Here is a 112,305-nt window from a genome sequence, read left to right as displayed (position 1 = left end):
AGGGCCCGATGAAGGTGGGCGGCCACCGGATTGGTGAGTTCCAGAACAAGAATTACGGCACGCTGTCGGTGAGCCAGATCATCGAGAAATCGTCGAATCGGGGCACCGGGCGTCTGGCGCTGATGATCGGCAAGGAGCGGCAGCAGGAGTTCCTGCGCGAGCTTGGCCTGTTCGAGCGAACGCCATTCGAGATTGTCGAGGCATCGGGCGGCAAGCCCCTGCTGCCCAGCCGCTATACCGATCTGTCGGCGGTCACGATCAGCTACGGCCACGGGATTTCCACCACCGCGATGCATCTGGCCGCAGGCTACGCCGCGATTGCCAACGGGGGCCGGGTGATCAAGCCTACACTGATCAAGCAGGACGGCCCGCGCATGGGCAAGCGCGTCATGCGCGAGCGGGTGGCGGCGGATGCACGCAAGATGCTGCGCGACGTGGTGGTTGGCAAGAATGGTACGGCGAGTTTTGCCGAAGTCCCCGGCTATCACGTGGCGGGCAAGACCGGCACAGCCGACAAGCCGCGCCCACGCGGAGGCTATTACAAGGACAAGACGATCACGACATTTGCGTCGATGTTTCCCGCGCATGATCCCAAATACGTGCTGGTGGTGACGCTGGATGAACCGGTCGAGACATCCTCGGACAAACCGCGCCGCACGGCGGGCTGGACGGCGGTGCCCATCGCCGCCGAGATGATCCGCCGGGTGGCACCCCTGCTGGGCATGCGTCCGGCCATTGAAACGCCCAAGGCAGACGGTATAACGCTGACCAGCAGTAACTAAGCCAAAAAGGCGCGCGCATGGTGACCCCCGCAGACATCCCGTTGAATTCTCTGGGGTTGATGGCCGCGGGGGAGAGAATCCGCATCTGTCGGGTCTTGAGGTCGACAGCCGTCGGGTACGCGCGGGCTGTCTTTTTGCTGCGATGCCGGGCAGCCGGGTGCATGGCGCCAGTTTTGTGGCCCGCGCGCTGGAGCTGGGCGCGGTAGCGGTTTTGACCGATAGCGAGGGCGCCAAGCTCGCGGGCGATGAGATCCGCGCCGCCGGTGCCGCGTTGGTGGTGGCCGACAACCCGCGCGAGGCGCTGGCGCGCACGGCGGCGCTGATGTACGCGGGCCAGCCCCGCACCATGACGGCGGTGACGGGCACGAACGGCAAGACCTCCGTGTCGACCTTCGTGCGGCAAATCTGGATCGAGATGGGGCTGGCCGCCGTCAATCTCGGCACGACGGGTGTCGAGGGCGCGTGGACGGCGCCATTGGCGCATACCACGCCGGAGCCGATCACGCTGCACCGCACGCTGGCCAAGGCCGCACGGCACGGCATTACCCACGCGGCGATGGAGGCATCCTCCCACGGGCTCGATCAGCGCAGGTTGGACGGTGTGACGCTGACGGCGGCGGGGTTCACGAATTTCACGCAGGACCATCTGGATTACCACGAGACCTTCGAGGCGTATTTTGACGCCAAGGCCGGGCTATTCGCCCGCGTGCTGCCCGAGGACGGCGTGGCGGTCATCAACATCGACGATCCCAAGGGCGTGGATATGGCCGCGATTGCCGGCGCGCGCGGGTGCGAGGTGATCACCGTGGGGCGCGACGGCGGCGATCTGCACCTGAGCGCGCAGCGCTTTGACGCGACGGGGCAGGATCTGCGCATCGATTGGCGCGGCAAGACCTATCAGAAACGGCTTGAGCTGATCGGTGGGTTTCAGGCCGACAATGTGCTGCTGGCCTGCGGGCTGGTCATCGCCTGCGGCGGTGATCCGGCGGATGTGTTCGACACGATCCCGCATCTGAGCACGGTACGGGGCCGTATGCAGCTGGCCGCGACCCGTGACAATGGTGCGGCGGTGTTTGTTGACTACGCCCATACGCCCGACGCGGTGGCCACGGCGCTCAAGGCGATGCGGCCCCATGTGATGGGCAATCTGGTGGCCATCGTGGGTGCCGGCGGCGATCGCGACGCGGGCAAGCGGCCCTTGATGGGGCAGGCGGCGGCGGAATTTGCCGATCATGTGATCGTGACCGACGACAACCCCCGTTCGGAAGAGCCGGGCGCCATTCGCGCCGCTGTCATGGCCGGCGCGCCGGGTGCTGTGGAAGTGGGCGACCGGGCCGAAGCGATCCTGCGCGGGGCGGATATGCTCGGCCCCGGTGATGCGCTGCTTATTGCGGGCAAGGGGCACGAGACAGGGCAGATCGTCGGCGACGACACGCTGCCCTTTGACGATGTGGAACAGGCGAGCGTGGCGGTGGCCGCCCTTGACGGGAGATTGGCATGAGTTTGTGGACAGCCGCCGAGGCGGCACAGGCCACCGGCGGGCGCGCGGTGGGGGAGTGGGCCTGCAACGGGGTATCGATCGACACGCGCACGCTGCAGGCGGGCGATCTGTTTGTCGCCCTAAAGGACGTGCGCGACGGGCATGAATTCGTCGCCCAGGCGTTGGAAAAGGGGGCGGGTGCGGCGATGGTCTCGCGCGTGCCCGAAGGCGTGAGCGCCGATGCGCCGCTGCTGATCGTCGATGATGTTCTGGCTGGTTTGGAAGCGTTGGGGGCGGCGGGCCGCGCGCGCACGCAGGCCACCGTGATCGGCATCACCGGATCGGTCGGCAAGACCTCGACCAAGGAGATGCTGCGCGATGTGCTGAGCGCGCAGGGCCGCACGCATGCCTCCGTCGCCAGCTACAACAATCACTGGGGCGTGCCGCTGACGCTGGCGCGCATGCCCGTGGACACGGAATACGCCGTGATCGAGATGGGGATGAACCATCCCGGCGAGATCCTGCCACTGACCACGCTGACGCAACCGCACGCCGCGATGATCACCACCGTCGCCGCCGCCCATCTGGAGGCCTTCGACGACATCACCGGCATCGCGCTGGAGAAGGCGAGTATTTTTGACGCGCTGCCCATCGGCGCGCCCGCCGTCTACAACGCGGATGTGGAAACCTCGGCGATCCTCGCGGCCAAGACGGTGGACAAGCGGCTCAACGGGTTGGCCTTTGGCGAGAACGGCTATGAATACCGGCTGACATCCGTGGATATTCAGGGCGATACCACCGTGGTGCAGGCGCAGGCGCAGGGCGCGCCGCTTTTGTTCAAACTCGCCACGCCGGGGCGGCATTTCGCGATGAACGCGCTGGGCGCATTGGCGATTGTCGATGCGATCGGCGCGGATCTGGCGCAGGCTGTCACGACGCTGGGGAATTGGACGCCGTTCAAGGGGCGCGGTGTGCGCGAGGTGATCCAGCTTGACCCGTCCGAGCCGGGGCTGGCGCTCTCGCTGATTGACGACAGCTATAACGCGAACCCTACGTCGATGGCGGCCTCGCTTGAGGTGTTGGCGGGGGCGCAGGTGGTCGACGGTGTGGGGCGGCGCGGGAAGGGGCGGCGCATCGCCTATCTGGGCGACATGAAGGAGCTAGGGCCCGATGCGGTCGCCCTGCACGCGGGGCTGGCGCATCTGCCAGCAACGCAGCGCCTCGACGTGATCCATTGCGTGGGCCCCTTGATGAAATCGCTGCACGATCTGCTGCCCGAGCACCAGCGCGGGCACTGGGCCGAGACCTCCTTTGAGTTGATTGACACCCTGCGCCGTGATCTCGATGCGGGAGATTGCGTGCTCGCCAAGGGATCTTTGAGCATGAAACTGGGTCTGATCGTTGACGCGATCCGCAAAATGGGCCATCCGGTAACGGACGCGTGACCCCCGATAGAGGGGAGGCGAGCAGGATGACCCCCAACATCTCGTATCTGGGCGCGGGGGCGGTATGAAGGACGATGTATGCTGTATTGGTTGACCCTGCTGTCGGATGGCGGCGATTTCTTTAACCTGTTTCGCTACATTACCTTCCGGGCGGGCGGCGCGTTTTTTACGGCGCTGATCTTTGGCTTTCTCTTTGGTCGCCCGCTGATCGCGGTGCTGCGCCGCCGTCAGGGCCGTGGCCAACCCATCCGCGACGACGGCCCGAGGGGCATTTTGCCAAGGCGGGCACGCCGACGATGGGTGGTTTGCTGATCGTGGGGGCGCTGTTGACGTCAACGCTGTTCTGGGCGCGGCTCGACAATCCGTTCGTGTGGATCGTGTTGTTTGTCACGATGAGCTTTGCCGCCATCGGGTTTGCCGATGACTACGCCAAGGTCAGCAAGCAGACCAGCGCCGGGGTTTCGTCGAAGATGCGGCTTTTGCTGGGGTTTCTCATCGCCGGGATCGCGGGCTATGCGTCGGCGGTCTATCACCCCGCCGAGTTGCAAAATCAGCTGGCGATGCCGGTGTTCAAGGATACGCTGCTGAACCTTGGCTATTTCTTCGTGCCCTTCGCGATGATCGTCATCGTGGGGGCGGCCAATGCGGTGAACCTGACGGACGGGCTGGACGGGCTGGCGATCATGCCGGTGATGATTGCCGCGGGGACATTGGGCGTGATCGCCTATGCCGTGGGGCGGGTCGATTTCACCGACTACCTGGATGTGCACTACGTTCCCGGCACCGGCGAGATCCTGGTGTTTACTGCGGGCATCTTCGGCGGGGGCTTGGGCTTTTTGTGGTACAATGCGCCCCCTGCGGCGGTGTTCATGGGGGATACGGGATCACTGGCGCTGGGCGGCGCGCTGGGCGCGATTGCAGTGGCGACCAAGCATGAATTGGTCCTGGGCATCGTGGGCGGTTTGTTCGTGGTCGAGGCGCTGAGCGTCATCATCCAGGTCCTCTATTTCAAACGCACGGGCAAGCGGGTGTTCCTGATGGCGCCGATCCACCACCACTATGAGAAAAAGGGCTGGGCCGAGCCGCAGATCGTGATCCGGTTCTGGATCATCTCGCTGATCCTCGCGTTGATCGGGCTTGCCACGCTGAAGGTGCGCTGATGGCGGCGTGGCGCGGCAAAGTTTGCCCGCAAACTTTGGGCCCAAATCTTCGTCGAAGATTTGCGAGCGCGCGGGTTGTGACGGAGCGCGCCCCATGATCCCGGTGCAGGGGCTGACGGGCGCGCGGGTGGCGGTTCTGGGGCTGGGCCGCTCGGGTCTGGCGGCCGCGCGGGCGTTGCGCGCGGGCGGGGCGCAGGCGTTGGTGTGGGACGACAACCCGGAGGCACGAGCGCGGGCCGAAGACGAAGGATTTGCCACGCGCGCGCTGCTGCGGGTCGGTGCGTTCGATGATATCGCGCGGCTGGTGGTCAGCCCCGGCATCCCGCATCTCTACCCCCGGCCCAATCCGGTGATCGCCGCAGCCCTGCGCGCGGGGGTGCCGGTAGACAATGACATCGGGCTGTTCTTTCAATCCTTCGCCACGCCCGACTGGGCGATGTTCGACACAGCACCACGGGTCATTGCCGTCACCGGCAGCAACGGGAAATCGACGACCTCGGCGCTGATCCACCACATTCTTGAACACGCGGGCCGCGATGCGCAGCTGGCGGGCAATATCGGGCGCGGGGTGCTGGATATCGATCCGCCCGTGTCGGGCGGTGTGGTGGTGCTGGAGCTGTCGTCCTACCAGACCGAACTGGCGCGCAGTCTGACGCCGGACATTGCGGTGTTCACCAATCTCAGCCCCGATCATCTGGACCGCCACGCCGGCATGGGCGGCTATTTCGCGGCCAAGCGTCGGCTGTTTGCCGAGGGCGGGCCGGATCGCGCGGTGATTGGCGTGGACGAGGATGAGGGGCTGTTTCTGGCCGGGCAACTCAGCGAGGGGCGCGGCGATGATCGCGTCATCCGTGTGAGCGTCGCGGGCAAGCTCGGCGGGCCGGGCTGGAACGTCGTGGCGCGCAAGGGCTTTCTGAGCGAGACGCGCGGCGGCAAGCAGGCGGCGTCGATTGATCTGCGCGGCGTCGCGGGCCTGCCGGGCGCGCATAACCATCAAAACGCGTGTTGCGCCTATGCGGCGTGCCGCAGCCTTGGCCTTGCGCCGCGTGTGATCGAGGCGGCGTTCCACAGCTTTGGCGGTTTGCCGCACCGCAGCCAGCTGATCGGAGAGCGCGACGGCGTGCGGTTCGTCAACGACAGCAAGGCCACGAATGTGGACGCGGCGGCCAAGGCGCTGAGCGCGTTCGACAATATCCGCTGGATTTGCGGCGGGTTGGAGAAGGAGGGCGGTCTGGACGGGCTGGCGGCGGCCAGTGGTTCGGTGCGCAAGGCCTATGTGATCGGGCGCGAGGCGGCGGGTTTTGCAATGCAGCTGCGCCCTGAGGCGGAGGTTTGCACCACAATGCAGGCCGCCGTGGATCGCGCGGTGGCCGAGGCGGAGCCGGGCGATACGGTGCTGCTGGCGCCTGCGGCGGCGAGTTTTGACCAATACGACAGCTTCGAGGCGCGGGGCGACGACTTTGTGCGGCTCGTGCGGGCGCATCTGGATCGATAGGAGGGCGCGCTGCCCTCAGCCGTTCAGATCCGCCGCTGCCGCCATGGCAGATGACCACGCCCACTGGAAGTTGTAGCCGCCCAGCCAGCCGGTGACATCCACCGCCTCGCCAATGAAATAAAGCCCCGGCATATCCCGCGCGGCCATCGTGCGGGAGGACAGCGCATCCGTGTCCACGCCGCCCAGCGTGACCTCTGCCGTGCGGTAGCCTTCGGTGCCGCCGGGGGTCAGCTCCCATTGCCTCAGACCGTCGGCCAGCGCGGTGAGCCGCGCGTCGGACCAATCGGCCAGATTGCCGGACAGATCGAACAGCCCCGCGAGGTGATCGACCAGACGCGCGGGCAGATGGCGTGCAAGCTCGGTCGTCATGTTGCGCCGGCCCGCTGTCTGGCGCTGCGCGCGCAGCGCCTCCAGCATATCCGCAGGCAGAATGTCGAGCGTCACGGGCGCGCCTTCCTCCCAGTAGGAGGAGGCCTGCAGTACCGCGGGCCCCGACAGGCCGCGATGGGTGAACAGCAGCGCCTCTTCGAACGCGGTGCCGCCCGCCGCGACCCGCGCGGGCACGGAGACGCCGGAGATTTCGGCAAAGCGGCGATCGGGGAAGGTGAAGGGGACCAGCGCCGGGCGCGTGTCGGTCAGCGGCAGGCCGAACTGGCGCGCGATGTCGTAGGCGTAGCCAGTCGCGCCCATCTTGGGGATGGATTTGCCGCCCGTGGCGATCACCACGCGGCCTGCCCGCAGGCGCCGCCCGTCGGACAGTGTGAGCGCATAGCCGCCGGTATCGGCACGCAGATCCTCGACGCGGGTGTGCAGCGACAGCGCGACCCCGCGCGCCTGCATCAATCCGCGCAGCATGGCGATGATATCCTTGGCGGAGGTGTCGCAGAAAAGCTGACCCAGCGTCTTTTCGTGCCAGGGGATGCCGTGGGCGTCGACGAGGGCGATGAAATCCCACTGGGTATAGCGCGCGAGCGCGGATTTGGCGAAATGCGGGTTTTGCGACAGAAAGGCGCCGGGATCGCAGTACATATTCGTGAAATTGCAGCGCCCACCGCCCGAGATGCGGATTTTTTCGCCCGGCGCCTTGGCATGATCGACCACCAGTGTGCGGCCATCAAGATGGCCCGCGCACATCATGCCCGCAGCACCCGCACCGATGATGACCGTCTCAAACTCCATGTCCGCTGCGGTGCCCGAAGCGTGGCGCGCGGTCAAGCTATTGTGAAAAGAGTTGCGACACCGCGCCGCGCACCTATCTGCCCCGAAGACAGCAATGAAAAGGAGACGACCCTCATGTCTACACTCGCCGCAGGTAGCCAATTTCCGAAACTCGAGGTGCCCACGCTGGGCGGCGATACCGTCACGCTGGGTTTGCCCGCAGGCGGGCATGACTGGCAGCTAGTCGTGGTCTATCGCGGGCTGCACTGCCCGATCTGCAAGAATTACCTGAGCAAACTGCAGGAGATGGAGCCGACCTTCAACGACCTCGGCGTGGATGTGATCGCCGTTTCGGGCGACGGGCGCGATAAGGCGCAGGCGATGGCCACTGAGAAGGAGCTGAACCTGCGCATCGGCTATGATCTGAGCCTCGATCAGATGGCGCAGCTGGGGCTTTATATCTCCGATCCACGCAGCCCGCAGGAGACCGATCAGCCTTTCCCGGAGCCGGGTCTGTTTGTGGTCAATGCGGAGGGCGCGATCCAGATCCTCGACATCTCGAACGCGCCGTTTGCGCGCCCCGATCTTGAGATGATCGCGAACGGGATCAAATTCGTGCGCGCCAACGATTACCCCATCCGGGGCATGCACGCGGCCTGAGGGCACACCGGCGCGCAGGGCAGGGGCAAAACCCCTAGCCCTGCGGGCCGTTTCGCGCTACACTGGCGATCAGATCCCCGACCAAGGGGGCGAACAGGCAGTGTAAGGCAGATCCATGACAGAAATGGTCTATGGCGCGGTTCCCGTGGCGGACGGCGAACCGATCCTCCCCAAATGGTGGCGCACGCTCGATAAATGGGCGTTGTCGTGCATTCTGATGCTCTTTGCCGTTGGGCTGTTGCTGGGGCTCGCGGCCTCGCCTCCGCTGGCGGAAAAGAACGGGTTTGCCCCGTTTCACTATGTACAGCGACAGGCGTTTTTTGGCGGTCTGGCGATGATCGCCATGATGCTCACGTCGATGATGTCACCCACGGTGGTGCGGCGCCTGGCGGTTGTCGGGTTCCTTGTAGCCTTTGTCGCGCTGATGTTCCTGCCGTTCTTCGGCACGGATTTCGGCAAGGGGGCGACGCGCTGGTATTCGCTTGGCTTTGCCTCGGTACAGCCGTCTGAATTCCTCAAGCCCGGATTTGTCGTCGTGGCCGCCTGGATGATGGCCGCGAACCTTGAGATCAACGGCCCGCCGGGCAAGGCGTGGTCGTTCGGGCTGTGCCTGACGATCGTGCTGATGCTGGCGTTGCAGCCCGATTTCGGACAGGCGTGCCTGGTGCTGTTTGGCTGGGGCGTGATGTATTTCGTGGCCGGTGCGCCGATGGTGCTGCTGGTGGGCATGGCCTGCATGGTCGTGATCGCGGGCACCGTGGCCTATTCCAATTCCGAACACTTTGCCCGCCGCATCGACGGGTTTCTGAGCGCCGATGTCGATCCCACCACGCAGCTGGGCTATGCCACCAACGCGATCCGCGAGGGCGGGTTGTTTGGCGTGGGCGTTGGCGAAGGCGAGGTGAAATGGTCACTGCCCGATGCCCACACCGATTTCATCATCGCGGTGGCCGCTGAAGAATACGGGCTGGTGCTGGTGCTGTGCATCATCGCGCTTTACGCCACGGTTGTCGTGCGCTCGCTGATGCGGCTGATGCGCGAGCGCGATCCGTTCATTCGCCTCGCGGGCACGGGGCTGGCGTGCATGTTCGCGGTGCAGGCGATGATCAACATGGGCGTGGCCGTGCGGCTGCTGCCCGCCAAGGGCATGACGCTGCCGTTCGTCAGCTACGGCGGCAGTTCGGTGATCGCGAGCGGCATCGCGCTGGGCATGTTGCTGGCGTTTACGCGCACGCGCCCGCAGGGTGAGATTTCGGCCCTTCTGTCGCGGGGACGGGGATGAGCAATCCGCGGCCCCTTTTGGTAATTGCCGCAGGCGGCACGGGTGGGCACATGTTCCCCGCGCAGGCGCTGGCCGAGGTGATGCTGGCGCGCGGCTGGCGGGTGAAGCTCTCGACCGACGCCCGTGGTGCGCGCTACACCGGCAACTTTCCCGATGCCGTGCAGATCGAGCAGGTGCCGAGCGCCACCTTTGCGCGCGGTGGCGTGTTGGCAAAGGCGCTGGTGCCGTTTCGGATTGCGGGCGGGACGCTCAAGGCCGCGATGCAGATGATGATGGACCGGCCCCGCGCGGTAATCGGGTTTGGCGGCTACCCGTCGATCCCGGCGCTGGGAGCGGCGGTGCTGTTGCGCCTGCCGCGCATGATCCACGAACAAAACGGCGTGCTGGGCCGGGTGAACACGCTGTTCGCTACGCGCGTCGATGGGGTGGCCTGCGGCATCTGGCCGACGCAACTGCCCGAGGGCACCGAGGCGGGCCATGTCGGCAACCCCGTGCGCGCCGCCGTGCTGGAGCGTCAGGGCGCGGGCTATATCGCGCCGGGCGATTACCCGATGGAGCTGTTGGTGATGGGCGGCAGCCAGGGCGCGCGGATCCTCAGCGATGTGGTGCCGCCGGCGATTGCCAATCTGCCGATGGAGATGCTCAAAAACATCCGCGTGAGCCATCAGGCCCGCGACGAGGACGCCGAGCGGGTGTCGACATTCTATGCCGAAAACGGGATCGCGGCGGATGTGCAGCCGTTCTTTGACGATGTGCCGCGCCGGATGTCCGAGGCACAGCTGGTGATCTCGCGCTCGGGCGCCTCGACGATTGCGGATCTGACGGTGATCGGGCGTCCGTCGATCCTGATCCCCTTTGCCGCCGCCGCCGGTGACCATCAGACCGCCAACGCGCGCGGGTTGGTCGAGGCCGAGGCCGCCATCCTGATATCAGAAGCGTCGGCCAACCCCGACACGCTGTCCGAACACATCCACATGATCCTGTCCAACCCGGCGGCCGCCACGCAGATGTCGCTGGCCGCACTTGGCCAGGGCAAACCCGAAGCCGCCGAAACCCTCGCCGATCTGGTCGAGGGGTTGGGCCTGCCGCAAGATCCGCAAGATCCGCAAGACCAAGGAGAGACGCCATGAACGCCGCCACCAAACTGCCCCTCGACGTGGGCGCCATTCATTTTGTTGGCATTGGCGGCATCGGCATGTCGGGCATCGCCGAAGTGCTGCTCAACCACGGCTATCAGGTGCAGGGGTCCGATCTGAAATCCACGCCAATCACGCAGCGGCTGGCGGAGCTGGGCGCCACGATATTCGAGGGGCAGGCGGCGCAGAATATCGAGCACGCGCAGGTCGTCGTGATCTCCTCCGCGATCAAACCGGGCAATCCCGAACTGGACGCCGCGCGCGAGCGGGGTCTGCCGGTGGTGCGCCGGGCCGAGATGCTGGCAGAGCTGATGCGCCTGAAATCCAACGTGGCCGTGGCGGGGACGCACGGCAAGACGACCACGACCACCATGGTCGCGGCCCTGCTGGACGGCGGCAAATTCGATCCCACGGTCATCAACGGCGGGATCATCCACGCCTACGGCTCGAACGCGCGCAAGGGCGAGGGCGAGTGGATGGTCGTCGAGGCCGATGAGAGCGACGGCACGTTCAACCGTCTGCCCGCGACCATCGCCATCGTGACCAACATCGACCCAGAGCATATGGATCACTGGGGCACGATCGAGAACCTGCGCCGGGGCTTTCTGGAATTCACCTCCAACATCCCGTTCTACGGCGTCGCGGTGTGCTGCACCGACAACGCCGAGGTGCAAAGCCTCGTGGGCAAGATCACCGACCGCCGCGTCATCACCTACGGGTTCAACGCGCAGGCGGACGTGCGTGCGGTGGGGCTGCACTACAAGGGCGGCGTGGCGCATTTCGACATTCACCTGCAGGCCGAGGAGATCGTGATCGAGGGCTGCACGCTGCCGATGCCCGGCGATCACAACGTCTCGAACGCGCTGTCGGCGGTCGCCGTGGCGCGGCATCTGGGCATGAAGGGCGAGGAAATTCGCGCGGCACTGGCCTCTTTCGGCGGGGTGAACCGGCGCTTTACCCGCGTGGGCGAGGTCGACGGCGTGACGATCATCGACGACTACGGCCACCACCCCGTCGAGATTGCCGCGGTGCTCAAGGCCGCGCGTCACGCGACCGAGGGGCGGGTCATCGCGGTGCACCAGCCGCACCGGTATTCACGCCTTAGCCATCATTTCGACGAATTCTGTGCGTGTTTCAATGATTGTGATGTGGTGGGGATCGCCCCCGTCTACGGCGCCGGAGAGGATCCGATCCCCGGGGCGGACCGCGATGCCCTGGTTGCCGGGCTGATCCAGCACGGCCACCGCCACGCCCGTCGTGTCGCGGATGCGGAGGATCTGGCCCGGCTCGTCGCCGAACAGGCGCGGCCCGGCGATATGGTCGTCTGCCTCGGGGCCGGTACAATCAGCGCCTGGGCCAACGGCTTGCCCGATGCCCTGCGCGCCCTGAAAGGAGAAGCGGCATGACCGCCTTGATCTTGTCTTTTGTGGTTGGCCTGTTGGCCGGCACCGTCAATGCCCTCTATGCCAAGCCGATCTTGCTGGGGTGGCTGGCCGTCACCTGCGGCATCATTGGCCCGAAACTGTTGATGCCCGGCAGCACGATCCCCGGCGGGATGAGTGCTGCGGGCCTGATGGTGGCGTTGCCGCTGTGCGTGCTGATGGGCTGGCTTCTGGCGCTGAGCGTGACCCATCTGCGCAAGCGCGTCGCATGATGCTCTTGTTGCTCTGCATCGGCTGGGTGTTCGCCTCGGCCGGCGTGGCGATGCTGCCGATGCGGCGGCAATACGTGCCGGGTGTGGCGCTGCTGATCGCGGCCCCGGTGCTGATTGTCGCCATCGGGATGCAGATGGGCTGGATCTATGCCGCCCTCGGGCTGGCCGCATTCGTTTCAATGTTCCGCAACCCGCTGCGCTATATCGCGGCGCGGCTGCGCGGAGAGCACCCGGAGATCCCGCAATGACCCTTTCGCTGACGCTGGTCTGCCTCTGGGCCGTCACGGCCAATATCATCGCCATGACACCAAGCAAGGACTACCACTGGCGCAACGCCTATATCCTGATTGCGGTGGGCATCCCGATCCTGGGCTACACCGTGTTGCAGCACGGGCCCTGGGTGGGTCTTTTGGTGCTGGCGGCGGGCTGTTCGGTACTGCGCTGGCCGGTGATCTATCTGGGCCGCTGGCTGCGCCGGCGGGGCCGCAATTCGGTGGTGGAGTAAGCACGATGTATACAAGCCTCGCAATTGTTCTGTTTGTCTGGATGTTCGGCTGCGCCTACGCCGGATACGCCCGGCGGTTCGGGCTGTTCGCGGTTGTGGCGTTTGGGGGTATGGCCCTCAATACCGCGTGGATGGTGGTGGGTCTTGGGGCGCACCCGTTCGAGGGGGCGGCGATGTTCGCCCATGCGGCGGCGGTGTGCTATGCCTTCAGCGCACTGGCGCTGGGCTTCCTGATCGGGCGGCTGATGCGCGCGCTGCACGAAAGCCGCGTGGAATGAGCGACCTGCCGCAGGTGCGCGGCAAGCTGACGCCGCAGCGCGATCTGTCGGATCTGACGTGGCTGCGCGTGGGGGCCCCGCGGATTACCTGTTCCAGCCCGCCGATATCGCTGATCTGCAACACTTCCTGGCGCATCTGCCCGGTGATGTGGACGTGTTTCCCATGGGCGTCGGATCGAACCTGATCGTGCGCGACGGCGGGGTGCGCGCGGTGGTGATCCGGCTGGGCCGGGGGTTCAACCAGATTGATGTGAGGGAGGGCCAGGTGCTGGCCGGGGCGGCGGCACTCGACGCGCATGTGGCACGCAAATCTGCCGATGCGGGGCTGGATCTGGCGTTTCTGCGCACCATCCCCGGCAGCATCGGCGGGGCGGTACGCATGAACGCGGGCTGCTACGGCCGCTATACCGAGGATCATCTGATCGAAGTGCACGCCGTGCTGCGGGACGGATCGCGCGCCAGTTTCACCCGCGATCAGATGAATTTCCGCTACCGGCAAAGCGATCTGCCCGAGGGCGCCGTCATCACGCAGGCGTGGTTCGCCCCGCCCGAGGGCGACCCGGCGGATTTGCACGCCGCGATGCAGGATCAACTGGACAAGCGCGACGCGACCCAACCCACAAAGGACCGCAGCGCGGGCTCGACGTTCCGCAATCCGGCGGGCTTCAGCTCGACGGGCAGGGCGGACGATGTGCACGATCTCAAGGCGTGGAAGCTGATCGAAGAGGCGGGGATGAAGGGGGCCATGCGCGGTGGCGCGCAGATGTCGCCCAAACACGCCAATTTCCTGATCAACGCCGGCGGGGCCACTGCAGCAGACCTCGAAGGACTGGGCGAGGACGTGCGAAAAAAGGTTTACGATTCCCGCGGTATCACGCTAGAGTGGGAAATCATGCGCGTGGGCCAAAAATAATCGTTTCACGCCGGGGCAAAGCCGCGCAAAAGCGGCGCCAATAACAAGAATGGGCCGAAAAGGTCCGGGACATTGAAGGCACAAGGGTATGTCGAGCAGGACACACCCGACAGTGGCGGTAGTAATGGGCGGACCTTCGGCTGAGCGCGAAGTGTCCTTGTCAACTGGGCGCGCTTGCGCTGCGGCACTGCGGGAATACGGATACACCGATGTGATCGAGGTCGATGCGGGCCGCGATCTGCTGGACGTGCTGACGCGCGCCAAACCGGCCGCCGTGCTCAATTGCCTGCACGGGCGCTGGGGCGAGGACGGCTGCGTGCAGGGCCTGTTTGAATGGGCGGGCATCCCCTACACCCATTCGGGCGTGCGGGCGTCGGCCATCGCGATGGATAAACAACGCTCCAAGGATATTTTCCGCGCCGCCGGGCTGCCCGTGGTCGACAGCGTGATCGTCCCCGCCGAGCGGGTGCGCGCCGAGCATGTGATGCTGCCGCCCTATGTGGTCAAGCCCAACAATGAAGGCTCCTCCGTCGGCGTCTACCTTGTCGAGATCGAGAACAACGGCCCGCCGCAGCTGGGCCCCGAGATGCCCGATGAAGTGATGGTCGAGACCTTCGCGCCCGGGCGCGAGCTGACGACGACCGTTGTGGGCAACCGCGCCCTGACGGTCACGGATATTCTGACGACCGGCTGGTACGACTACGACGCGAAATACAAGGAAGGTGGATCGACCCATGTGATCCCCGCCGATGTCCCGCAGGACATCTTTGATCTGTGCCTCGACTACGCCCTGCGCGCGCACACTGCGCTGGGCTGCCGGGGGTGAGCCGCACCGATTTCCGCTGGGACGAGGCGCGAGGCACCGAAGGGTTGATCCTGCTGGAAACCAATACCCAGCCCGGCATGACCGGCACGTCGCTCACGCCCGAGCAGGCGCAGCACTGCGGCATATCGTTTCCTCAGCTGTGTCACTGGATGGTGGAGGATGCCTCATGCGATCGCTGATCCGCCGCGCCCCGCCCGCCAAATCTGATCCCGCGCCGTCGCGATGGGCCTGGCGCATCCAGCGCTGGATGCTGACGCCGGGTATTCGCTTTGCCCTGCGCGCAGGCGTGCCGTTTTGCCTGACGCTGGGGCTCGGCACGCTGTATCTGGGCCAGCCAGAGCGGCAGGCGGCCATTCAGGCCATGGTGGCCGACGCGCGCGCCAGCATCGAGACGCGGCCCGAATTCATGGTCAATCTGATGGCTATCGACGGCGCCAAGGATGAGCTTGCCAGCTATATCCGCGACAGCTTTCCGCTGGATTTCCCGGTGTCGAGCTTTGATCTGGACCTTGACGCGATGCGCGCGCAGATCTCGGGAATCTCGGCGGTAAAATCGGCCTCCGTCCGGATCAAGCCGGGCGGCGTGCTGCATGTGGATGTCACTCCCCGCCAGGCGGTGGCGCTGTGGCGCAGCGAGGCGGGGCTGACGCTGGTGGACGAGAGCGGCGTGCATGTGGCCATGGCCACCAGCCGCTATGCCCGGCCCGATCTGCCGCTGATCGCGGGTGAGGGGGCAAATGCCGCCGTGGCCGAGGCGCTGGATCTGATGGATGCGGCGGCGCCGCTGGGTGACCGGCTGCGCGGGCTGGTGCGCATGGGCGCGCGCCGCTGGGATGTGGTGCTGGACCGCGACCAGCGTATCCTGCTGCCCGAGGACGGTGCGCTGCGCGCGCTGGAGCGGGTGATCGCGCTGGAAAACGCGCCCGAGCTTCGGGTGCTGTCGCGCGATGTCACCACCGTCGACATGCGACTTTCCACGCGGCCAACGATCCGCATGACACAAATCGCCGCCGAGGAACGTGCGGCGAAACAGGCAGCTTTCAGGGCAAAAACAAATGAGTGATCTCTACAACAGTCAGCGCACCATGCGGCAGATGCGCAAATTGGCGATGCAGCGCGGGGTGGTTGCCATTCTCGACGTGGGCAGCTCGAAAATCGCGGCGCTGGTGCTGCGCTTTGACGGCTCGGGCAAGCTGGGTGAGGACGGGGAGATCGGATCGCTCGCAGGGCAGTCGGGCTTTCGGGTGATCGGGGCGGCCACGACACGCTCTCGCGGGGTGCGGTTCGGCGAAATCGCCGCGATGCAAGAGACGGAGCGCGCCATTCGCACCGCCCTTCAGGCCGCGCAAAAGATGGCGGGCATCCGCGTGGATCACGTGATCGCGTGTTTTGCGGGGGCGGAGCCGCGCTCCTACGGGCTCGATGCGGCGGTCACGCTGGAAGATCAGACCGTCAGCGAGGATGATGTGGCCCGCGTGCTGGCCTCCTGCGATGTGCCCGAATACGGCGAGGGGCGCGAGGTGCTGCACGCGCAGCCGGTGAATTTCTCGCTCGACCACCGCACCGGGCTGATCGACCCGCGCGGCCAGCTGGGCAATGAATTGAGCGTTGATCTGCACATGGTGACCGTCGATGCCGCCGCCGTGCAGCATCTGGCGTATTGCATCAAACGCTGCGATCTGGAACTCGCGGGCATCGCCAGCAGCGCCTACGTCTCCGGCATGTCGAGCCTTGTCGAGGACGAGCAGGAGCTTGGCGCCGCCTGCATCGATCTGGGCGGCGGGGCGACCAGCGTGTCGATCTTTATCAAGAAACACATGATCTACGCCGACAGCATCCGCATGGGCGGCGATCACGTCACCGGCGATATTTCGATGGGGCTGCAGGTGCCCACGGCCAACGCCGAACGGATCAAGACTTTCTACGGCGGGGTGCAGGCCACGGGCATGGACGACCGCGAGATGATCGAGATCGGCGGCGAGACCGGCGATTTCGAGCACGACCGCCGCACCGCTTCGCGCGCGGAGCTGATCGGCATCATGCGCCCGCGCGTCGAGGAAATTTTCGAAGAGGTCCGCGCCCGTCTGGACGCCGCAGGTTTCGACCATCTGCCCAGCCAGAAGATCGTGCTGACCGGAGGTGCCAGCCAGATCCCGGGCCTTGACGGGCTGGCGAGCAAGATCCTGGGCCAGCAGGTGCGGCTGGGGCGGCCGCTGCGCGTGCACGGTCTACCACAGGCGGCGACGGGGCCCAGCTTTTCCTCGGCCGTGGGTCTGGCGCTGCTGGCAGCGAATCCGCAGGACGAATGGTGGGACTTTGACATCCCCGCCGATCGCTATCCCGCGCGGTCGCTCAAACGGGCGGTGAAATGGTTTCGGGATAACTGGTAGACGCAAGATGCGGTGTGAGGGGCGAAATACCGGTGAAACCGGCAAAAAACTGCCCATATTTAGGGGTGAAAGAGGCTTTTTCACGTGACGATGGACGCGCAGACGTCTAGAATTAACGAAATATTGGGAAAATAGACCCGCGCGGTGCGGGCAAACACAGGCGGAATAGCGATGACCTTGAATCTTTCGATGCCGGGACAGGACGATCTTAAACCACGTATCACCGTGTTCGGTGTCGGCGGCGCGGGCGGCAATGCCGTCAACAACATGATCGAGAAAGAACTCGACGGGGTTGAGTTTGTCGTCGCCAATACGGACGCTCAGGCACTGCAGCAGGCGAAGTCTGACAACCGCGTGCAGCTGGGCATCAAGGTCACCGAAGGTCTGGGCGCGGGCGCGCGCGCCAGCGTCGGCGCCGCCGCCGCCGAGGAAAGCATTGAGCAGATCGTCGACCATCTGGCGGGCGCGCACATGTGTTTCATCACCGCCGGTATGGGCGGAGGCACCGGCACCGGGGCCGCACCGATCATCGCGCAGGCCGCGCGCGAGTTGGGCGTGCTGACCGTCGGCGTCGTGACCAAGCCCTTCCAGTTTGAGGGCGCCAAGCGCATGAAACAGGCCGAAGAGGGTGTCGAAGCCCTGCAAAAGGTCGTCGATACGCTGATCATCATTCCCAACCAGAACCTGTTCCGCATCGCGACAGAGAAAACCACATTCACCGAGGCGTTCAGCCTGGCCGATGACGTGCTTTATCAAGGGGTCAAAGGCGTGACCGACCTGATGGTGCGTCCGGGCCTCATCAACCTCGACTTTGCCGATGTGCGCGCCGTGATGGACGAGATGGGCAAGGCGATGATGGGCACCGGCGAGGCCGAGGGCGAGGATCGCGCGGTTCAGGCCGCCGAGAAGGCCATCGCGAACCCGCTTCTCGACGAAATCTCGCTGCGCGGCGCCAAGGGCGTGCTGATCAACATCACGGGCGGCGACGATCTGACCCTGTTCGAACTCGACGAGGCGGCCAACCGCATCCGCGAGGAAGTCGACCCCGAGGCGAATATCATCGTCGGCTCCACCATGGACGCGTCGCTGGGTGGCATGATGCGCGTCAGCGTTGTGGCCACCGGCATCGACGCGCTCGAGAAAACCGGCGATGTGCCGCTGCCGCGTCGTTCGATGTCGGCTCCGCTGGTGCACGAAGCGCGCGAGGAAGCGCCCGTCGAGGCACCGGCGCCAGCGCCTGCGCCGGTTGCCGCGCAGACCGAATACGAGGAAGAGGCCGAAGCGACGCCAAGCTTCTTTGACGAAGCACCCGCACGCCAGCAGACCCGCGCGGAAGAACAGCGCGACATGTTCTTTGAGCGTCGCGAGGCGCGCGCAGAGCAGCAGGCGGACGATCTGCCGCCCCCGGCCTACACGCACGAGGAGGCCGAAGCGCCCGAAGTCGAAGAAATCGAAGCGCAGCCCGAGGCCTTTGTCGCGCCCCGTGCGCCCACACCAGGCACCCCGTCGCCCGAAGCGATGGCGCGTCTGCGCGCTGCGGCACAGCGGGCCAATCCCGCGCCTGCGGCAGCACCTGCGCCCGCACCGCGTGCGGCCCAGCCGCAGCCCCAGCAACCCGCCGCGCAGGCAGGGCAGGGGGGTGAGCGCCCTCGCTTTGGCATCAACTCGCTGATCAACCGCATGACCGGTGCGCAGGAGGCCGAAGGTCAGGCGCGCCCCGTACCGCAGCCGCCCCGTCAGCAGCCGCCGATGCAGGCAACGCAGCAAGCGGCCCCTCAGCCGCGCCAGGAGCCCGATCCCGATCAGGAACGCATCGAAATCCCCGCGTTCCTGCGTCGCCAGGCAAATTAATCACACCGATCACGTGATGTTGAGAGCCGCCTTCGGGCGGCTCTTTCCGTTTCATATCAAAGGGTTGCAATAGGTATGGCAGGCATGCGCCCATTTGTGACAGACATGTTTCAGCCCGTAGCAATGATTGAATTGTCCGGTGGCAACCACCCCCGTATCTAAGGGTTAATCAAGCGTGAACTTGAATCAACCCGAGGATACCGTCGTGCAGACAACCGTGAAAACAGCGATCAGCTTTGCAGGGATTGGCCTGCATTCCGGCCAGCCCGCAACGGCGACAGTTCGTCCTGCCCCCGTGGGCAGCGGCATCTGGTTCAAACGTACCGACGTGGCCGTGGGTCAGCGCATGATCCCCGCGCGGTGGGATGCGGTCAACCGCTCGCCGCTGTGCACAAAACTGCGCAACAACACCGGTTTGGAAGTCTCCACCGTTGAGCATCTGATGGCGGCCCTCGCGGGATGCGGGGTACACAACGCGGTTATTGATCTCGATGGCCCTGAAGTGCCGATCCTCGATGGCTCCTCCGCGCCTTTCGTGCGGGGTATCATGGCGACGGGTGTGCAGCCGCAGGCCGCCCCCGTAATGGCCTTCGAAGTGCTCAAGGAAGTGACCGTGCGCGATGGCGATGCCGTGGCCACGATTAAACCCAGCAACACGCTGCGCATTGATTTCGAAATCGAATTTGCCGATGCGGCAATCGGTCGCCAGACCAAATCGCTGGTGATGAACAACGGCTCTTTCGCGCGGGAGCTTTGCGACAGCCGCACCTTCTGCCGCCAGGCGGATGTGGAGGCAATGCAGGCCAACGGTCTGGCCCTTGGCGGGCAATCCGGCGAAAACGCGGTCGTGTTCGACGGTGACGCGGTGCTGAGCCCGGGTGGCCTGCGCCACGGCGACGAGCCCGTGCGCCACAAGATGCTGGACGCCCTGGGCGATCTGGCGCTGGCCGGTGCGCCGCTGCTGGGCCACTACACCGGCGTGCGTGCGGGCCACTCGCTGACCAACACGCTGCTGCGCGCGCTTTTTGCGCAAGAAGGCGCGGTTCGCCTTGTGGAATGCACCGGCGACATGGCCGCCCGGCTGCCCGGTCACGGCCTGCACTGGGGTGAGATCCCCGCCGTCGCCTGACGCACACCAAATCGGCATTTGGCAACCCGCTTTATTGTGGTAACACCATGGTCAACGGGGCCATGAGACCCTAAGACGGTCAAAGCGGGATGTGAACAGGGGATACCGGAAATGGGTTTTGGGGGAAGGGCAACACGTCTGTCCATGACGCTGGTTCTGGTCGGCACGCTGGCCGCGTGCGGCGGGAACCGCAACGCCGGTCTTGTGACCAATAACCTGTTCAACCCGCAGGAAATCCCGCTTGAGACATATTCGCCCGAACAGATTTTCGAACGCGGCGAATTCGAGCTGAACCGCAGACGCCCCGCCGAAGGTGCGTTCTATTTCGCGGAGATCGAGCGGCTGTACCCCTATTCCGAATGGGCCAAGCGCGCGTTGATCATGCAGGCGTTTGCCTATCATCAGGATGCAGATTATCCCAACAGCCGCTCAGCCGCGCAACGCTTCATCGATTTCTACCCAGACGATGACGATGCGGCCTATGCGTCCTACCTGCTGGCGCTCAGCTATTACGATCAGATCGACGATGTGGGCCGCGATCAGGGGCTGACCTTTCAGGCGTTGCAATCCTTGCGTCAGGTGATTGAGCGCTATCCCGAGAGCGAATACGCGCGCTCGTCGATCCTGAAATTCGATCTCGCGTTCGACCATCTTGCGGGCAAGGAGATGGAGATCGGGCGCTACTACCTGCGCCGCGATCACTATACCGCCGCGATCAACCGTTTCCGCGTCGTGGTCGAGGAATTCCAGACCACGACCCACACCGCAGAGGCGCTGCATCGGCTGGTTGAGGCATATCTGAGCCTTGGCCTCACCGAAGAGGCACAGACGGCCGGCGCGATCCTGGGCTATAACTACCAGTCGACCGAGTGGTACGAGGACAGCTACAAGCTGCTGACCGGTCGGGGGCTGGAGCTCAAGAGCCTTGGCAACAACTGGCTGTCGGCCATTTACCGCCAGACGATCAAGGGCGAATGGCTGTAACCCCGCAGCCCCCCACAGGATAGGCCGATGCTGCGCGGATTGGACATCTCGGACATGCTCATCATCGAGCGGTTGGAACTCGCGTTCCAGCCGGGTCTGAACGTGCTGACAGGTGAGACGGGGCAGGGAAGTCGATCCTGCTGGATTCGCTGGGCTTTGTGCTGGGGTGGCGGGGGCGCGCCGATCTGGTCCGGCAAGGGGCCGCGCAGGGCGAGGTGACCGCGTGGTTCGATCTGCCCGACGGTCACCCGGCCCACGCGGTGCTCGAAGAGGCCGGGCTGCCCGGCGGGGATGAGCTGATCCTGCGGCGTATCAACACCGCCGAGGGGCGCAAGACCGCGTGGGTCAACGACCGGCGCTGCTCGGGCGAGGTGCTGCGACAGCTGTCGGAGACCCTGGTGGAGCTGCACGGCCAGCACGACGACCGCGGTCTGCTGAACCCGCGCGGGCATCGCGCGATCCTCGATGCCTACGGTGGCATCGATCTGGGGCCCACCCGCAAGGCGTGGACCGCCCGCGCGGCGGCGCGCAAGGCGCTGGAGGCCGCGCGGACCGCACAGGAAGAGATCCGCGCCGAGGAGGAATTCCTGCGTTACGCCGTGGCCGAGCTCGACAAGCTGGACCCGCAGGAGGGCGAGGAGGCGCAGCTGGACACCCGCCGCCGCCAGATGCAGGCCGCCGAGAAGATCCGCGAAGATGTCGTGAACGCCTATGAGGCGATGGGCCAGCAGGGCGCCGAGGCGCGGCTGGCGGACGCGCTGCGCTGGCTCGACGGGGCCGCCGGCCGGGCCGAGGGCGCGCTGGAAGAACCCATGGCCGCGCTCAACCGATCCATGATCGAACTGGACACGGCGATGGACGGTGTGGTGCGCGCGATCGAGGCCATGAGCTTTGACGCAGCGGAGCTGGAGGACACCGAGGAACGGCTGTTTGCGATCCGGGCGCTTGCGCGCAAGCATGATGTCATGCCCGACGCGCTGGCGGGCTTTGCCGGGACGCTGCGCGACAAGCTCGGCACGCTGGACGCGGGCGACGCGGCGCTCGCGCGGCTTGAGGCGGAGGTGCGTCAGGCCGAGGACGCCTATGCCGCCGCCGCCGAGGCTCTGAGTGCTGCGCGGGGCAAGGCGGCGACCCGGCTCGACAAGGCGGTAAGCGCGGAGCTGGCGCCGCTCAAGATGGAGCGCGCGGTCTTCGCCACCCAGATCACCCCCGAGAGCCCCGGCCCGGAGGGTGCCGACGCGGTGACCTTTACCGTGGCCACCAATCCCGGCGCCCCCGCCGGACCACTTAACAAGATCGCCTCGGGCGGGGAGCTGTCGCGCTTTCTGCTCGCGCTCAAGGTGTGCCTGACGCAACACCAGACCGGCCTCACGCTGATATTCGACGAAATTGATCGTGGCGTGGGCGGGGCGACGGCGGATGCCGTTGGGCGCCGGCTGGCCTCCATCGCGCAGGCGGGGCAGGTGTTGGTCGTCACGCACTCGCCGCAGGTGGCTGCCCTTGGCGCGCATCACTGGCGGGTGGAGAAATCGGTGACAAAGGGGATGACGCGCACCGATGTGGTGCCGCTGGATGCTGCTGCGCGCATCGACGAGGTCGCGCGCATGGTCGCGGGCGACCAGATCACCGATGCCGCCCGCGAGGCGGCCCGCGCACTGCTGAGCGCCTGAGCACTGCGCCCGTTCCGGGGCCAAATCACCCTCACGTGAGACCGCGCGCCTTGAAACCGCCGCAAGGGTATGGTTTCGAGAGGCATCCGCCTCACTGCGTCAAAGGCCACCGATGTCCGCGCCCGACCGCTCCTTTCTGACCGCGCAAGCGTCCCAGGCCTGGGACAGCTGCTGCGAGGGCTGGGCGGTGCTGCGCCGCAAGGGGCCGGGCAAGGTGCAATTCTGGTTCATCGCGCTGGTGATCGGGATTTGCGCAGGCTTTGCCGCCTTGTTTTTCCGCAAGGGGATCAACCTGTTGCAGGAAACGCTCTACGGTACGGAGGATGTGCAGTACCTGCACAGCTTCATCTCGGGGCTCGATTGGTACTGGGTCGTGATCATCCCCACCTTGGGCGGTCTGGTAACGGGTGTCATTCTCGATCGTTTCACGCCGGATGCGCGGGCACGCTCGGTCGCGGATGTGATCGTGGGATCGGCGCTGCACGACGGGCGGGTCGAGACGCGGGCCGGGCTCGCCTCAGCAGCGGCGTCGCTGGTGACGCTGGGCACGGGCGGATCCTCGGGGCGCGAGGGGCCGGTGGTGCATATCGCGGGCATGATCTCCACCTGGGTGAGCAACCGCATCAACGCCGACGGCATCACCGGGCGCGATCTGCTGGGCTGCGCCGTTGCCGCCGCCGTCTCGGCCAGCTTCAACGCGCCGATCGCGGGCGCGCTCTTTGCGCTTGAGGTGGTGCTGAGGCATTTTGCGATCCACGCCTTTGCGCCCATCGTCATCGCCTCCGTTGCGGGCACGGTCATCAACCGTCTGGAATTTGGCGGCGTGACGGAATTCAAACTGCCAACCACGGGTGAGCTGCAATTCTACATCGAGCTTCCGGCCTTCCTGATGCTGGGCCTTACCTGCGGTCTGGTGGCGGTGATCCTGATGCGCGCGGTGTTCTGGGCCGACGATCTGGGGAATGAAATACAGCGGCGCACGTCGCTGCCCAGGTGGCTGCGCCCGATGCTGGCCGGGATGGCGTTGGGCGTTATCGCGCTGTGGTTTCCGCACATCATCGGCGTCGGCTACGAGACGACCTCGCTGGCGCTGACCGGCGAGTTGATGCTGCACGAGGCGATGGTTTTTGCGGTGCTCAAGGTCGTGGCGGTGGCCATTACGCTGGGAGGGCGCATGGGCGGCGGGATCTTTTCGCCCTCGTTGATGACGGGCGCGCTGGTGGGGCTTGCGTTCGGGCTGATCGCCACGGGGATCTTTCCCGATGTTTCAGGCTCCGTCTCGCTCTATGCGCTTGCGGGGATGGGGGCGGTCGCGGCGGCGGTGCTGGGGGCGCCAATCTCTACCACGCTCATCGTGTTCGAGCTGACGGGCGACTGGCAGACGGGGTTGGCGGTGATGGTGGCCGTCAGCATCTCCACCGCAATTTCCTCGCGCGCGGTCGATCACAGCTTTTTCCTCACCCAGATCGAGCGGCGCGGCATCCACCTTGCCGCCGGGCCGCAGGCCTATCTGTTGGCGATGTTCACCGCCGCCTCGACCATGCGCACGCCAGACCATGCCCGCGCCGCCGATCCCGACACCTGCTGGGAGATGATCGGCGAAGGGGTGTATATCGACGGGGCCACCACGCTTGAGCAGGCGATGCCCATGTTCGAGCAATCCCAGCAGCCGTTCCTACCGGTGGTGTCCCTGTCAAGGGAAGCGGCGCCGCCGGAACTCTTGGGCGCGCTGTTCCACGTGGATGCCCTGCGCGCCTATAACCGCGCGCTGGCCGCCACCGCCGCCGAGGAACACTCCTAGATCTTTTCGACCGACACAGTGTCGCTGGGCGTGAACGCCAGATATCCCTTGATGCGTGCAACGTCTTGCTTGGGATCTTCGTAGGACCAGACGGCATTCTGCAACGTGGTACTTTTTGTCACGATAGAGAAATAGCTGGCCGTTCCCTTGTGCGGGCACTCGGTCGTGTGATCCGTGGGATCCAGAAACGCCATCGCCACGTCGCCGCGCGGAAAATAGATCACCGGGGGATAGTCGCCCTCGGTCAGCTCCAGCGCGTCCGAGCTTTCGCCGATGACCGCACCGCCCGCCCGCACGCTCCACTGGCCTGCGGCCTTGGTGATGGTGATATTCGCTGCCATGATCTGTCCCCCCTCTGGATACTCGATGCCCCTAAACTGGGGCGCAAGCCTCAGATAACCACGCTTTTGCCGCGGGCGACACCCGTGGCCCGATCTTTTCGAGCGTTTGCGCGTGGTAATCGTTGAGCCATGCACGCGCCGCGGGCTCCAGCAGGTCGGCCAGGATCAGCCGCCGGTCTATGGGCGCAAAGGCCAGGGTTTGCCAGTCGAGCATCGCGCGGTGCGCGTCGCCGCCGGGCAGATCGGGTGCCTCCCGCACGACCAGCAGGTTTTCGATGCGGATGCCAAAGGCCCCTTCACGGTAATATCCCGGCTCATTGCTCAGGATCATGCCCGGCTCCAGCGGCACCTGGCTCATGCGGCTCAGGCGCTGCGGCCCCTCGTGCACGCTCAGGTAGGCGCCCACGCCGTGGCCCAGACCGTGGTCAAAATCCTGCCCCGCCAACCAAAGTGGCGCCCGCCCGATCGCCTCGATATGCGCGCCGGCCAGACCGCGCGGCCAGCGCAGGCGGCTCATCGCGATCATGCCCGCCAGCACGCGGGTAAAGGCGGCACAGGCCTCGCGCGGCGGGGTGCCGATGGCGATCGTGCGGGTGATGTCGGTGGTGCCATCAAGGTACTGCCCCCCGCTGTCGAGCACGATCAGATGGCCGTCCTCAAGCGTGCTGTCGGTCTCTTCGGTCACGCGGTAGTGCATGATGGCGCCGTTCGGGCCGGTGCCCGCAATCGTCTCGAAACTGATGTCCTGCAGCGCGTTGTCGCGGCGGCGAAACGCCTCGAGCTGGCGGACCACGGCGATTTCGGTCAGCGTGCCGGGCGCGTGCCCGTCGAGCCAGCACAACAGTTCGACCATGGCCGCCCCGTCGCGCAGATGCGCCTCGGCCGCGCCCGCGATTTCGGCGGCGTTCTTGCGCGCCTTGGGCAGCGCACAAGGCTCCGCGCCGGGACGCGCGCGATCGCCCAAACGGTCGGCCACGATCTGTGGACACGACCCGGTGTCAATCCGCACGGGCCCCTCAAGCGTGTCCAGCGCCGCCAGAAACCCCTCCGGCGCCGCCAGCCGCACATCCGCCCCCAGATGGTCCGTCAGGCGATCGAATTTCGCGGGCGCCGCATACAGATCGACCGACCCGTCGACGTGCAGGAGGGCAAAGCTGTGCACGACCGGATTGCGCGCGATATCCGCGCCCCGGATGTTGAGCAGCCAGCAAATACTGTCGGGCAGGGTGAGCACGGCGGCGCTCTCCCCGGCCTGCTTAAGTGCGGCGGCCAGCCGCGCGCGCTTGTCGATGTGGCTCTCGCCCGCAAACTCGGGGGGGTGCGGCTTGGCGGGGGCCATCGGAGGGGCAGGCTGATCCTCCCAGACCGCATCGACCGGATTGTCGCATTGCACCAGCGTGATACCGCTCCCGGCCAGCGCGCGCTCGGCCTGCGCGATCTGATCCACCGTATGCAACCAGGGATCAAAACCCACGCGCCCGCCGCGCGGCACGTGCACACGCAGCCAGTCCGCCATCGAGGTCTCGGGCCAGGCCACGGGGGTAAAGACATCAGCAACCTGCGCCTTTACCTGCGTGCGGTAGCGCCCGTCGATGAACACGCCGGCCATATCGTGCAGCACCACACAGAAGCCCGCCGATCCGGTAAACCCGGTCAACCAGGCCAGCCGCGCGTCGCGCGCCGCGACATACTCCCCCTGATGCGCATCCGCGCGCGGGACAATAAATCCGTCAAGCCCCCGCGCCGCCAGAACCTCGCGCAACGCTGCCAGCCGCGGCGGTCCCTGTTCGGGCCGCGCCGTCACCTCGAAGGATTGAAACATCCCGCTCTCCTCCGGTGCTGCGGTGCAGGTTTTCCCCGACACGCCCCTGCACCCTTTCAAAAATACCTAAAGGACCACCGCACAGCCCGCGCTGCGGCCAGCAAAGTCAGCTCGCCCGCTTCATCCCCATGACCCGCGCCCGCGCGCGTGGATCGCTGTCGAACAGCGACGCAAGCTGCTCGGTCATCGCCCCGGCCAATTGCTCCACATCCGTGATCGTCACCGCCCGGTCGTAGTAGCGCGTCACATCGTGGCCGATCCCGATCGCCAACAGCTCTACCGCCCGCTTTTTCTCGACCATGGCGATCACGTCGCGCAGATGCTTTTCGAGGTAGTTCGCGGGGTTCACCGACAGGGTGCTGTCGTCCACGGGCGCGCCGTCCGAGATCACCATCAGGATCTTGCGCGCCTCGTGGCGCGCCATCATGCGCCGGTGCGCCCATTCCAGCGCCTCGCCGTCGATGTTTTCCTTCAGCAGCCCCTCTTTCATCATCAGACCCAGATTGGGTCGCGTGCGCCGCCACGGCGCGTCCGCGGATTTATAGATGATGTGGCGCAGATCATTGAGCCGTCCGGGGGCTGCGGGGCGCCCGTCGTTGAGCCACGCCTCACGCGCCTGACCGCCCTTCCACGCCTTGGTGGTAAAGCCCAGGATCTCGACCTTGACGTTGCACCGCTCCAACGTGCGGGCCAGAACGTCGGCGCAGATCGCGGCGATGGAAATCGGGCGCCCGCGCATCGAGCCGGAGTTATCCAGCAGCAGCGTCACCACGGTGTCGCGGAATTCGGTGTCTTTCTCGACCTTGAAGCTCAGCGGCGTGGTGGGGTTGGCCACCACGCGGGCGAGACGCCCGGCGTCCAGCGTGCCTTCCTCCAGATCGAACTCCCAGCTGCGGTTCTGCTGCGCCTGCAAGCGACGCTGCAGCTTGTTGGCCAGACGGCTGACCGCGCCCTTGAGCGGCTCAAGCTGCTGGTCGAGATAGGCGCGCAGGCGCTCCAGCTCCACGGGTTCGGCCAGCTCCTCGGCGCCCACGACCTCGTCGTGCTTGGTCATGTAGACGGTATAATTGGGATCGGCGTCAGAGATCGGGGCAGGGGCCGGCGGCTCCATCGGGGCCTCGCCCTCGGGCATCTCGGCCTCCTCGCCCAGCTCCTGATCTGCCATATCCTCCATCGAGACCTGCGCCTGGCTCGCGTCCTGCTGGTCCTCCTGGGATTGCTCGGGGGAGGCGTCGGCGTCCTCGTCCTGCTGGTCGTCGTCGCCAGTGCTGTCGGGATCCTGCTCCTCTTCGGCGCCTTCTTCGGCCTGATCTTCCTGCTCTTCGTCAGTGCCGTCGGGATCGTCGCCCAGTTGATCGGCGTAGCCCAGATCGGTGATCATCTGGCGGGCGAATTTGGCAAAGGCCGACTGATCCTCCAGCACATCGCCCAGATCTTCGAGCGTGCCGCCGCATTGCTCTTCGATATAGCCGCGCCACAGCTCCATCACGTTGGCCGCCCCGGCGGGCATCTCGCGCCCCGTCGCCAGATGGCGCACCAGATAGCCGGCGGCCGTGGCCAGCGGCACATCCGCCGCCTGCGTCACCTGATCGTAGCCCCGGCGCAGGGCCTCGTGTTTGATCTTGGCGTCGATGTTGCCGGCCGTGCCGGGCATGTCGCGCGCGCCCATCGCCTCGCAGCGCGCGGTTTCCATCGCCTCATACAGATCGCGCGCCATTTCGCCCTGCGGCTGATAGCGCGCGTGGGTCTGGCCGTTGTGGTAGCGCCGGTTGAGCGCCAGCGCATCCGCCGTGCCGCGCGCCAGCATCACCTCATCGCGCGTCATCCGGCGGGTCACCTGCGGCAGGCGCATCGCGTCGCCGGTCAGCCCCGAGGGGTCCACCGAATAGCTGACCGTCAGATCGGGATCGTTGGCCATGACCTTGGACGCTTCGGCGAGCGCCTTTTTGAACGCGTCGGCGGGATTGTCGGAATTGGTGCTCATGCGCGGACCTCGGGGCGAAAATGTCTGAAAGCTGTGTCGCAGGTTTTGCCAAAAGGGTCAAAGCCTGCCTGAAAGGTAGCGGAAGTGCCGCCGCAGGCCAGAGCGGGCGCCAAAACCGTCAAAAAATCGGGGGAAATTTTTGCAGTAAATCGAGGGGGTTGGCAAAAAGATTGCCAATAATCGCGAAAATCTTGGAACGGGATTGGGGGGGTCGGGTTGTATCTGCAACAGCGCTTGACACAGCATAACGCAGAGCCAAGCCATTGAAACTGAAGGAGTTAGTAATGACTGACCTGATGAACAAAACCGCACGTATCGCCGTAATCGCCCTGCTGAGCGCAGCCCCCGTGGCCGCATTCGCGGATGTAGAGACCGGCTCGCCCGCACAGTCGATTGCAAACGACCCAGATGAGTACGCCGAAAGCGATGGTCCCCTGACCGACGACGCCGGTGAATCGCTGGAAGACACGGCCCGCAGTGATCAGGGCGAAGACGCCTATGAGGACACCGACTTGGCAGAAGATGTCGATGGTTCGCTGATTGAGGACGACGCCAAGCGCGACGGCTAAGATTGGCCTGATACCAAACAAAACCCCGGAGCAGCCGCTCCGGGGTTTTTTTTTGTGCCACGGGCGGAAGGGATCAGCCGAGGCTGATCGACGCCGCACTTTCGGGCAGTTCTTCGTCGAACAGGCGCTGGTAGAACTCGGCAACCGTCTGGCGCTCAAGCTCGTCGCATTTGTTCAGGAACGACAGCCGGAAGGCGTAGCCGACATTCTTGAAGATCTCGGCGTTTTGCGCCCAGGCGATGACGGTACGCGGCGACATCACCGTGGACAGATCCCCGTTCATGAAGGCCGTGCGCGTCAGATCCGCGACGGTCACCATCTGCTTGACGGTCTTGCGGCCCTCGGCGGTGTTGTAATGCGGGTTCTTGGCCAGCACGATCGCCGCTTCGGCGTCGATGCTGAGGTAGTTCAGCGTCGAGACAAGCGACCAACGGTCCATCTGGCCCTGGTTGATCTGCTGCGTGCCGTGATAGAGGCCCGTCGTGTCGCCCAGACCCACGGTGTTGGCGGTGGCAAAGATGCGGAAGAACGGGTGCGGCGTGATCACCTGGTTCTGGTCCAGCAGCGTGAGCTTGCCGTCCTTTTCCAGCACGCGCTGGATCACGAACATCACGTCGGCGCGGCCCGCGTCATATTCGTCAAAGACGATCGCAGTGGGGTTGCGCAGCGCCCAGGGCAGGATGCCCTCCTGAAAATCGGTGACCTGCTTGCCATCGCGCAGCTTGATCGCGTCCTTGCCGATCAGGTCGATCCGGCTGATGTGGCTGTCGAGGTTGACGCGCACGGCGGGCCAGTTCAGGCGCGCGGCGACCTGTTCGATGTGGGTGGATTTGCCCGTGCCGTGATACCCTTGGATCATCACGCGGCGGTTGTGGGAAAAGCCCGCAAGGATCGCCAGCGTCGTGTCGGGGTCGAACTTGTAGGTCGTATCGAACTCCGGCACGCGCTCGGTCACCTCCTCGAAGCCCTTGACGGTCATGTCTGTGTCGATGCCGAACACCTCCCGCACCGAGATTTCCTTGGTCGGGGTTGCGTTGATATCCAATGCGCCGTCAGCCATGCCAGTCATCCTACCTCTTTGGGGAGCCTCCTCGGGGGAGGCGCGTCAGTGTCTTCACGCGGATGCAACATATCGCGGGTGGGTGCAAGGGAAAGGGGCAATTTCCGCTCCCCCTTAAGGCCAGTTGCCGGGCTGCACATCTTCTGCACGAATGCCCGCGCAGTTCTGCGCAATTCAAGTGTCACAACGGGAAACAGATATTCATAGAGGAGAGCCCCCATGACCCGTTCCACCCGCCTGCACCTTGCCGCTGCGACCGCCCTTACTGGGCTCATCGTATCGTTTGCCATGGCGTTCATGGGCGGGCCCATGTCGCGCCATCTGCCAGGGATCGGCTTTCACCTTGCCGCGATTTTTGGCGCGGGTGGTGTGGGCTACGTCTGCGCGGGGGCGTTCGGACGACCGCGCAGGCGCGGCTGGCTCATGGCGGGGTTTACGGCGGTCTGGATGACGATAGCGAGCGCGTTCGCCGGTGCGACGCTGCTGGGCCTGACCGTCGGCACAATCGAGACGGGCGTGTACGGGCTCTTCGCGATCATCGACGCGGCGACCAGCCCCGCCGCCGTGGCGGTGTGGGCGCTGTGCATGACCGGGTTGCACCTTTACGCCCGTGATCTGCGCCACGATGCCGCCACCTAGTCCTTGAAATTCCGGCTCGCCTTGAGCTGGTCCCAGGCCCAGACGACCTGTTGCAACTGCTCTTCCTGGCTGCGGTCACCGCCGTTCATGTCTGGATGAAGAACCTTGATCAAGGATTTGTAAATCTTACGGATTTCCGCCTTGGTCATATTGTCCTTGGCATCCAGAATTTCGAGCGAGCGGCGCTCGGTCGGGGGCAGGCGGCGGCCTGCCTGCGGCCCCTTGCCGGGGTTGCGCGTGGCGTTGGCGCCCAGCACCTGATGGGGATCCTCTATGCCCAGCCGCGCCCATGCGCGGGCCTCCGGGTCGCCCAGCGGTTTGGTCGGGCGTTCCCACACCTTGCCCTCGCTCAGCTTGGCGTTCATCTCGGCCTCGGTGGTGCCGTCAAAGAAGTTCCATTTGTTGTTGTACTCGCGCACGTGCTGCTGGCAAAACCAGAAGTAGTCATCCAGGACATCGGGCGCCTTGGGCGCGCGGTACTTTCCGGCCTCCTGACAGCCGTCGTGGTCGCATACGCGCGTGGAGGTCTCGGACGCCCCCGACATGCCACGGCGCCCGCGCGGGTTCTTCTTTTTGGCCGAGGACACGGACATGTCGAAGCCGAAGGGATCATCTTTATTCATGGGGGCACCTTTCGTTCGCAGGGGGCTTAGTCTAAACCTCTCGCTGTCAGAGGGAAGGGGGATTTCGAGAAAAATCCAATCCTTTCCGGCGACAAACCACCGCGCCCCACGGGCGCCCCTGCCGGAGATCGCCGCCATGTCCGTCACCGCCCAGATCGAAGCCGCCCTGCGCGCGGCCTTTACGGTAGAATCGTTGCAGGTCAACGACGTCAGCGAAGCCCACCGGGGCCACGCCGGATTTCAGGAAGGCGGGGAGAGCCATTTTGACGTGGCGCTCACCGCGCCGGAGCTGGCGGGCAAGACGCGCATTGCAAAGCACCGCGCGGTGCACGCGGCGCTGGGGCCCGAGCTGATCGGGCGCATCCACGCGCTGTCTTTAGACCTCAAACCCTAAGATCGCGTTAATCGTCGGATTTCTTCACCGGCGGGTCGGTGTCCTTGCCGCGGGCGAGGCTGCGGGCGTGGGCGAGGATACTGAGTGACGATCCGATGCCGGACGTGCTTTGCGTGTCCTCCACACCGTTGTCGGGCACGGGTGTTCCACCAACGACGGCGTCCTCTTCGGCGGGCATCTGCAACGCCTCCGCATCCGTCATCTCCGACGGTGCGGGCAGCAGTTCTGGCTGGAATTCGGCGGCGTCGCCTTCGCGCGGACGCCGGAAAATCAACACGTTACGCCATTCTGTCGTCGATGAGGCCAGCCCCGCGCGCTCAAGCGACGGAAGCGTTTCGGCGCGCTGATATTCCCAGCCATAGCCGGCCATGGCGTTCATCAATTCCTGCACCGCATAGGCAAACCGGGCCTCTGCACCGCGCACGCCCTTGCCCTTGCGGCCCTTGGTGGGGGCGGGGACGACCTTGTATTCAAAGCGGGGCATGGGCGGGATTCCGGTCTGGTTTGCGGTGTTCTAGCGCGGGTGCGGGCGAAAGGGAACCACGGGGATGCGGGGGTGTCACACCCTGTGCACCGGGCGTACACCGCGCGTGCACACGGCTGACGCCTAGCGCGGGATGCCTATCTTGCGGCCCGCGCGTTCGGGCCAGGGGGCGTTTGCGTGGGCTTGTTTCATCGTCTCAAGGTTCGTGATGATCTCGGACGGGATGGGCGCTGCGCGGGGTTTCCCGCCTTTCTGGTCGATGTGCAGGGCAAGCGCTTCGCCCGTGGCGGCGCACCAGCCGTCGGAGTGCCACAATTCCTGAAAGACGTGGAAGCGTTTGCCGTCGTAGTCGAGCAGCTGGAAGGTCGAGGTAACCGTGTCGCCCTCGGCCAGCTCGCGTAGATAGCAGATGTGGAATTCGACCACATAGGTCGTGCAGCCCGTGGCCTCGCGATATTCGGGCCCGAAACCTAGGATCGGATAGGCCTGATCGGCGCATTGATCCATCAGCACGGAGTAATACGCCATGTTGAGATGGCCGTTGTAGTCGATCCATTCGGGGCGCACGGTGAGCGGGGTGGAGCGGAAGACGTCGGTCATCGGCGGTATCCTTTGCAATCGGGCGGTGGGCTGTCAGCTGTCGCGACAGCTGAACGGGACGAAGGTGCTGGCCATACCCTCGGACATTGTCATCACCGTCAGCATATTGGCCAGTGAAAAGTCGGCGTCGGTGACGGGGCAGACCGCGACGCGCGCGGTACAGTCCGACGCGACAAATGCCTCAGTGGCGGCAACAAATCCGTCGCTGGGGGCAGGCCCGTCGAGGGTTGAGACCGCCCAGTCCCATGCGTCCCGGTAGAGGGCGCATTTGCTAAGGCTCCAGTCATCGGGATCCGCCGCAGGGGCGGATGGCGCCACGGGAGCCACGAGGACCAGCAGAACGCCCAGCCGCCTCATGGCTGCGCGCCCTGCAAAAGCGGTGCGAGGATGGTTTGCATCGTGGCGCGGGCGCGCAAACCCGGAGAGACATCGTGGCGCCGGGCATCCTGACGCAGATGCGCGAATACCACCTTGTCCGCGCCATTCTCGGCCCAGCCGACGTACCAGCCAAAACCGCGCGCGTAGTCAAAGCTGCCGGAGTCCTGTCGCGGGAAGGCGGCGCCGGTCTTGCCCTGTATCCGCCAGCCCTGCACGGTCGCGTGATGGGTGACGATTGCGCGGGTCTTGCGCAGGGTGTCGGCCCTGACGGGCAGATCCCCGGTGACCAGTCGGGCCAGAAACCCGGCCTGCTCGCGCGGCGATATTTGCAGGCTCGACGAGAGCCACGCGCGTTCAAGCCCGTTGGATTGCGCGATGTCGCCGGACATATCCGCGTTACCGTAGCCGAAGGCGTGCAAATGGTCGGTGATATTCACGGCGCCGAGGCGGGGCGTGATGGCCTGCGAATACCACAGCACCGAATATGCCATCCAATGGGCCGGATCGGTCGGCTGTCGCCACTGCCTGCCCCAATCCGGGGTGCCTTCGATGAAGGGCAGGCGCGGGGCGTGGGCGCTTTGCAGCACGCCAAGTTCATAGCCGATCAGGGCCAGCGGGATCTTGAACGTCGAGGCGGGCGTGGCGCGGCGCGTACAGTCGCCGCGCTCCAGGATCGGGGCGCGGGTTTTCGCATCCACGACGAGGGTGCAGATTTCACCGGCCCTTGATGGCGCGGCAGAGAGGAACTGCGCGGTCAGGGCAATGACCGCCAGACAGAACCGCACCGACGGGCCTATGCGCACCGCGCCTTAGCCCTTCAGCTTGGCCGCGACGAGCTGGTTGACGGCCTTGGGGTTGGCTTTGCCGCCCGTGGCCTTCATCACTTGCCCCACGAACCAGCCGGCAAGTTTGGGGTTCTCGCGCGCCTTGGCGACCTGATCGGGGTTGGCGGCGATGATCTCGTCCACGGCGGCTTCGATGGCGCCGGTGTCGGTGACCTGTTTCATGCCGCGTTCTTCGACGATGACCGCCGGATCGCCGCCTTCGGTATAGACGATCTCGAACAGATCCTTGGCGATCTTGCCGCTGATCGCGTCGGAGGCGATGAGGTCGATCACGCCGCCCAGCTGCGCGGGCGACACGGGGCTGTCGGTGATGTCACGGTCGTCTTTCTTGAGCCGGCCAAAGAGTTCGTTGATGACCCAGTTGGCGGCCATCTTGCCGTCGCGACCCTGTGCCACAGCCTCGAAATAGCTCGACGAATCGAGATCGGCTGTGAGCACGCTGGCGTCATAGTCCGACAGGCCGAAGTCATTGATGAAGCGCGCCTTCTTGGCGTCCGGGAGCTCGGGCAGGGTGGCTTTGATCTCGTCCACCCAGGCCTGTTCGATTTCCAGCGGCAGCAGGTCGGGATCGGGGAAGTAGCGGTAGTCGTGGGCCTCTTCCTTGGAGCGCATGGAGCGGGTTTCCTGCTTGTCGGGGTCGAACAGGCGGGTTTCCTGCACGACCTCGCCACCGCCCTCGACGATGGCGATCTGGCGGCGGGCCTCGACCTCGATCGCCTGCTGGATAAAGCGCATGGAGTTCATGTTCTTGATCTCGCAGCGCGTGCCGAGGAAGGAGAAATCCTGCGTTTCCATGTATTTCTCGTAGGCGCCGGGCGCGCAGATGCTGACGTTGACGTCGGCGCGCATGGCACCCGATTGCATGTCGCCGTTGCAGGTGCCCAGATAGCGCATGATCTGGCGCAGTTTGGCGAGATAGGCGGCGGCCTCTTCGGGGCTGCGGATATCGGGCTTTGAGACGATCTCCATCAGGGCGACGCCCGTGCGGTTGAGATCGACAAAGGACATCGCGGGGTCCATGTCGTGGATGGATTTTCCCGCGTCCTGTTCGAGGTGGATGCGTTCGACACGCACGTTGCGCGCGGTGCCGTCGCCCATTTCGACCAGCACCTCGCCCTCGCCCACGATGGGGTGGTAGAGCTGGCTGATCTGGTAGCCCTGCGGCAGGTCGGGGTAAAAGTAGTTCTTGCGGTCAAAGGCCGAGAAGAGGTTGATCTGTGCCTTCAGGCCCAGCCCTGTACGCACAGCCTGCTCGACGCAGAATTCGTTGATGACGGGCAGCATGCCGGGCTGCGCGCTGTCGACGAAGGCGACGTTTGAATTGGGCTCGGCGCCGAAAAGGGTCGAGGCGCCGGAAAACAGCTTGGATTTGGAGAGCACCTGCGCGTGCACCTCCATGCCGATCACCAGTTCCCAGTCCTGTTTTGCGCCGCTGATGACGCGGGGTTTGGGGGTGTCGTAAGTCAGATCAAGCATGGCGGCCCTCGGGGTGGTTTGGTCTGATCGCGGTGTAGCCGCCCCCGCGCAGTGTCGCAAGGGCGGGCGGCGGTCAGGCGGTGTCTTTCATCCGGTCGCGCAGCACGCGGCGCAGGATCTTGCCGGAGGCGGATTTGGGGATCTCGTCGACGAAATAGACCTCGTGCACCTGCTTGTAGGACGACAGCGTGCGTTTGAGATGCGCGCGCACGCCATCGGCGTCCGGCACGCGGTCGTTGCCGACGATGAAGGCGATGGGCCGCTCGCCGGCCTCGTCATCGGGCAGGCCGATCACGGCGGCGTCGGTGATGCCGTCATGGGTGAGCAGGGTTGCCTCCAATTCGGCGGGGGCAACCTGGAAACCCTTGTATTTGATCAGCTCCTTGAGGCGGTCCATGATGAACATGTAGCCGTCGGCGTCGATCTTGGCGATGTCGCCGGTCTTGAGCCAGCCGTCCTGCGTCAGCGTCTCGGCGGTGGCCTTGTCGTTGTTGAGGTATCCCATCATCACCTGGGGGCCGCGAATCCACAGCTCGCCTTCCTCGCCTGCCGGCAGGTCGGCGCCGGTGTCGGGATCGACGATGCGGCAGTCGGTGTTGGGCGTGGCCAGCCCGCTGGAGCCCGATTTGGGCGCGTGGCGCGGGGAGATATGGGTGACGGGGCTGAGCTCGGTCATGCCGTAGCCCTGCAGCGCCACGCAGTTGAGCCGCTTGGCCACCGCGTCGCAGACTTCGCCCCCCAGCGGGGCGGCGCCGGAGAAGATTTCCTCGACACTGGACAGATCATATTGGTCGACGACGGGGTGTTTGGCGAGTGCCAGCGCCACGGGGGGCACGATCCACATGCGCCGCGCGCGGTGGTCCTGACTGATCTGCAGGAACAGCTCAAGATCAAAGCGCGGCAGGGTGACAAGCGCGCCGCCGCCCGCGAGGTGCACGTTCATCAGCGCCTGCATCCCGTAGATATGAAAGAACGGCAGGAAGCCTGCGGCGACTTCGCCCTCCTCAAACGAAGCGCCCGCGATGATCTGGTCGACGTTGACCACAAGGTTGCGGTGCGACAGGCGCACGCCCTTGGGCAGCCCGGTGGTGCCCGAGGAATAGGGCAGCACGACGATGTGGGTGTCGAGATCAACGGGGGTTTGCGCCTCTTGCGGGGCGCCCATCAGATCGTCGAGGGTCTGGGTGCCCTCGGCACTGCCGATGACCGTGAGGGGCAGTCCGCCGACCTCGGTTGCCGCTGCCTGCGCGGTTTCCAGAAACATCGGCACGGTAATCAGCATGTCGGCGCCGCTGTCGCGCAGCTGATGCGCGACTTCGGCGGCGGTATAGGTGGGGTTGATCGTGGTGATCGTGCCGCCGGCCCAGGCCACGCCATGAAAAACGACTGCGTAATCGGGCATGTTGGGCGCCATCAGCGCCACGGTCTTGCCCGCGCCGAACCCGCGCGCGTTGAGCCCGCCCGCCAGCCGTTTGACACGGTCCATCAGATCGGCGGCTGTCAGGGTGGCGCCCGTCGGTCCGTCGGTGAGGACAACGGCATCGGGCCGCCGGGTGAGGTTTTCAAACACCCGCTGGGTGATGGTGATGTCGCGCAGGGCAACGTCCGGTGCGGCGGTCTTGTAGATGGTCATGCGATCCTCCCTTTGGACGGGAAGGATAGGAGCGGGGAGGCGGGAGTGTCCATCCCCGCCGTGCGTTCAGGCGGGTTGCGTCTGTGCGCCTTCATCGGTGAAGACGATGCGCTTGCCCGCCTCGATCTCGCGCCTGAAAAGCCCCGCGATGATGCGCAGCGCGTCGTCGCGCCCGGCCGCTGCAAAGCGGCTGGCGGAGGAGACCCGCAGATTGTTGGCAAACCCCTGCGCGGCATGGGCCCAGATCATCGGATGCAATTCGGTCAGGTGTTCGCGCACGATCCAATTGGCGCAGGCGGCGATCTGTGCGCGGTTGTGATCGGCGGCGTCGTGACCTGAATAGGCCTGCCCGATGGTATTGGCACAATAGGCGGCGAGCAGGTTGGCGGTATGCGGATCGCGGCGGCGCGCGAGGATGTCGCGCAGCCCTTCGACAAAGAAATCAAGATCCAGGCGCGCGCAGGCCTCGTCGTCCATGCTGATGGCGTCGAACATCACCCATGTGTAGCCACCCGCGCCCCAGATACCCGCGGTGCGCGCGGCGGTGCGCCGGGCCTCCAGTTCGAGCGTGGCGTAGGAGCCGTACCAGCGCGGCAGCATCTGCGTGCCGAGCGCGCGCAGGGAGGCGGTGTTGCGCGGGTTGATGTCAATGAGCGCCTCGAAGCGGTTGGCGAGCCCGCGCCCGCCGTCCTCCTCCGCGCCGTTGAGCGCGCAGGCCAGCGACGCGAGCAGGGCGCTGTTGGCGGTCTGCGCGGAGAAGGGGGCCATGATGTCACGGGCGCGGGCGAAATGCGCCTCGAAGGCTTCGCGGTTGCGGCGCGCGATTTCGACGTCCCAGCCGATGCCGCGCCATGCCCAGGCCAGATCCACATGCGCCTGCGCCACGATGCAGGCGACGATGGCGTCGCGCGGATGCTCTGCCAGCACGTATTCCAGCGCTTCGATCCCGCGCAGGAGTGGCGCGTCATGGGCGGGGGCGCGGTCCATCAGCGCGTGTTCCACCGCAAGTACCACATCGGCGCGGGCGCCAAAGGCCATCAGCTCCGCCACGCTCATGCCACCGGGGTCATTACGTTGCGGGCATCGGCGTCGGCGATCTGCGCGCTCAGCAAATCCCAGCGCTCCTGGCGTACCAGCCGCAGCGCGCCGTTCTGGTAGGTGTCGCGGGTGCGCGCTTCAAGCGTGGGATCGGGGCAGGGAATATCGAGCATGGCAAGCGGGTCGCCGGGCGCCGGGGCCGCCACACGCAGGGGGCTGTCGGGGCCGGTGTGGGGGCCGCTGCGGGCTTGGGCAGTTTGTTCTTCAGGGCAGACATCAGGCGCATGGCGCGAACTCTCCGAAACCGGTGATTGCCCTTCTGGATATGCCCGGTAACTGGGGCGCGATCATGGCGCGGGCGCGGAATTGCAAAGGGGGTGGCGTGCCGAAGCGGCGCGATTTGTGCCGCAAGCGTAAAGATTCCGTTAACCATGGGCGTACTGTTGCCGGATCGGCATCAAAGCCCGCGCGCGTGGTCTTGCGCGTGACGGGGCGGCGCAACATAGTGTGGCCCATGCGGGGGGAATCTTGAGTTTGCTGGTCCTGGGTCTGACGCTCGGGGAAATGGCCTCGGCCGAAGGGCTTGAGCGGGTGCGCCCGGTGGCCAAGCCTGCGCAGGCGGTGGCCGCCGTCGATCCGATCACGGCCCCGCCGCCGGTGGATCTGGCCGCCTTTCGACCGCCCGCGCGCCGCGTCACCCTTCCGCGCACCCGTTGGCAGCATATGGACGGTCACGCGCTGTGGACGCGCGCGGCGCTGTCGGCGTTCAAGCAACACGGCAAGCCGCTGATCACGACCGTGCCGCGCGACATCACCACCTGGTGCCCGGCCTATCCCGAAAACGGGCCCGAGCAGCGCGGGGCCTTTTGGGTCGGCTACATGTCGGCGCTCGCAAAATACGAAAGCACGTACAAGCCCTGGGCCGTGGGCGGCGGCGGGCGCTGGTACGGGTTGTTGCAGATCCTGCCCGCCACCGCGCGCGGCTATGACTGCCGGGCGGGCACGGGCGAGGCCTTGAAGGACGGGGCGGCCAACCTTAGCTGTGCGGCGCGGATCATGGCCGTGACGGTGCCGCGCGACGGGGTGATCCACGCGCGCGACACCCGCTGGCGCGGGGTCTCTGCCGATTGGGGGCCGATGCGCAACGCGCGCAAGCGCGGCGAGATGGCAAGCTGGCTGCGCAAGCAATCCTATTGCGTGCCGGTGGGCACCCTGCGGCCCCGCGCGCGGCCCTAGCCGATCAGACTGAAGTGATGGCGTTTGACGGTGAGGCCGGCGGCGCGGGCTGCCGTGTCGACCTCCGTATGCGGCGGGGTGGCTGGCACTGGCACGCGCAGCTTGCGCCCGTTGCTCAGCACCACGCTGACCCGCACAGACATATCGAGCCGGGTGTCGAGCCGGATGTGATTGACCCCGCTCAGCGCGATTTCGGCCTCGGCGTGGGGCGTGTGCCAACGGATGTGGGTCGCATCGAGGGTGAAGCTGGCCTGCGGCTGGGCCACGATCTCGTAAAGGGCGGGCAGGGTGAAGGCGGCCAGCACCGCCACGATCAGCGGCGATGCGTCCAGCACCCACCAGGCCAGCGCCAGCACGGTCCAGATCGCGGCGACGACCAGCGCGGCAGTGCGGCTGCGTGGCGTGGCGGTATAGCTGTAGGGCAGGCTCATGCGGTGCGAAAGATCCGCGCGAGCGATCCCAGCGCATCGGCCTGCCGCGCGCTGGGCATGCCCTTGCTGCCCGCCGCCGCCACGTTGCCGAGTACCGACATCAGCCGGTCGAAATACGGCCCGTGATCGAGCCGTTTGAGCCGCTGTGTCAGCCGCTCGAAGGCGCGCTCGCCGCCCTGCGCCGCGACCCACGGGCCCAGCGTCACCAGATCATCGGCTGTCGCGGCGTCGCAGCGCAGGTGTTTGGCCAGCGCGCGGTGCAGGGTGGCGTCCGCCACGGGGGCGGCATCGTCCATCCGCGCGAAACACGCGGCGAGGGCGGCCACGCAGACATCGGCGCTGGAGAGGCTGTCGATCAGGTACACGTTGGGTTGTGCCTGCACGCCTTGCCGTTTGGCCGCCGCGCGGACCTCGCGCGGGGCGTCCATCAGATCGTCCGCGATGAAGGGGCCGCGCTGAATGTAGCGCCACGCAAAAAAGCCGGTGACCAACAGGCCCGCAAGCAGAAGGATCAGCGCCATCCCCTAACGCCCGCCGGTGACGTCCAGCGTGCTGCCGGTGATGTAGCTGGCCCCGTCCGACATCAGCCACAGCACGGCCTTGGCGATTTCATCCGCTGATCCGGTGCGCTGCATCGGCACCATGGAGCTGAGGCGCGCGGCGCGGTCGGGATCGCCCCCCTTGGCGTGGATCGGCGTGTCGATCAGGCCGGGGGCCACGCCCATGACGCGCAATCCCTTTGGCGCAACCTCATCCGACAGCCCCTTGGTAAAGATGTCCATCGCGGCCTTGGAGGCGGCATAGTCGACGTATTGATTGGCCGATCCCAGCCGCGCGGCGGCGGAGGTGACGTTGATGATGGTCCCGGTGCCGCGCGGCTCCATCCGGCGCACGGCGGCGGCGGCGACCAGAATGGCGCCGATCACGTTTGTGTCGAACATGCGCCGCAGGCGGGCGTGGGTCAGATCGCTGACCCGGATGGCATCGTCGACGACGCCCGCGTTGTTGATGAGTGCGGCAAGTGGGCCGGTGGCATCGACCGTTGTATAGAGCGCGTCGATCTGGTCGGGGTCGGTCACGTCGCATTGCACTGGCGTGACGGCGGCGCCCGCGGAGGTGCAGTCGGCGGCGACCGCTTCGGCGCCCGTGCGGCTGCTGGCGTAGGTCAGGACCAGATCAAAGCCCTGCGCGGCGGCAAGGCGCGCGCAAGCGGCACCGATCCCCGTCGAGGCGCCGGTGATGAGGCACAGCGGACGGCTCATGCGCCCGCGATCCGGGTGAGCATTTCGGTTGTGTCACGGCTGAGGCCGGGCGTGGCGAGGATACGGTCGATCTGGGTTTTCATCAGCTTTTGTCTTTCGGTGTCATAGCGTTTCCACGTCTGGAAGGCCGAGCACATGCGCGCCGTCGTCTGCGGATTGAGCGGGTCGAGTTTGATCAGCCAATCGGCCAGCAGCGCGTAGCCCTTGCCGGAGGCGTGGTGAAAGCCTGCGTGGTGCATCGCCAGCGTGCCAAACACGGCGCGGAAGCGGTTGGGGTTCTGCCAGTTGAAATCGGGGTGTGCCGTCAGGCGCTGGGCGACGTCGGCGGCATCGTCGGGCTGGGCGCGGGCGACTTGCAGGCCGAACCATTTGTCCATCACTAGCCGGTCGTCGCGCCAGCGGTCCTCGAACGCGGCGAGGGCCGCATCGCCGCGCCCGGCGGTGATCAGCTGCGCCAGCGCGCCGAGTTTCTGGGTCATGTTATCGGCGTGATCGAATTGCGCCTGCGCGGCGGTGCCGTTGTCGCCGCGCGTCATCAGCGACAGCATAACGCCCGCCAGCGCGCGCTGGCCCGATTGCGCGGCATCGGGGGCGTAGGCTTCGGTCACGGTATTTTCGGCGTAGAGCATCATGGCATCACCGCCAAAGCGCGCGGCCATGGCGGCGCGCATGTCCTCAAGGGCTGCGTGGATGGCCATCGGATCGGGGGTCTCGCCGTGCTCGGCCAGCACGCCGGCGAGTTCGGATTGCCCCGGCGCGCCCATCATCAGCGCGCGGGTGGCGGGATCAAGGCTGCGGTCGGTGGCGACGCGGTGGATGCCGTCGAGGTAGGCTTCATCGGGGGCGGCACCGTCGCGGATCTGCGCCAGCAGGGAGCGGCGCGCGAGCGTGCGTGCGGCCTCCCACCGGGTGAAGGGATCGGTGTCGTGGGCCAGCAGATGCGCGGGATCGGCGTCCGGGTGATCAAGCACGACGGGCGCGGAGAAATCGCGCAGGATCGACGCGACCGGGCGCTGGGCGAGACCGTCGAAGGCAAAGCGTTGCGTGGCCTCGGTCATTTCCAGCACGCGGGTCGTGGCAACCTCGGCCCCGTCGGGGGCGATGAGGCCGACGGCGATGGGGATGACCTGCGGCTGCGGGTCGGGCGAGGCGGCGGAGGGCGCGGTGGATTGCGTGAAGGTGAGCGTGAGCGTGCCGTCGGCCCAGTCTTCGGCAACCGACACGCGCGGCGTGCCCGCCTGCGTGTACCAGCGTTTGAACTGCGCCAGATCGCGGCCGGTCGTCTCCTCGAACACCTTGAGCCAATCCTCGATGGTGGCGGCGTCGCCGTCGTGACGGTCAAAATAAAGCTGCACGGCCTGCGCATAGGCCTCATCGCCCACGAGGGTTTTCAGCATGCGGATCACCTCCGCGCCCTTTTCGTAGACGGTGGCGGTGTAGAAGTTGTTGATCTCCTGAAAGCGGTCGGGGCGCACGGGGTGAGCGAGCGGGCCCTGATCCTCGGGGAACTGGCGCGCGCGCAGATCAATCACATCAGAGATGCGTTTGACCGGGGCCGATCGCATATCGGCGGTGAACTGGCTGTCGCGGAAGACAGTCAGCCCTTCCTTGAGGCACAGCTGGAACCAGTCGCGGCAGGTGATGCGGTTGCCGGTCCAGTTGTGGAAATACTCATGCGCGATGATCGCCTCGATCCGCTCGAAATTCATGTCGGTGGAGGTTTCGGGCGACGCCAGAACCGCGCTTGAATTGAAGATATTCAAACCCTTGTTCTCCATTGCGCCCATGTTGAAATCATCGACGGCCACGATGTTGAACAGGTCCAGATCGTATTCGCGGGCGTAGACGTCTTCGTCCCATTTCATGCTGTCCTTGAGCGCCTGCATGCCAAAGGCGCATTTGCCCTCGTCGCCGGGGCGCACGTAGAGGTTCAGCGCCACCTCGCGGCCTGATCTGGTGGTAAAGCTGCCGGGATGGGCAACCAGATCGCCCGCCACCAGCGCAAAGAGATAGGCGGGTTTGGGCCAGGGATCGTGCCATTCGGCGCGTCCCTGCGCGGTGCTGACCGGGTTACCGTTGGACAAAAGCACGGGCAGATCGCCCTCGATGGTGACGTCGAACACGGCCATCACATCGGGGCGGTCGGGGTAGTAGGTGATCTTGCGAAAGCCCTCGGCCTCGCATTGGGTGCAATACATGCCGTTCGACATATAGAGCCCTTCGAGCGCGGTATTGCCTGCCGGATCAATCTCGACTTCCGCCTCGAACACGAAAGCACTGTCTGGCACGGTGCAGGTCAGCCCTTCGGCGGTGACGTCAGGCGTGATGTCCTGCCCATCGATGCGCGCCGAGATCAGGGTGAGCGCCTCGCCGTGCAGAAAGAACGGCTGCGCGGGGGCGTCCGCGTTGGGGGCGAAGGCGATGCGGCTGCGCACGCGGGTGGCCGACGGGGCCAGCGTGAAATGCAGCGAAACCTGCTCCACCCGCCAGCCAAAGGCGGTGTAGTCGGAAAGATAGATCGTCTGGGGGGCGGCGTCGCGCATGGGCGCTCCTTTAGCGGAAAATTTCGCGAACATCGGGAACCAATGCCGCGCGGCCACGTTAAACTTGCAACCGACGCGCCACAAGACAGGCGCGCATTGATTAAGGAGAACAGACCATGTCTGCACCCGACACAAACGTCGAAACCCAAGAACGCAAGCACAGCCCCTCGCTGTTTGGTATCCGCGCCGCGATGATCTGGGGTGGTTTGATGATCGTGGGTCTGGTCGTGTTCAACATCGCTAACGCGGGCGACGGCGAAGCGGTCAGCAATGCCGAAGCCTCTGGCCCGGTGGGCACGACGGTCGCAACGGATACCTACGCGCCGGGCACCAACAGCTCGAGCACGCCGGTCGATCCGGCCATCGCCGACTAAGAATAGTGTTTTAACGAGTTTGGCGTCCTTTCCCTGCCGGGAGAGGGCGCTTTTTCTTGTTATGGGGAGTTTTCAGGCGTCGCAGGGGATCTAGATCCATCGCATGGCCAAACATCGCAAGAAATCCGACCTGCCGTCAAAGGTCTGCGCGACCTGCGGGCGCCCCTTCACCTGGCGGCGCAAATGGGCGGATGTCTGGGACGAGGTCCGCTATTGCTCGGTGCGCTGCAAGAATGAGCGGAGCAAGACGCAGGATAAATTGGTAAGATAAATTTACCAAAAGAGACTTGCGGGTTCTGAGGCTTCGTTCTAACCATGACGCAAACGGTTTCCTATCGGAAACATGGCGGGGCTCAGGCCCCTTTGGAACGGATCATAAAGGAGCCTTCATGCAACGGGTAGACCGCAACGGATTGCAGGTAGACAGCCGGTTGGCTGAGTTCATCGAGACACAGGCGCTGACGGGGCTGGACGTGACGGCTGACGCCTTCTGGAACGGCTTTTCGGAGTTGGTGCACGGAATGGGCCCAAAGAACCGCAGCCTGCTGGAAAAGCGCGAGACGATTCAGGGCCAGATCGACGCCTGGCACCGCGACCGCGCGGGGCAGCCGCATGACGCCGACGCCTACCGCAGCTTCCTGACCGAGATCGGCTATCTGGTGCCGGAGGGCGATGATTTCGAGATCGACACGGCGAATGTCGACCCGGAGATCGCGGCCACCCCCGGCCCGCAGCTGGTGGTGCCCATTACCAACGCACGCTTTGCGCTGAATGCAGCGAACGCGCGCTGGGGATCGCTGTATGATGCGTATTACGGCACCGATGCGCTGGGCGATTTGCCTGGGGCGGGCGGTTATGACCCGGCGCGCGGCGCGCGGGTCGTGGCACGGGCCAAGGCGTTTCTGGATGAGGCGGCGCCGCTGGTGTCGGGCTCGCACACGCAGTTGGTCGGCTATCAGGTCGCCGAGGGGCGTCTGGAGGGCGTGCTGCTGAACGGCACGGATGAGCGCGGCGCGGTGGTCACCGGGCAGAAGGCGGGCAGCACCGGAGGCGCGCCACCGGTCACGCACGGAATCGGATTGGCGGATCCCGCGCAATTCGTGGGCTACACGGGTGCGCCCGAGGCGCCCGCGTCGATTCTGCTGCGCAATAACGGCCTGCACGTCGAGATCGTGATCGACGCGGAACACCCCATCGGCAAAAGCGATCCCGCGCATGTGGCGGATGTGGTGATGGAATCCGCGCTGAGCACGATCATGGATTGCGAGGACAGCGTTGCGGCGGTGGACGCCGAGGACAAGGTGGTGGCCTACGGTAACTGGCTGGGCCTGATGCGGGGCGATCTGGAAGAAACCTTTGAGAAGGGTGGCAAGAGCGTTACCCGCGCGATGAACCCCGACCGCAGCTATACCGCACCGGATGGGAGCACACTGACGCTCAAGGGGCGGTCGCTGATGTTGATCCGCAACGTGGGCCATCTGATGACCAACCCCGCCGTGCTGGACCGCGACGGGCTGGAAGTGGGCGAGGGGCTGATGGATGCGATGATCACCACGCTCATCGCGATGCACGATCTGGGCCGCGCTGGCGGCAACTCGGTCACCGGCAGCGTCTATGTGGTCAAACCCAAGATGCATGGCCCCGAAGAGGTGGCGTTCACGAACGAGATATTCTCCCACGTCGAGGGCGCGCTGGGCCTGCCTGCCAACACGGTCAAGCTGGGGATCATGGATGAGGAGCGCCGCACGAGTGCCAACCTCAAGGAATGTATCCGGGCGGCGAAATCGCGGGTGGCCTTCATCAACACGGGCTTCCTCGATCGCACGGGCGATGAGATCCATACCTCGATGGCCGCCGGGCCGATGGTGCCCAAGGGTGAGATGAAGTCGCAGCCCTGGATCGCGGCCTATGAGGATCGCAACGTCGATATCGGTCTGGCCTGCGGCCTGAAGGGGCGCGCGCAGATCGGCAAGGGGATGTGGGCCATGCCCGACCGCATGGGCGAGATGCTGGAGGCCAAGATCGGCCATCCGCAATCGGGGGCAACCTGCGCCTGGGTGCCGTCGCCCACGGCGGCAACGCTGCACGCGATGCATTACCACGCGGTCGATGTGCTGGCGCGGCAGGACGAGATCGCCGCGGGCGGCGCGCGCGGCACGCTGGAGGATCTGCTGAGCATCCCGGTGCTGACGGGGCGCAACCTGAGCGACGCGGAAATCACCCGCGAGATCGAGAACAACGCGCAGGGCATCCTTGGCTACGTGGTGCGCTGGGTCGATCAGGGGGTTGGCTGTTCGAAAGTGCCTGACATCAACGATGTGGGTCTGATGGAGGACCGCGCCACCTGTCGCATCTCGGCGCAGGCGCTGGCGAACTGGCTGCACCACGGGGTGATTTCCGAGGATCAGGTGATGGACGGTCTGCGCAAGATGGCCGCCGTGGTGGACCGTCAGAACGCGGGAGATCCGGGCTACACGCCGATGGCGCCCGGGTTTGACGGGATAGCCTTCCGGGCGGCGTGTGATCTGGTGTTGGAGGGGGCGGCGCAGCCTTCGGGCTATACCGAACCTGTGTTGCACGCGCGGCGCCTTGAGCTGAAGGCAGCGCAGTGATTTTGGGGCGGGAGCGAGGGGCCGGCCCCTCGCGCTCCCCGGCGTATTTTTGGCACAATGAAGCAAGGGCCGCGCGTGGGGCGGCGAGGAGAGAGACATGACAGTATCGTTGAGAAAAGCGCGGACGGTGATCCGCAAGACGTTTGAGAAGGGTGCCGAAATGGGGCTGAAGCCCTTGTCGGTGGTGGTGCTGGATGCGGGCGGCCACGTGATTGCGTTCGAGCGTCAGGATGGCGCGGCGCCGGGGCGTTTTGCGATTGCCCATGGCAAGGCCTACGGCGCGGTGATGCTGGGCATGGCCGGGACCGCGCAGATGGCGCGCGCCGAGCAGCAGGCCTATTTCATGGCCGCCGTGAACGGTGTCTACGGCGGGCAGGTCGTGCCGGTGCCGGGTGGCGTGCTGCTGAAATCCGCCAAGGGCGCGGTGATTGGTGCCGTGGGGGTGACCGGCGATACGTCGGACAATGACGCCGAGGCCGCGATGACGGGGATCGAGGCGGCGAACCTGATTGGCGAGGTCTGAGACCCACTGAATTTGCCGCATTTTTCAGCGCACGGGCCTTTAGAAGGGCCCGTGCGTTTTTGCGTGGTTGAGCGTTTGTCCGGTTGTGCTTAGTTTATAGGCAAAGCGAGTGAAAAGGATTCCACCATGGGACGCCCTGTCATTGGGATTATCGGCAACAGCTACCTTCTGAACGACAGCTATCCGGTGCACGCGGGCGGCACGATGAACAGCCACGCGATTGCGGATGTGGCCGGAGCGATGCCGCTGCTGGTGCCGAGCGATCCGGCGCTGGTGTCGGTGCCCGAGCTCATAGCCTGCTGCGACGGGTTCCTGCTGACCGGGGGGCGGCCCAACGTGCACCCCGAGGAATACGGCGAGGAGGCGACGGCGGCGCATGGGGAGTTTGACCGGGCGCGCGATGCGCTGGCGTTGGAGCTGACGCGGGCCTGTGTGGCCAGCGGGCAGCCTATTCTGGGGATTTGCCGGGGATTCCAGGAGGTGAACGTGGCCATGGGCGGCACGCTCTACCCCGAGATCCGGGATCTGCCGGGGCGGATGAACCACCGCATGCCGCCCGACGGCACGATCGAGGAGAAATTCGAGCTGCGCCATGACGTCACCTTCACCCCCGGTGGGGTGTTTCATTCGGTCATGGGCGCGCAGGTGGTGCGCACCAACACGCTGCACGGGCAGGGCATCAAGGCACCCGGCCCGCGCGTGGTGATTGACGGCACCGCCGAGGATGGCACGCCCGAGGCGATCTATATCGATGGCGCGCCCGGTTTCACGCTCGCGGTGCAGTGGCACCCGGAGTATGAGGCGGCCAAGGATCCCGTGTCGCGCCCGCTGTTTGAAGCGTTCGGCGAGGCCGCGCGCAAATGGGCGGCGGGCGAACGGCAGGTGCCGCTGGTGCGCGCGGTATAGGCCGCGGGATCGGGGCGCGACAGTGATTGAGGCCGGAGGCGGACGGCGGCGGTCGCCGCCCGCGTGCGGCGCTACATCTGGCCGCCGGCGATTTCGATGCACTGACCGTTGATGCTTCCCGAGCCCGGGCCGACGAGCCACGCCGCGGCGGCGGCGACTTCCTCCACCGTAATCAGCCGCTTGTGGCGGTTGGCCTTGACCATCATGTCGCGCGCGGCATCCTCGGAAATGCCCGCGCGGGCCGAGATCGAGGCGGTATTGCGCGTGACGATCTCGGTATCGACGTATCCAGGGCAGAGCGCGTTGAACGTATAGGGTTTGCCCATGTATTCCTCGGAGAGCGCGCGGGTCAGGCCGATCATCCCGTGTTTTGACGCGGTATAGCAGGCCGCCCCGGCAGCCCGCGCAGGCCCGCCATGGAGGAGACGGTGATGACCCGTCCCCAATCGGTGTCGCGCATGGATTTCAGGCTTTCGCGTATGGTCAGAAAGGCGCCGTCGAGGTTGGTTGACATCATGTCACGCCAGAACGTCATGTCGGTCTTATGCGCGGCCTTTCCCGTTGCGAGACCGGCGTTGGGGACGCAGATCTGCACGGGGCCGTTGCGTTCGACCGCCTGCTCGATCTTGGCCACGACGTCGGCCTCGTCCCGCACGTCCATGGCGAGCGGCGTCATGCCCTCGCCGGCGACGTCGTCGAGCACGTCTTGCCGCCGCCCGGTGATGGTGACATGGGCGCCCTGCGCCGCCAGCATCCGTGCTATGGCCAGACCGATGCCCGTGCCACCGCCGGTGATGAGCGCGTGTTTCCCGTTGAGTTGCATATCGTCTCCTCCCTTGTTGTGGGCAGCCTAGGCGGGACGGGGGGCGCGCGCTGCTTTGACGTTGCGGCACGGGGGGCGAGAGCGCTGGCAGATTCGGGTGAGCAGGTTTATTGCGTCTGGGCGGGCCGCTTTGGAATTATATTTCACGATGGCATGCAATGGTATACTGCGTAAAAATGCGGCGCATGCTGGAAAAACCGGCGCATAGCTGCATTATGATGCAGTACGGACGCTTGTACGTGGCGCATGCGCGGGATAGGCAACGGGACATCTGCGACACGCCAGTTTCGCACCAAACAGGATTTTGGGAGATTTTGAGTGAAGATCGGGACACCTAAGGAGCTCTTTGACGGGGAGGCGCGCGTCGCCATGACCCCCGACAGCGCGCAGCAGCTGCAAAAGCTGGGCCACGATTGCCTTATCGAGGCCGGTGCGGGCGTTAAATCGGGATTTGACGATGCGCTGTACGAAGCGGCGGGGGTCACGGTCGTCAAGACCGCAGCCGCGCTGTGGAAAGAGGCCGATGTCGTCGCCAAGGTGCGCGCGCCCTCTGACGCCGAGATGAAAAAGCTGCGCGAGGGGCAGACGCTGATCTCGTTCTTCTCGCCCGTGGCGGATGAGAAAAAGATGCAGGCGGCGGCCAAGAAGGGCGCCACCGTCATCGCGATGGAGATGATCCCGCGCATCAGCCGCGCGCAGAAGATGGACGCGCTGAGCTCGATGGCGAATATCGCGGGGTATCGCGCGGTGATCGAGGCGGGCAACAACTTTGGCCGGTTCTTTACCGGGCAGATCACGGCGGCGGGCCGGGTGCCGCCCGCGAAGGTGCTGGTGGTCGGTGCCGGTGTTGCGGGTCTGGCCGCGATTGGCACGTCGACCTCGCTGGGTGCGATTACGCTCGCGTTTGACGTGCGCCCCGAAGTGGCCGAGCAGGTGGAATCGATGGGCGCCGAGTTCGTCTATCTCGATTTTGAGGAAGAGCAGCAGGATGGATCATCCTCGGGCGGCTACGCGTCCGTGTCCTCGCCGGAATTCCGCGAAGCGCAGCTGGCCAAGTTCCGGGAGCTGGCGCCCGAGGTGGATATCGTCATCACCACGGCGCTGATCCCCAACCGCGAGGCGCCTGAGCTGTGGACCGAGGATATGGTCAAGGCGATGAAGCCCGGCTCTGTCGTGGTGGATCTGGCGGCCGAGAAGGGCGGGAACTGCAAGCTGACGGTGATGGATCAGAAGATCGTCACCGACAATGGCGTGACCATCATCGGCTATACCGATTTCCCCAGCCGGATGGGCGCGCAGGCCTCGACACTCTACGCGACCAACATTCGCCATCTGCTGACCGATCTGACCCCGGAAAAAGACGGTGTGATCAATCACAACATGGAGGACGACGTCATTCGCGGCGCAACCATCGCGCACGCGAGCGAGGTTACCTTCCCGCCGCCACCGCCCAAGGTCGCCGCGATTGCCGCACAGCCCAAGAAGGAAGCGGTCAAGGAGCTGACGCCCGAAGAGAAGCGCGCGGCAGAGGTCGCCGCCTTCAAGGCGCAGACGAAATCCCAGGTCACGATGCTGGGCGCCGGTGCGGCGCTGGTGCTGGGCGTGGGTCTGATCCCGGGGATGCCTGCGAGCTTCATGCAGCATTTCATCGTGTTCGTGCTGAGCGTGTTCATCGGCTTCCAGGTGATCTGGAACGTGGCGCATTCGCTGCACACGCCGCTGATGGCGGTGACCAACGCGATTTCGTCGATCATCATCCTCGGCGCGCTGATCCAGGTCGGATCGACCAGTTGGCTGATCACGCTATTGGCCGGTTTGGGGATCTTCATGGCGGCCGTAAACATCTTCGGCGGCTTCCTCGTCACCCGGCGCATGCTCGCCATGTTCCAGAAATCCTGAGGGGCCTCGTCTGATGGAAAACGCATTTACTATTGCGGCCTACGTTGTTGCCGCCATTCTTTTCATCCTCTCGCTGGGCGGCCTTTCGGGGCAGGAAAGCGCGAAGCGGGCCGTGTGGTACGGCATCGTGGGCATGGCTGTGGCCGTGCTGGCCACGCTGGTGGGGCCGGGGTCGGGCCTGTGGCTGGCGTCATTGGTGTTGATCGCCGGCGGTGCCGCCGTGGGCTATCAGCTGGCCACCAAGGTCGAGATGACCCAGATGCCCGAACTGGTCGCGATCATGCACAGCCTCGTGGGGCTTGCGGCGGTGTTCGTGGGCTTTAACGCGGATATCATGATCAACTACATCGGTGATCTTTATAGCGCGCAGGGCCTGGTGCTGGGCGCTGTGGGCGACGACGGTGTGACGGCCATCGGTCTGCCCAGGGAAGCCTACGAGGGTCTGTCGGCCTTCGGTCAGCTGATCGCCAAGAAATCCGGTGTCGAGATCGGCATTCTGCGGGTGGAGCTGGTGCTGGGCATCTGGATCGGTGCGGTGACCTTCACCGGCTCCGTCATCGCCTACGCAAAGCTTGCGGGGGCTCGTCGATGCTGCCCATCGACATCGACACGGGCGCCAAGCAGCTGCCCGGCGGGCACATGCTGAACGCGGCGGCGGCGGGGGCCTCCCTGCTGCTGGCGATCATGTATATGTCGGGTGCGGGGTCATGGACGCTGGTGCTGCTGACGCTGCTGGCGCTGTTCATCGGCTATCACCTGATCATGGGCATCGGCGGTGCGGACATGCCGGTGGTCGTCTCGATGCTCAACAGCTACTCCGGCTGGGCGGCGGCGGCGATCGGCTTCTCGCTGGGCAATGATCTGCTGATCGTTGTGGGCGCGCTGGTCGGCTCCTCAGGCGCGATCCTGAGCTACATCATGTGCAAGGCGATGAATCGATCCTTCGTGAGCGTCATCCTCGGCGGATGGGGCGGTGCGGCCAAGGGCGAGCAGATGGCCGTCGAGGGCGAACAGATCGCCATCGAGGCCGACGGCGTGGCCACAGCGCTCAATGAAGCCGACAGCGTCATCATCATCCCCGGCTACGGCATGGCGGTGGCACAGGCGCAGACTGCGGTGAGCGAGCTGGTCAAAAAGCTGCGCGCCAAGGGCAAGAACGTGCGCTTTGCCATTCACCCCGTTGCGGGGCGTCTGCCGGGCCACATGAACGTGCTGCTGGCCGAGGCAAAGGTGCCCTATGACATCGTGATGGAGATGGACGAGATCAACGATGACTTCCCCGATACGGACGTGGCCATCGTGATCGGCTCCAACGACATCGTGAACCCGGCGGCACAGGACGATCCCAACAGCCCCATCGCCGGCATGCCGGTGCTGGAATGCTGGAAGGCGAAACAGGTGTTCGTGTCCAAGCGCGGGCAGGGGGCCGGCTATTCCGGGATCGAGAATCCGCTGTTCTTCAAGGACAACACGCGGATGTTCTACGGCGATGCTAAGGCCAGCCTCGACAAGCTGCTGCCGTTGATCGACTGACGCCCCCACGGGAGCCGATTTTTTCGAAAAAATCGGACCGGAATTTTTGAAAAATTCCGATACGCTAACGCAAACGTCCGGCCTCGGGGTCGGACGTTTTTTCGTGCCCGCCTAGCCGCGCGTGGCGGCAAAAGCGATGGGCGCTGCGTCAATCCGGTTGAGCCCGGTCGCCCGCGTGGCCACCAGCGCCCCCCACATCCCCATCAGATTTGCGGCAACAGCGGCGGCGACGATCCCCGCATAGCCCAGCGTCAGCGCGCCCAGCCACGCCAGCGGCAGATACACCGCAAAGATCCGCGCAAGGCTCAGCCCCATGGACCACAGCGGCTTGCCCCGTGCGTTCATCGCGGAATTGGCGCTGACAAGCAGGCCGTAGCCAAAAAAACTCAGCCCCACGAAACGCAGATATTGCGCCGCAAAGGCCTGTGATTCGTCACCGGAGGCGAAAAGCCCCGCAATTGGTTCGGCCAGAAGACCCAGCACCAAGGCCACAAGCACGCCGTAACCCAGACAGAACCAGACGGCGGTATGCACGGCGTCCTGTGCGCGCCGCTGTGCATCCGCGCCCCAGTTCTGACCCACGACCGGGCCAATCCCGGCCGACAGCGCCATCAGCGGCACCAGCGCCATGGACTGCACGCGTGTGGCCGCCCCGAACCCCGCAACCGCCGCGTCGCCGACGGTCGCGACAGCCGCCGTCACCAGCGCCATACCCGCCGGGTTGATCGCGTTCGAGAAGGCCGCCGGCGCTCCCACCGATACGATCCGGCGCACCGACGCGACAAATCCGTCAAGGAACGCGCCACACCAGCCCAGCATCCCGCGCCGCCACGCAATTGCCATCGCAAGGCTCGCAGCGATCGCGCGCCCGACCAAAGTGGCGACCGCCGCCCCCATCATCCCCATTTCCGGGAAACCCCACATGCCAAAGATCAGCAGCGGATTGAGCCCGATGTTGATGACCGCCTGCACAATCATGGTGAACGCCGATGTGACACTGTCGCCATGCGCACGAAAGACGGCGTTGGTGATCATCATCAGCACTAGAAAAGGAAAGCTCATCGCCCAGAAAGGCGCGTATTGGCCAATCGCCTCGGCGACCTTGTCGGCGCCGCCCATCGCACCAAAGATCAGCGGATAGGCAAGGTAGAAAAGCGCCGCCACCGCCAGACCGCTCAGCAGTCCCACGGAGATCGCGTGCAGGCCCAGGCGCTGCGTGGCCTCGCCGTCTTCCTTTGCGCCAATCGCCTGGCTGATGGCCGCATTGGCCCCGGCACTCAGCCCGATGCTCAGCGATGTGATCGCGGTCGTTACCGGGTAGATATAGCCGACTGCGGCCAGTTCGGTCTCTCCCAGCTTGCTGAGGAAATAGGCATCCGCCAACCCCACGCTGAGCACGGCAAAGATGCCCATGCTCATCGGGGCCGACATCACGAAAAGCGCGCGCGCGATCGGTCCCTCGGTCAGGTCGCGCTGCCCCCCCTTGCCGGAGGCGCTGGAGGACGTGTCGTCGGCAGAATCGGGCATGTGGGTTCCTTTCGTGTCAGGGCGCAGGTAGTGCCACAGCCACACCCGCCAAGGGGACGGGAAATTTCCGATAGGTGGAAAAGTATGCGGCGGTACGCGCGACTTGCCTTCACGCCGCGCCCTTTTACGTTGTAGAGCACGCGGGGCTGCGCCAGATGTGGCTCTGACCATGGATGGAAAAAGCCGATGCCCCCGATCGACGATCACCCGCTCCGCTATGCCCTCACCGGAGAGCTGCACGCCCGCCCGTTCCCCTCGATCCACCCGCCGCAGGTGGTTGCGTTCCTTGCGATCAAACAGGCCGGCGACGGGGCCGCGCGCAGCCGCGACCGGGGCGAGGATATGGCCCATCTGGTCAAACTGCTCAAACACTACGGCGCGCCGCTGCCCGACGCGGATGCAACCCACTACTACGGCGAGATGGGCAAATACCGGCTCAAATGGGAACAGCATACGGAATTCGTCACCTACACCGCCTTTTCGGAGGACCTCAGCGAGCGTCCCTTCGATCCCGCCGAATTCGATGTCTTTCCCGCGCAATGGCTCGAAAGCGCGCCGGGCCAGCGGCTGACCTCGGCGCTGCTGCGCCTGATGCCCGCCCCGTCCGAGCCGCGCGAGACGCTGGCGCATCTGCGCGAATGGTTCGTGCCGGAAAGTATCGCCGTGGCCCATGTGCTCGAACAGGCGGCCGTTGTGGCGACCGATTTCCGCATCGACCCGGCAGGCCACATGCGTTTTGCGGTTTTTGCGGCGCCGGGAACCGGCGACCGCCGCCTGGGGCGCATCGTGCAACGCCTGCTTGAGATCGAGACCTATAAGACGATGTCGATGCTGGGCTTCGCGCTCACCCGCGAAATCAGCGCGGATGTCGGCAAGATGGACCGCCGGATCTCTGATCTGATGGCAAAGATGTCGGGCAAGAAGATGCTGGCCGAAGACACGCTGGATGCGCTGCTCGACGTGTCGGTCGAGCTCGAAAACAAGGTTGCGCAAACCTCCTTCCGTTTTGCGGGCACCGGCGCCTACCGCGCCATCGTCGATCAGCGCATCAGCGCCCTGCGCGAGACGCGGTTCGAGGGGCTGCAGGGGTTTGGCGAATTCATGATGCGCCGCTACGAGCCCGCAATGCGCACGGTCGTCTCGATGCAGGAACGGCTCGAGCGGATGTCGGCGCGCGCGCTGCGCGCCTCGGATCTGTTGCGCACCCGGGTCGACGTGGAACGCTCCGCGCAGAACCAGGATATCCTCGCCAGCATGGACCGCCGCGCCGATCTGCAACTGCGCCTGCAACGCACGGTCGAAGGGCTGTCGGTGGTGGCCATCAGTTACTACGCGGTGTCACTGGCCGGCTACATCCTCTACCCGCTGACCGAGGTTACCGGGCTGAGCAAGGGGTACCTCACCGCCATCGTTGCCCTGCCGGTGGTGCTGCTCGTCTGGACCGCCGTGCGCCGGCTGCGTCATACCCTGGAAAAAGACGACTGACGGGCACACGGCCGACGGCCGCACACCGCGCCACTGCACCCTTTCACAAATACCTGTAGCGCAACGCAAGCCGCACACGCCCCGCCTGCGCCAGACAACCACCTGCCGAGCCCGCGCATTGCAGGCACACGGCAAGCGCGCGCTACGCAAAAACGCGGGGCCCCCCTGCACCCTTTCAAAAATACCTAACTCCCCCGCAGGCCACACACGCGCCGCCCGTGTCAGATCACCGGCCTCGGATCCGCGGATCCAGCGCGTCGCGCAGCCCGTCGCCGAGGTAGTTCACCGACAGCACGGTCAGCGAGATCAGGATGCCGGGCAGCAGCACGCGCTCGGGGTATTCCTGCATCCGGTCAACGGCGTCGGCCAGCAGCTTGCCCCAGGTCGGGAAATCCGACGGGAAGCCCACGCCGAGGAACGACAGGGCGCTCTCGGTGATGATCGCCGTGGCAAGCCCCAGCGTTGCCGAGACCATGATGGGCGAGATCACGTTGGGCAGCAGGTGGCGGCGGATGATCTTGCCCGGCGTCGATCCGATCGAGCGCGCGGCGAGGATGAATTCACGCTCCTTGAGCGCCAGAATGTCACCGCGCACGATGCGCGCCGTCTGCATCCAGGAAGTAAAGGCGATCACGCCCACGATCAGAACAAACATGCCTGCCTCAGGCCCGCCGAACGCCTTGGTCAGCGGCTGGCGGAACAGCGTCACGGCCAGCAGCACCAGTGGCAGGATCGGCAGAGACAAGAACAGATCGGTCAGGCGCATGAGCCAGAAATCGAGCCGTTTGAAGAACCCTGCCGCCACGCCGATCACCGTCCCGATCAGCAGCGCGAGACCCATCGCGGCCCAGCCCACCGCCATCGACACCCGTCCGCCGTAGATCATCTGCGCCAGAATATCGCGGCCCAGCTGGTCGGTGCCGAAAGGATGCGCCCAGGCGGCATTCGCGCCGCTGTCCCACAGCAGGTTGAACACGGGCCGCATGTTCTTGTTGCGGATGTCGAGCTTGGTCGGCTCGATCTGCCAGACCCAGGGGCCGAAGATGACCGCAAGCGTGATGAAGATCAGGAAACCGCCGCCGAAAACGGCGCCCTTGTGCTTGCGGAACTGGTCCCAGACGTCTTTCCACTGGCTGCGCGGGGGCTTGGAGGGTTCCTTGTCCACCAGCGCGCCGAATGTCTCGATATCCGCTTCCAGCGGGCTTGCGGGGGTGGCTTGCTCAGTCATAGCGGATCCTTGGGTCAAGCACGCCGTAGAGGATATCGGCAATCAGGTTGAAGAGCACGATGAGGATGGCAAAGATGAACGTGAGCGTCATCACCATCGGCAGATCGTTGGCAAAAAGCGCGGTCAGCAAAAGCTGCCCGATGCCGTTCACCTTGAACACGTTTTCGGTGATGATCGCGCCGCCAAAGATCGCGGGCATCCCCAGCGCGATGATCGTCACCACCGGGATCATCGAATTGCGCAGCACGTGCATCATCACCACGGTGAATTCGCCCAGCCCCTTGGCCCGCGCGGTGCGCACGTAATCTTGATTGAGATTGTCGAGCATGGCCGAGCGCATGTAGCGGCTGATCTGTGCTGTGGTCTGCAGCGCCAGCACCATCACCGGCATGATCATCTGCAGGAACTGGATCTTGAACGTCTCCCACGAATTGACCACCAGCGTGGTGTCGTAGATCGACGGCAGCCAGCCCAGCGTGACCGAAAAGATCACGATCAGCAGCGGCCCGGTAAAGAACGGCGGGATCGAAAAGCCGATCATGGTGATGAACGTGCCCGCCTGGTCGAAGGCCGAATAATGCCGGTAGGCCGAATAGATCCCGATGGGGATCGCAATGACGATGCCCACGATGTAGCTCAGCCCCACGACCCACAGCGTCTGCGGCATGCGCTGGATCACGATGTCCATCACCGGGGAGCGGGTCTGCCAGGAGATCACGCGCTGGCGCTGGGTCATCTCGCCCGTCACCTCGTCCATGACCATGCTCAGCTGCGTGTCGGGCAGCCAGCCGAACAGAAACGAACTGCGGGTGAGGTAGTCGATGAAAACCATCGGCTCGACCACAAAGAACTGGTGCAGCCATTTGAGGTATTGCACGTGGATCGGCGCGCCGAGGCCAAGCGCCTCGCGCATCTTCTGCTTGACCTCCGGCGGGACCGTCAGCGGCACCTGCGCCATCGGATCGCCCGGTGCGAGCTGCAACAGCATGAAGATCACCAGAGAGATGAACAAAAGCGTCGGAATGGAGAGGACAAGTCGTCGGATGGTGAAGGTCAGCATCAAGCGGCGCCTTTGTTCAGCGTTCTGTGTTTGTGAAACGGGCGGGGACATGCCCCGCCCGTGGTAGCAAAGGGTAGGGCGGGGTCAGCCCCCGCCGCAAGCCTTATTCCTTGATGCGGTACCAGTCGGCCACATTCCACAGCTCGCTGTCCCAAACATTGAGCACCACGCCACCGAGGGTGGTGGACGCTGCCGAGACGCGACCACGGTCCACGAGGGGCACGATGGTCATGCTGTCCTTGGTCAGCATGTCGTTGAGTTTGGCCGCGATCTCGCCGCGCTTTTCCAGCTCGCCTGTTTTGGCCAGCTCGTCGAGCAGGGCGTCGTACTCTTCCGAGCAGAAGCGGTTGATGTTTTCACCCTGCCACTGGCTGGATGGCTTTGGCTCGTTGCCGCAGCGATAGGCCGCAAGGTAGTTCTGCGGATCGGTGCCGTCGAAGTTGTTGGCGTACATTTCCACGTCCGCATAGAACTTCTGGAACGTGTCGGGCGAGCCGGGATCGCCGCCAAAGAACACCGAAGCGTCGAGGTTGCGCAACTCGGTCTCAACACCGATCTGGCTCCACCAATCCTTGATCAGCGCCTGGAAGTCCTGACGGACGGCGTTGGTGGATGTCTGGTAGAGGATGCTCAGCTCGACACCGTCCTTGTCGCGGATGCCGTTGCCGTCGCTGTCTGTCCAGCCTGCTTCATCCAGGAGCGCCTTGGCGCCTTCGATGTCCTGCGTCAGACACTCGGTGTTGTCGGAGGCATAGAGCGCGGGCGCGGGGACGAGGTTACAGGTCGGGCGGCCGGCCTGACCGTAGCCGACTTCGACCAGCAGTTCCCGGTCGATCGCCATGGAAAGCGCGCGGCGCACGTTTTCATCCGACAGGAACGGGTGCGGCTCTGCCACGGTCGAGCGTGTCTCTGGCGGCAGGTCGGGCGAGGGGTTCGTCAGGTTCATTTCCAGACGCTCGACCAGTGTGCCGAATGCGGAGATCGGCGTGCCTTTGCCGCCTTCGGCCATCTGTGCCAGCACGTCGGGGGCCAGCTGCATGTTCCAGGCGTAATCGAATTCGCCCGTTTCCATGACCGCGCGGCCCGCCGCTGTCGCGTCGCCGCCGCCTTTGAAGTTCACGGTGGCGAAGGCGGGTTTGCCTTCCTCACGGTAGTTTTCGTTGGCGGCCATCTGGATCACGTCGTTGGGACGGAAATCCGTGACGACAAAGGGGCCGGTGCCGATGGGGTTGAAGTTCGCCTCGGTGCATTCTGGGGCACGCGCGCCCAGGCAATCCGCGAATTGCGCGGCCTGAATGATCGGGGATTGACCGCCCATGAACGGGCCGTAGGGGTTTGGCTTGGCTTCGGAGAACGTGACCTTGATGGTCAGATCGTCCACGGCTTCGACGCTTTCGACACCGTCGAATTTGGCGCCCTGTGCGCAGCCGCCTTCGGGGTGCATGCAGTATTCGGCGGTGAATTTCACGTCAGCCGAGGTCAGCGGGGAGCCGTCGGACCAGACGAGGCCCTCTTTCAGCTTCCAGGTGATGGATTTGAGGTCTTCGGCCACGCCGCCGTTTTCAACGGTGGGGATTTCTTCGGCGAGGAAGGGCACCAGTGCGCCGGTCTCGTCGTAGCGGCCCAGCGGCTCCAGGATCATGGAGGCGGATTCGAGATCTTTCGTGCCGCCCGACAGATACGGGTTCAGGATCGATGGCGCCTGCCAATAGATGATGTTGAGCTGGCCGTCGCGACCGCGTTCGCCGGAGTGGCCGTCGGCAAATGCCATCGGCGCCAGCGCGGTCAGGGCAACGGCGCCCATGAGGGTGGATTTCAAGGTCATATAATACTCCATGTTGGACACGTTACGTGCCTTCCTGCCCGGTACACCGGGCATGGGTTTTTGCGTCATTCTCCGGGGGGTAAACCTCGCAGGTGTCGAAAGCCCGTGCAGTGTCTGCACCACTTCCCTCGCCTGCTACGCCATCCCCAGAGCGCGTGGGCACATGGAAACACAACCGCGCGAAATTGCAACCCTTCTGCGATTGGCTTCGTGCCGAAAAAACCCGCAGTTTACGTTGCGGTATGCGGGCGGGATGGCGGCGGATGCCGGACAGGTTTGACGCCGCGCCGGCTCTCGCCTAGCGTGGCGCGTGAAATCCCCGAAAGGACCATCATGCTCGATACTCCCGTGCAAGAACCCATCGCCCGAATCGACCGCTTGCGGGTGGAGTTCCAGACCAAGGACGGCCCCGTGGTGGGAGTCGAGGACGTGTCGTTCGACATCAACCCCGGTGAGACGGTCTGCGTGGTGGGCGAATCCGGCTCGGGCAAATCGGTGTCATCGCTGTCGCTGATGCGGCTGGTGGAATTCGGCGGCGGCGACATCGCGGGCGGCAAGATGATCTTCAACCGCGCCAACGGCGAGGCGGTGGATCTGGGCGCCACCCCGCAGGATCTGATGCGCACGATCCGTGGCAATGAGATCGGGATGATCTTTCAGGAGCCGATGACCGCGCTCAACCCCGTGTTCACCGTGGGCAAGCAGCTGACCGAGGGGCTGCGGCTGCACAAGAAGATGAGCAAGGCGCAGGCCGAGGCGCGCGCGCTGGAGCTGATGACCCAAGTGCGCATCCCCGAGCCCGAAAAGCGGCTGGAGCAATACCCGCACGAGCTGTCGGGCGGGATGCGCCAGCGGGTCGTGATCGCCATGGCGCTGGCGTGTGAGCCGCGTCTGCTGATCGCGGATGAGCCGACAACCGCGCTGGACGTGACCATTCAGGCAGAAATCCTGGCTCTGATGGACCGGCTCAAGCGCGAGACGGGCACGGCGGTGATGTTCATCACCCACGACATGGCCGTGGTCGCGCAGATGGCCGACCGCGTCGTCGTCATGTACCGCGGCAACAAGGTCGAGGAAGGCCCGGTCGAGCAGATTTTCGAGAACCCGCAGCACGGCTATACTAAGGCGCTGCTGGCGGCGGTGCCCAAGCTGGGCGAGATGACCGGCAAGGATTACCCCGAGCCGATGAAGCTGTTGGGCCGCGAAGGGCGCGAGATCAAACCGATCCCCGGCACGCAGCAGACGTTGCTGACGGTCAAGGGGCTGACGACGCGCTTCCCGGTGACAGGCGGGCTGCTGCGCCGCACGGTGGCGAATGTGCACGCGGTTGAGGATCTGAGTTTCGAGATCAACAAGGGCCAGACGCTGAGCCTAGTGGGCGAGAGCGGCTGCGGCAAATCCACCGCCGGGCGATCGATCCTGCGGCTTGTGGAGCCGATGCGCGGTGAGGTGAACCTGGACGGCAAGGACATCATGGCGCTGAACGCGCGCGATCTGCGCACGGCACGGCTCGATATGCAGATGATTTTTCAGGATCCCTTCGCCTCGCTCAACCCGCAGATGGGGCTGGCCGATCAGGTGGCCGAGCCGATCCACAATTTCGGCACGCTCAAGGGGGCTGCGGTGCGTGAACGGGTCGAGATGCTGTTTGACCGGGTCGAGTTGCCGCGCAGCTTCATGCGCCGCTTCCCGCACGAGCTGTCCGGCGGGCAGCGCCAGCGGGTCGCCATCGCGCGCGCGTTGGCACTGAACCCCAAGCTGATCATCGCGGATGAGGCCGTGTCCGCGCTGGATGTGTCGGTGCAGGCGCAGGTGCTCAACCTCATGCTGGAATTGCAGGAGGAGATGGAGCTGAGCTTCCTGTTCATCTCACACGACATGGCCGTGGTGGAGCGGGTGAGCCATCAGGTCGGTGTGATGTATCTGGGCCGGATCGTGGAACTGGGACCGCGCCGCGACGTGTTTGAAAATCCGCAGCACCCCTATACGCAGGCGCTGATGAAGGCGGTACCGATTGCCGATCCGCGCAAGCGCAAGGCCGAGAAGGATCTCAATTTCAAGCCGATCCCGTCGCCCATCCACCCCACCAGCTACCGCGCCGAGCCCAGCGAATACCGCGAGGTCGCGCCGGGCCATAAGGTACTGATCACGGACAGCGGGTACTGAGGGTGCCCACAAGCCCCGGGTTTTTCGAAAAATCGGACAACGGCGGCAACTGACCGCGACAGGATTTCCAACCATGACAGACCGTCTCAGCCCGCTTGCCCTGATGGAAAAGCTGATCAGCTTCCCCACGGTTTCGCGCGATACCAACATTCCGCTGGTCGATTGGGTGGCTGATTACCTCGACAGTCACGGCATCGCTTCGCACCGCTACATCGACCCGGATCAGCCCAAACACGCGATTTTTGCCCATGTGGGCCCCGAGGTGGAGGGCGCGGTGGTCTTGTCCGGCCATACGGATGTGGTCCCCGTCGACGGGCAGCCGTGGGACAGCGATCCGTTTACCGTGGTCGAGCGTGACGGGCGGTACTACGGGCGCGGCACCTGCGACATGAAAGGCTTTGACGCGCTGGCGCTCTGGGCGCTGGTGGAGGCGCATCACGCGGGCGTCAAACGTCCGTTGCAGATCGCCTTCAGCTTTGACGAGGAGATCGGATGCACCGGCGCGCCGCCGATGATCGCGGCGATGCAGGGTGTGGTGCCCAAGGGATCGGCGGTGATCGTCGGCGAGCCGTCGATGTTGCAGGCCGTGACGGGGCACAAGGGCGGCGTGGGGTTCGACACCCGTGTCGTGGGATTTGAAGTGCACAGCTCGATCATGCACACCGGCGTGAACGCGATCATGGCGGGCGCCAAGCTGATCGAATGGGCCAATGCGCGCAATACCGAGAATTTCACCGCAAAGCCGACGGATCTGGCGGCGATGTTCGACCCGCCCTTCACCACCTGCCACGTGGGTCAGATCACCGGCGGCACGGCGCATAACATCACCGCCAAGGAGTGCCGCTTTGCCATGGATTTCCGCGTCGTGCCCGGCGAGGACAAGGAGGCCTGGGGGGCCTCTTATCTCGAGGCCGTGCGGGAAGTGGAGGCGCAGATGCAGGAAGTGGTGGCCGACACGCGGATCGAGGTCTCCACCCGGTTCGACGTGCCCGCGCTGCAACCCGAAGAGGAGGGTGAGGCGGAAACCCTCGTGCGGCAGATCACCGGTGACAACGCCAGCCACAAGGTCAGCTACGGCACCGAGGCGGGCCAATTCCAGGAGGCGGGGTATTCCGCGGTCGTCTGCGGCCCCGGCGATATTGCCCAGGCGCATCAGCCCAATGAGTTCATCGAGGTGGCGCAATTCAATGCGGGCCACGCGTTCATGCAGCGGCTGGTGGAGCGGCTTTGTCTGTAAGGCGCCCGACCGGGGACGGCATGCGTGTGGCGCGCGGGGGATGTGCGTATTTCTGGCACAATGAGGCATGGGCGCGCCTCGCTTGCGGAGTGGGGTAAGCGGTGAGCGGCGCGTTTCCCTTTGATCTGAGCGATGCGACCTATGCCGGGGCAGCATTGCCGCCCGAGGCCGATCTGGTCGTGATCGGGGGCGGGGTGATCGGCATTTGTACCGCGCTTTTTGCCGCGCGGGGCGGCGCGCGGGTGGTGGTACTGGAAAAGGGACGCGTTGCCGCAGAGCAATCGAGTCGCAACTGGGGATGGATCCGCCAACAGGGGCGCGATCCGGCGGAGATCCCGATTGTGCAGGAGGCGCAGAAGCTTTGGCAGGCGCTGGCGCGTGAGACGAACGCCGACATTGGGTTGCGCCGGGCGGGCGTGACCTATCTGGGATATGACGCCGCCGCGATGGCACGCTATGAGGCGTGGCTGCCGCACGCGGCGGAACACGGGCTCGACAGCCGTCTGTTGAGCGGGGCGGAAGTGGAGAAGCTCTATCCCGGAATGGCGGAGCGGCCTTTGGGCGCGCTTTACACGCCGTCCGATTTGCGCGCGGAGCCTTGGGTGGCCGTGCCGGCCTTGGCCGAGATTGCCGCGCGCGAGGGCGTCGCGATCGTTGAGCGCTGTGCGGTGCGCTGTCTGGATCTCGTGGGTGGGGCCGTCCACGGTGTCGTCACCGAGCGCGGGCGGGTGAAAGCGCCGCGCGTTGTGCTTGCCGGCGGCGCGTGGTCGGCGCTGTTTTTGCGCAATCACGGAGTGCCCCTGCCGCAGCTGTCGGTGCGCAGCCAGGTGGCTGCGACGGCGCCGATGGGGGATGTTGGCGCGCCTGCGGGCTCTGCCCCCGGTGTGGCATTTCGCCGCCGGGCCGACGGGGGATATACGCTCGCGCCGGGGTTCGGGCCGGATCTGTACGTGGGGCCCGACGCGGTCCGGTCCTTGCGCCACTATATCCCGCAGCTGCGGGCCGATCCGTTCTTTGTCAAGCTGCGGCCTGCCGCCCCGCGCGGCTACCCGGATGCATGGGGGACTGCGCGGCGCTGGCAGGCGGATGCGGTAACGCCCTTTGAACGCATGCGAATCCTTGATCCACGCCCCAGCCCGCGCCGGATGGCGGAGCTCAAGCGGCGGTTCGAGGCGCTGTTTCCCGGGCTTGGACCCGTGACGTTCAGCAAGACCTGGGCGGGTATGATCGATGCCATGCCGGATGTCGTGCCGGTTGTCGATCACGCGCCGATCCCGGGACTGATCATCGGCACGGGGATGAGCGGGCATGGCTTTGGCATCGGCCCGGCGATGGGCCGGATCCTTGCGGATCTTGCCGCGGGGCGCGATCCGGGTCACGATCTGACAAGGTTTCGATTTGACCGGTTTACCGATGGATCCCCGATGATCCTGGGGCCGGATGTCTAACAAGGGTACCTATGCCGATCAAGAATAGCTTTGCCGATCGCCACGCCGATATCACCGCCTGGCGGCGCCACCTGCATACCATCCCCGAGCTCGATTTCGACCTGCCCAAGACGAGCGCCTTTGTCGAGGGCAAGCTGCGGGAGTTCGGCATCACCGATATCACCACCGGCATGGCCCGGACCGGCATCGTCGCCGTGATCGAGGGCCGCAGGTCGGGGCGCACCATCGGGCTGCGCGCCGATATGGATGCGCTGCCGATCACGGAGGCGACCGGGCTTGACTATGCCTCGACCCATCCCGGCAAGATGCACGCCTGCGGGCACGACGGGCATACCGCGATGCTGCTGGGAGCGGCGCAGTATCTGGCCGAGACGCGCAATTTTGTTGGCCGGGTCGTGCTGATCTTTCAGCCCGCCGAGGAGGGCGGCGGCGGCGGCCGCGTGATGTGCGACGAAGGGCTGATGGAGCGGTTCGGAATCGAGGAGGTTTACGGGCTGCACAACGCGCCTGAATATCCGGTGGGGCAGTTTGCGATCCGCGAAGGGGCCCTGCTGGCCGCCGCCGATCAGTTCGACGTCATCGTCACCGGCAAGGGCGGCCATGCGGCAGCCCCGCATGACGCCGTCGATCCCAATCTGGCCGCCGCGCATTGCCTTGTGGCCTTGCAATCCATCGCCAGCCGCAGCGTCGATCCGTTGCAACAGGTGGTGGTGTCGACCTGCGTAATCCGCTCGGACAATGACGCGCATAACGTGATCCCTCAGACAGTGCTGCTGCGCGGCACGGTGCGCACGCTGGACGCAGGGGTGCGCGATCTGGCGCAGGAGCGGCTGGAGGCTCTCGTCACCCATACCGCCGCTGCCTATGGCTGCACCGTCGCGATTGAGTACGAACGGGGCTATCCGGTGACCGTGAACCACAAGGGCTATACCGATCATGCCGCCGATGCGGCAGAGATCGTGGCGCCCGGTGTGGACCGCGATACGCCCCCGATCATGGCCGGGGAGGACTTCTCCTACATGCTGCAAGAGCGGCCCGGCGCCTATATCATGCTGGGCAACGGGGAAGGGCCGATGGTGCACCACCCGCAGTACAACTTCAACGACGACGCGATTCCGGCGGGCTGTTCGTGGTTCGCCGAACTGGTGGAGCGGCGGCTGCCCCTGGACGGTTGACACGTTTTCGGCAACCGCTGGCACGCGGCTACAGGCTGGGGTAGAGTGCGCGCAGACCAATCACAGGAGCCCTCCCGCATGCCCGTCAAGAACCGATTTGCCGAATTGCACACCGACATCACCGCCTGGCGTCGCGATCTGCACGAACACCCCGAAATCCTGTTCGAGGTGCACCGCACCGCCGCCACCGTCGCCGAAAAGCTGCGGGCCTTTGGATGTGACGAGGTGGTCGAGGGCATCGGGCGCACCGGCGTCGTGGGCGTCATCAAGGGACGCGAGACGGGGTCCGGCAAGGTTGTGGGGCTGCGCGCGGACATGGACGCGCTGCCGATGACGGAGGCGACGGGGCTTGAGTATGCCTCCAAGACCGAGGGCGCGATGCACGCCTGTGGGCACGACGGGCATACCGCGATGCTGTTGGGGGCGGCGCAATACCTTGCCGAAACGCGGAATTTCGACGGCACCGTCGTGGTGATCTTTCAGCCCGCCGAAGAGGGCGGCGGCGGCGGCAAGGTCATGTGCGACGATGGCATGATGGACCGTTGGGGTATTCAGGAAGTCTACGGCATGCATAACTGGCCGGGCATGCCCACGGGCAGTTTTGCGATCCGTCCGGGGCCGTTCTTTGCCGCGACGGATCTTTTGGATATCGAGATCGAGGGCCGGGGCGGTCACGCGGCCAAACCCAATGAGACGATTGACCCTACGGTGATCGCCAGCCAGATCGTGCTGGCGCTGCAGACCATCGTGTCGCGCAATGCCGATCCGATTGGCGATATCGTGGTCTCGATCACCTCGTTCGAGACGTCGTCGAACGCCTATAACGTGATCCCGCAGCGGGTAAATCTGAAGGGCACCGTGCGCACCATGACGACCGAACTGCGCGATCTGGCCGACAAGCGGGTGAATGAGATCTGCACCGGTATCGCCAGCGCCATGGGCGCCACGGCCAAGGTTGCGTACGAGCGCAACTATCCGCCCATGGTCAACCACCCCGAGCAGACGGAATTCGCCGCCGATGTGGCGCGCAGCGTGGCGGGGGACTGCGCCGAGGCGCCGCTGGTCATGGGCGGAGAGGATTTCGCCTTTATGCTCGAAGCGCGGCCGGGCGCTTATATTCTGGTGGGCAACGGCGACACGGCGAATGTGCACCACCCGCTCTATAACTTCAACGATGAGGCGATCCCGGCGGGGTGCAGCTGGTGGGCGGGCATCGCCGAGCAGCGCATGCCTATCGGCTGAGAAGCTCCCGGTAGAGGGTGATCAGCGCGCGCGCCTCGCGTTCAATCGAGAAATCGGTGAGCGCCCGGTCGCGGGCTGCGGTGCGCCAAGCGGTGAGACGGGGTTTGTCGCTGAGCGCGTCGCCGATAGCGTTGGTCAGCGCAGGGATGTCGCCCGGCGGGACCAGCAGGCCGGTGTCTTCGGTCACGATCTGATCGAACGCGCCGACGCGCGTGGCGACCACGGGGCAGCCGGTGGCCATGGCCTCGATCGGGGTGAGGCCAAAGCCCTCCCAGCGCTGCGGCGCGACATAAAGATCAAGGGCGGCGTACCAATCGGCCATCGCTTCGGTGGGCACTTCGGGCTTGAACAGGATGCGGTCACTCAGCCCCGCTTGGGCCACGCGCGCCTTGAGATCCCCAAGGAACGCGCGGTCCTTGTCGACGGCGCGGCCCATCACCAGTGCGGTGGCGCCCGGATGACCGGGCAGGGCGGCGATCATCGCGTCGACATAGGCATCTGTGCCTTTCTGCGCGCGGATGCGCCCGTAGCAGCCAATCAGCGGGCCCTCCACAGGCACGCCCATACGGGCGCGTAGGGCGGCGCGGTCGGGCGCGGGGGTAAATCCGTCTGTGTCGATGCCGTGCAGGATGACCGTGGCAGGCACGTCAAGATAGGCGGCGGTCTTGTCCGAGGTGGCGACGACCGCCTGCATCCGCCGGATGAGCCAGCGGGTCAGGCCCGTCTGCTTGCGTTGCGACGCGGAGGTGAAAATCAGCCGCAGATCCTTGCGCAGCAGGTGTTTCAGCGCCAGACCGCCGATCATCTCGACGTTGCGCCGGGCGTGCCAGACGCGAGGGGTCCGGCGCGGCAGGGTCAAGAGCGCGCGCAGCGGGATTTGCGGCACATGCGGCGGGATCACCGGGCCGGTGGCGACGATCCCGATCTCACGCGCTTGCACCGGCACCAGCCGCACCACGGTGGCCGTTACCCCCGACAGGCGGCGTTTGAAGTTGGGGGCGATCACCTCGATCCGGGCGGGGTCAGTCACGGTCCAGCTCCAATACCTTGATGAGCCGCGCGGCGATGGTGTCGAGCTTGCCGGTCTCGGCTTCGGCAAATCCCTTGGCCGCCGCGACGGCCCGCGCACGGGCCGCATCATCGGCCCAGAGGGCGGCGATACGCGTGGCCAGATCTTCGGCCCCGCTGACAAGCCGCGCGGCGCCCGCCGCCTCCATCGCGGCGTAGGTTTCGGCGAATGCGCTCACGTGGTTGCCAGACAGCACCGTGGCGCCGGATTGCGCGACTTCGAAAGGGTTGTGCCCGCCGATGGGTTTGAGCGAGCCGCCCAGAAACACCGTCTCCGTCAGCGCAAACCAATCGCCCAGCTCCCCCAGCGTATCGGCCAGATAGACCGCGCCGCCGGGTGCCTCGCCGCGGGTGCGGCGGGTGAAGGGCAGGCAGGTGTCGGCGATGCGTTGCACCACCTCCTGCCCGCGCTCGGGGTGGCGGGGCACGAGGATCAGATGGGCGTCGGGGTAGGTTGCGCGCAGGCGCTGGTGGGCGGCCAGCACGATCTCCTCCTCACCGGGATGGGTGGAGGCGGCGACCCAGATGGGCCGCGCGCCAAGGGCCGCGCGTGCCTCGAACTGCGTGTCCGCGTCGGTGGGCAGGGGGCCTGCGAACCCCTTGAGGTTTTGGCCCCGCGCGACACGCGGCACCGGCGCGTGCATCCGCACCATCGCCTGCGCCATGGCGTCGTTCTGCGTCAGGATCAGATCGAACACGTCAAGGATATAGGCGGCGAGCCGGGGGCGTTTGGCCCAGGCGGCAACCGACCGCTCCGACAGGCGCGCGTTGACCAGCGCCATGCGCGCCCCGCGCGCGCGGGTGCGGCGCAGCATCTGCGGCCACATCTCGGATTCGACGAATAGCGCCGCGTCGGGGCGCCAGTGTTTGAGGAAGCGTTTGAGCGGTCCGGGCGCGTCGATCGGCGCGAATTGGTGCACACAGCGCGACGGCATGCGCTGCGCGATCAGTTTGGCCGAGGTGGGCGTGCCGGAGGTGATGAGGAAATGCGCGGCGGGCAAGGCCACGCCCATGCGGGTGATGAGCGCGAGCACGGACAGGCTTTCCCCGACCGACGCCGCATGAAACCAGATGAGTGGCCCATCCTCGCGCGGCACGGTCGCGTGGCCCAGCGGTTCGTGCGCGCGGTGGGTGGGCAGGCCCGCGCGGCGCAGCTTGCGCGTGACGACCCACGCGGCAAAGGGCACGGCAAGGGCGGTCAGCCCGACGTAGGCGCGATAGGCGAGCGGTGTGCGCATGGCCTCAGCCGCCGGTGTGGCTCATGTGGCGGGGCATCTGGCCGCCGGGGGTCTGGCGGGAATAGTCGAAATCATGGCCGCGCGGCTTGAGGTTGATGGCCGCGCGAATGGCGTCCTCCAGCGGGCCGTCGTCATCGGGATGCGCGCGCAGCGGGGCGCGCAGATCGGCGCTGTCCTCCTGACCGAGGCACAGGTAGATCTCTCCGGTGCAGGTGAGGCGCACGCGGTTGCAGCTTTCGCAGAAATTATGGCTCAGCGGGGTGATGAAGCCGATCCTTTGCCCCGTCTCTTCAAGCCGCACGTAGCGCGCGGGGCCACCGGTACGCTCCGCCAGATCGGTCACGGTGTAGTGCTGCGCGTATTGCGCGCGCACGTCCTTGAGCGACCAGTATTGATCGAGCCGATCCTCGTTGCCGATGTCGCCCATCGGCATGACCTCGATCCACGTCAGATCGACGTCACGCGCGGCGCACCATTCGGTGATGGCGGGCAGTTCGGGTTCGTTAAAACCCTTGAGCGCCACCGCGTTGAGTTTCACCCGCAACCCCGCCGCCTGCGCCGCGTCAATCCCGCGCAGGACCTGCGGTAGGCGGCCCCAGCGGGTGACTTGCGCAAATTTCGCCTCGTCCAGCGTGTCGAGTGACACGTTCACCCGCCGCACGCCTGCGGCATAGAGCTGGCTTGCGTATTTCTCCAGCTGGCTGCCGTTCGTGGTCAGCGTCAGCTCCTTGAGCGTGCCTGCGTCCAGATGGCGGCTCATCCCCTCGAAAAACTGCATGATCCCGCGACGGACCAGCGGCTCCCCGCCGGTGATGCGCAGCTTTTCCACGCCCAGCCCGATGAAGGTTGAGCACATACGGTCCAGCTCTTCCAGCGTCAGCAATTCGCGCTTGGGCAGGAAGGTCATGTTCTCGGACATGCAATAGACGCAGCGGAAATCGCAGCGGTCCGTGACGGAGACGCGCAGGTACGTGATCGCGCGGGCGAAGGGATCGATCAGGGGGGTTTTCATGTCTCAGTGGTAGACCCCGGCGAAAACCGGAGCAAGCACGATTTAAGGGTCATTGATGCGACTTGAGGGGCAGAGTAGGCTACACCGCATGACTCGTTTTATGATTTCCCCGACCGTTCCGGTGATGGGCATGGCGCTGTTGCTGTCGGCCTGTGGCAATATCGGCCTGTTCCAGCCCGAAGATACCGTGACCGCACCGCCGCCCGAGGCGGAGGTAAGTGCCCAAGAGGTGGCCGAGGTCGCCCCGGACCCGGAGCTGACCGCGGCCCCGCCGCCGCCACCGGCCGCCAAGACGCAAGAGGCGCTTGATACCACGAGTGCGGCGCAGCGCGCGGCGGCGGCAGCGCCTGCGGCGCCCGAGGAGACGTCAAAACTGCTGGGCACCACGGTCGCAAGCCTTGGCAGCCCGACGGAGCCGGGTTTCTGGCTGAAAACCCCACTGGTCAAGACCGAGACAAAGGGCCGTGTGACCAACAAGGCCAACGGCAAATCCTCTGCCGTGACGCTGATCCCGATTGATGGGCCTGCGACGGGCGGCAGCCGGATGTCGCTGCCCGCGATGCGGCTGATCGAGGCGTCGCTGACCGATCTGACTGAGGTCGAGGTCACGCTGGAGGGCTAGCGCACGACGTCGCGTTGGAGGTTCTTCCCGTCCGGGCGCACGGGCTAGTCGCGCAGATGGCGCATCGCCTCTTTCGCGGCAAAGGGTTTCATCGCACCGCCATGGGTGTCGACGAAGGCGCGCACGCGGTCGGCGTCGTGTTTGGACAGCTCGCGCAGCCACCATGCGATGGCCTTCTGGATGAACCACTGGTGATCGGGGACATAGCCTGCGGCCCAGCCGAGGATACGGTCGCGCGCGGCGATCTCCGCCGGTTTGGGGTGGTTCTGTTTGGTCCAGGGCAGGGTGATGACCAGCGCCGCACGCCGGGTCCACAGGTGATCCGACTGCGTCCAAGCCTCGACCTCATCCAGACGCGCGGGATCGGCCACCAGACGTTTTTGCCCGGCCATGCAGGCGTGATCGGCGATGGCCCAGCTGTCAAAATCCGGGGTCCAGGAGGCGATCAACCGCCACGCGCCGGCATCATCGGGGCGCAGACGCGCCTGCGTCAGCAGCTTGGCCGCCGCCAGCCGCGCCTCGTAGATGTCGGTTTGCCAGAGGGCATCCGCCAGCGCCACACGCTGCGGCAGGTCCAGCTGCGCGCGCCATTCCCGGGTCAGCTCGTCGATCTGCGGATTGCGCAGGCCCAGATAGGGGCGGTCGGCCTTGTGATAGGCGCGCATACCCTCGGCGCGCGCCGGATCGGCCAGCGCTTCGAGTGCTGCGAGGAACGGCTCATGCATCGCGGGTCGGCGTGCCGGTGGGCATCCCGTCGATGGAGGTCTGGTTGCGCTCGGTCCAATAGGTGGCGATGCCGTCCGGGCCTTTCGCCTCGGCCCAGTCGCGCAGGATCGGGCGTTCCTTGACGTGCTCAAACATCGGTACGGCGTAGCCGCAGCTGGTTTGCAGCATGTCCACGGCCACATCGTAGATCTGCCGCGCGCCGGGGGAGGGCGGGAACATCGCGTCGAGCGCGGCAAATTCCGCGTGATCCGCGTGCAGGGTGCGCGCGCTGCCGTAGGCGCGCATGATCATCGGCTGCGCCTCGAACCCGCACCACATCAGGGTGATCCGGTTGACCTTTGCCAGATGCGCCGCCGTCTCGTTGCCCGATCCGGTGAGGTTGCGCCAGACGATGCGGTTGGGGCCCATCACGCGCAGGCTGTCCATCCCCTTGGGCGACAGATTCACGCGCCCGTCCTGCGCCGCGGTGGCGCAGAAGAACAGGTGCTGCGCCTCGATGAACTTTTGGTGCGCGGGGGCGATGGCGTCAAATTGCGTGGCCATTATTCCACCGTCACCGATTTGGCGAGGTTGCGGGGCTGGTCCACATCCGTGCCCTTGGCCACCGCCGTGTGATAGGCCAATAGCTGCGCCGGGATCGCGTAGAGGATCGGCGCCACCGCATCCGACACATCGGGCATGGTGATCGTGTCCCATGTGCCGTTGGCGGCCTCGGCCAGCCCCTCGCGGTCAGAGATCAGGATGACCTTGCCCTTGCGGGCCATGACTTCCTGCATGTTGCTCACCGTCTTGTCGAAGAGCGTATCGCGCGGGGCCATGACGACCACGGGCACGTCCTCATCGACCAGCGCGATGGGGCCGTGTTTCAACTCGCCCGAGGCGTAGGCTTCGGCGTGGATATAGCTGATTTCCTTGAGTTTCAGCGCGCCCTCATGGGCCAGCGGATAAAGTGGGCCGCGCCCCAGAAACAGCACGTCGCGGGCATTTGCCAGCTTGCGCGCGGTCTCGCGGATGGCGACGTTCTGGTCCAGTGCCTCGGCGATCAACGCGGGCAGGCGGCGCAGTTGCGACAGGTGATCGGCGCGCGCCTCGTCGGTCAGGGTGCCCCGGTCGCTCGCCGCCTTGATTGCCAGCAGGAACAGCACGGTGAGCTGACAGGTGAACGCCTTGGTCGAGGCGACGCCGATTTCGACGCCTGCATGGATCGGCAGCACAAGATCGCTTTCCCGCGCGATTGACGATTCCGGCACGTTGACGACCGACGCGATCCTGTCGGCTTTCCCGGCCATGTAGCGCAGCGCGGCCAGCGTATCGGCGGTTTCGCCCGATTGGGAGACAAACAGCGCGAGCGATTTGGCCGGCACCGGCGGCTCGCGGTAGCGGAATTCGGAGGCGACATCGACCTCGACCGGCAGGCGCGCGATCTGTTCGAACCAGTATTTTGCCGTCAGGCACGCCAGAAAGGCGGTGCCGCAGGCGACCATGGTGATCCGCTCAACCTGCGCAAAATCCACCTGCGGATCGGGCAGGCGGATCTCTCCCCCGGCACTCAGGTAATGCGACAGTGCGTCGGCAATTACCGTGGGCTGCTCGGCGATTTCCTTGGCCATGAAGTGTTTGTGCCCCCCCTTGTCGATGCGGGTGGCGGAAATCTCGATCTTGCGGATCTCGCGGGCGACTTTGTTGCCCTCGGCGTCAAAGACCTGCGCACCCGCACGGGTGATGACGGCGTAATCGCCCTCGTCGAGATAGCTGATGCGGTCGGTCAGCGGCGACAGTGCGATGGCGTCCGAGCCCACGAACATCTCGCCCTCGCCATAGCCTATCGCCAGAGGAGAGCCGCGGCGGGCGGCGATCATCAGGTCCTCTTCGCCGTCAAAGAGGAAGGCGAGGGCAAAGGCGCCGTGCAGCTTGCCAAGGGTCTGGATCGCGGCATCGGTGGGCGTGGCGCCCGCGCGCATGAACATCTCGGTCAGCATGGCAACGGTTTCGGTGTCCGTGTCGGTCTGCGGGGTCAGCCCATGCTCGGCCAGCTCCGCGCGCAATTCGCGAAAATTCTCGATGATGCCGTTGTGCACGACCGCCACGGGGCCGGAGCGGTGCGGGTGCGCGTTGGCCTCGTTGGGCTCCCCGTGGGTGGCCCAGCGGGTGTGGCCGATGCCGGATTTGCCCGCCAGCGGCTGGTGCACCAGTAGATCGCCAAGGTTGACCAGCTTGCCCACCGCGCGGCGGCGGTCGAGCGTGCCACCGTTGACGGTGGCGATGCCCGCGCTGTCGTACCCGCGGTATTCGAGCCGCTTGAGCGCCTCGACCAGAATGGGGGCTGCCTCGTGATTGCCAAGGACTCCGACGATGCCACACATATCAGCTGCTCCTCTGGCTGCGGGCTTTCTTGGCGCGCAGCATATCCATCAGTTTGCGGGCCATGCCCGGTTTTTCCACCTGTGGCGCCCGGGCCAGCGCCAGCGCGTCATCCTCGACGTCCGAAGTGATGACCGAGCCCGAACCGGTCATCGCGCCGGCACCCACGTGCACCGGGGCCACGAGCATCGTGTTCGACCCGATAAAGGCATCCGCGCCTATGTGGGTGTGGTGTTTCATCACCCCGTCGTAGTTGCAGGTGATCGTGCCCGCCCCGATATTGGCGCGCGCACCCACAAAGGCATCGCCGATATAGCTCAGGTGATTGACCTTGGCGCCCTCGGCGACGGTGGCATTCTTGATCTCGACAAAGTTGCCGACGCGGGTGTTCTCGGCCAGTTCCGCGCCGGGGCGCAGGCGGGCGTAGGGGCCGACGGTGGCGCCGCGGCTGACGTGGCAGCCCTCAAGATGGCTGAACGCGCGGATCGTGGCACCGGATTCAACCGTCACGCCGGGGCCAAAGACCACATGCGGCTCGACATGGGCATCGCGCCCGATGACCGTGTCGCGGGCCAGAAACACCGTATCGGGCGCTTGCAGGGTCACGCCGTCCTCCAGCAGGGCGGCGCGGGCGCGGGCCTGAAAGGCGGCCTCGGCCTCGGCCAGTTGCGCGCGGGAGTTCACGCCGAGCGTCTCGGCCTCGTCGCAGGTGACGGCGGTGGCGGTGAGCCCGCGCGCGCGGGCCAGCCCGATGATATCCGTGAGGTAGTATTCACCGGAGGCATTGTCGTTGCCTACCGCGTCGATCAGATCGAACAGCAGCGCCGCGTCGCAGGCGATCACGCCGCTGTTGCACAGGGTAATGGCGCGCTCGGCCTCGGTGGCGTCCTTGTATTCGACGATCCGCTCCAGTGTATCGCCCGCCATCACCAGACGGCCGTAGCGGCCGGGATCGGCAGCCTCGAACCCCAGAACGGCCACGTCGTGATCGCGCGCGGCCTGCGTGAGCCGTGCGAGCGTCTCGGCGCTGACAAAGGGTGTGTCGCCGTAAAGCACGATCGCCGTACCGCCCACACCCTCAAGCGCCGCGCGCGCCTGTGCGACCGCGTGCGCTGTGCCCAGCTGTTCCTCCTGCACGACGACTTTTGCGGTCGCGTCATGGGCGTGCACGGCGGCAGTGACGGCCTCGGCGCCGTGGCCCGCGACGACGACCGTGCGGGCGGGGTCCAGCGTCTCCCCGGCGGTGATGGCGTGGATCAGCATCGGCTCACCCGCGATCGGGTGCAGCACCTTGGGCAGCTCGGAATTCATCCGCGTGCCCTTGCCCGCCGCCAGAATGATAAGGCTTGTCGTCATGTGTCCACCGCTCGTCTTGTTTTTCGGCATGTTTAAAGCAAGGCGGGCGTGACACAAGGGCGCCCCGGCCCGCGCGGGATCAATTCGGGTTGCGGGTTGCAACATGTTTGCGCAAAGCTGCGCGGGAAATGGCACAAGGGGCGGGCATGAAAACGGTAGTCTTTGATCTCGACGGCACGCTGGCCGACACCAGCGGCGATCTGATCGCCGCCGCAAATGCGTGCTTTATCGAGGCGGGCCACGGCGCCCTTCTAGATCCGGGGGGCGACGCGGGCACGGCCCTGCGCGGCGGGCGGGCGATGCTGCGGCTGGGCATGGCGCGGCTGGAGCGCGCCGAGGACGATGCCGAAATCGACGCGATGTACCCCAAGCTGTTGGCGCACTACGCCCGCGACATCGACCGTCACACGGTGCTCTACGACGGCGCCATGGCGGCGGTGCAGGCGCTCAAGGGGGCGGGCTATGCCGTGGCGATCTGCACCAACAAACCCGAAGGGCTGGCGCGCGAGCTACTGACGCGGCTGGGCGTGCTCGACGCGTTTGACGCGATGCTGGGCGCCGACAGCCTTGACGTGCGCAAGCCCGACCCCGAGCACCTGCGCGAGACAGTGCGCCGCGCGGGCGGCGACCCGGAAGCCTGCCTGCTGGTCGGCGACAGCGACACCGACCGCAACACGTCCCGCCGCGCAGGCGTGCCGTCGGTACTGGTCACCTTCGGCCCCTCGGGCGAGGATATGGCGGCGCTGGAGCCTGAGGCGTTGCTGGCCGACTACGCGGATCTGCCCGCGCTTGTGCGCGATCTGATCGGGGCGCCGGACTGATGGCGGAGGTCTTCAAGGGCAGCTTCACCCAGCAGGAACCGATCCCCGAGGCGGGCATCGCGGCAGCGGTCGAGGTCATGCGCCACGGGCGGCTGCACCGCTATAACACCGCGCCGGGGGAGACGGCGCAGACCGTCCTGCTGGAGCAGGAATTCGCGGCGTCGGTGGGGGCGAAATACTGCCTCGCCGTCGCTTCCGGTGGTTACGCCATGGCCACCGCGCTGCGGGCCGTGGGGGTGAAGCCGGGCGACCGGGTGCTGACCAACGCCTTCACGCTGGCGCCGGTGCCGGGTGCCGTGGCCGCCGTGGGGGCCGTGCCCGTGTTCGTGGGGGTGACCGATCAGCTGGTCATTGACCTCGACGATCTGGCTGCCAAGGCGCATCAGGCGCGGGTGCTGCTGCTGAGCCATATGCGCGGGCATATCTGCGATATGGAGCGGTTGATGGCGATCTGTGACGCCGCAGGCATCACCGTGATCGAAGATTGCGCGCATACGATGGGGGCCGCGTGGAACGGCAAGCCTTCGGGCACCTGGGGGACCGTGGGATGCTATTCGTGCCAGACCTACAAGCATATCAATTCAGGCGAAGGTGGGCTGTTCATCACCGACGACGCCGACGTGGCGGCGCGGGCGATCATGTATTCGGGCAGCTATATGCTATATGAGCGCCACCGCGCGGGCCCGCCGAAAGAAGCGTTCGAGACGATCCGCTACGAGACGCCCAACATTTCGGGTCGGATGGACAATCTGCGGGCGGCGATCCTGCGTCCGCAGCTGGCGGATCTGGCCCGTCAGGTGGCGCGCTGGAACGAGCGGTATTTTGCGCTGGAGGCTGGCCTGCGCGACATCCCCGGCCTGCGGGTGATCGACCGTCCCGAGGCGGAGAGCATTGTAGGCTCATCCATCCAATTCATGCTGGACGGGTGGGACGGCGCGGCGGTGCAAGAAGCACTCGCCCGTTGCCTCGCGCGCGGGGTGGAGCTGAAATGGTTCGGCGGGGCGGAGCCGGTGGGCTTTACCAGCCGCTATGACAGCTGGCGCTACGTCGACGCGCCGGCGATGCCCGACAGCGACCGGGTGCTGTCGGGCATCGTGGACATGCGGGTGCCGCTGACGTTCACTCTGGACGATTGCGCTCTGATCGCGCGCATCATCCGCGAAGAGATCGGCGCTCTCTATCAATCGGGTGCGGTAGCGGCAGACGGCGCGTGATCCAGAGGTGCGCAGACGCGCACGACAGGTTTTCGCGCGCGCCTGCCGCACCGGTGTGGTCCGCAGTCGGCCTCTAGAACGTGATCGTGCCGTGGCGTCCCATGTCGGGCTTTTCGTCCGTCAGGTGTGATTTCGCCACCTCATAGAGGAATTGCGCGGTGCCGCCCGTCGTCCAGACTTCGGCCTCGCGCGGGTCAAAGCGCATCAACTGAACGTCCGGATCCTGCTTGCCACCCTCGAACCACGCGGCCGCGATGGCGTTCCACAGACGGTCGAGCTGCGCGGGATCTTCGACGCAGACGAGTGATCCGTCGACGCGGGCGTAGAGCCCTTCGCCCGCGCTGGCGAGCTGGTACTGCGCGGGCACGCTGGTCTGCGCTGATTTGGCGAGGTCGGTTCCCTTGGCGGTGATGAACCAGATCGGGCCGCCGTCGTCATCGGCGTAGTGGCTCATCGGCACGGCGGGCGCCCCGTTGGCCGACAGCATCCCGGCGCGGGCCTCTTCGAGGCGGTCATAGAATTCTTCCTTGAGGGTATCGGACATTCGGCGTCTCCTGTGTTGAGATGTCGCAGGTCAACCATTGGCTGTGCCATCGGTTCCCGCACCGCTTGACGGATCGGGGAAAAACTGCAAGTAATGAACAAGTGTTCAATAAACGTCGCCGGGGAGGGTAGGGCATGTTCAACGCCACCATGAAGTTTGATCTGGGTGAGGATGTGAATGCCCTGCGCGAGGGTATCCACCGCTGGGCGCAGGAGCGCGTGCGCCCGATGGCGCAGGACATCGACAAGGAGAACCTCTTTCCCGCCGATCTGTGGACCGAGATGGGGGAGATGGGCCTGCTGGGCATGACCGTCGATGAGCAATGGGGCGGCACCGGCATGGGCTATCTGGCGCATACGGTTGCGGTGGAAGAGGTCGCGCGGGCGTCGGCCTCCGTCTCGCTATCCTACGGCGCGCATTCCAACCTGTGCGTCAACCAGATCAGCCTGAACGGCACAGACGCGCAACGCGCGAAATACCTGCCCAAGCTGTGTTCGGGCGAACACGTCGGCGCGCTGGCGATGAGCGAGACCTCCGCCGGGTCGGACGTGGTATCGATGAAGCTGAGCGCGGAGAAGCGCAACGATCACTACCGTCTGAACGGCAATAAATACTGGATCACCAACGGCTGTGATGCCGAAACGCTGGTGGTTTATGCCAAGACCGACAAGGACGCGGGCAGCAAGGGGATCACCGCCTTTCTGATCGAAAAATCGATGGTTGGGTTCTCCACGAGCGCGCATTTTGACAAGCTGGGGATGCGCGGATCGAATACGGCAGAGCTGATTTTCGACGATTGCGAAGTGCCGTTCGAGAACGTGCTGGGCGAAGAGGGGCGCGGCGTGGCCGTGCTGATGTCGGGGCTGGACTACGAGCGGGTCGTTCTGGCGGGCATCGGACTGGGGATCATGGCCGCCTGTCTGGACGAGATCATGCCCTATATGGCCGAGCGCAAGCAGTTCGGGCAGCCCGTGGGATCGTTCCAACTGATGCAGGGCAAAATGGCGGATATGTATACGGCGATGAACTCGGCCCGCGCTTACGTGTATGAGGTCGCAAAGGCGTGCGACCGCGGCGAGGTCACGCGCGCGGATGCGGCGGCCTGCTGCCTTTATGCGTCCGAGCAGGCGATGGTGCAGGCGCATCAGGCGGTGCAGGCCATGGGTGGGGCGGGATTTTTGTCCGACAGCCCCGTCAGCCGGATCTTCCGCGATGCCAAGCTGATGGAAATCGGGGCGGGCACGTCCGAGATCCGCCGCATGCTGGTCGGACGGGAGATGATGGGAGCCATGGCGTGATGAGGCTGGTGCTGGCGCTTGTGTGCGTGGCGGGCACAGCCGCCGCGCAGGAGCCGCCCTATGCCGATACCGCGACCGAAGTCTGCCTGAACCGGGCCAACGGATACGCCGCACAGCTCGCCTGTGTGGGCAGATCGGCGGATATGTGCATCGCCACGCCTGCGGGTGGATCGACAGTCGGGACAGGCTATTGCCTTGATCGGGAACGTGATTTCTGGGACAGGCTTTTGAATGATCACTATCAGGCGACGCTGAGCCAGGCGGTTGAATACGACGCGGAACTGGACGCCATGTCAGCCCGCACGGCCAATATCCCGCGACAGGCAGGCGCGCTGCGCGAGATGCAGCGCCGCTGGATCGGCTTTCGCGACGCGGCCTGCGCCTATGCGGCATCGCAATGGGGCGGCGGGACGGGTGCGGGCCCCGCGGCGCTGGACTGTCTGATGCGGCAGACCGCCCGGCAGGCGCTGGCGTTGCGCCTGTGGGCGCGTTGAGATGGGACCGCTGCCGGGTCTGACGCAGGACGGCGCGTGGGACATTCCCGACCGGCTCAACATGGCGCGCCAGTGTCTGGCGGGCGATGGGACTGCGCTTGCGGTCATTGACGGGGCGGAGCGGGTGAGCCGCGACGCCCTGCGCCGCGACGTCGATGGCATCGCACGCGCGTTGTTGGCGCGGACCTCTGCCGGAGATCGGATCGGTGTGCTGCTGAGCCAATCGTCGTGGTGCTTGGCCGCGCATCTGGCAATCTGGAAAATTGGTGCGATTTCAGTGCCTTTGTTCAAACTCTTCAAGCATGACGCGCTGGCGAGCCGGATCGGCGATGCGGGCGTGCGGCTGGTATTAACGGATGCCGAGGGCGCGGATCTTGTGGGGGATCTCGCGGAGCCGAAGGCGGCCGCGCACTGTGGTGTCGAGGGCAACGCGGTGCCGTTTGCCGACACCGGGCCGGAGGATCCGGCGGTACTTATCTATACCTCCGGGACCACAGGCAGCCCCAAGGGCGCGCTGCATGGCCACCGGATGCTGACCGGCCATTTGCCCGGCGTCGCGATGAGCCACGGCGGGCTGGGGCACGAGGGCGATTGCCTGTGGACTCCGGCGGATTGGGCGTGGATCGGCGGGCTGTTTGACGTGGCGATGCCCGCGCTGGCGCTAGGCGTGCCGGTGGTCGCCGCAAGGATGCCAAAATTTGACCCGCAAAAATGCAAGGCGCTGATCGCACGCCATAAAATTCGCAACGTGTTCTTTCCGCCCACCGCGCTGCGCATGCTCAAGGCGGCGGAGGCGCAGATTCCCGATCTGCGCTCGGTCGCGAGCGGGGGGAGCCCTTGGGCGCGGAGATGCTGGCGTGGGGGCGCCATGCTTTTGGTCTGGAAATCAATGAGTTCTATGGTCAGACAGAGTGTAATATGATCGCATCCAGCTGTGCGGCGGCGTACCCGGCGCGCGCGGGTTGCATCGGCAAACCCGTGCCGGGGTTCGAGATCAAGGTGCTGGACCCCAGCGCCGACGGCGAGGGCGACATCGCCGTGCGGCGCGGTGCCGGATCGATGATGCTGGGCTATTGGAACCGACCCGAAGAGACCGCCGAAAAGTTCCGCGGCGACTGGATGCTGACCGGGGATCGCGGCCGCTGGGACGAAGGCTTTCTGCGGTTTGTCGGGCGCGAGGACGATGTGATTACGTCGGCCGGCTACCGCATCGGCCCGGCGGAGATCGAGGATTGCCTGCTGACCCATCCCGCCGTGGCCACCTGTGGCGTGGTGGGCAAGCCGGATGCCCTGAGGACAGAGGTGGTCAAGGCCTATGTGGTGCGCAAACCGGGCGCCGATGTGGACGGTGATGCCCTTAAGAAATGGGTTCAGGATCGGCTGGCAAGCTATTCCTATCCAAGGGAAATAGAGTTTCTGGAGGCGCTGCCGATGACCGTCACGGGCAAGGTGATCCGCCGAGAATTGAAGGCCCGCGCGGCGGGTGAAAGCGAGGCTAACACATGAAACTGCAGTCACAGGCGCTCCCCTCATCCGAGCAGTTCAAGGCCAACCGTGCCGCCCATCTGGAGGCACTGGCGCAGATTGCGCAGGCGGCGGAGGCCGCGAGCCTTGGCGGCGGGGAGAAATCGCGTGAGCGGCACGTGAGCCGGGGCAAGATGCTGCCGCGTGAGCGGGTGGCGAACCTACTTGACCCCGGATCGCCGTTTCTGGAGGTCGGCGCGCTGGCGGCACACGGTCTCTACGATGGCGCGGCGCCTGCGGCCGGCGTGATTGCGGGCATCGGGCAGGTGCAGGGCCAGGACGTCATGGTTGTGTGCAACGATGCGACGGTCAAGGGAGGAACGTATTACCCCATGACCGTTAAGAAACACCTAAGAGCGCAGGAGATCGCCGAGGAAAATCACCTTCCCTGCATCTATCTGGTGGATTCGGGCGGTGCGAACCTGCCCAATCAGGACGAGGTTTTCCCCGACCGCGACCATTTTGGCCGGATTTTCTATAATCAGGCGCGGATGAGCGCCAAGGGCATCCCGCAGATCGCGGTGGTGATGGGGTCGTGCACGGCGGGCGGCGCCTATGTGCCCGCGATGAGCGATGTGACGATCATCGTGAAGGAGCAGGGCACGATCTTTCTCGCCGGGCCGCCCCTGGTCAAGGCGGCGACCGGTGAGGTCGTGAGCGCCGAGGATCTGGGCGGCGGCGATGTGCACACGCGGCTGTCGGGCGTGGCCGATTATCTGGCCGAAGATGACGCACATGCGCTCGCGCTGGCGCGGCGCGCGGTGGGGCATCTGAACCGCGCAAAACCCACGACGGTTCAATGGGATAGCCCCGAAGAACCCGCTTATGATCCGGAGGAAATTCTGGGCGTCGTGCCCGGCGATTTGCGCACGCCCTACGACATTCGCGAGGTGATCGCGCGGGTGGTGGATGGCTCGCGCTTTGACGAGTTCAAGCCGCGCTTTGGCGAGACGCTGGTGACCGGGTTCGCCCATCTCAAGGGCTGTCCCATCGGGATCGTGGCCAACAATGGCGTGCTGTTTTCGGAGGCCGCGCAGAAGGGCGCGCATTTTGTCGAGCTCTGCTCGCAGCGCGGCATCCCTCTGTTATTCCTGCAAAACATCACCGGCTTCATGGTCGGGCGCAAATACGAGAACGAGGGCATTGCGCGCCACGGGGCCAAGATGGTCACGGCGGTGGCCTGCACCAATGTCCCCAAGATCACGATGCTGGTCGGCGGATCATTTGGCGCGGGAAATTATGGTATGGCTGGAAGGGCTTACAGCCCGCGCTTCATGTGGACATGGCCGAATTCGCGGATCAGCGTCATGGGCGGGCCGCAGGCGGCGGGGGTGCTTGCCACCGTGAAACGCGACGCGATCGAGCGCGGCGGCGGGGCGTGGTCGGACGCGGAAGAGGCTGCCTTCAAACAGCCCACGATTGATATGTTCGAGGAGCAGTCGCATCCGCTTTATGCCACGGCGCGGCTGTGGGACGACGGGATCATCGACCCGCGCAAAACCCGCGATACGCTGTTTCTGAGCCTGAGCGCGAGCCTGAATGCGCCCATCGAGGAGACACGCTTTGGCGTGTTCCGCATGTGATGCACCGGGCGTGCACACACCGTACACCGGGCGTGCAGACGCCATGACGCTGGAGCAGGCCATGGCCAGATACCCCGGCGCGCGCACGTTTTCCTTTGGCGACAGCCCCGCGCTGATTGCGGAGCTGACCGGATTGGTGCGCAAGGGCGTCAAGCGGGCGACCTGCACCGCCGTGGCCGACATCGAGGCCGGCCGGGAGGCGGCGCCCGAGATCGGGCGGCGGGATATCGCATTGGGGCCCTACGGCGCGCCCGCGCTGGTGATCGAGACGCAAGAGCTGATCGAGACCACATGGGCGGGGATGACCGAAGAAATGGCGCTGGCCGAGGGCGAGGATGACAGCCTGGAGAGTTGGCGCGCGGGGCACCGCAGATACTACACCCGACAGGGAATTTTTGCCGAGGACATGCAGCTGATCTGGGAGCGGTTCACGGTGATCGAGGATTTTGAGGAGAGCGGCGATGTTTGACAGCATTCTGATTGCCAACCGGGGCGAGATTGCCTGCCGGGTGATGCAAACGGCGCAGGCCATGGGCGTGCGCTGTGTGGCGGTGTATTCGGACGCGGATGCGGGGGCGCGCCACGTGGCGCTGGCGGATGCGGCGGTGCACATCGGCGGCTCGGCGCCCGCTGACAGCTATCTGCGCGGGGACGCGATCATCGCGGCGGCCAAGGCCACGGGCGCGCAGGCGATCCACCCCGGCTACGGCTTTCTGAGCGAGAACCCCGGATTTGTCGAAGCGGTCGAGGCGGCGGGGCTGACATTTATCGGCCCCTCGGCGGAGGCGATCCGCGCCATGGGTCTGAAGGATGCCGCTAAGGCGCTGATGGTCGAGGCGGGCGTGCCTGTTGTGCCGGGCTATCACGGGGCCGATCAGGACGACGCGCTGCTGGCGCGCGAGGCCGAGGGCATCGGCTATCCGGTTCTGATCAAGGCCGTGGCCGGTGGCGGGGGCAAGGGCATGCGGCTGGTCGAGGCGCCCGGTGATTTTGCCACAGCACTGGAGAGCGCGCGGTCGGAGGCGCGGACGGCTTTTGGCAACCCGGATGTGCTGGTCGAGAAATTCGTCACCCAGCCGCGCCATATCGAGGTGCAGGTGTTCGGCGATGGCACCCGTGCGGTGCATCTGTTCGAGCGGGATTGTTCGCTGCAGCGCCGCCACCAGAAGGTGATCGAGGAAGCACCCGCACCCGGCATGACGCCCGAGATGCGCGCGGCCATGGGCGACGCGGCGGTACGCGCGGCGGAGGCCATCGGATACAAGGGCGCGGGCACGGTTGAATTCATCGTCGACGGCGCGGGCGGGCTGAGCGCGGACGGGTTCTTTTTCATGGAGATGAACACGCGTTTGCAGGTGGAGCATCCCGTGACCGAAGCCATCACCGGGGTTGATCTGGTGGAATGGCAGCTGCGGGTGGCCGCCGGGGAGGGGCTGCCCGCGCGCCAGCAGGATCTGGGCATCGTCGGGCACGCCTTTGAGGCGCGGCTGTATGCCGAGGATGTGCAGGCGGGGTTTTTGCCCGCGACCGGGACACTGTCGCACCTGCGCTTTCCGCAGGGCGCGCGGGCCGATACCGGGGTGCGCGCGGGCGATACCATCAGCCCGTTCTACGACCCGATGATCGCCAAGATCACGGTGCACGGACCCACCCGCGCGGTCGCTTTGGCGCGGCTGCGCCGGGCGCTGGCGCAGACGGAAGTGGCGGGCACGGTCACCAACCTTGCCTTTCTGGGCGCGCTGGCGGGGCACGCGGGGTTTGGCCGCGGCGAGGTCGACACCGGGCTGATCGCGCGCGATCTTGACGCGCTGACGGTGCAGGCCACGGTGACACCGGCCCATGCGGCACTGGCGGGGATGGCGGCCCTCGGGCTGCTGGATCCGGGGCCGGAGGCGGGATTTACCCTTTGGGCGCCGCTGGTGCGGCAGGTGGCGTTGCAGTGGGGCGGCGAGGATCATTTGCTGAAGGTCGAGGTGAGCGGGCCGGATGCCCAGACGTGGCATGTGGGCGATACGGTGGTCGAGGCGCGCCGGATCGGCGGCGCGTGGCAGATAGGCGGCGCGCCTGCGGCGGCGGTGGCGGTCGATGGGCTGACGGTCACGGTCTTTGACGGCTACGGGATGGTGTTCGAGGTGATTGACCCGCTATTGCAGGCGGAGGCTGGATCGGGGGACGGCACGCTGATCGAGGCACCGATGCCCGGTCTGGTGCGCGCGATTGACGCGACCGTGGGGCAGGCGGTGGCCAAGGGCGACAGGCTGGCGGTACTGGAAGCGATGAAGATGGAGCATTCCCTTCTGGCGGCGCGCGACGGGGTCGTGGCGGAGGTGCTGGCAGCACAGGGCGATCAGGTCGAGGCCGGTGCGGCGCTGGTGCGGCTGGAGGCGGACGACGCATGATCGTCCTGCATCACTGCCCGCAGACCCGATCCATGCGGCCGCTGTGGCTGCTGCACGAGCTGGGGGTGGATTTCGAAGTGCGGACCTATCCGTTCGACAAGACCCTGCGCAGCCCGGCGTTTCTGGCAAAATCCCCCGCGGGCCGCGTGCCCGCGCTGGAGATCGGTTGCGAGACGTTGTTCGAGACGGGGGCGATCACGGAAGTGCTGTGCGAGCGGTTCTCGCCCGATGTCATGGGACGGCCCGCGGGGCACGCGGAGCGGGGGGCGTGGCTGTCGTGGGTGCATTTTTCGGAGACGATCAGCCAGCACGCGGCAGCGCTGACCCAGCAGCACGTGGCGCTGCGCGAGGATCACATGCGCAGCGCCTGGGTCATGAAGCTGGAGGCGGCGCGGATCGGGAAATGCTTTGCCGCGCTGGATGGGCGGCTGGACGGGCGTGACTACCTGCTGGACGGCGGGTTTTCGGCGGCGGATGTGTCTTGCGGCCAGGCGGTGTATCTGGCGCGTTATTTTGCGACATTCGACGGGTTTGAGCGGCTGTCCGACTGGTACGGGCGGATCAGCGCGCGGGCGGGATTTCGGGCGTCACTGCCCGCCGCGGAGGAGCGGCTGTTTTTGCAGACGTTTTTTGCGCCTTGGGACCTGCCCGCCGGATGAGACGGCGCGCAGGCGTATTTTTGGCACTCAAAAGCGGGCGCGGCGTGTAGGGTTCTTGAGGATAGGATTTGGGGAGGAGCGGATGGTTTTGGGAGCGTGTTGGTTTTTGGGGGGTGAAGACCGTCTTGGAAACCGTCCGGGGGACGGTTTCAGGTCTGAACGGGCGGAGCCCCGGAGGAGATGAGTATGGGACCGTGTGAGATATTTGAGGTCGGCCCACGCGATGGGTTGCAGAACGAAGCGGGCGACATCTCGGTTGAAGATAAAGTCGCCTTGGTCGATGCGCTGAGCGAGGCGGGATTTCGGCGTATTGAATGCGCGAGTTTCGTGTCGCCCAAATGGGTGCCGCAGATGGCGGGATCGGGTGCGGTGCTGGCGGGGATCAGCCGCGCGCCGGGGGTGCGCTATGCCGCGCTGACGCCGAACTTGCGCGGCTACGAGGATGCGGTGGCGGCGGGAGCGGATGAGATTGCGGTCTTTGCCAGTGCGTCCGAGGGGTTCAGCCGCAAAAACATCAACGCCACTATTGCCGAGAGTATCGAGCGGTTTGCGCCGATCCTTGAGCGGGCGCGGACGGTGGATCTGCCGGTGCGGGGCTATGTGTCTTGCGTGGTGGAATGCCCCTATGACGGGGCGGTGGCGCCTGCGGCGGTGGCGCAGGTGGCCGATACGCTGTTTGCGATGGGCTGCTACGAGATCTCGCTGGGGGACACGATCGGGGCGGGAACGCCCGACAGCATTGCGCGCATGCTGCTGGCCGTGCGCGACGTCGTGCCGGTGGGGCGTTTGGCCGGGCATTTTCACGATACGGGCGGGCGGGCGATGGATAACATCGATGCCTCGCTATCGCTTGGGGTGCGGGTGTTTGATGCGGCGGTGGGCGGATTGGGCGGCTGCCCCTACGCGCCCGGTGCCTCGGGCAATGTGGCGACCGAAGCGGTGGCAGCGCATCTGGCTGGTCTGGGGTATGAGACCGGTTTGGATCTGGACGCGATTGCGCAGGCGGCGGCACTGGCGCGCGGGATGCGGGGGTAGCCAGAGTTTCGGGGAAACTCTGGGCCCAAAATTTGGGACAAATTTTGTGGAGCGGGTGGCGGATGTTTGAGACGATCTCGATTGTGGTGGATGGGCGCGGGGTGGCGACGCTCACGCTGGAGCGTGCGGAGAAGCACAACGCGATGAGCGCGCAGATGCTCGAAGAGCTGACGGCGGCGGCTGTGCAACTGGGGGCCGATGACGCTGTGCGGGTCGTGGTATTGGCCGCCGCGGGCAAGACGTTCTGCGCGGGCGGCGATCTGGGCTGGATGCGGGCGCAGATGGGCATGGACGCGCCCACGCGTGCCGCCGAGGCGGGCAAGCTTGCGACCATGCTGGGCGCGCTCAACCGTCTGCCCAAGCCGTTGATCGGGCGACTGCATGGCAATGCTTTTGGGGGTGGTGTCGGCATGGCGTCGGTCTGTGATGTGGCGGTGGGCGTCGACACGCTCAAGATGGCGCTAACGGAGACCAGGCTGGGGATCATCCCCGCCACCATCGGCCCCTATGTGATTGCCCGGATGGGCGAGGGGCGCGCGCGAAGGGTGTTCATGTCGGGCCGCGTCTTTGATGCGGTGGAGGCGGTGGAGCTGGGATTGCTCGCGCGCGCCGTGCCGCAGGCGGAGTTGGATGCGGCGGTGGAGCGCGAGGTCGCCCCCTATCTGGCCTGCGCGCCGGGGGCCGTGGCCGCCGCCAAAAAGCTGGCGCAGGATCTGGGCGGGGCGGCCACCGAGGAGGCCGTGAAGATGTCGATCGCCGCCCTGGCCGAGCGGTGGGAGACCGAAGAAGCCGCCGAGGGCATTGCCGCGTTTTTCGAAAAGCGCCCGGCGGGTTGGGTGGTTAAGACGCGGTAGATCACGATTGGACGACCTCCTATTGCAAGGCGCTTGTCTGCGGGCGCGATACGGACGGGCGGCTTCCCGGAGACAGAGGTTGAATGTCTGGCAAGGTGGCGTATGGGCCGTACGGGGGGACGTAGCCGTCGGGAATAAAGGAGACGTTGCCATCGTCGCCTTGCACGAAACTCCCCGAAAGGGTGTTGGATGCACTGCCGGACGGGTTACTGTTGTTCCGTCTGACGGACCCGCGACCGGGGTCCGCGGTCTGGGTGAAGGTCGTTGTGGCACCGGTCGACGCGGCGTCCCCCGGATAAATCGTGGTATCTCCGAGGGTGACAAGAAATCCCGTGGCCATGCTGTGCTTCGTCTGGAGGCTGACGCGGGTTTATCCAAAAAATGATTTTCGGGTTGGGTGCCACGCGAGACCGACGCGGGCGGAACGCGGGGCGGCGACGGGCAGCGGGCGGGCTGCGACACCTTTCCGCGCCACTTGGCGTTGACCCCGTGGGGTGGCAGGGCTAAACCCCATGCAAGCGTTAGACCGGGGTGCGCCCCGGCGATCCAAGAAAGGAGCCACCCTTGGAAGACATGCTTAGGGAATACCTGCCGATCCTGATTTTTCTGGGCGTTGCCATTGGTTTGGGCCTTGCCCTGTTGCTGGCGGCTGCCGTACTGGCGGTGCGCAACCCGGACCCGGAAAAAGTGTCGGCCTATGAGTGCGGGTTCAACGCGTTTGACGATGCGCGCATGAAGTTTGACGTGCGATTCTACCTCGTGTCGATCCTGTTCATCATCTTTGATCTGGAAATCGCGTTCCTGTTCCCCTGGGCCGTGGCCTTTGCCGATATCTCGATGGTCGGCTTCTGGTCGATGATGGTGTTCCTGGGCGTTCTCACCGCAGGCTTTGCCTATGAATGGAAGAAAGGGGCGCTGGAATGGCAGTAACCTCCACCAACCTCAGCACGGCGACCGCGGGCATGGACCGCGACGTGGCCACGCAAAACCTCAACACTGCGTTGCAGGACAAGGGTTTCCTGCTGACCTCGACCGAGGATCTGATCAACTGGGCGCGCACGGGCTCGCTGCACTGGATGACCTTTGGTCTGGCGTGTTGCGCGGTCGAGATGATGCACACCTCGATGCCGCGCTACGATCTTGAGCGGTTCGGCACGGCGCCGCGCGCCTCCCCGCGCCAGTCGGATCTGATGATCGTGGCGGGCACGCTGACGAACAAGATGGCGCCGGCGCTGCGCAAGGTCTACGACCAGATGCCCGAGCCGCGCTACGTGATCTCGATGGGCAGCTGCGCCAACGGCGGCGGCTACTATCACTACAGCTATTCGGTGGTGCGCGGATGCGACCGGATCGTGCCGGTGGATATCTATGTGCCCGGCTGCCCGCCGACGGCGGAGGCGCTGCTGTACGGTATCATGCAGTTGCAACGCAAAATGCGCCGCACCGGTACAATCGTCCGTTAAGGAGCCTGAGCCATGAGTGACCAACTGCAAGAACTCGGTGCCTATATCGAGGCCAAGCGTCCCGATTGCGTCCTGGCCTGGGACATCGCCCACGGTGAGCTGAACGTCGATGTGACGCTCGCGAATATCGCGGGGCTGGTGGAGTTTCTGAAGGGCGATGCAACCTGCCGGTTCTCGTCTTTGGTGGACATCACGGCCGTCGATTACCCCGGCCGGGCCAAGCGGTTTGACGTCGTCTACCACTTCCTGAGCATGTACCAGAACCACCGCATCCGCCTGCGCGTGGCCGTGCGGGAGCAGGATCTGGTGCCGTCGCTTGTGGATATTCACCCCTCGGCCAACTGGTTCGAGCGGGAGGTGTTCGACATGTTCGGCATCCTGTTCAGCGGCCACCCAGACCTGCGGCGCCTGCTGACGGATTACGGTTTTCGCGGCTACCCGCTGCGCAAGGATTTCCCGACCACCGGCTATACCGAGGTCCGCTATGACGAGGCGGAAAAGCGGGTTGTGTATGAGCCCGTGAGCCTTGTGCAGGAATACCGGCAATTTGACTTCATGTCGCCGTGGGAGGGTGCGGAATACGTGCTGCCCGGCGACGAGAAAGAGGCAGCGAAATGATGGACGGTTCGAAATTCGATGACGGCAGCGTGGATGCGCTGAGCGGCGAGCAGAAAATCCGCAATTTCAACATCAACTTCGGCCCGCAACACCCTGCCGCGCACGGGGTTTTGCGTCTGGTGCTAGAGCTGGACGGCGAGGTCGTGGAGCGCTGCGACCCGCACATCGGCCTGCTGCACCGGGGCACGGAAAAGCTGATGGAGAGCCGGACATATCTGCAAAACCTGCCGTATTTCGACCGGCTGGATTATGTCTCCCCGATGAACCAGGAGCACGCGTGGTGTCTGGCGATCGAGCGGCTGACCGGCGTGGAAGTGCCGCGCCGCGCCTCATTGATCCGGGTGCTGTACTCCGAGATCGGGCGCATTCTGAGCCACCTTCTGAACGTCACGACGCAGGCGATGGACGTGGGCGCGCTGACCCCGCCGTTGTGGGGGTTTGAAGAGCGTGAAGATCTGATGATTTTCTACGAGCGGGCCTGCGGTGCGCGTCTGCACGCGGCCTATTTCCGCCCCGGCGGGGTGCACCAGGATCTGCCGCCAGAGCTGCTCGATGATATCGAGACGTGGACGCATAAGTTTCTCAAGGGCTTCATGGTAGACATCGATGGGCTGCTGACCGAAAACCGGATCTTCAAGCAGCGCAACGTGGATATCGGTGTCGTCACCGAAGAGGACATTCAGGACTGGGGCTTTTCCGGCGTGATGGTGCGCGGGTCGGGTCTGGCGTGGGATTTGCGCCGTGCGCAGCCCTATGAATGCTACGATGAATTCGATTTCCAGATCCCCGTGGGCAAGAACGGCGATTGTTACGACCGCTACCTCGTCCGCATGGAAGAGATGCGCCAATCGGCCCAGATCATGCTGCAAGCCATCGAAAAGCTGCGCGCGCCCGAGGGGCAGGGTGATATCCTTGCCCGGGGCAAGATCACGCCGCCCAAGCGCACGGACATGAAGCAGAACATGGAAAGCCTGATCCACCACTTCAAGCTTTACACCGAAGGGTTCCACGTGCCCGAGGGGGAGGTTTATGCCGCCGTCGAGGCGCCAAAGGGGGAATTTGGCGTCTATCTGGTGGCTGACGGCACCAACAAGCCCTACCGCGCCAAACTGCGTGCACCGGGCTATCTGCACCTGCAGGCGATGGACTATATGGCGAAGGGCCACCAGCTGGCGGATGTGGCGGCGATCATCGGGACGATGGATATCGTGTTTGGTGAGGTCGACCGGTGAGGGGGCTGTCGATCGTTTGCGTGCTGGTCGCCACGGCGGCCGGTGCCGATGCGGACAAAAAGGCCGCGCTGATCGACGCGATGAACGCCGAGGGCTGCAAGATGACGACCTCGCGGGCCAATGAGGTCATGCCGGAGCTTGGCATCGACCGGGCGACGGCGATCCGGCTCTCGCGCGAGATGATGGCGGAGGGCATTGCGACCTTCGCCGAGGACGAGGAAACGCTGCTGCTGTTGCCCCCCGCCTGCACCAGCTGACGCGACAAGGAATGACCATGCTGCGCAGATTTCACGCCACGCGATGCGACCGCCGCGCCCGCCCCTTGTGGGCGGTCGGATCGGGGGCACGCCGATGACGCTGCCACCGTGGCCCTTGCTGGTGCTGTTGGGCGTTGGTGCCGTGCTGACTGCCCTTCTTGCGCTGGCGTTTTACCGCGATCCCGTCAAGGGGATGGAAGAAGCCACGCATCGTCCCGAAAAGCTGCCACTGGTGATGATTGACCGCTATTTGGCGGTAACGATTATCCAGGTGGGTCTGATCTTTTTCGGGACGCTGGAAATGATTGCGGTGTTCTGTGTGGCCGGTGCGGTGATGGGCTTGGGCGACGGGCTGATCTATGCGCGGGCCAAACTGCCGCATATCAAACATACGCTGTCCGGCGTTCTGGCCCTGATCGGGCTTGCCGTGACGATTTACTACATGACGGGCAGCGCCTGAGCGCGCCCTGTCGAGACCGAGGACTGATCGATGCTGCGTAGACTACACGCCGACCAACCCGAAAGCTTTGCCTTCACGCCCGCCAATCAGGCGTGGGCGGAAGCGCAGATCACCAAATACCCTGAGGGCCGTCAGGCCAGTGCGATCATTCCGCTGCTGTGGCGCGCGCAGGAGCAGGAGGGGTGGCTCTCCCGCCCGGCGATCGAGCATGTGTCGGAAATGCTGGGGATGGCCTATATTCGCGGGCTTGAGGTGGCGACGTTCTACTTCATGTTCCAGCTGCAACCGGTAGGCCAGATTGCGCATTTCCAGATTTGCGGCACCACGTCCTGCATGATCTGCGGGGCCGAGGATCTGGTGGCCGTGTGCCGTGAGCGCATCGCCGACAAGCCGCATCAGATCAGCGCCGACGGGAAATTCTCGTGGGAAGAGGTTGAATGTCTGGGGGCGTGTTCGAACGCGCCGATGGCGCAGATCGGCAAGGATTACTACGAGGATCTGACGGTCGAGAGCTTCAATGCGCTGATCGACGATCTGGCGGCGGGCAAGGTGCCGACGCCGGGGCCGCAGAACGGGCGCTATGCCTCTGAGCCTTTGAGCGGGCTGACCAGCCTGACCGAATGGGACAGCGGCAAGACGCAGTATAACGCAAGCGCGCAGCTGGCGACGGATATCGGCGATACGGTCAAACGCATCGACGGGACCGAGGTGCCCTTGCTGGCGCCGTGGCAGGGCAAGGCGGCGAACACCGGCAAGGCGCCGAAGCCCGCGCGCAGTGACCTGATGCCGCCCGATGGGCCCGACGGAAAGCAGGGCGGGCGGTTGCCTGGGGAAGACGCAGCCCCCGCGACCGGGGCGATGCCTCTGACAAGCATTCGAACGTCGAAGGGGAGGCGCCCGAGGCCCGCCCCGTCGCCAAGCCCAAGCGCGGCAGCGTCGCCCCCGACCAAAAAGCGGATGTAAAGGCACAAAGCGGCAGCCCCGCAGGCCCCGGCAAGAAGCCCCGCACGATGAAGGCGCCGCGCAAGGAAGGGGCCGATGATCTCAAGCTGATCAAGGGCGTTGGGCCGAAGCTCGAGTCACTGTTAAATTCGATGGGTTTTTTCCATTTTGACCAAATCGCAAAATGGGGCCAAGATGAGCTGGCCTGGGTTGATCAGAACCTCGAAGGGTTCAAGGGCCGTGCGTCGCGCGATGCATGGGTGGATCAGGCCGGGCGTCTTGCGCGGGGGGAAGCCACTGAATTCTCTGCCAAGGCCAGCAAAGACGGGCGGTATTCGTAACCGCCCGAGCATATCCATTGGGGGATAGTTTACGATTATGGCACAACAGAATAACACGGAATGTCAGCTGATATGCTGGGGGATTGCGGCGGTTGTCGGGTTCCTGGCGATGATCATGCTGTACTGGATGGCGGCATTCGGCGCGCTTCAGGCGATTTTTACCGGCGGGCTGATCGGCTTTGTGCTGGGGCTGGTGCTGGGCCTGTTCGTGTGTCGGGGCCAGACGGCCAAGGCGGATCTGAGCGACGAGGCGTCCAAACCCGCAAATCGCTATGCCGCCGAGGCGGAAAAGAAAAAGACCCCCGCGGCCGAGGTGACACGCGCCGGCAGTGCTGCAACCGTGGCAGGCTCGGGCGATGCGGATGGGACGTCGGACGTTGATATGACGCAGCCGCTGGGCACGATGGCCGCCGTTTCGGGCACGGCCGCGACGGCTGCGGCCCCGGCGGCATCGGCAAGCACGATCGTGAAGCCGTCCAAGGAGTTGCCGGGCCAGCAGGAGCTTGCGGCGCGCAAGGGCGAGTGGAAGTACGAGAACGACAGCGTGGCTGCCCCGGCAGAGCCGATCCCCGGCGGCGCGCCTGTTACGGCCGATGCCGCAGCGCCGGCCGCCCCGACACCGCAGGCGGCCCCGTCGCCCGCCGAAGGGCCGGGCAGCGCGCCCGAGCTGATGGACGCGCCACGCTCAGAGGGAGCGGACGATCTCAAACTCATCAGCGGTGTGGGGCCCAAGCTGGAAGGCACGCTCAACGAGATGGGGATCTGGCATTTCGATCAGGTCGCCAAATGGGGCAAAAAGGAAATCGCCTGGGTCGACAGCCGCCTGCGTTTCAAGGGCCGCATCGAACGGGACGACTGGATGAGCCAGGCCAAGGTTCTGGCCAAGGGCGGCGAGACGGAATTCTCGCGCAAGAAGAAGAAAAGCTGAAAATGGCTGCCGCCCGTGCATGAAAGGGACGACAAACTGTCTCGGGACGGGCGGCGGCTGGCTTTGGTAAGTATTGCGGCGGCGTTTGCCTTTATGGGCATTCAATTCGCCGGGGTCAGCTTTGGCTGGTCAAACCAGATCATGGGCCTGTTGGAGCTGGGCATTGCCGCCGTGTTCCTGTGGGTGATCATACAAGCAGTCAGGATGTGGCGCGCGCGCCAGTCCGAAAAGGATGGATAGCAGATGTTGCAGGACAAAGACCGGATTTTCACCAATATCTACGGCATGCACGACCGCACGCTGAAGGGTGCGCAGGCGCGTGGCCATTGGGACGGAACCGCAAACATCATCAAGAAGGGCCGCGACTGGATCATCGACGAGATGAAAGCCTCCGGTCTGCGGGGCCGGGGCGGTGCGGGCTTTCCGACCGGTCTGAAATGGTCGTTCATGCCCAAGGAATCCGACGGGCGGCCCAGCTATCTTGTCGTCAACGCCGACGAATCCGAGCCCGGCACCTGCAAGGACCGCGAGATCATGCGCCACGATCCGCACACGCTGATCGAGGGATGCCTGATCGCGTCCTTCGCGATGAACGCCAATGCCTGCTACATCTACATCCGCGGCGAATACATCCGCGAGAAAGAGGCGCTTCAGGCGGCCATCGACGAGGCCTATGAGGCCGGGCTGGTGGGCAAGAATGCCGCAAAATCCGGCTGGGACTTCGACATCTACCTGCACCACGGCGCGGGCGCCTACATCTGCGGCGAGGAAACCGCGCTGCTGGAATCGCTTGAGGGCAAGAAGGGCATGCCGCGCATGAAGCCGCCGTTCCCGGCGGGTGCGGGCCTTTATGGCTGCCCCACGACGGTGAACAACGTCGAATCCATCGCGGTCGTGCCGACGATCCTGCGGCGCGGTGGCGAATGGTTCGCGGGCTTTGGTCGGCCTAACAACGCGGGCACCAAGCTGTTTGCGATCTCGGGCCACGTCAACAACCCCTGCGTCGTCGAAGAGGCGATGAGCATTTCGTTCGAGGAGCTGATAGACAAGCATTGCGGCGGGATCCGTGGCGGTTGGGACAACCTCAAGGCAGTGATCCCCGGTGGATCGTCGGTGCCGATGGTGCCGGGCAAGCCGATGCGCGCGGCGACCATGGATTTCGACTATCTGCGCAACGAGTTGCAGTCGGGCCTTGGCACGGCGGCGGTGATCGTGATGGATCAGAACACCGATATCATCAAGGCGATCTGGCGGCTGGCGAAGTTCTACAAGCACGAAAGCTGCGGCCAGTGCACGCCGTGCCGTGAAGGCACCGGCTGGATGATGCGGGTGATGGACCGTCTGGTGAAGGGCGACGCGGAGCCGCATGAGATCGACATGCTGCTGGACGTGACCAAGCAGGTCGAGGGGCACACCATCTGTGCGCTTGGCGATGCGGCGGCCTGGCCCATTCAGGGGCTGATCCGCCACTTCCGCGACGAGATCGAGGACCGCATCGCGCATAAGCGCAAGGGCCGTCCGGCGGTCGCTGCGGAGTAATGTTGGTTGAGGCGCTGAATTTCATCGCGGTGCCCGGTGCCATCGCGGCGGTTCAGATCGTGCTTTATCTGATGGTCTTGCCGAAATTCGGGATCCGCGCGTTTTGGGCGTGGTCCCCGCTGGTGCCGATCCTCGCGATGGTAGGGATCTTCTTTGGCGGCGGGTGGATCAGCTTCTACAGCTTGCTGGGGCCGATCCCGGGCGCTGTTCCGATGTATCAATTCGTCATGGCGATGATCAGCTTTGTGCCGCTGATGCTGATGGCGTTCGCCCGGCGCGCGTGATGTGGGGCTGGCTGCCACGTCGGCGCACGGACGACGAAAAGCGTGCCGATGTGGGCGACGCTCTTTGGGAGCTGCTGATCGCCGTAGGGGTGCTGACCCTCGGCCTTGCCATGATGGCGTTTTCGCTGATGACCGGCGTGGGAGTGGATTGGCTGTTTTTTCTGGGGGCGCTCATCGCTTTTGCCGGCGGGATATTTTCCGGGCAGGCCCTGCTGGGTTTGGTGTTGGAAATCAGCATCGGCATGGCCGGAATGACGGTGGTCCTGGTGGTGCTGATCCTTGGCTTCGCGTTTGTGCAGGGCTACACCCTGTTGACCGGGTAGGGGGCGCGCATGGGATTTTTCCGCAATATCTTTGACGGGCTTCTGAGTTTTGCCGCCTGTCTCGCGACGCTTGCGGCCTTTGGGCTGCCCACCTGGGCCACGCATCAGGCGATCACCTACGGGCTGGTGCCTGCGTGGGTCTATGTGGCGCTGGTGGCGATGATCTATGTGGGCGGCAATTTGGCGATTGCGTTCCTGCGCAAGGCGCTGGACGGCGTGGCCCCCCTGCGGGAGCGCAAAAGGCGGTGAGGGGGCCGTCTAAACGCTGGCACTCGGCGCGCGATTGCGCAATAAGAGGCCGCGAAAACACCGTTAGCGGGCCGGGTCCGGTCCGCAGGAGATGTCGATGAAATCTGCCATCCTGCTTGCCTGCGCCTCCGCCCTGTTGATCGGCTGCACCTCTGCGGAGGATCGCATCTTTTTCGACGGGCAGTTCTACAACGCCAAGCTGCGCAAGGTTGACCGCCAGCTAGACCAGTTTGTCGTGACCGTGCGCCCGGTGTCGAAATCGCTGACGGGGGCGGTGCAGGCCGGTGAATACGAGGCGATCACCTATTGTGTGAACACCTACGGCAGCTCTGACATCGAATGGGCGGTGGGGCCCGACACCCCCGAGGGGCAGCTGCCCATCGACCGCGACACACTGACGCTTTCCGGCACGTGCCCGGGCGCGCGATAAGGAAAAGACGGCGTGCGGCCTCGCCAGCGGCGCGTTGATATTGCATAGCAAAGGGACAGATTCCCATCTGTAGGGCGGGCATAGACCCGATTACACTTGAGGAGAACGAGTATGCGACATCTGATGATTGCCACCACCGTGATTGCCCTGACGGCCCCCGCCGTGGCTGCCAAACCCGCGCTGCGCGACGTGGCGTCGATTGACAACGCGGTGTTCGACGTGGCCGTGGCCAACGAGATCCGCAAGAATTGCCCCGATATCTCGGCGCGGATGGTGCGTGCGCTGCGCATGTACAACGACGTCAAGAAAGAGGCCCGCAAGCTGGGCTATACCGACGCCGAGATCGATGCCTATGCCGACAGCGATACCGAAAAGGCGCGCATGAAGGCGCGGGGTGCGGCCTATTTCAAAGCCAATGGCGTGTCAGAGTCGGACCCGCAGAGTTATTGTGCCCTCGGGCGCAGTGAGATCCAAAAGTCGAGCCGCATCGGCTCGTTGCTGAGAGAAAAGTGAACCCATGAGCGATACGCGCAAGATCATCATCGACGGGAACGAAGTGGAAGCCGATGGGGCGATGACCCTCATTCAGGCGTGTGAGCAGGCGGGCATCGAGGTGCCGCGTTTCTGCTATCACGAGCGGCTGTCGATCGCGGGCAACTGCCGGATGTGTCTTGTGGAAGTCGTGGGCGGCCCCCCAAGCCTGCGGCCTCCTGTGCGATGCAGGTGCGCGATCTGCGCCCCGGCCCCGAGGGCCAGCCACCGGTCGTGAAAACCAACTCGCCCATGGTCAAGAAGGCCCGCGAGGGGGTGATGGAATTCCTGTTGATCAATCACCCGCTGGATTGCCCGATCTGCGATCAGGGCGGCGAGTGTGACCTGCAGGATCAGGCGATGGCCTACGGTGTGGATTTCTCGCGCTACCGCGAGCCCAAGCGCGCGACCGAGGATCTGGATCTGGGCCCCTTGGTCGAAACCCACATGACGCGCTGCATTTCCTGCACCCGCTGCGTGCGCTTCACCACCGAGGTGGCGGGCATCACGCAGATGGGCCAGACGGGCCGTGGCGAGGATGCCGAGATTACCGCCTATCTGGGCGAGACGCTCGACAGCAACATGCAGGGCAACATCATTGATCTGTGCCCCGTCGGCGCGCTGGTGTCGAAGCCCTACGCCTTTACCGCGCGCCCGTGGGAGCTGACCAAGACCGAGAGCGTCGATGTGATGGACGCGCTGGGGTCCAACATTCGCGTGGATACCAAGGGGCGCGAAGTGATGCGGTTCCTGCCGCGTAACCACGACGGCGTGAACGAGGAATGGATTTCGGACAAGACGCGTTTCGTCTGGGACGGTCTGCGCAAGCAGCGTCTGGACACGCCCTATATCCGCGAGAACGGCAAGCTGCGCCGCGCCGAATGGCCCGAGGCGCTGGCGGCGGCGGCGGCGGCGATGAAGGGCAAGAAGATCGGCGCGCTGGTCGGCGATCTGGCCCCGGTCGAGGCGGCGTTTGCGCTCAAGGAATTGGTCGTGGGGCTGGGCGGCGCGATCGAGTGCCGCACCGATGGGGCCAAGCTGCCCGCGGGCAACCGGTCGGGCTATGTCGGCACGGCGGCGGTCGAAGATATTGATGCCGCCGACAAGATCCTGCTGATCGGCACCAATCCCGCCATCGAGGCGCCTGTGCTGAACGCGCGCATCCGCAAAGCCTGGGCGCGCGGCGCCGATGTGAGTGTGGTCGGCCCCAAGGTCGATCTGACCTATGAATACGAACACATGGGCGCGGACCGCGCGGCGCTGGCGCATGTGGCGTCGCTGGATCACGCGTCGCTCAAGGAGCTGAACGCGCTGGTGATCGTGGGGCAGGGTGCCCTGGCCGCCGAGGACGGCGATGCCGTGCTGGGGCACGCGATGCAGATCGCGGAGCGCAGCGGCGCGGGTCTCATGGTGCTGCACACGGCGGCGGGCCGCGTGGGGGCGATGGACGTGGGGGCTGTTGCCGAGGGTGGCGTGCCGGAAATCCTGAAATGCGACGTGATCTATAACCTTGGCGCCGATGAGGGCGACATTCCTGCGGGGCCGTTCGTGATTTATCAAGGCTCCCACGGGGATCGCGGTGCGCACCGCGCCGACATCATCCTGCCCGCCGCCGCCTATACCGAAGAGCCGGGGCTGTTCGTGAATACCGAAGGGCGCCCGCAGATCGCGCAACGCGCAAGCTTTGCGCCCGGTCAGGCCAAGGAAAACTGGGCCATCCTGCGCGCGCTGAGCGCGGAGCTGGACGCGACGCTGCCCTACGACAGCCTTGCCGCGCTGCGGCAGGCCATGGTCAAGGCGGTGCCGCATCTGGGCCGTATCGACGAGGTGGCCGAGAATGACTGGCAGGCTGTCGACGCGGGCACGCTGGGTGAGGGGGCTTTTGCGCCCGCGATCACGGATTTCTACCTTTCCAACCCGATCGCGCGCGCCTCGAGCCTGATGGCGGAGTTGTCGGCCAACGCAAAGGCGCGCCGCACCGAGGCGATGGCGGCCGAGTGAGGCGCGCCGCCGCCGCCCTCGCGCTGCTGGCGCTGGCCGGCTGCGACCCCGCCCCCCCGTGGCCGAGGATTTCATCCCCGAATACAGGGGCGTGGACACCGTGCTGCTGGATGGGGATCTGGTGCAATTCAACGTCGCGATGACCAAGGCGATGGCGCCCGAAAACGTCGCGGCTTACGCGGAATGTGCAGCCGCGCAATATACCCTTATTCGCGGCTACGGATTCGCAAGACATGTGCGCACAAATGTCGAAATCGAGGGTGGCATTTGGCGGGCCGATGCTGTTTACACAATCTCGCCGAGCCTGCCCAAGGGCTTGCGGACGATCGATGCCGAAGTGGTGACTGCCAATTGCCGCGAAAAAGGTATCCCGACGGTGTGAGGACCGACTAATGGCTGATTTCTTCTTCAACACGACCCTCGGGGCGATTCTCCTGATTGTGGGTCAGATCTTTCTTGTGGTGATCCCGCTGCTGGTCGCGCTGGCGTTCCTGATGTACGCGGATCGCAAGATCTGGGCTGCGGTACAGCTTCGTCGGGGGCCGAACGTCGTGGGCGTTTACGGGCTGCTGCAATCCTTTGCGGATTTCGGCAAGTATATCGTCAAGGAAATCGTGGTGCCTGCGGGCGCGGATCGACCGGTGTTCTTCCTCGCGCCGATGATCTCACTGGTGATGGCGCTGGTCGCCTGGGCGGTGATCCCGTTCAATGACGGCTGGGTGCTGTCGGATATCAACGTGGCGATCCTGTTCGTCTTTGCCGTCTCCTCGCTGGAGGTTTACGGCGTGATCATGGGCGGCTGGGCGTCGAATTCGAAATACCCCTTCCTTGGCTCGTTGCGCTCTGCCGCGCAGATGATCTCCTATGAGGTCTCGATCGGTCTGATCATCATCGGGGTGATTATCTCCACCGGATCGATGAATTTTTCCGGCATCGTGGCCGCACAGCAAAGCGATTATGGCTTGCTCAGCTGGTACTGGCTGCCGCATTTCCCGATGCTGATCCTCTTCTTCATCTCGGCGCTGGCCGAGACGAACCGCCCGCCGTTTGACCTGCCGGAAGCTGAATCCGAACTGGTGGCGGGCTATCAGGTTGAATATTCCTCCACGCCCTTCCTGCTCTTTATGATCGGGGAGCTGGTGGCCGTGGTTCTGATGTGCGCGCTCATTTCGCTGATGTTCTTTGGCGGTTGGTTGTCGCCCATTCCGGGCCTGCCCGACGGGATCTTCTGGATGATCCTCAAGATGGGTCTGGTGTTCTTCATGTTCTCGATGATCAAGGCGATCACGCCGCGCTACCGCTATGACCAGCTGATGCGTCTGGGCTGGAAAGTGTTCCTGCCGTTCTCGCTGATCTGGGTGGTGTTCGTGGCGTTTGCCGCAAAATTCGAATGGTTCTGGGGCATCTACGCCCGCTACGCGACAGGAGGCTGAGATGACCGACTACGCAAGACACGCTAAATACTTTCTGCTTCAGGATTTTTATCAGGGGCTGAAGCTGGGGATGAAGTATTTCTTCAAGCCCAAGGCGACGCTGAACTACCCGCACGAAAAGGGCCCGCTGTCACCGCGGTTCCGCGGCGAGCATGCGCTGCGCCGGTATCCCAACGGTGAAGAGCGCTGCATCGCGTGCAAGCTGTGCGAAGCGGTCTGCCCCGCGCAGGCGATCACGATTGATGCGGAGCCGCGCGACGACGGCTCGCGCCGCACGACGCGCTATGACATCGACATGACCAAATGCATCTACTGCGGTTTCTGTCAGGAAGCCTGCCCGGTGGATGCCATCGTCGAAGGCCCGAATTTCGAATTCAGCACCGAGACCCGCGAAGAGCTTTACTACGACAAGGAAAAACTGCTCGACAACGGCGCCCGCTGGGAAGCCGAGATCGCGCGCAATCTCGAGATGGATGCACCCTACAGATGAGCGGCGCAAAGAACCCCTGGGAAGAGATGATGCGGCAGGCGCAGGAAATGGCAAAGTCCTTTCCCGCGATGGACGCCTTTTCGCCAAAGGGGTTCGAGGCGATGATGGGCGTGCTGCCCAAGGACGTGATGGAGACGTTCTTTGGCAATACCTACAACCCTGACGGGCTGGACGCCAAGACGCGGCTGCTGCTGACGCTGGCGGGGCTGACCATGCAGGGCGCGCAGAACGATACCGCCGTGCGCCAGACCGTACGTCATGCGGTCGAGGCGGGCGCGCACAAGCAACAGATCATCGAGACCATCGGCCAGATGTCGGCGTTTGCGGGCATCCCCGCGTCGGGCCGGGCGATGGAGCTGGCACGCGAAGTGCTGGAAGACGACAATTCGACCAAACCGGAAGGTGACGCATGAGCGTGTTTGCATTCTATCTCTTTGCGGTCTGCGTGATCGCGGGCGGGCTGTTCACGGTGGTCAGCCGCAATCCCGTACACTCGGTCCTGTGGCTGATCCTGTCGTTCCTGTCGTCGGCGGGGCTGTTCGTGCTGCTGGGGGCGGAATTCGTCGCGATGCTGCTGATCATCGTCTATGTGGGCGCGGTCGCGGTGTTGTTCCTGTTCGTGGTTATGATGCTGGACGTCGATTTTGCCGAGTTGAAGGCGGAGATGGCGAAATACCTGCCGCTGGCGCTGCTGATCGCGATCGTGATCCTGATGCAGTTCGTCATCGCCTTTGGCGCGTGGGAGACAAATGCCGCCGCCGAAGGGCTGCGCACGCAGGTGACGGATACCGGGGTCGAGAACACGGCGGCGCTTGGCCTGATCCTCTACGACGAGTATTTCCTGTTGTTCCAGCTGTCGGGCCTGATCCTGCTGGTGGCGATGATTGGCGCGATCGTGCTGACCCTGCGCCACCGGGGGGACGTGAAACGTCAGGACGTGGTCGCGCAGATGATGCGCGATCCGGCCAAGGCGATGGAGCTCAAGGACGTGAAGCCCGGGCAGGGGCTGTAGACACTCCGGCCGCTGCGGTGGCCGGAATTTTCAAAAATTCCGGGCCGATTTTTTCGAAAAAATCGGGCAGGGATACAGACGGATCGCCGGGACGCACCGGCTCGCAAGACCACCCCGCCGCCGTGCGGGGAAGAAACTGAGGGACGACATGATCGGACTTGAACATTACCTGACGGTGGCGGCGACGCTTTTCGTCATTGGCATCTTCGGGCTATTTCTGAACCGCAAGAACGTGATCATCCTGCTGATGAGCATCGAATTGATGCTGCTCGCGGTGAACATCAACCTCGTGGCGTTCTCCAGCTATCTGGGTGACATGGTGGGGCAGGTGTTCACCCTGTTCGTGCTGACGGTCGCCGCCGCCGAAGCGGCCATTGGCCTTGCGATCCTCGTGTGCTTCTTCCGCAACCGCGGCACGATCGCGGTCGAAGACGTCAACGTGATGAAGGGCTGAGATCATGGAAACCACGCTCCTATTCGCCCCTCTGGTCGGCGCGCTGATCTGCGGATTTTCGTGGAAGATCATCGGAGAGACCGCCGCCTGCTGGATCGCCACAGGGCTGTTGTTCCTGTCGGCGCTGCTCAGCTGGATTGTCTTCCTCACCTTTGACGGCACGACCGAGACAATCCAGATCCTGCGCTTTATCGAGAGCGGCTCACTCAGCACGGATTGGGCGATCCGGTTGGACCGGCTGACGGCGATCATGTTGATCGTGATCACCTCCGTGTCGAGCCTCGTGCACCTCTATTCCTTCGGCTACATGGCCCATGACGATCACTTTGCCGAAGGCGTCAGCTATAAACCGCGCTTCTTCGCCTATCTGTCATTCTTCACCTTCGCGATGTTGATGCTGGTGACGTCCGACAACCTTGTGCAGATGTTCTTTGGCTGGGAAGGGGTGGGGGTCGCCTCCTACCTGTTGATCGGCTTCTATTACAAGAAACCCTCCGCGAATGCCGCCGCGATCAAGGCATTCGTGGTCAACCGTGTGGGGGATTTTGGCTTTGCGCTGGGGATCTTCGGGCTGTTCCTGCTGACGGACAGCATCCGCTTCGACGATATCTTTGCCGCTGCACCCGAGCTGGCGGAGATGACGATTTCCTTCCTCTGGACCGAATGGAATGCCGCCAATCTGATCGCCTTCCTGCTGTTTATCGGGGCGATGGGGAAATCGGCGCAGCTGTTGCTGCACACCTGGCTGCCCGACGCGATGGAGGGGCCGACGCCGGTGTCGGCGCTGATCCACGCGGCGACGATGGTGACGGCGGGCGTGTTCCTTGTCTGCCGCATGTCGCCGGTGATGGAATTCGCACCGCAAGCGATGGCGTTCGTGACCGTTCTGGGGGCGACGACAGCCTTTGTCGCCGCGACCATCGGTCTGGTGCAGACAGACATCAAGCGCGTGATCGCCTATTCGACCATGTCGCAACTGGGCTATATGTTCGTGGCCGCAGGCGTTGGCGCCTATTCCGTCGCGATGTTCCACCTGTTCACCCACGCGTTCTTCAAGGCGATGCTGTTCCTCGGGGCAGGGTCGGTCATTCATGCGATGCACCACGAGCAGAACATGACGAACTACGGCGGGCTGCGCAAAAAGATCCCCTATACCTTCTGGGCGATGATGATCGGCACGCTGGCGATCACCGGCGTCGGCATCCCGCTGACCGGCTGGATCGGCTTTGCGGGCTTTGCCTCCAAGGACGCCGTGATCGAGAGCGCCTATGCGGCGGGCAGCGGATACGGGTTCTGGCTGCTGGTCATCGCGGCGCTGTTCACGTCATTCTATTCGTGGCGTCTGATGTACCTGACGTTCTACGGCACGCCGCGCGGCGACAAGCACACGCATGAGCACGCGCACGAAAGCCCGGCTGTCATGCTGCTCCCGCTGGGGGTTCTGGCGCTTGGGTCGGTCTTCGCCGGTGCGATCTGGTACGCGTCTTTCTTTGGCAAACCGAACGAGGTGATATCCTTCTTTGGCGGGCAGTACGAAGCCCCCGAAAAAGAGCTTAAGGAAGCCGTGGCAGAACGCAGCCCGAAAGCGTCGGAGCTGAAATACGTGATGGCCGGTGCGCCGGGGGAGGCGGGCATCTACATCGCCCCCGAAAATACTGTGCTGCACGAGGCGCATTACGTGCCCACATGGGTCAAGCTGTCGCCCTTCATCGCGATGCTGCTGGGCTTTGTCATGGCCACGTGGTTCTACATCTGGAACCCGTCGCTGCCCGGTCGTCTGGCCGAGAACCAGCGCCCGCTGTACCTGTTCCTGCTCAACAAGTGGTACTTTGACGAGCTCTATGATTTTGTCTTTGTACGTCCGGCCAAGGCCATCGGCCGCTTCCTGTGGAAACGCGGGGACGGGTCGGTGATCGACGGCGGGCTCAACGGGCTGGCGATGGGGATCATCCCGTTCTTCACCCGTCTCGCAGGCCGTGCGCAGTCCGGTTATATCTTTACCTATGCCTTCGCCATGGTGATCGGGATCGCGGTCCTCGTCACGTGGATGTCGCTCAGCGGAGGAGCGAACTGATGGAAGCCAACCTTCTTTCCATTGTCACCTTTCTGCCGGCATTTGCGGCGCTGATCCTTGCGGTGTTCCTGCGCGGGGAGGACGAGGCGGCGCAGCGCAATGCCAAGTGGCTCGCGATGTTTGCCACGACGGCGACCTTCATCGTGTCGATCTTTGTCTTTCTGGAGTTTGATCCCGAAAACACCGGGTTCCAGATGATCGACGAGGCCGAATGGCTGCTGGGGCTGAGCTACCGCATGGGGGTTGACGGGATCTCGATCCTCTTCGTGATGCTCACGACGTTCATGATGCCGTTGGTGATTGCCGCAAGCTGGGATGTGAAAACGCGGGTCAAGGAATACATGATCGCCTTCCTGATGCTTGAGACGCTGATGCTGGGCGTGTTCATGTCGCTCGATCTGGTGCTCTTCTACGTCTTCTTCGAGGCGTGTCTGATCCCGATGTTCCTGATCATCGGCATCTGGGGCGGGGCGAACCGGATCTATGCGTCTTTCAAATTCTTCCTCTACACCTTCTTTGGCTCGGTGCTGATGCTGGTGGCGATGGTCGCGATGTTCTCGGACGCGGGCACGACCTGCATCGGGGGCTGTGACGTGAGCCTGCTCACCCATAATTTCGGCTCAGAGACGATGAGCGTGATGGGCTTCCAGATCATCGGGGGCATGCAGACGCTGATGTTCCTTGCGTTCTTTGCCAGCTTTGCGGTCAAGATGCCGATGTGGCCGGTGCACACCTGGCTGCCCGACGCGCACGTGCAGGCGCCGACCGCCGGGTCGGTCGTGCTGGCAGCGATCCTGCTCAAGATGGGGGGCTACGGCTTCCTGCGGTTCTCACTGCCGATGTTCCCTGTCGGCTCCGAAGTCGTCGGCCCGCTGATCCTGTGGATGAGCGCGATTGCGATTGTCTATACCTCGCTCGTCGCACTCGTGCAGGACGATATGAAAAAGCTGATCGCCTATTCCTCGGTCGCGCATATGGGTTTTGTGACGATGGGGATTTTTGCGGTGAACCAGCAGGGGCTGGATGGCGCGATTTTCCAGATGATCAGCCACGGCTTTATCTCGGGCGCGTTGTTCCTGTGTGTGGGGGTGGTTTACGACCGCATGCACACGCGTGAGATCGACGCCTACGGGGGGCTGGTAAACCGGATGCCGGTATACGCGCTGCTGTTCATGCTGTTCACGATGGCGAATGTGGGCCTGCCGGGCACGTCCGGGTTTGTGGGTGAATTCCTGACGCTGATGGCGGTATTCCAGGTCAATACCTGGGTGGCGTTTGTCGCGACCTCTGGCGTGATCCTGTCGGCGGCCTATGCGCTGTGGCTGTATCGCCGGGTGGTGATGGGCCAGCTGATCAAGGAAAGCCTCAAGACGATCACCGACATGACCGCGCGCGAGCGGTGGATCTTTGCCCCGCTGGTGGTAATGACGCTGCTGCTGGGGGTCTACCCGGCGCTGGTGCTGGATATCACCGGGCCATCGGTGGCCGCATTGGTGAATGACTATGACACGGCGATCGCCGCGGCCGAGGCCGCGATGCAGACCGCCGACGCCCAGAATTAAGGGACGGAAAAGATGACGAACGACCTGATCCAGATCCTGCCGGAGATCATCCTTGCGGGCTTTGCCCTCGCCGGGCTGATGTTCGGCGCCTATTTCGGCAAGGACGCGATTGCGCGCCCGCTGCTGTGGCTGACCGCGGCGCTGTTCGTGATCGTCGCCGCGATGATCGCGACGACGGGCGGTGCGGACGTCGCGGCCTTTGGCGGGCTGATCGTGAACGACGGTTTTGCGCGCTTTGCCAAGGTGGCGATCCTCGTCTCCGCCGCCGCCGTGCTGCTGATGAGCGAGAGCTATATGGAGCGCCGCGGCCTGCTGCGGTTTGAATACCCGGTGCTGGTGGCGCTGAGTGCGGTGGGCATGATGGTCATGGTCTCTGCGGGCGATCTGATGACGCTTTACATGGGGCTCGAGCTGCAATCGCTGGCGCTCTATGTCGTGGCCTCTTTGCGCCGTGATAGCGTGAAATCGACAGAAGCGGGGCTGAAGTATTTTGTGCTGGGCGCGTTGTCGTCGGGTCTGCTGCTTTATGGCGCGTCGCTGGTGTACGGCTATGCCGGCACGACGCAGTTTTCGGGCATCATCACCACCGCGCAGTCGGGCGAGACATCGCTGGGCCTGCTGTTCGGGATCGTGTTCCTGATCTCGGGCATGGCGTTCAAGGTCTCGGCGGTGCCGTTCCACATGTGGACGCCGGACGTCTATGAGGGCTCGCCCACGCCGGTCACCGCGTTCTTTGCCACAGCCCCCAAGGTTGCGGCCATGGCGCTGTTTGCGCGGGTGTTGCACGATGCCTTCGGGCAGGCGGTGGGTGACTGGCAGCAGATCGTGGCGCTGCTGTCGGTCTTGTCGATGTTCCTGGGCGCCGTGGCGGCGATTGGCCAGACCAACATCAAACGTCTGATGGCGTTTTCCTCGATCGCGCATATGGGCTATGCCCTGATGGGGCTGGCCGCCGGGACCGCCTTTGGCGTGCAGGCGATGCTGGTCTACATGGCGATCTACGTGACGATGAACGTCGGTGTGTTTGCCTTCATCCTGTTGATGGAGAAGGACGGCGCGCCGGTGCTGGAAATCTCGTCGCTGAACCTTTACGCGCGCCACCAACCGGGCCGCGCGGCGGCGCTGCTGGTGCTGATGTTCAGCCTCGCCGGTGTGCCACCGTTCCTGGGGTTCTTCGGCAAGCTCTACGTGCTGCGCGCGGCCTACGAGGGGGGCCTTGCGTGGCTGGCCATCGCCGGTGTGATCGCGTCGGTGATCGGGGCGTACTACTACCTGCGGATCGTGTTCTTCATGTATTTCGGCGAGGACCGGGGCGAGGCGCTGGACCGCAATCGCGGCGGTGTGCTGGGCGTTTTCGTGATTGGTGCGGCGGCGATCATGGTCGTCGGCATCGTCAACATGTTCGGCGTGGAAGCGGCGGCCGGTTTGGCGGCGGGCGCGCTTGTTGAGTAAGCGTGCCGCTCGGTGCGGGCCGGGCAATAGGTATTTGGAAAAGGGTGCAGGGCATGGGTGAGTGGCCAAAAGGCTACGCGCGCCATGTGTTTGACCGGGTCGACAGCACCCTTGCGGAGGCCGCGCGCATGGCGCCGACGCTGGCGGGGCCTGCGTGGATCATGTCAACCGAACAGACGGCGGCGCGGGGGCGACGCGGGCGCCCCTGGTCCACGCCACGGGGGAATTTTGCCGGAACCCTGATCATGCCGATGCCGGGCGATCCCGCGCAGGCGGCCCTGCGCAGCTTTGTGGCGAGCCTTGCGCTGCGTGACGCCTTGGTGACCTGCACCGGGCAGGCGGCGCGGTTTGCGCTTAAATGGCCCAATGATGTGCTGTGTGACGGGGGCAAGCTCGCCGGGATCCTCTTGGAAAGCGTGGGGCCGCATCTGGTGATCGGGATCGGTGTGAACCTGCTGAGTGCACCCGCGCCGGAGGCGGTGGAGCCGGGGGCGGTGCTGCCCGTCTCGCTGGAGGGGGCGGTGGCGCCGGAGCCGTTTTTCGACGCGTTGGCCGTGGCCTATGACCGGCATGAGACGCAGATGCGGACCTATGGCTTTGCGCCGATCCGCACCGAATGGCTGCGCCATGCCGCGCGCTTGGGCGAGGTGGTGACGGCGCGGACGATGCGCGACGAGACGGTGGGCACGTTCGAGGATGTGGACGCTGCCGGAAATCTGATCCTTGCCACCGCAAAAGGCCGCGTAGCCATTGCCGCGGCGGATGTGTATTTTTGAGCGAAACCGAAAGGACCGCCCATGCTGTTGGCCATTGATTGCGGCAATACGAATACCGTTTTTTCGATCTGGGACGGGTCGGAGTTTATCGCGACCTGGCGCACGGCGACCGAGTGGCAGCGCACGGCGGATCAATACTATGTCTGGCTGTCGACGCTGATGAAGCTGCAAAAGATCGAGGCGGAGATCACGGATGTGATCGTCTCGTCCACGGTGCCACGGGTGGTGTTCAATCTGCGGGTTCTGGCGGATCGCTATTTCAACACGCGCCCCTATGTCGTGGGCAAGCCCGATTGCCAGCTGCCCGTCGACGTGCGCGTGGATGAGGGCACCGCCGTGGGGCCGGACCGTCTAGTAAATACGGTTGCGGGCTATGACATCTACGGCGGCGATTTGATCATCGTGGATTTCGGGACGGCCACGACATTTGACGTGGCCGATGCCGATGGCGCCTATGTGGGCGGTGTCATTGCCCCGGGCGTAAACCTGTCGCTGGAGGCGCTGCACAATGCCGCCGCCGCCCTGCCGCACGTGGATATCAGTAAACCACAGTCTGTTGTGGGCACGAATACGGTTGCTTGTATGCAATCGGGGGTATTCTGGGGTTACATCGGGCTGGTGCGTGAGATATGTGCGCGGATAAAGGCGGAACGCGACCGTGAGATGCGCGTTATCGCGACCGGAGGGCTGGCGCCGCTGTTTCAGCAGGCCGAAGCGCTTTTCGACGCATACCAAGATGACCTGACAATGCACGGCCTGACCGTGATTCATAAGTATAACAAGGATTTAGCTGAATAATATGAGCAGCGAACGTTTGATCTACCTTCCCCTTGGCGGGGCGGGTGAAATTGGCATGAATGCCTATGTGTATGGCTACGGCAAACCGGATCAGGAGCGGCTGATCGTCGTAGATCTGGGCGTGGCCTTTCCCGATATGGACACCACACCCGGTGTCGATCTGATCATTGCCGACATTGACTGGCTGGTGCAGCGCAAAGACCGCATCGAGGCGGTGTTTGTCACCCACGCGCATGAGGATCACGTGGGCGGGGTCGCCCATACCTATGACCGCTTGCAGGCGCCGATCTACGCGCGGCGCTTTACCGCGAACATCGCCAAGCGCAAGATGGATGAATACGCCCATCCCGACGACGCCATTCAGGTGGTGGGGCCCTGGCCGCATCAGGTGAATGCGGGGCCGTTCAAGGTGGGCTTTCAGCCGATTTCGCACTCCATCCCCGAAAGCTCGGCGCTTGTGATCGACACCCCTGCGGGACGGATCGTGCATTCGGGTGATTTCAAGGTGGATCTGACGCCCGGCGTTGGCGAGCCGTTTGACGCGAGCGCGTTCGAGGAGATTGCCAAGGACGGGATCAAGGCGCTGGTGTGCGACAGCACCAATGTGTTCTCGCCCGATGCGGGCCGGTCCGAGGCGACGCTGGGCCCCGCGCTCGAAGAGTTGGTGAGCGGGGCGTCGGGCATGATCGTGGCCACGACCTTCGCCTCCAACGTGGCGCGGGTGAAAACGCTGGCCGTGGCGGGCGAAAAGGCAGGGCGGTCGATTGTGCTGCTTGGCCGCGCGATGAAGCGGATGGTGGAGGCGAGTGTCGAGGCGGGCGTGCTGGATAGCTTCCCCTCGGTCGTCAGCCCCGAGCAGGCGCGCGATATCCCGCGCGAGAACCTCATGCTGCTGGTCACAGGCTCGCAAGGGGAGCGGCGCGCGGCATCCGCGCAGCTGGCGCGTGGCAAATACATGGGGCTGGAGTTGCAGGAGGGCGATACGTTCCTCTTCTCGTCCAAGACCATTCCGGGCAACGAAAAGGGTGTGATCGGCATCATCAACCAGCTGTCGGAAAAGGGCGTGGATGTGGTCGACGACAGCTCGGGCAAATACCACGTCTCGGGTCACGCGAACCGGCCGGATCTGGAAACGCTGCACGATATCGTCAAACCGCAGGTGCTGATCCCCATGCACGGGGAGCACCGCCACCTGCGTGAGCACGTCAAGATTGCCGAAGGCAAGGGCATCACCGGGGTGCTGGCCGTCAACGGCATGATGATCGACCTGAGCGGCAACGCGCCGAAGGTCGCCGAATATGTCGAGACCGGGCGCACGTACCTCGACGGCTCTGTTCAGGTCGGCGCGCTGGATGGCGTGATCCGCGATCGGATCCGCATGGCGCTGAACGGGCATATGACCGTGACCGTGCTGCTGGATGAGGACGACGAGCCGCTGGGCGATCCGTGGGTCGATGCCATGGGCCTGGCCGAGACCGGCAGCAGCAAAGCCGCGCTGACGGAAGTGGTTGAGCATGATCTGAGCCAGTGGCTGGGCCGTCAGAAGGCCAAGACGCTGCGCGACGATGATGCGCTCAACGATGGGCTGAAGAAGGCCGCGCGCCAGTCGGCGCAGAACGAGATCGGCAAAAAGCCCGAAGTGACGGTGGTGGTCAGCCGGTTGAGCTGACCCCACCCGCGAGGGGCCTCAAACGAAAAACGCCGCCTCGGTTGAGGCGGCGTTTTTGTTTTTGGGGCGAGGGGGTTAGCCCTTTGGCCGCTCTTCAAAGCTGAGTTCGATAAAGCTGGGCGTGTGATCGCCGAGGCCCACGACCTTGTTGGTGTCGCGGTCGTTGCCGCCGCGCCCACGGTTGCTGCCACCCCGGCCACCGCGCGCGCGGCGGTTGTTGTCAGAACTGTCGGCCTGCTTTGGCTCGGGCGTTTGCTCTGGCGTCGGTGCGGGCTTGGCTTCCGGTGTGGGTGCTGTGTCGGCCTTGGGGGCCTCCGCCTGCGGGGCGTCCGCCTCTGGCTTGGGCGTGTCGGATTTGCGGCTGCGCGAGCGGGTGCGCTTGGGCTTGTCGTCCGATGTCGCGGCGGCCTTTTCCGCAGGTGCTTCGCTGGCCTTCGGCCGCTCCTCGCCTTTGCCTAGCGGGTTGTCGAGGCGCGGGATTTCCTTTTGCACGAGGCGTTCGACGTCCTCGAAGTTTTTCTCATCGCGCGGCACGCAGATCATGATCGCCTTGCCATCGCGGCCGGCACGGCCCGTGCGCCCGATGCGGTGCACGTAGTCCTCGGCGTGGCTGGGCACGTCGAAGTTGAACACATGGCTCACCGCAGGCACGTCGAGGCCACGCGCGGCCACGTCCGAGGCCACGAGAAACCGCAGCTCGCCCGCGCGGAACGCGTCGAGCGTGCGCGTGCGCTGGCTTTGATCCAGATCGCCGTGGATGGGCGCGGCGTCGTATTTGTATTTCTTGAGCGATTTGGCGACGGTATCCACGTCCATCTTGCGGTTGCAGAAGATGATCGCGTTGGTGCATTTCTCGCCCTCGGCGTCGATCAGTGCGCGCAATACCTTCCGCTTCTCGGTCGCTTCGCGGTCCTTGCGGGACGCTTTGAACATCAGCACGCCCTGCGTGATATTCTCGGATGTGGTGGCCTGGCGGGCGACCTCGATCCGGGCGGGATTGCTGAGGAAGGTGTTGGTGATCCGCTCGATCTCGGGCGCCATGGTGGCGGAAAAGAACAGCGTCTGACGGGTAAAGGGCACGAGGCCAAAGATGCGTTCGATATCGGGAATGAACCCCATGTCGAGCATGCGGTCGGCTTCATCCACGACCATGACTTTA

General features: G+C 65.0%; 101 protein-coding genes and 12 pseudogenes (2 of these 113 cut by a window edge). 81 read left to right on the top strand and 32 right to left on the bottom strand.

Annotated elements, in window-relative coordinates; translation table 11 throughout:
- The 5 genes and pseudogenes from KDD17_RS08755 to murD all read left to right on the top strand — a co-directional run.
- Positions 1-782 (top strand): annotated as a pseudogene (locus KDD17_RS08755) (peptidoglycan D,D-transpeptidase FtsI family protein) (it extends 1,011 nt beyond the left edge of the window).
- A 59-nt stretch (positions 783-841) separates the two neighbouring features.
- Positions 842-2,283 (top strand): annotated as a pseudogene (locus KDD17_RS08750) (UDP-N-acetylmuramoyl-L-alanyl-D-glutamate--2,6-diaminopimelate ligase); the annotation flags it as partial.
- The gene (locus KDD17_RS08745) at positions 2,280-3,707 is read left to right on the top strand and encodes a UDP-N-acetylmuramoyl-tripeptide--D-alanyl-D-alanine ligase (protein WP_212703325.1); all 1,428 of its coding nucleotides are present in this window, start codon (positions 2,280-2,282) and stop codon (positions 3,705-3,707) included. The pseudogene KDD17_RS08750 and the gene KDD17_RS08745, both read left to right, overlap by 4 nt.
- Before the next feature lie 78 nt (positions 3,708-3,785).
- Positions 3,786-4,867, top strand: a pseudogene (gene mraY / locus KDD17_RS08740) (phospho-N-acetylmuramoyl-pentapeptide-transferase).
- A gap of 94 nt (positions 4,868-4,961) precedes the next feature.
- Entirely contained in the window at positions 4,962-6,362 is a 1,401-nt protein-coding gene (murD, locus tag KDD17_RS08735; RefSeq protein ID WP_212703324.1) for a UDP-N-acetylmuramoyl-L-alanine--D-glutamate ligase, read from the top strand.
- Between the two features lie 15 nt (positions 6,363-6,377).
- Here murD and KDD17_RS08730 read toward each other — a convergent pair whose 3' ends face one another.
- Complete coding sequence (locus KDD17_RS08730; protein WP_212706192.1) at positions 6,378-7,541, bottom strand: BaiN/RdsA family NAD(P)/FAD-dependent oxidoreductase; 1,164 nt, start codon at positions 7,539-7,541, stop codon at positions 6,378-6,380.
- A gap of 114 nt (positions 7,542-7,655) precedes the next feature.
- Between KDD17_RS08730 and KDD17_RS08725 the strand changes: the two genes are divergently transcribed.
- The 17 genes and pseudogenes from KDD17_RS08725 to KDD17_RS08645 all read left to right on the top strand — a co-directional run bounded on the left by KDD17_RS08725 (position 7,656) and on the right by KDD17_RS08645 (position 24,599).
- Positions 7,656-8,180 carry a peroxiredoxin-like family protein gene (locus KDD17_RS08725; protein WP_212703323.1) on the top strand — a complete coding sequence of 175 codons (525 nt, stop codon included), beginning with the start codon at positions 7,656-7,658 and terminating at the stop codon, positions 8,178-8,180.
- A 115-nt stretch (positions 8,181-8,295) separates the two neighbouring features.
- A complete protein-coding gene (ftsW, locus tag KDD17_RS08720; RefSeq protein WP_212703322.1) occupies positions 8,296-9,462 on the top strand; it encodes a putative lipid II flippase FtsW in 1,167 nt (388 codons plus the stop codon).
- A complete protein-coding gene (locus KDD17_RS08715) occupies positions 9,459-10,592 on the top strand; it encodes a UDP-N-acetylglucosamine--N-acetylmuramyl-(pentapeptide) pyrophosphoryl-undecaprenol N-acetylglucosamine transferase (RefSeq protein ID WP_212703321.1) in 1,134 nt (377 codons plus the stop codon). Before ftsW ends, KDD17_RS08715 begins: the two co-directional genes overlap by 4 nt.
- Complete coding sequence (murC, locus tag KDD17_RS08710; RefSeq protein WP_212703320.1) at positions 10,589-12,004, top strand: UDP-N-acetylmuramate--L-alanine ligase; 1,416 nt, start codon at positions 10,589-10,591, stop codon at positions 12,002-12,004. Before KDD17_RS08715 ends, murC begins: the two co-directional genes overlap by 4 nt.
- Positions 12,001-12,252 (top strand): hypothetical protein, encoded by a 252-nt coding sequence (locus KDD17_RS08705; protein WP_212703319.1) that lies wholly within the window; start codon positions 12,001-12,003, stop codon positions 12,250-12,252. The genes murC and KDD17_RS08705 overlap by 4 nt, the downstream gene beginning before the upstream one ends.
- A complete protein-coding gene (locus tag KDD17_RS08700; protein ID WP_212703318.1) occupies positions 12,249-12,500 on the top strand; it encodes a DUF2484 family protein in 252 nt (83 codons plus the stop codon). The genes KDD17_RS08705 and KDD17_RS08700 overlap by 4 nt, the downstream gene beginning before the upstream one ends.
- Positions 12,497-12,757 (top strand): DUF2484 family protein, encoded by a 261-nt coding sequence (locus KDD17_RS08695; protein WP_212703317.1) that lies wholly within the window; start codon positions 12,497-12,499, stop codon positions 12,755-12,757. Before KDD17_RS08700 ends, KDD17_RS08695 begins: the two co-directional genes overlap by 4 nt.
- 5 nt (positions 12,758-12,762) lie before the next feature.
- The gene (locus KDD17_RS08690) at positions 12,763-13,035 is read left to right on the top strand and encodes a hypothetical protein (RefSeq protein ID WP_212703316.1); all 273 of its coding nucleotides are present in this window, start codon (positions 12,763-12,765) and stop codon (positions 13,033-13,035) included.
- A pseudogene (gene murB, locus KDD17_RS08685) lies at positions 13,032-13,948 on the top strand (UDP-N-acetylmuramate dehydrogenase). Before KDD17_RS08690 ends, murB begins: the two are co-directional and overlap by 4 nt.
- Before the next feature lie 124 nt (positions 13,949-14,072).
- Positions 14,073-14,953, top strand: a pseudogene (locus KDD17_RS08680) (D-alanine--D-alanine ligase).
- Positions 14,941-15,837, top strand: coding sequence for a cell division protein FtsQ/DivIB (locus tag KDD17_RS08675; protein ID WP_212703315.1), 897 nt, complete (start codon positions 14,941-14,943; stop codon positions 15,835-15,837). The pseudogene KDD17_RS08680 and the gene KDD17_RS08675 overlap by 13 nt, the downstream one beginning before the upstream one ends.
- Positions 15,830-17,164 carry a cell division protein FtsA gene (gene ftsA, locus KDD17_RS08670; protein WP_212703314.1) on the top strand — a complete coding sequence of 445 codons (1,335 nt, stop codon included), beginning with the start codon at positions 15,830-15,832 and terminating at the stop codon, positions 17,162-17,164. The genes KDD17_RS08675 and ftsA overlap by 8 nt, the downstream gene beginning before the upstream one ends.
- Before the next feature lie 171 nt (positions 17,165-17,335).
- Positions 17,336-19,015, top strand: coding sequence for a cell division protein FtsZ (ftsZ, locus tag KDD17_RS08665; RefSeq protein ID WP_212703313.1), 1,680 nt, complete (start codon positions 17,336-17,338; stop codon positions 19,013-19,015).
- A gap of 205 nt (positions 19,016-19,220) precedes the next feature.
- On the top strand, positions 19,221-20,144 hold the full coding sequence (lpxC, locus tag KDD17_RS08660) for a UDP-3-O-acyl-N-acetylglucosamine deacetylase (RefSeq protein WP_212706191.1): 924 nt from the start codon (positions 19,221-19,223) through the stop codon (positions 20,142-20,144).
- A gap of 111 nt (positions 20,145-20,255) precedes the next feature.
- Positions 20,256-21,128, top strand: a complete 873-nt coding sequence (locus tag KDD17_RS08655) for an outer membrane protein assembly factor BamD (RefSeq protein WP_431358115.1) — start codon at positions 20,256-20,258, stop codon at positions 21,126-21,128.
- Between the two features lie 27 nt (positions 21,129-21,155).
- Positions 21,156-22,798: pseudogene (gene recN / locus KDD17_RS08650) on the top strand (DNA repair protein RecN).
- Between the two features lie 112 nt (positions 22,799-22,910).
- Positions 22,911-24,599, top strand: a complete 1,689-nt coding sequence (locus KDD17_RS08645) for a chloride channel protein (protein WP_212703311.1) — start codon at positions 22,911-22,913, stop codon at positions 24,597-24,599.
- Here KDD17_RS08645 and KDD17_RS08640 read toward each other — a convergent pair.
- The 3 genes from KDD17_RS08640 to cobT form a co-directional block, all read right to left on the bottom strand.
- Positions 24,596-24,940 carry a DUF427 domain-containing protein gene (locus KDD17_RS08640; protein WP_212703310.1) on the bottom strand — a complete coding sequence of 115 codons (345 nt, stop codon included), beginning with the start codon at positions 24,938-24,940 and terminating at the stop codon, positions 24,596-24,598. The genes KDD17_RS08645 and KDD17_RS08640 overlap by 4 nt on opposite strands.
- A 31-nt stretch (positions 24,941-24,971) precedes the next feature.
- The gene (locus KDD17_RS08635) at positions 24,972-26,762 is read right to left on the bottom strand and encodes an aminopeptidase P family protein (protein WP_212703309.1); all 1,791 of its coding nucleotides are present in this window, start codon (positions 26,760-26,762) and stop codon (positions 24,972-24,974) included.
- Positions 26,763-26,868: 106 nt separating this feature from the next.
- Positions 26,869-28,746, bottom strand: coding sequence for a cobaltochelatase subunit CobT (gene cobT, locus KDD17_RS08630; RefSeq protein ID WP_212703308.1), 1,878 nt, complete (start codon positions 28,744-28,746; stop codon positions 26,869-26,871).
- A 284-nt stretch (positions 28,747-29,030) separates the two neighbouring features.
- Between cobT and KDD17_RS08625 the strand changes: the two genes are divergently transcribed.
- Positions 29,031-29,315 (top strand): hypothetical protein, encoded by a 285-nt coding sequence (locus tag KDD17_RS08625; RefSeq protein WP_212703307.1) that lies wholly within the window; start codon positions 29,031-29,033, stop codon positions 29,313-29,315.
- 73 nt (positions 29,316-29,388) lie between these two features.
- Here KDD17_RS08625 and cobS read toward each other — a convergent pair whose 3' ends face one another.
- Positions 29,389-30,375: a cobaltochelatase subunit CobS gene (gene cobS, locus KDD17_RS08620; protein WP_212703306.1), complete on the bottom strand. Its 987-nt coding sequence runs from the start codon at positions 30,373-30,375 to the stop codon at positions 29,389-29,391.
- A 219-nt stretch (positions 30,376-30,594) separates the two neighbouring features.
- On the opposite strand from cobS, the gene KDD17_RS08615 reads away from it, so the two are divergent.
- On the top strand, positions 30,595-31,014 hold the full coding sequence (locus KDD17_RS08615) for a hypothetical protein (protein ID WP_212703305.1): 420 nt from the start codon (positions 30,595-30,597) through the stop codon (positions 31,012-31,014).
- Here KDD17_RS08615 and KDD17_RS08610 read toward each other — a convergent pair.
- Positions 31,011-31,637, bottom strand: coding sequence for a J domain-containing protein (locus tag KDD17_RS08610; protein ID WP_212703304.1), 627 nt, complete (start codon positions 31,635-31,637; stop codon positions 31,011-31,013). The genes KDD17_RS08615 and KDD17_RS08610 overlap by 4 nt on opposite strands.
- 136 nt (positions 31,638-31,773) lie before the next feature.
- On the opposite strand from KDD17_RS08610, the gene KDD17_RS08605 reads away from it, so the two are divergent.
- Positions 31,774-32,031: a BolA family protein gene (locus KDD17_RS08605; protein ID WP_212703303.1), complete on the top strand. Its 258-nt coding sequence runs from the start codon at positions 31,774-31,776 to the stop codon at positions 32,029-32,031.
- Between the two features lie 7 nt (positions 32,032-32,038).
- Here KDD17_RS08605 and KDD17_RS18805 read toward each other — a convergent pair whose 3' ends face one another.
- From KDD17_RS18805 to KDD17_RS08565, 8 genes are all read right to left on the bottom strand, one after another.
- A complete protein-coding gene (locus tag KDD17_RS18805) occupies positions 32,039-32,515 on the bottom strand; it encodes a DUF4177 domain-containing protein (RefSeq protein ID WP_254796754.1) in 477 nt (158 codons plus the stop codon).
- A gap of 123 nt (positions 32,516-32,638) precedes the next feature.
- Positions 32,639-33,115 carry a thioesterase family protein gene (locus KDD17_RS08595; RefSeq protein WP_212703302.1) on the bottom strand — a complete coding sequence of 159 codons (477 nt, stop codon included), beginning with the start codon at positions 33,113-33,115 and terminating at the stop codon, positions 32,639-32,641.
- A 33-nt stretch (positions 33,116-33,148) separates the two neighbouring features.
- Positions 33,149-33,472: a hypothetical protein gene (locus KDD17_RS08590; protein ID WP_212703301.1), complete on the bottom strand. Its 324-nt coding sequence runs from the start codon at positions 33,470-33,472 to the stop codon at positions 33,149-33,151.
- The gene (locus KDD17_RS08585) at positions 33,469-34,278 is read right to left on the bottom strand and encodes a class D beta-lactamase (protein ID WP_212703300.1); all 810 of its coding nucleotides are present in this window, start codon (positions 34,276-34,278) and stop codon (positions 33,469-33,471) included. The genes KDD17_RS08590 and KDD17_RS08585 overlap by 4 nt, the downstream gene beginning before the upstream one ends.
- A gap of 24 nt (positions 34,279-34,302) precedes the next feature.
- Positions 34,303-35,814: an Asp-tRNA(Asn)/Glu-tRNA(Gln) amidotransferase subunit GatB gene (gene gatB, locus KDD17_RS08580; RefSeq protein ID WP_212703299.1), complete on the bottom strand. Its 1,512-nt coding sequence runs from the start codon at positions 35,812-35,814 to the stop codon at positions 34,303-34,305.
- A 73-nt stretch (positions 35,815-35,887) separates the two neighbouring features.
- Positions 35,888-37,447, bottom strand: coding sequence for an AMP-binding protein (locus tag KDD17_RS08575; protein WP_212703298.1), 1,560 nt, complete (start codon positions 37,445-37,447; stop codon positions 35,888-35,890).
- Positions 37,448-37,513: 66 nt separating this feature from the next.
- Positions 37,514-38,503: a hypothetical protein gene (locus tag KDD17_RS08570; protein WP_254796753.1), complete on the bottom strand. Its 990-nt coding sequence runs from the start codon at positions 38,501-38,503 to the stop codon at positions 37,514-37,516.
- Positions 38,500-38,658: a hypothetical protein gene (locus KDD17_RS08565; RefSeq protein ID WP_212703297.1), complete on the bottom strand. Its 159-nt coding sequence runs from the start codon at positions 38,656-38,658 to the stop codon at positions 38,500-38,502. Before KDD17_RS08565 ends, KDD17_RS08570 begins: the two co-directional genes overlap by 4 nt.
- Before the next feature lie 355 nt (positions 38,659-39,013).
- On the opposite strand from KDD17_RS08565, the gene KDD17_RS08560 reads away from it, so the two are divergent.
- Positions 39,014-39,721, top strand: a complete 708-nt coding sequence (locus KDD17_RS08560; protein WP_254796752.1) for a transglycosylase SLT domain-containing protein — start codon at positions 39,014-39,016, stop codon at positions 39,719-39,721.
- Here KDD17_RS08560 and KDD17_RS08555 read toward each other — a convergent pair.
- The 4 genes from KDD17_RS08555 to pepN are packed head-to-tail and all read right to left on the bottom strand — an operon-like array spanning position 39,718 to position 43,957.
- Entirely contained in the window at positions 39,718-40,152 is a 435-nt protein-coding gene (locus KDD17_RS08555) for a hypothetical protein (RefSeq protein WP_212703296.1), read from the bottom strand. The genes KDD17_RS08560 and KDD17_RS08555 overlap by 4 nt on opposite strands.
- On the bottom strand, positions 40,149-40,673 hold the full coding sequence (locus tag KDD17_RS08550) for a hypothetical protein (protein ID WP_212703295.1): 525 nt from the start codon (positions 40,671-40,673) through the stop codon (positions 40,149-40,151). The genes KDD17_RS08555 and KDD17_RS08550 overlap by 4 nt, the downstream gene beginning before the upstream one ends.
- Positions 40,674-40,676: 3 nt before the next feature.
- Positions 40,677-41,414, bottom strand: a complete 738-nt coding sequence (locus tag KDD17_RS08545) for an SDR family oxidoreductase (protein WP_212703294.1) — start codon at positions 41,412-41,414, stop codon at positions 40,677-40,679.
- Positions 41,411-43,957 carry an aminopeptidase N gene (gene pepN, locus KDD17_RS08540; RefSeq protein WP_212703293.1) on the bottom strand — a complete coding sequence of 849 codons (2,547 nt, stop codon included), beginning with the start codon at positions 43,955-43,957 and terminating at the stop codon, positions 41,411-41,413. The genes KDD17_RS08545 and pepN overlap by 4 nt, the downstream gene beginning before the upstream one ends.
- A gap of 116 nt (positions 43,958-44,073) precedes the next feature.
- Here pepN and KDD17_RS08535 point away from each other — a divergent pair, with 116 nt between their 5' ends.
- The 5 genes from KDD17_RS08535 to KDD17_RS08515 all read left to right on the top strand — a co-directional run bounded on the left by KDD17_RS08535 (position 44,074) and on the right by KDD17_RS08515 (position 48,372).
- The gene (locus tag KDD17_RS08535) at positions 44,074-44,331 is read left to right on the top strand and encodes a hypothetical protein (RefSeq protein ID WP_212703292.1); all 258 of its coding nucleotides are present in this window, start codon (positions 44,074-44,076) and stop codon (positions 44,329-44,331) included.
- 103 nt (positions 44,332-44,434) lie between these two features.
- Positions 44,435-44,602 carry a DUF2256 domain-containing protein gene (locus KDD17_RS08530; RefSeq protein ID WP_212703291.1) on the top strand — a complete coding sequence of 56 codons (168 nt, stop codon included), beginning with the start codon at positions 44,435-44,437 and terminating at the stop codon, positions 44,600-44,602.
- 118 nt (positions 44,603-44,720) lie between these two features.
- The gene (locus KDD17_RS08525; protein WP_212703290.1) at positions 44,721-46,943 is read left to right on the top strand and encodes a malate synthase G; all 2,223 of its coding nucleotides are present in this window, start codon (positions 44,721-44,723) and stop codon (positions 46,941-46,943) included.
- A 97-nt stretch (positions 46,944-47,040) separates the two neighbouring features.
- A complete protein-coding gene (locus tag KDD17_RS08520) occupies positions 47,041-47,466 on the top strand; it encodes a GlcG/HbpS family heme-binding protein (protein WP_212703289.1) in 426 nt (141 codons plus the stop codon).
- A gap of 126 nt (positions 47,467-47,592) precedes the next feature.
- Positions 47,593-48,372 (top strand): gamma-glutamyl-gamma-aminobutyrate hydrolase family protein, encoded by a 780-nt coding sequence (locus KDD17_RS08515; protein ID WP_212703288.1) that lies wholly within the window; start codon positions 47,593-47,595, stop codon positions 48,370-48,372.
- 71 nt (positions 48,373-48,443) lie between these two features.
- On the opposite strand, the pseudogene KDD17_RS08510 reads toward KDD17_RS08515, so the two are convergent.
- Positions 48,444-49,195: pseudogene (locus KDD17_RS08510) on the bottom strand (SDR family NAD(P)-dependent oxidoreductase).
- 318 nt (positions 49,196-49,513) lie between these two features.
- On the opposite strand from KDD17_RS08510, the gene KDD17_RS08505 reads away from it, so the two are divergent.
- On the top strand, positions 49,514-51,094 hold the full coding sequence (locus tag KDD17_RS08505; RefSeq protein WP_212703287.1) for a Re/Si-specific NAD(P)(+) transhydrogenase subunit alpha: 1,581 nt from the start codon (positions 49,514-49,516) through the stop codon (positions 51,092-51,094).
- Positions 51,095-51,107: 13 nt separating this feature from the next.
- Positions 51,108-52,627: pseudogene (locus KDD17_RS08500) on the top strand (NAD(P)(+) transhydrogenase (Re/Si-specific) subunit beta).
- Between the two features lie 111 nt (positions 52,628-52,738).
- On the opposite strand, the gene KDD17_RS08495 reads toward KDD17_RS08500, so the two are convergent.
- Positions 52,739-54,154, bottom strand: coding sequence for an MATE family efflux transporter (locus KDD17_RS08495; protein WP_212703286.1), 1,416 nt, complete (start codon positions 54,152-54,154; stop codon positions 52,739-52,741).
- 186 nt (positions 54,155-54,340) lie between these two features.
- Between KDD17_RS08495 and KDD17_RS08490 the strand changes: the two genes are divergently transcribed.
- The gene (locus KDD17_RS08490) at positions 54,341-55,639 is read left to right on the top strand and encodes a DUF3422 family protein (protein WP_212703285.1); all 1,299 of its coding nucleotides are present in this window, start codon (positions 54,341-54,343) and stop codon (positions 55,637-55,639) included.
- 226 nt (positions 55,640-55,865) lie between these two features.
- On the opposite strand, the gene KDD17_RS08485 is transcribed toward KDD17_RS08490, so the two are convergent.
- The 3 genes from KDD17_RS08485 to KDD17_RS08475 all read right to left on the bottom strand — a co-directional run bounded on the left by KDD17_RS08485 (position 55,866) and on the right by KDD17_RS08475 (position 59,752).
- Complete coding sequence (locus tag KDD17_RS08485) at positions 55,866-56,867, bottom strand: ABC transporter permease (protein ID WP_212703284.1); 1,002 nt, start codon at positions 56,865-56,867, stop codon at positions 55,866-55,868.
- The gene (locus KDD17_RS08480; protein ID WP_212703283.1) at positions 56,860-57,927 is read right to left on the bottom strand and encodes an ABC transporter permease; all 1,068 of its coding nucleotides are present in this window, start codon (positions 57,925-57,927) and stop codon (positions 56,860-56,862) included. The genes KDD17_RS08485 and KDD17_RS08480 overlap by 8 nt, the downstream gene beginning before the upstream one ends.
- Positions 57,928-58,030: 103 nt before the next feature.
- Positions 58,031-59,752 carry a peptide ABC transporter substrate-binding protein gene (locus KDD17_RS08475; RefSeq protein WP_212703282.1) on the bottom strand — a complete coding sequence of 574 codons (1,722 nt, stop codon included), beginning with the start codon at positions 59,750-59,752 and terminating at the stop codon, positions 58,031-58,033.
- Between the two features lie 333 nt (positions 59,753-60,085).
- Here KDD17_RS08475 and KDD17_RS08470 point away from each other — a divergent pair, with 333 nt between their 5' ends.
- The 5 genes from KDD17_RS08470 (at position 60,086) to KDD17_RS08450 (ending at position 67,020) form a co-directional block, all read left to right on the top strand.
- Positions 60,086-61,918, top strand: a complete 1,833-nt coding sequence (locus KDD17_RS08470; protein WP_212703281.1) for an ABC transporter ATP-binding protein — start codon at positions 60,086-60,088, stop codon at positions 61,916-61,918.
- Positions 61,919-61,991: 73 nt separating this feature from the next.
- Positions 61,992-63,155, top strand: a complete 1,164-nt coding sequence (gene argE / locus KDD17_RS08465) for an acetylornithine deacetylase (RefSeq protein ID WP_212703280.1) — start codon at positions 61,992-61,994, stop codon at positions 63,153-63,155.
- 101 nt (positions 63,156-63,256) lie between these two features.
- Positions 63,257-64,603 carry an NAD(P)/FAD-dependent oxidoreductase gene (locus KDD17_RS08460; RefSeq protein ID WP_254796751.1) on the top strand — a complete coding sequence of 449 codons (1,347 nt, stop codon included), beginning with the start codon at positions 63,257-63,259 and terminating at the stop codon, positions 64,601-64,603.
- An 11-nt stretch (positions 64,604-64,614) separates the two neighbouring features.
- Entirely contained in the window at positions 64,615-65,778 is a 1,164-nt protein-coding gene (locus KDD17_RS08455; protein WP_212703279.1) for a M20 aminoacylase family protein, read from the top strand.
- Positions 65,779-65,856: 78 nt separating this feature from the next.
- The gene (locus KDD17_RS08450; protein ID WP_212703278.1) at positions 65,857-67,020 is read left to right on the top strand and encodes a M20 aminoacylase family protein; all 1,164 of its coding nucleotides are present in this window, start codon (positions 65,857-65,859) and stop codon (positions 67,018-67,020) included.
- Here KDD17_RS08450 and KDD17_RS08445 read toward each other — a convergent pair.
- Genes KDD17_RS08445 through moaA form a run of 3 tightly spaced genes read right to left on the bottom strand, consistent with a single transcriptional unit; the run spans position 67,010 to position 70,338 of the window.
- A complete protein-coding gene (locus KDD17_RS08445; protein ID WP_254796750.1) occupies positions 67,010-68,050 on the bottom strand; it encodes a glycosyltransferase family 4 protein in 1,041 nt (346 codons plus the stop codon). The two genes, KDD17_RS08450 and KDD17_RS08445, sit on opposite strands and share 11 nt — an antisense overlap.
- The gene (locus tag KDD17_RS08440) at positions 68,043-69,326 is read right to left on the bottom strand and encodes a 3-deoxy-D-manno-octulosonic acid transferase (protein WP_212703277.1); all 1,284 of its coding nucleotides are present in this window, start codon (positions 69,324-69,326) and stop codon (positions 68,043-68,045) included. Before KDD17_RS08440 ends, KDD17_RS08445 begins: the two co-directional genes overlap by 8 nt.
- A 4-nt stretch (positions 69,327-69,330) precedes the next feature.
- Entirely contained in the window at positions 69,331-70,338 is a 1,008-nt protein-coding gene (moaA, locus tag KDD17_RS08435) for a GTP 3',8-cyclase MoaA (RefSeq protein ID WP_212703276.1), read from the bottom strand.
- Between the two features lie 88 nt (positions 70,339-70,426).
- On the opposite strand from moaA, the gene KDD17_RS08430 reads away from it, so the two are divergent.
- Entirely contained in the window at positions 70,427-70,960 is a 534-nt protein-coding gene (locus KDD17_RS08430) for a hypothetical protein (protein ID WP_254796749.1), read from the top strand.
- A gap of 44 nt (positions 70,961-71,004) precedes the next feature.
- On the opposite strand, the gene KDD17_RS08425 is transcribed toward KDD17_RS08430, so the two are convergent.
- The 4 genes from KDD17_RS08425 to glmU are packed head-to-tail and all read right to left on the bottom strand — an operon-like array spanning position 71,005 to position 75,403.
- A complete protein-coding gene (locus tag KDD17_RS08425) occupies positions 71,005-71,685 on the bottom strand; it encodes a DNA alkylation repair protein (protein WP_212703275.1) in 681 nt (226 codons plus the stop codon).
- On the bottom strand, positions 71,678-72,229 hold the full coding sequence (locus KDD17_RS08420; RefSeq protein WP_212703274.1) for a pyridoxamine 5'-phosphate oxidase family protein: 552 nt from the start codon (positions 72,227-72,229) through the stop codon (positions 71,678-71,680). Before KDD17_RS08420 ends, KDD17_RS08425 begins: the two co-directional genes overlap by 8 nt.
- Complete coding sequence (glmS, locus tag KDD17_RS08415) at positions 72,229-74,049, bottom strand: glutamine--fructose-6-phosphate transaminase (isomerizing) (RefSeq protein WP_212703273.1); 1,821 nt, start codon at positions 74,047-74,049, stop codon at positions 72,229-72,231. The genes KDD17_RS08420 and glmS overlap by 1 nt, the downstream gene beginning before the upstream one ends.
- Before the next feature lies 1 nt (position 74,050).
- On the bottom strand, positions 74,051-75,403 hold the full coding sequence (gene glmU / locus KDD17_RS08410; RefSeq protein ID WP_212703272.1) for a bifunctional UDP-N-acetylglucosamine diphosphorylase/glucosamine-1-phosphate N-acetyltransferase GlmU: 1,353 nt from the start codon (positions 75,401-75,403) through the stop codon (positions 74,051-74,053).
- Positions 75,404-75,549: 146 nt separating this feature from the next.
- Here glmU and KDD17_RS08405 point away from each other — a divergent pair, with 146 nt between their 5' ends.
- The gene (locus KDD17_RS08405; RefSeq protein WP_212703271.1) at positions 75,550-76,224 is read left to right on the top strand and encodes an HAD-IA family hydrolase; all 675 of its coding nucleotides are present in this window, start codon (positions 75,550-75,552) and stop codon (positions 76,222-76,224) included.
- Complete coding sequence (locus KDD17_RS08400) at positions 76,224-77,438, top strand: DegT/DnrJ/EryC1/StrS family aminotransferase (RefSeq protein ID WP_212703270.1); 1,215 nt, start codon at positions 76,224-76,226, stop codon at positions 77,436-77,438. The genes KDD17_RS08405 and KDD17_RS08400 overlap by 1 nt, the downstream gene beginning before the upstream one ends.
- 73 nt (positions 77,439-77,511) lie before the next feature.
- Here the strand turns inward: KDD17_RS08400 and KDD17_RS08395 are convergent, their stop codons facing one another.
- A complete protein-coding gene (locus KDD17_RS08395; RefSeq protein ID WP_212703269.1) occupies positions 77,512-77,982 on the bottom strand; it encodes a pyridoxamine 5'-phosphate oxidase family protein in 471 nt (156 codons plus the stop codon).
- Between the two features lie 134 nt (positions 77,983-78,116).
- Between KDD17_RS08395 and KDD17_RS08390 the strand changes: the two genes are divergently transcribed.
- The 39 genes and pseudogenes from KDD17_RS08390 (at position 78,117) to KDD17_RS08210 (ending at position 111,146) form a co-directional block, all read left to right on the top strand.
- Positions 78,117-79,280, top strand: a complete 1,164-nt coding sequence (locus tag KDD17_RS08390) for an acyl-CoA dehydrogenase family protein (protein ID WP_212703268.1) — start codon at positions 78,117-78,119, stop codon at positions 79,278-79,280.
- Complete coding sequence (locus KDD17_RS08385) at positions 79,280-79,774, top strand: lysozyme inhibitor LprI family protein (protein ID WP_254796949.1); 495 nt, start codon at positions 79,280-79,282, stop codon at positions 79,772-79,774. The genes KDD17_RS08390 and KDD17_RS08385 overlap by 1 nt, the downstream gene beginning before the upstream one ends.
- A gap of 1 nt (position 79,775) precedes the next feature.
- Positions 79,776-80,791: pseudogene (locus KDD17_RS08380) on the top strand (AMP-binding protein); the annotation flags it as partial.
- Positions 80,792-80,833: 42 nt separating this feature from the next.
- The gene (locus KDD17_RS19230; RefSeq protein WP_431358150.1) at positions 80,834-81,280 is read left to right on the top strand and encodes an AMP-binding enzyme; all 447 of its coding nucleotides are present in this window, start codon (positions 80,834-80,836) and stop codon (positions 81,278-81,280) included.
- A complete protein-coding gene (locus KDD17_RS08375; protein ID WP_212703266.1) occupies positions 81,277-82,881 on the top strand; it encodes a carboxyl transferase domain-containing protein in 1,605 nt (534 codons plus the stop codon). The genes KDD17_RS19230 and KDD17_RS08375 overlap by 4 nt, the downstream gene beginning before the upstream one ends.
- A gap of 61 nt (positions 82,882-82,942) precedes the next feature.
- Complete coding sequence (locus KDD17_RS08370) at positions 82,943-83,350, top strand: ASCH domain-containing protein (RefSeq protein WP_254796748.1); 408 nt, start codon at positions 82,943-82,945, stop codon at positions 83,348-83,350.
- Entirely contained in the window at positions 83,343-85,280 is a 1,938-nt protein-coding gene (locus tag KDD17_RS08365) for an acetyl/propionyl/methylcrotonyl-CoA carboxylase subunit alpha (RefSeq protein ID WP_212703264.1), read from the top strand. The genes KDD17_RS08370 and KDD17_RS08365 overlap by 8 nt, the downstream gene beginning before the upstream one ends.
- Positions 85,277-85,939 (top strand): glutathione S-transferase family protein, encoded by a 663-nt coding sequence (locus tag KDD17_RS08360; protein ID WP_212703263.1) that lies wholly within the window; start codon positions 85,277-85,279, stop codon positions 85,937-85,939. Before KDD17_RS08365 ends, KDD17_RS08360 begins: the two co-directional genes overlap by 4 nt.
- A 180-nt stretch (positions 85,940-86,119) precedes the next feature.
- Positions 86,120-86,974 (top strand): hydroxymethylglutaryl-CoA lyase, encoded by an 855-nt coding sequence (locus tag KDD17_RS08355; protein WP_212703262.1) that lies wholly within the window; start codon positions 86,120-86,122, stop codon positions 86,972-86,974.
- A 62-nt stretch (positions 86,975-87,036) separates the two neighbouring features.
- Entirely contained in the window at positions 87,037-87,828 is a 792-nt protein-coding gene (locus KDD17_RS08350) for a crotonase/enoyl-CoA hydratase family protein (protein ID WP_212703261.1), read from the top strand.
- A 564-nt stretch (positions 87,829-88,392) separates the two neighbouring features.
- Positions 88,393-88,758: an NADH-quinone oxidoreductase subunit A gene (locus KDD17_RS08345; protein WP_212703260.1), complete on the top strand. Its 366-nt coding sequence runs from the start codon at positions 88,393-88,395 to the stop codon at positions 88,756-88,758.
- Positions 88,749-89,291 carry a NuoB/complex I 20 kDa subunit family protein gene (locus KDD17_RS08340; RefSeq protein ID WP_212703259.1) on the top strand — a complete coding sequence of 181 codons (543 nt, stop codon included), beginning with the start codon at positions 88,749-88,751 and terminating at the stop codon, positions 89,289-89,291. Before KDD17_RS08345 ends, KDD17_RS08340 begins: the two co-directional genes overlap by 10 nt.
- Positions 89,292-89,303: 12 nt before the next feature.
- Positions 89,304-89,909 carry an NADH-quinone oxidoreductase subunit C gene (locus KDD17_RS08335; protein WP_212703258.1) on the top strand — a complete coding sequence of 202 codons (606 nt, stop codon included), beginning with the start codon at positions 89,304-89,306 and terminating at the stop codon, positions 89,907-89,909.
- A complete protein-coding gene (locus KDD17_RS08330; protein ID WP_212706185.1) occupies positions 89,909-91,141 on the top strand; it encodes an NADH-quinone oxidoreductase subunit D in 1,233 nt (410 codons plus the stop codon). Before KDD17_RS08335 ends, KDD17_RS08330 begins: the two co-directional genes overlap by 1 nt.
- Entirely contained in the window at positions 91,138-91,398 is a 261-nt protein-coding gene (locus KDD17_RS08325) for a hypothetical protein (RefSeq protein WP_212703257.1), read from the top strand. Before KDD17_RS08330 ends, KDD17_RS08325 begins: the two co-directional genes overlap by 4 nt.
- Before the next feature lie 94 nt (positions 91,399-91,492).
- Positions 91,493-91,858 (top strand): hypothetical protein, encoded by a 366-nt coding sequence (locus tag KDD17_RS08320; protein WP_212703256.1) that lies wholly within the window; start codon positions 91,493-91,495, stop codon positions 91,856-91,858.
- Between the two features lie 30 nt (positions 91,859-91,888).
- Positions 91,889-92,821, top strand: a complete 933-nt coding sequence (gene nuoE / locus KDD17_RS08315) for an NADH-quinone oxidoreductase subunit NuoE (RefSeq protein WP_348541445.1) — start codon at positions 91,889-91,891, stop codon at positions 92,819-92,821.
- 32 nt (positions 92,822-92,853) lie between these two features.
- A pseudogene (locus KDD17_RS19135) lies at positions 92,854-93,141 on the top strand (NADH-quinone oxidoreductase subunit E); the annotation flags it as partial.
- A gap of 37 nt (positions 93,142-93,178) precedes the next feature.
- Positions 93,179-94,069 (top strand): NADH-quinone oxidoreductase subunit E, encoded by an 891-nt coding sequence (locus KDD17_RS08310; RefSeq protein ID WP_212703255.1) that lies wholly within the window; start codon positions 93,179-93,181, stop codon positions 94,067-94,069.
- Positions 94,070-94,084: 15 nt separating this feature from the next.
- Complete coding sequence (locus KDD17_RS08305) at positions 94,085-94,309, top strand: DUF5337 family protein (RefSeq protein ID WP_212703254.1); 225 nt, start codon at positions 94,085-94,087, stop codon at positions 94,307-94,309.
- Between the two features lie 3 nt (positions 94,310-94,312).
- Positions 94,313-95,608, top strand: a complete 1,296-nt coding sequence (gene nuoF / locus KDD17_RS08300) for an NADH-quinone oxidoreductase subunit NuoF (RefSeq protein WP_212703253.1) — start codon at positions 94,313-94,315, stop codon at positions 95,606-95,608.
- Positions 95,608-95,892 (top strand): hypothetical protein, encoded by a 285-nt coding sequence (locus KDD17_RS08295; RefSeq protein ID WP_212703252.1) that lies wholly within the window; start codon positions 95,608-95,610, stop codon positions 95,890-95,892. The genes nuoF and KDD17_RS08295 overlap by 1 nt, the downstream gene beginning before the upstream one ends.
- Complete coding sequence (locus tag KDD17_RS08290; protein ID WP_212703251.1) at positions 95,892-96,215, top strand: hypothetical protein; 324 nt, start codon at positions 95,892-95,894, stop codon at positions 96,213-96,215. Before KDD17_RS08295 ends, KDD17_RS08290 begins: the two co-directional genes overlap by 1 nt.
- A gap of 9 nt (positions 96,216-96,224) precedes the next feature.
- The gene (locus KDD17_RS08285; protein ID WP_212703250.1) at positions 96,225-96,464 is read left to right on the top strand and encodes a hypothetical protein; all 240 of its coding nucleotides are present in this window, start codon (positions 96,225-96,227) and stop codon (positions 96,462-96,464) included.
- Positions 96,465-96,561: 97 nt separating this feature from the next.
- On the top strand, positions 96,562-96,894 hold the full coding sequence (locus KDD17_RS08280; RefSeq protein ID WP_212703249.1) for a hypothetical protein: 333 nt from the start codon (positions 96,562-96,564) through the stop codon (positions 96,892-96,894).
- A gap of 111 nt (positions 96,895-97,005) precedes the next feature.
- Positions 97,006-97,407 carry a DUF5333 domain-containing protein gene (locus KDD17_RS08275; RefSeq protein WP_212703248.1) on the top strand — a complete coding sequence of 134 codons (402 nt, stop codon included), beginning with the start codon at positions 97,006-97,008 and terminating at the stop codon, positions 97,405-97,407.
- 4 nt (positions 97,408-97,411) lie between these two features.
- Positions 97,412-99,426: pseudogene (gene nuoG, locus KDD17_RS08270) on the top strand (NADH-quinone oxidoreductase subunit NuoG).
- A gap of 23 nt (positions 99,427-99,449) precedes the next feature.
- Positions 99,450-99,808: pseudogene (locus KDD17_RS08265) on the top strand (hypothetical protein).
- Between the two features lie 10 nt (positions 99,809-99,818).
- A complete protein-coding gene (nuoH, locus tag KDD17_RS08260) occupies positions 99,819-100,859 on the top strand; it encodes an NADH-quinone oxidoreductase subunit NuoH (RefSeq protein ID WP_212703247.1) in 1,041 nt (346 codons plus the stop codon).
- Position 100,860: 1 nt separating this feature from the next.
- The gene (gene nuoI, locus KDD17_RS08255; protein WP_212703246.1) at positions 100,861-101,349 is read left to right on the top strand and encodes an NADH-quinone oxidoreductase subunit NuoI; all 489 of its coding nucleotides are present in this window, start codon (positions 100,861-100,863) and stop codon (positions 101,347-101,349) included.
- Positions 101,346-101,762 (top strand): carboxymuconolactone decarboxylase family protein, encoded by a 417-nt coding sequence (locus KDD17_RS08250; RefSeq protein ID WP_212703245.1) that lies wholly within the window; start codon positions 101,346-101,348, stop codon positions 101,760-101,762. The genes nuoI and KDD17_RS08250 overlap by 4 nt, the downstream gene beginning before the upstream one ends.
- Positions 101,759-102,361, top strand: a complete 603-nt coding sequence (locus tag KDD17_RS08245; protein ID WP_212703244.1) for an NADH-quinone oxidoreductase subunit J — start codon at positions 101,759-101,761, stop codon at positions 102,359-102,361. The genes KDD17_RS08250 and KDD17_RS08245 overlap by 4 nt, the downstream gene beginning before the upstream one ends.
- Positions 102,362-102,509: 148 nt before the next feature.
- On the top strand, positions 102,510-102,815 hold the full coding sequence (gene nuoK, locus KDD17_RS08240; RefSeq protein WP_212703243.1) for an NADH-quinone oxidoreductase subunit NuoK: 306 nt from the start codon (positions 102,510-102,512) through the stop codon (positions 102,813-102,815).
- Positions 102,816-102,819: 4 nt separating this feature from the next.
- A complete protein-coding gene (nuoL, locus tag KDD17_RS08235; protein WP_212703242.1) occupies positions 102,820-104,889 on the top strand; it encodes an NADH-quinone oxidoreductase subunit L in 2,070 nt (689 codons plus the stop codon).
- Positions 104,889-106,451 carry an NADH-quinone oxidoreductase subunit M gene (locus KDD17_RS08230; RefSeq protein WP_212706098.1) on the top strand — a complete coding sequence of 521 codons (1,563 nt, stop codon included), beginning with the start codon at positions 104,889-104,891 and terminating at the stop codon, positions 106,449-106,451. The genes nuoL and KDD17_RS08230 overlap by 1 nt, the downstream gene beginning before the upstream one ends.
- A gap of 12 nt (positions 106,452-106,463) precedes the next feature.
- Complete coding sequence (nuoN, locus tag KDD17_RS08225) at positions 106,464-107,903, top strand: NADH-quinone oxidoreductase subunit NuoN (RefSeq protein ID WP_212706097.1); 1,440 nt, start codon at positions 106,464-106,466, stop codon at positions 107,901-107,903.
- A 53-nt stretch (positions 107,904-107,956) separates the two neighbouring features.
- Complete coding sequence (locus tag KDD17_RS08220; RefSeq protein WP_212706096.1) at positions 107,957-108,679, top strand: biotin--[acetyl-CoA-carboxylase] ligase; 723 nt, start codon at positions 107,957-107,959, stop codon at positions 108,677-108,679.
- A gap of 21 nt (positions 108,680-108,700) precedes the next feature.
- Positions 108,701-109,477, top strand: a complete 777-nt coding sequence (locus tag KDD17_RS08215) for a type III pantothenate kinase (RefSeq protein ID WP_212706095.1) — start codon at positions 108,701-108,703, stop codon at positions 109,475-109,477.
- 1 nt (position 109,478) lies between these two features.
- Positions 109,479-111,146 carry a ribonuclease J gene (locus KDD17_RS08210; protein WP_212706094.1) on the top strand — a complete coding sequence of 556 codons (1,668 nt, stop codon included), beginning with the start codon at positions 109,479-109,481 and terminating at the stop codon, positions 111,144-111,146.
- 75 nt (positions 111,147-111,221) lie between these two features.
- Here the strand turns inward: KDD17_RS08210 and KDD17_RS08205 are convergent, their stop codons facing one another.
- Positions 111,222-112,305: the 3' portion of a DEAD/DEAH box helicase gene (locus KDD17_RS08205; protein WP_212706093.1), read on the bottom strand. It continues 443 nt past the right edge of the window; the window shows 1,084 of its 1,527 coding nt (coding positions 444-1,527); the start codon falls outside the window, past its right edge; its stop codon occupies positions 111,222-111,224.

It is taken from the genome of Sulfitobacter albidus, assembly GCF_018200035.1.
GTDB classification, from domain to species: Bacteria; Pseudomonadota; Alphaproteobacteria; order Rhodobacterales; family Rhodobacteraceae; genus Sulfitobacter; species Sulfitobacter albidus.
This window is presented reverse-complemented; position numbering and strand designations above follow the sequence as displayed.

What these genes read in the sequence shown, in the direction of transcription:
- KDD17_RS08570 (WP_254796753.1), bottom strand. Translation starts at nt 38,503, where the DNA reads ATGAGCGTGGCGGAGCTGATGGCCTTTGGCGCCCGCGCCGATGTGGTA.
- KDD17_RS08420 (WP_212703274.1), bottom strand. Translation starts at nt 72,229, where the DNA reads ATGGCCACGCAATTTGACGCCATCGCCCCCGCGCACCAAAAGTTCATC.
- KDD17_RS08550 (WP_212703295.1), bottom strand. Translation starts at nt 40,673, where the DNA reads ATGGCGCTGATCCTTCTGCTTGCGGGCCTGTTGGTCACCGGCTTTTTT.
- KDD17_RS08390 (WP_212703268.1), top strand. Translation starts at nt 78,117, where the DNA reads ATGTTCAACGCCACCATGAAGTTTGATCTGGGTGAGGATGTGAATGCC.
- murC (WP_212703320.1), top strand. Translation starts at nt 10,589, where the DNA reads ATGAACGCCGCCACCAAACTGCCCCTCGACGTGGGCGCCATTCATTTT.
- KDD17_RS08210 (WP_212706094.1), top strand. Translation starts at nt 109,479, where the DNA reads ATGAGCAGCGAACGTTTGATCTACCTTCCCCTTGGCGGGGCGGGTGAA.
- KDD17_RS08425 (WP_212703275.1), bottom strand. Translation starts at nt 71,685, where the DNA reads ATGCATGAGCCGTTCCTCGCAGCACTCGAAGCGCTGGCCGATCCGGCG.
- KDD17_RS08330 (WP_212706185.1), top strand. Translation starts at nt 89,909, where the DNA reads ATGGACGGTTCGAAATTCGATGACGGCAGCGTGGATGCGCTGAGCGGC.
- KDD17_RS08590 (WP_212703301.1), bottom strand. Translation starts at nt 33,472, where the DNA reads ATGAGGCGGCTGGGCGTTCTGCTGGTCCTCGTGGCTCCCGTGGCGCCA.
- KDD17_RS08475 (WP_212703282.1), bottom strand. Translation starts at nt 59,752, where the DNA reads ATGACCTTGAAATCCACCCTCATGGGCGCCGTTGCCCTGACCGCGCTG.
- KDD17_RS08405 (WP_212703271.1), top strand. Translation starts at nt 75,550, where the DNA reads ATGAAAACGGTAGTCTTTGATCTCGACGGCACGCTGGCCGACACCAGC.
- KDD17_RS08285 (WP_212703250.1), top strand. Translation starts at nt 96,225, where the DNA reads ATGGGATTTTTCCGCAATATCTTTGACGGGCTTCTGAGTTTTGCCGCC.
- nuoI (WP_212703246.1), top strand. Translation starts at nt 100,861, where the DNA reads ATGACCGACTACGCAAGACACGCTAAATACTTTCTGCTTCAGGATTTT.
- KDD17_RS08230 (WP_212706098.1), top strand. Translation starts at nt 104,889, where the DNA reads ATGGAAGCCAACCTTCTTTCCATTGTCACCTTTCTGCCGGCATTTGCG.
- KDD17_RS08565 (WP_212703297.1), bottom strand. Translation starts at nt 38,658, where the DNA reads ATGCTCGATATTCCCTGCCCCGATCCCACGCTTGAAGCGCGCACCCGC.
- KDD17_RS08220 (WP_212706096.1), top strand. Translation starts at nt 107,957, where the DNA reads ATGGGTGAGTGGCCAAAAGGCTACGCGCGCCATGTGTTTGACCGGGTC.
- KDD17_RS08615 (WP_212703305.1), top strand. Translation starts at nt 30,595, where the DNA reads ATGACCCGTTCCACCCGCCTGCACCTTGCCGCTGCGACCGCCCTTACT.
- KDD17_RS08530 (WP_212703291.1), top strand. Translation starts at nt 44,435, where the DNA reads ATGGCCAAACATCGCAAGAAATCCGACCTGCCGTCAAAGGTCTGCGCG.
- KDD17_RS08495 (WP_212703286.1), bottom strand. Translation starts at nt 54,154, where the DNA reads ATGCCCGATTCTGCCGACGACACGTCCTCCAGCGCCTCCGGCAAGGGG.
- KDD17_RS08535 (WP_212703292.1), top strand. Translation starts at nt 44,074, where the DNA reads ATGTCTGCACCCGACACAAACGTCGAAACCCAAGAACGCAAGCACAGC.
- ftsA (WP_212703314.1), top strand. Translation starts at nt 15,830, where the DNA reads ATGAGTGATCTCTACAACAGTCAGCGCACCATGCGGCAGATGCGCAAA.
- KDD17_RS08275 (WP_212703248.1), top strand. Translation starts at nt 97,006, where the DNA reads ATGCGACATCTGATGATTGCCACCACCGTGATTGCCCTGACGGCCCCC.
- KDD17_RS08320 (WP_212703256.1), top strand. Translation starts at nt 91,493, where the DNA reads ATGACGCTGCCACCGTGGCCCTTGCTGGTGCTGTTGGGCGTTGGTGCC.
- KDD17_RS08360 (WP_212703263.1), top strand. Translation starts at nt 85,277, where the DNA reads ATGATCGTCCTGCATCACTGCCCGCAGACCCGATCCATGCGGCCGCTG.
- KDD17_RS08515 (WP_212703288.1), top strand. Translation starts at nt 47,593, where the DNA reads ATGGGACGCCCTGTCATTGGGATTATCGGCAACAGCTACCTTCTGAAC.
- KDD17_RS08490 (WP_212703285.1), top strand. Translation starts at nt 54,341, where the DNA reads ATGCCCCCGATCGACGATCACCCGCTCCGCTATGCCCTCACCGGAGAG.
- nuoL (WP_212703242.1), top strand. Translation starts at nt 102,820, where the DNA reads ATGGAAACCACGCTCCTATTCGCCCCTCTGGTCGGCGCGCTGATCTGC.
- KDD17_RS08450 (WP_212703278.1), top strand. Translation starts at nt 65,857, where the DNA reads ATGCCCGTCAAGAACCGATTTGCCGAATTGCACACCGACATCACCGCC.
- moaA (WP_212703276.1), bottom strand. Translation starts at nt 70,338, where the DNA reads ATGAAAACCCCCCTGATCGATCCCTTCGCCCGCGCGATCACGTACCTG.
- KDD17_RS08290 (WP_212703251.1), top strand. Translation starts at nt 95,892, where the DNA reads ATGTGGGGCTGGCTGCCACGTCGGCGCACGGACGACGAAAAGCGTGCC.
- KDD17_RS08440 (WP_212703277.1), bottom strand. Translation starts at nt 69,326, where the DNA reads ATGCGCACACCGCTCGCCTATCGCGCCTACGTCGGGCTGACCGCCCTT.
- KDD17_RS08400 (WP_212703270.1), top strand. Translation starts at nt 76,224, where the DNA reads ATGGCGGAGGTCTTCAAGGGCAGCTTCACCCAGCAGGAACCGATCCCC.
- glmS (WP_212703273.1), bottom strand. Translation starts at nt 74,049, where the DNA reads ATGTGTGGCATCGTCGGAGTCCTTGGCAATCACGAGGCAGCCCCCATT.
- KDD17_RS08430 (WP_254796749.1), top strand. Translation starts at nt 70,427, where the DNA reads ATGACTCGTTTTATGATTTCCCCGACCGTTCCGGTGATGGGCATGGCG.
- KDD17_RS08605 (WP_212703303.1), top strand. Translation starts at nt 31,774, where the DNA reads ATGTCCGTCACCGCCCAGATCGAAGCCGCCCTGCGCGCGGCCTTTACG.
- gatB (WP_212703299.1), bottom strand. Translation starts at nt 35,814, where the DNA reads ATGCTTGATCTGACTTACGACACCCCCAAACCCCGCGTCATCAGCGGC.
- KDD17_RS08695 (WP_212703317.1), top strand. Translation starts at nt 12,497, where the DNA reads ATGACCCTTTCGCTGACGCTGGTCTGCCTCTGGGCCGTCACGGCCAAT.
- KDD17_RS08595 (WP_212703302.1), bottom strand. Translation starts at nt 33,115, where the DNA reads ATGACCGACGTCTTCCGCTCCACCCCGCTCACCGTGCGCCCCGAATGG.
- nuoF (WP_212703253.1), top strand. Translation starts at nt 94,313, where the DNA reads ATGTTGCAGGACAAAGACCGGATTTTCACCAATATCTACGGCATGCAC.
- KDD17_RS08700 (WP_212703318.1), top strand. Translation starts at nt 12,249, where the DNA reads ATGATGCTCTTGTTGCTCTGCATCGGCTGGGTGTTCGCCTCGGCCGGC.
- KDD17_RS08295 (WP_212703252.1), top strand. Translation starts at nt 95,608, where the DNA reads ATGTTGGTTGAGGCGCTGAATTTCATCGCGGTGCCCGGTGCCATCGCG.
- KDD17_RS08525 (WP_212703290.1), top strand. Translation starts at nt 44,721, where the DNA reads ATGCAACGGGTAGACCGCAACGGATTGCAGGTAGACAGCCGGTTGGCT.
- KDD17_RS08365 (WP_212703264.1), top strand. Translation starts at nt 83,343, where the DNA reads ATGTTTGACAGCATTCTGATTGCCAACCGGGGCGAGATTGCCTGCCGG.
- KDD17_RS18805 (WP_254796754.1), bottom strand. Translation starts at nt 32,515, where the DNA reads ATGCCCCGCTTTGAATACAAGGTCGTCCCCGCCCCCACCAAGGGCCGC.
- KDD17_RS08375 (WP_212703266.1), top strand. Translation starts at nt 81,277, where the DNA reads ATGAAACTGCAGTCACAGGCGCTCCCCTCATCCGAGCAGTTCAAGGCC.
- KDD17_RS08480 (WP_212703283.1), bottom strand. Translation starts at nt 57,927, where the DNA reads ATGCTGACCTTCACCATCCGACGACTTGTCCTCTCCATTCCGACGCTT.
- ftsW (WP_212703322.1), top strand. Translation starts at nt 8,296, where the DNA reads ATGACAGAAATGGTCTATGGCGCGGTTCCCGTGGCGGACGGCGAACCG.
- KDD17_RS08640 (WP_212703310.1), bottom strand. Translation starts at nt 24,940, where the DNA reads ATGGCAGCGAATATCACCATCACCAAGGCCGCAGGCCAGTGGAGCGTG.
- KDD17_RS08485 (WP_212703284.1), bottom strand. Translation starts at nt 56,867, where the DNA reads ATGACTGAGCAAGCCACCCCCGCAAGCCCGCTGGAAGCGGATATCGAG.
- KDD17_RS08250 (WP_212703245.1), top strand. Translation starts at nt 101,346, where the DNA reads ATGAGCGGCGCAAAGAACCCCTGGGAAGAGATGATGCGGCAGGCGCAG.
- KDD17_RS08280 (WP_212703249.1), top strand. Translation starts at nt 96,562, where the DNA reads ATGAAATCTGCCATCCTGCTTGCCTGCGCCTCCGCCCTGTTGATCGGC.
- pepN (WP_212703293.1), bottom strand. Translation starts at nt 43,957, where the DNA reads ATGCGCGACGCCGCCCCCCAGACGATCTATCTTTCCGACTACACCGCC.
- ftsZ (WP_212703313.1), top strand. Translation starts at nt 17,336, where the DNA reads ATGACCTTGAATCTTTCGATGCCGGGACAGGACGATCTTAAACCACGT.
- KDD17_RS08470 (WP_212703281.1), top strand. Translation starts at nt 60,086, where the DNA reads ATGCTCGATACTCCCGTGCAAGAACCCATCGCCCGAATCGACCGCTTG.
- glmU (WP_212703272.1), bottom strand. Translation starts at nt 75,403, where the DNA reads ATGACGACAAGCCTTATCATTCTGGCGGCGGGCAAGGGCACGCGGATG.
- KDD17_RS08715 (WP_212703321.1), top strand. Translation starts at nt 9,459, where the DNA reads ATGAGCAATCCGCGGCCCCTTTTGGTAATTGCCGCAGGCGGCACGGGT.
- KDD17_RS08645 (WP_212703311.1), top strand. Translation starts at nt 22,911, where the DNA reads ATGTCCGCGCCCGACCGCTCCTTTCTGACCGCGCAAGCGTCCCAGGCC.
- nuoH (WP_212703247.1), top strand. Translation starts at nt 99,819, where the DNA reads ATGGCTGATTTCTTCTTCAACACGACCCTCGGGGCGATTCTCCTGATT.
- KDD17_RS08335 (WP_212703258.1), top strand. Translation starts at nt 89,304, where the DNA reads ATGAGTGACCAACTGCAAGAACTCGGTGCCTATATCGAGGCCAAGCGT.
- KDD17_RS08655 (WP_431358115.1), top strand. Translation starts at nt 20,256, where the DNA reads ATGGGTTTTGGGGGAAGGGCAACACGTCTGTCCATGACGCTGGTTCTG.
- KDD17_RS08395 (WP_212703269.1), bottom strand. Translation starts at nt 77,982, where the DNA reads ATGTCCGATACCCTCAAGGAAGAATTCTATGACCGCCTCGAAGAGGCC.
- KDD17_RS08625 (WP_212703307.1), top strand. Translation starts at nt 29,031, where the DNA reads ATGACTGACCTGATGAACAAAACCGCACGTATCGCCGTAATCGCCCTG.
- KDD17_RS08745 (WP_212703325.1), top strand. Translation starts at nt 2,280, where the DNA reads ATGAGTTTGTGGACAGCCGCCGAGGCGGCACAGGCCACCGGCGGGCGC.
- cobT (WP_212703308.1), bottom strand. Translation starts at nt 28,746, where the DNA reads ATGAGCACCAATTCCGACAATCCCGCCGACGCGTTCAAAAAGGCGCTC.
- KDD17_RS08575 (WP_212703298.1), bottom strand. Translation starts at nt 37,447, where the DNA reads ATGACCATCTACAAGACCGCCGCACCGGACGTTGCCCTGCGCGACATC.
- KDD17_RS08635 (WP_212703309.1), bottom strand. Translation starts at nt 26,762, where the DNA reads ATGTTTCAATCCTTCGAGGTGACGGCGCGGCCCGAACAGGGACCGCCG.
- KDD17_RS08355 (WP_212703262.1), top strand. Translation starts at nt 86,120, where the DNA reads ATGAGTATGGGACCGTGTGAGATATTTGAGGTCGGCCCACGCGATGGG.
- KDD17_RS08310 (WP_212703255.1), top strand. Translation starts at nt 93,179, where the DNA reads ATGGCACAACAGAATAACACGGAATGTCAGCTGATATGCTGGGGGATT.
- KDD17_RS08245 (WP_212703244.1), top strand. Translation starts at nt 101,759, where the DNA reads ATGAGCGTGTTTGCATTCTATCTCTTTGCGGTCTGCGTGATCGCGGGC.
- KDD17_RS08730 (WP_212706192.1), bottom strand. Translation starts at nt 7,541, where the DNA reads ATGGAGTTTGAGACGGTCATCATCGGTGCGGGTGCTGCGGGCATGATG.
- nuoE (WP_348541445.1), top strand. Translation starts at nt 91,889, where the DNA reads ATGCTGCGTAGACTACACGCCGACCAACCCGAAAGCTTTGCCTTCACG.
- cobS (WP_212703306.1), bottom strand. Translation starts at nt 30,375, where the DNA reads ATGGCTGACGGCGCATTGGATATCAACGCAACCCCGACCAAGGAAATC.
- KDD17_RS08555 (WP_212703296.1), bottom strand. Translation starts at nt 40,152, where the DNA reads ATGAGCCTGCCCTACAGCTATACCGCCACGCCACGCAGCCGCACTGCC.
- KDD17_RS08725 (WP_212703323.1), top strand. Translation starts at nt 7,656, where the DNA reads ATGTCTACACTCGCCGCAGGTAGCCAATTTCCGAAACTCGAGGTGCCC.
- KDD17_RS08370 (WP_254796748.1), top strand. Translation starts at nt 82,943, where the DNA reads ATGGCCAGATACCCCGGCGCGCGCACGTTTTCCTTTGGCGACAGCCCC.
- KDD17_RS08705 (WP_212703319.1), top strand. Translation starts at nt 12,001, where the DNA reads ATGACCGCCTTGATCTTGTCTTTTGTGGTTGGCCTGTTGGCCGGCACC.
- KDD17_RS08545 (WP_212703294.1), bottom strand. Translation starts at nt 41,414, where the DNA reads ATGAGCCGTCCGCTGTGCCTCATCACCGGCGCCTCGACGGGGATCGGT.
- murD (WP_212703324.1), top strand. Translation starts at nt 4,962, where the DNA reads ATGATCCCGGTGCAGGGGCTGACGGGCGCGCGGGTGGCGGTTCTGGGG.
- KDD17_RS08520 (WP_212703289.1), top strand. Translation starts at nt 47,041, where the DNA reads ATGACAGTATCGTTGAGAAAAGCGCGGACGGTGATCCGCAAGACGTTT.
- KDD17_RS08690 (WP_212703316.1), top strand. Translation starts at nt 12,763, where the DNA reads ATGTATACAAGCCTCGCAATTGTTCTGTTTGTCTGGATGTTCGGCTGC.
- nuoN (WP_212706097.1), top strand. Translation starts at nt 106,464, where the DNA reads ATGACGAACGACCTGATCCAGATCCTGCCGGAGATCATCCTTGCGGGC.
- KDD17_RS08455 (WP_212703279.1), top strand. Translation starts at nt 64,615, where the DNA reads ATGCCGATCAAGAATAGCTTTGCCGATCGCCACGCCGATATCACCGCC.
- argE (WP_212703280.1), top strand. Translation starts at nt 61,992, where the DNA reads ATGACAGACCGTCTCAGCCCGCTTGCCCTGATGGAAAAGCTGATCAGC.
- KDD17_RS08385 (WP_254796949.1), top strand. Translation starts at nt 79,280, where the DNA reads ATGAGGCTGGTGCTGGCGCTTGTGTGCGTGGCGGGCACAGCCGCCGCG.
- KDD17_RS19230 (WP_431358150.1), top strand. Translation starts at nt 80,834, where the DNA reads ATGATGCTGGGCTATTGGAACCGACCCGAAGAGACCGCCGAAAAGTTC.
- KDD17_RS08350 (WP_212703261.1), top strand. Translation starts at nt 87,037, where the DNA reads ATGTTTGAGACGATCTCGATTGTGGTGGATGGGCGCGGGGTGGCGACG.
- KDD17_RS08215 (WP_212706095.1), top strand. Translation starts at nt 108,701, where the DNA reads ATGCTGTTGGCCATTGATTGCGGCAATACGAATACCGTTTTTTCGATC.
- KDD17_RS08340 (WP_212703259.1), top strand. Translation starts at nt 88,749, where the DNA reads ATGGCAGTAACCTCCACCAACCTCAGCACGGCGACCGCGGGCATGGAC.
- KDD17_RS08610 (WP_212703304.1), bottom strand. Translation starts at nt 31,637, where the DNA reads ATGAATAAAGATGATCCCTTCGGCTTCGACATGTCCGTGTCCTCGGCC.
- nuoK (WP_212703243.1), top strand. Translation starts at nt 102,510, where the DNA reads ATGATCGGACTTGAACATTACCTGACGGTGGCGGCGACGCTTTTCGTC.
- KDD17_RS08675 (WP_212703315.1), top strand. Translation starts at nt 14,941, where the DNA reads ATGCGATCGCTGATCCGCCGCGCCCCGCCCGCCAAATCTGATCCCGCG.